Annotated in this window: 112 protein-coding genes and 1 pseudogene (1 of these 113 only partly in view); 54 read left to right on the top strand and 59 right to left on the bottom strand. The window is 71.8% G+C overall.

The window, feature by feature from the left end; all coding sequences use genetic code 11:
* Positions 1–197: 197 nt before the first annotated feature.
* Positions 198–1,073 (bottom strand): transketolase family protein, encoded by an 876-nt coding sequence (locus tag HAV39_RS07150; protein ID WP_191838422.1) that lies wholly within the window; start codon positions 1,071–1,073, stop codon positions 198–200.
* 2 nt (positions 1,074–1,075) lie between these two features.
* Positions 1,076–1,753, bottom strand: a complete 678-nt coding sequence (locus tag HAV39_RS07155) for a transketolase (protein WP_373311702.1) — start codon at positions 1,751–1,753, stop codon at positions 1,076–1,078.
* 50 nt (positions 1,754–1,803) lie between these two features.
* Between HAV39_RS07155 and soxR the strand changes: the two genes are divergently transcribed.
* From soxR to HAV39_RS07170, 3 genes are all read left to right on the top strand, one after another.
* Positions 1,804–2,241, top strand: coding sequence for a redox-sensitive transcriptional activator SoxR (soxR, locus tag HAV39_RS07160; protein ID WP_191838423.1), 438 nt, complete (start codon positions 1,804–1,806; stop codon positions 2,239–2,241).
* A 45-nt stretch (positions 2,242–2,286) separates the two neighbouring features.
* Positions 2,287–2,940 carry a transglycosylase domain-containing protein gene (locus HAV39_RS07165; RefSeq protein ID WP_191838424.1) on the top strand — a complete coding sequence of 218 codons (654 nt, stop codon included), beginning with the start codon at positions 2,287–2,289 and terminating at the stop codon, positions 2,938–2,940.
* Positions 2,941–3,054: 114 nt separating this feature from the next.
* Positions 3,055–3,711, top strand: coding sequence for a transglycosylase domain-containing protein (locus HAV39_RS07170; RefSeq protein WP_191838425.1), 657 nt, complete (start codon positions 3,055–3,057; stop codon positions 3,709–3,711).
* Positions 3,712–3,860: 149 nt separating this feature from the next.
* Here HAV39_RS07170 and purL read toward each other — a convergent pair whose 3' ends face one another.
* The 5 genes from purL to purB all read right to left on the bottom strand — a co-directional run bounded on the left by purL (position 3,861) and on the right by purB (position 9,559).
* Positions 3,861–6,326, bottom strand: coding sequence for a phosphoribosylformylglycinamidine synthase subunit PurL (purL, locus tag HAV39_RS07175; protein ID WP_191838426.1), 2,466 nt, complete (start codon positions 6,324–6,326; stop codon positions 3,861–3,863).
* Positions 6,323–7,009 carry a phosphoribosylformylglycinamidine synthase subunit PurQ gene (gene purQ / locus HAV39_RS07180; protein ID WP_191838427.1) on the bottom strand — a complete coding sequence of 229 codons (687 nt, stop codon included), beginning with the start codon at positions 7,007–7,009 and terminating at the stop codon, positions 6,323–6,325. The genes purL and purQ overlap by 4 nt, the downstream gene beginning before the upstream one ends.
* A complete protein-coding gene (gene purS / locus HAV39_RS07185) occupies positions 7,006–7,248 on the bottom strand; it encodes a phosphoribosylformylglycinamidine synthase subunit PurS (protein ID WP_120317757.1) in 243 nt (80 codons plus the stop codon). Before purS ends, purQ begins: the two co-directional genes overlap by 4 nt.
* 119 nt (positions 7,249–7,367) lie before the next feature.
* A complete protein-coding gene (locus HAV39_RS07190; protein WP_191838428.1) occupies positions 7,368–7,970 on the bottom strand; it encodes a TMEM165/GDT1 family protein in 603 nt (200 codons plus the stop codon).
* A 146-nt stretch (positions 7,971–8,116) separates the two neighbouring features.
* Positions 8,117–9,559 carry an adenylosuccinate lyase gene (gene purB / locus HAV39_RS07195; RefSeq protein ID WP_191838429.1) on the bottom strand — a complete coding sequence of 481 codons (1,443 nt, stop codon included), beginning with the start codon at positions 9,557–9,559 and terminating at the stop codon, positions 8,117–8,119.
* A 94-nt stretch (positions 9,560–9,653) separates the two neighbouring features.
* On the opposite strand from purB, the gene HAV39_RS07200 reads away from it, so the two are divergent.
* Together HAV39_RS07200 and HAV39_RS07205 are read left to right on the top strand one after the other, a co-directional pair.
* Entirely contained in the window at positions 9,654–9,869 is a 216-nt protein-coding gene (locus HAV39_RS07200) for a type II toxin-antitoxin system VapB family antitoxin (protein ID WP_191838430.1), read from the top strand.
* Entirely contained in the window at positions 9,866–10,288 is a 423-nt protein-coding gene (locus HAV39_RS07205) for a PIN domain nuclease (RefSeq protein ID WP_191838431.1), read from the top strand. Before HAV39_RS07200 ends, HAV39_RS07205 begins: the two co-directional genes overlap by 4 nt.
* Before the next feature lie 7 nt (positions 10,289–10,295).
* On the opposite strand, the gene HAV39_RS07210 is transcribed toward HAV39_RS07205, so the two are convergent.
* The 3 genes from HAV39_RS07210 to HAV39_RS07220 all read right to left on the bottom strand — a co-directional run bounded on the left by HAV39_RS07210 (position 10,296) and on the right by HAV39_RS07220 (position 13,036).
* The gene (locus HAV39_RS07210; protein ID WP_191838432.1) at positions 10,296–11,123 is read right to left on the bottom strand and encodes a hypothetical protein; all 828 of its coding nucleotides are present in this window, start codon (positions 11,121–11,123) and stop codon (positions 10,296–10,298) included.
* Positions 11,120–11,644: a SigE family RNA polymerase sigma factor gene (locus HAV39_RS07215; RefSeq protein ID WP_191838718.1), complete on the bottom strand. Its 525-nt coding sequence runs from the start codon at positions 11,642–11,644 to the stop codon at positions 11,120–11,122. Before HAV39_RS07215 ends, HAV39_RS07210 begins: the two co-directional genes overlap by 4 nt.
* A gap of 129 nt (positions 11,645–11,773) precedes the next feature.
* Positions 11,774–13,036, bottom strand: coding sequence for an acetyl-CoA C-acetyltransferase (locus tag HAV39_RS07220; protein WP_191838433.1), 1,263 nt, complete (start codon positions 13,034–13,036; stop codon positions 11,774–11,776).
* 46 nt (positions 13,037–13,082) lie between these two features.
* Between HAV39_RS07220 and HAV39_RS07225 the strand changes: the two genes are divergently transcribed.
* Complete coding sequence (locus tag HAV39_RS07225; protein ID WP_191838434.1) at positions 13,083–14,384, top strand: 3-oxoacyl-ACP reductase; 1,302 nt, start codon at positions 13,083–13,085, stop codon at positions 14,382–14,384.
* Positions 14,384–15,184, top strand: a complete 801-nt coding sequence (locus HAV39_RS07230; RefSeq protein WP_191838435.1) for a MaoC/PaaZ C-terminal domain-containing protein — start codon at positions 14,384–14,386, stop codon at positions 15,182–15,184. Before HAV39_RS07225 ends, HAV39_RS07230 begins: the two co-directional genes overlap by 1 nt.
* Here the strand turns inward: HAV39_RS07230 and tadA are convergent.
* From tadA to HAV39_RS07255, 5 genes are all read right to left on the bottom strand, one after another.
* Positions 15,174–15,647, bottom strand: a complete 474-nt coding sequence (tadA, locus tag HAV39_RS07235; protein WP_223124402.1) for a tRNA adenosine(34) deaminase TadA — start codon at positions 15,645–15,647, stop codon at positions 15,174–15,176. The genes HAV39_RS07230 and tadA overlap by 11 nt on opposite strands.
* Positions 15,644–16,153, bottom strand: a complete 510-nt coding sequence (locus HAV39_RS07240; RefSeq protein ID WP_191838436.1) for a tRNA adenosine deaminase-associated protein — start codon at positions 16,151–16,153, stop codon at positions 15,644–15,646. The genes tadA and HAV39_RS07240 overlap by 4 nt, the downstream gene beginning before the upstream one ends.
* A 110-nt stretch (positions 16,154–16,263) precedes the next feature.
* On the bottom strand, positions 16,264–16,473 hold the full coding sequence (locus tag HAV39_RS07245; protein ID WP_120317745.1) for a hypothetical protein: 210 nt from the start codon (positions 16,471–16,473) through the stop codon (positions 16,264–16,266).
* A 133-nt stretch (positions 16,474–16,606) separates the two neighbouring features.
* Entirely contained in the window at positions 16,607–16,915 is a 309-nt protein-coding gene (locus HAV39_RS07250; RefSeq protein ID WP_191838437.1) for a hypothetical protein, read from the bottom strand.
* A 46-nt stretch (positions 16,916–16,961) separates the two neighbouring features.
* On the bottom strand, positions 16,962–17,957 hold the full coding sequence (locus tag HAV39_RS07255; RefSeq protein ID WP_239120466.1) for a prephenate dehydrogenase/arogenate dehydrogenase family protein: 996 nt from the start codon (positions 17,955–17,957) through the stop codon (positions 16,962–16,964).
* 92 nt (positions 17,958–18,049) lie between these two features.
* Here HAV39_RS07255 and HAV39_RS07260 point away from each other — a divergent pair, with 92 nt between their 5' ends.
* Positions 18,050–19,207, top strand: a complete 1,158-nt coding sequence (locus tag HAV39_RS07260) for a PQQ-binding-like beta-propeller repeat protein (RefSeq protein ID WP_191838439.1) — start codon at positions 18,050–18,052, stop codon at positions 19,205–19,207.
* Between the two features lie 61 nt (positions 19,208–19,268).
* On the opposite strand, the gene HAV39_RS07265 is transcribed toward HAV39_RS07260, so the two are convergent.
* A complete protein-coding gene (locus HAV39_RS07265) occupies positions 19,269–20,258 on the bottom strand; it encodes a hypothetical protein (protein WP_191838440.1) in 990 nt (329 codons plus the stop codon).
* Between the two features lie 280 nt (positions 20,259–20,538).
* On the opposite strand from HAV39_RS07265, the pseudogene HAV39_RS07270 reads away from it, so the two are divergent.
* Positions 20,539–21,324, top strand: a pseudogene (locus HAV39_RS07270) (PHP domain-containing protein); the annotation flags it as partial.
* 258 nt (positions 21,325–21,582) lie between these two features.
* Here the strand turns inward: HAV39_RS07270 and HAV39_RS07275 are convergent.
* Positions 21,583–22,533 (bottom strand): DMT family transporter, encoded by a 951-nt coding sequence (locus tag HAV39_RS07275; RefSeq protein ID WP_239120465.1) that lies wholly within the window; start codon positions 22,531–22,533, stop codon positions 21,583–21,585.
* 121 nt (positions 22,534–22,654) lie between these two features.
* Between HAV39_RS07275 and HAV39_RS07280 the strand changes: the two genes are divergently transcribed.
* On the top strand, positions 22,655–24,325 hold the full coding sequence (locus HAV39_RS07280) for a DUF885 domain-containing protein (RefSeq protein ID WP_191838442.1): 1,671 nt from the start codon (positions 22,655–22,657) through the stop codon (positions 24,323–24,325).
* A gap of 85 nt (positions 24,326–24,410) precedes the next feature.
* Here the strand turns inward: HAV39_RS07280 and HAV39_RS07285 are convergent, their stop codons facing one another.
* The 5 genes from HAV39_RS07285 to HAV39_RS07305 all read right to left on the bottom strand — a co-directional run bounded on the left by HAV39_RS07285 (position 24,411) and on the right by HAV39_RS07305 (position 29,881).
* Entirely contained in the window at positions 24,411–26,210 is a 1,800-nt protein-coding gene (locus HAV39_RS07285; protein WP_191838443.1) for a hypothetical protein, read from the bottom strand.
* Between the two features lie 125 nt (positions 26,211–26,335).
* Positions 26,336–27,568 carry an ABC transporter permease gene (locus tag HAV39_RS07290; RefSeq protein WP_373311701.1) on the bottom strand — a complete coding sequence of 411 codons (1,233 nt, stop codon included), beginning with the start codon at positions 27,566–27,568 and terminating at the stop codon, positions 26,336–26,338.
* 62 nt (positions 27,569–27,630) lie between these two features.
* On the bottom strand, positions 27,631–28,296 hold the full coding sequence (locus tag HAV39_RS07295; RefSeq protein ID WP_191838721.1) for an ABC transporter ATP-binding protein: 666 nt from the start codon (positions 28,294–28,296) through the stop codon (positions 27,631–27,633).
* Positions 28,297–28,310: 14 nt separating this feature from the next.
* Positions 28,311–29,360 carry an efflux RND transporter periplasmic adaptor subunit gene (locus HAV39_RS07300; RefSeq protein ID WP_191838445.1) on the bottom strand — a complete coding sequence of 350 codons (1,050 nt, stop codon included), beginning with the start codon at positions 29,358–29,360 and terminating at the stop codon, positions 28,311–28,313.
* Entirely contained in the window at positions 29,357–29,881 is a 525-nt protein-coding gene (locus HAV39_RS07305; protein ID WP_239120464.1) for a hypothetical protein, read from the bottom strand. Before HAV39_RS07305 ends, HAV39_RS07300 begins: the two co-directional genes overlap by 4 nt.
* Before the next feature lie 111 nt (positions 29,882–29,992).
* On the opposite strand from HAV39_RS07305, the gene HAV39_RS07310 reads away from it, so the two are divergent.
* Positions 29,993–30,649, top strand: coding sequence for a response regulator transcription factor (locus tag HAV39_RS07310; protein ID WP_191838446.1), 657 nt, complete (start codon positions 29,993–29,995; stop codon positions 30,647–30,649).
* A complete protein-coding gene (locus HAV39_RS07315) occupies positions 30,646–31,773 on the top strand; it encodes a sensor histidine kinase (protein ID WP_191838447.1) in 1,128 nt (375 codons plus the stop codon). Before HAV39_RS07310 ends, HAV39_RS07315 begins: the two co-directional genes overlap by 4 nt.
* A gap of 3 nt (positions 31,774–31,776) precedes the next feature.
* On the opposite strand, the gene HAV39_RS07320 is transcribed toward HAV39_RS07315, so the two are convergent.
* The 7 genes from HAV39_RS07320 to HAV39_RS07350 form a co-directional block, all read right to left on the bottom strand.
* Positions 31,777–32,313: a hypothetical protein gene (locus HAV39_RS07320; RefSeq protein ID WP_191838448.1), complete on the bottom strand. Its 537-nt coding sequence runs from the start codon at positions 32,311–32,313 to the stop codon at positions 31,777–31,779.
* Between the two features lie 14 nt (positions 32,314–32,327).
* Positions 32,328–33,533, bottom strand: coding sequence for an ABC transporter permease (locus HAV39_RS07325; RefSeq protein WP_191838449.1), 1,206 nt, complete (start codon positions 33,531–33,533; stop codon positions 32,328–32,330).
* Positions 33,530–34,264 carry an ABC transporter ATP-binding protein gene (locus HAV39_RS07330; RefSeq protein WP_191838450.1) on the bottom strand — a complete coding sequence of 245 codons (735 nt, stop codon included), beginning with the start codon at positions 34,262–34,264 and terminating at the stop codon, positions 33,530–33,532. The genes HAV39_RS07325 and HAV39_RS07330 overlap by 4 nt, the downstream gene beginning before the upstream one ends.
* On the bottom strand, positions 34,261–35,424 hold the full coding sequence (locus HAV39_RS07335; RefSeq protein ID WP_191838451.1) for an efflux RND transporter periplasmic adaptor subunit: 1,164 nt from the start codon (positions 35,422–35,424) through the stop codon (positions 34,261–34,263). The genes HAV39_RS07330 and HAV39_RS07335 overlap by 4 nt, the downstream gene beginning before the upstream one ends.
* A 135-nt stretch (positions 35,425–35,559) precedes the next feature.
* Positions 35,560–37,245: a sensor histidine kinase gene (locus HAV39_RS07340; RefSeq protein WP_239120463.1), complete on the bottom strand. Its 1,686-nt coding sequence runs from the start codon at positions 37,243–37,245 to the stop codon at positions 35,560–35,562.
* The gene (locus tag HAV39_RS07345) at positions 37,242–37,979 is read right to left on the bottom strand and encodes a response regulator transcription factor (RefSeq protein ID WP_191838452.1); all 738 of its coding nucleotides are present in this window, start codon (positions 37,977–37,979) and stop codon (positions 37,242–37,244) included. Before HAV39_RS07345 ends, HAV39_RS07340 begins: the two co-directional genes overlap by 4 nt.
* A gap of 200 nt (positions 37,980–38,179) precedes the next feature.
* Positions 38,180–39,616 carry an efflux RND transporter periplasmic adaptor subunit gene (locus HAV39_RS07350; protein ID WP_191838453.1) on the bottom strand — a complete coding sequence of 479 codons (1,437 nt, stop codon included), beginning with the start codon at positions 39,614–39,616 and terminating at the stop codon, positions 38,180–38,182.
* Between the two features lie 144 nt (positions 39,617–39,760).
* Here HAV39_RS07350 and HAV39_RS07355 point away from each other — a divergent pair, with 144 nt between their 5' ends.
* The gene (locus HAV39_RS07355) at positions 39,761–40,339 is read left to right on the top strand and encodes a hypothetical protein (RefSeq protein ID WP_191838454.1); all 579 of its coding nucleotides are present in this window, start codon (positions 39,761–39,763) and stop codon (positions 40,337–40,339) included.
* A gap of 132 nt (positions 40,340–40,471) precedes the next feature.
* Here the strand turns inward: HAV39_RS07355 and HAV39_RS07360 are convergent, their stop codons facing one another.
* The gene (locus HAV39_RS07360; protein ID WP_120321613.1) at positions 40,472–41,053 is read right to left on the bottom strand and encodes a TetR/AcrR family transcriptional regulator; all 582 of its coding nucleotides are present in this window, start codon (positions 41,051–41,053) and stop codon (positions 40,472–40,474) included.
* A 169-nt stretch (positions 41,054–41,222) separates the two neighbouring features.
* Between HAV39_RS07360 and HAV39_RS07365 the strand changes: the two genes are divergently transcribed.
* From HAV39_RS07365 to HAV39_RS07375, 3 genes are all read left to right on the top strand, one after another.
* Positions 41,223–41,675, top strand: coding sequence for an SCP2 sterol-binding domain-containing protein (locus HAV39_RS07365; protein WP_191838455.1), 453 nt, complete (start codon positions 41,223–41,225; stop codon positions 41,673–41,675).
* 6 nt (positions 41,676–41,681) lie between these two features.
* Positions 41,682–42,893: an acyl-CoA dehydrogenase family protein gene (locus HAV39_RS07370; protein WP_191838456.1), complete on the top strand. Its 1,212-nt coding sequence runs from the start codon at positions 41,682–41,684 to the stop codon at positions 42,891–42,893.
* A gap of 227 nt (positions 42,894–43,120) precedes the next feature.
* The gene (locus tag HAV39_RS07375; RefSeq protein WP_191838457.1) at positions 43,121–44,686 is read left to right on the top strand and encodes an AMP-binding protein; all 1,566 of its coding nucleotides are present in this window, start codon (positions 43,121–43,123) and stop codon (positions 44,684–44,686) included.
* Positions 44,687–44,856: 170 nt separating this feature from the next.
* Here the strand turns inward: HAV39_RS07375 and purD are convergent, their stop codons facing one another.
* The 3 genes from purD to HAV39_RS07390 all read right to left on the bottom strand — a co-directional run bounded on the left by purD (position 44,857) and on the right by HAV39_RS07390 (position 48,554).
* Positions 44,857–46,104, bottom strand: coding sequence for a phosphoribosylamine--glycine ligase (gene purD, locus HAV39_RS07380; RefSeq protein WP_191838458.1), 1,248 nt, complete (start codon positions 46,102–46,104; stop codon positions 44,857–44,859).
* 59 nt (positions 46,105–46,163) lie between these two features.
* Complete coding sequence (locus HAV39_RS07385; RefSeq protein WP_239120462.1) at positions 46,164–47,105, bottom strand: DUF559 domain-containing protein; 942 nt, start codon at positions 47,103–47,105, stop codon at positions 46,164–46,166.
* A gap of 150 nt (positions 47,106–47,255) precedes the next feature.
* Positions 47,256–48,554, bottom strand: a complete 1,299-nt coding sequence (locus HAV39_RS07390; RefSeq protein WP_191838459.1) for an adenylosuccinate synthase — start codon at positions 48,552–48,554, stop codon at positions 47,256–47,258.
* Between the two features lie 125 nt (positions 48,555–48,679).
* Here HAV39_RS07390 and HAV39_RS07395 point away from each other — a divergent pair, with 125 nt between their 5' ends.
* Entirely contained in the window at positions 48,680–49,627 is a 948-nt protein-coding gene (locus tag HAV39_RS07395) for a diacylglycerol kinase family protein (RefSeq protein WP_191838460.1), read from the top strand.
* Between the two features lie 69 nt (positions 49,628–49,696).
* On the top strand, positions 49,697–51,310 hold the full coding sequence (locus HAV39_RS07400) for a chromosome partitioning protein (RefSeq protein WP_239120460.1): 1,614 nt from the start codon (positions 49,697–49,699) through the stop codon (positions 51,308–51,310).
* Positions 51,311–51,377: 67 nt separating this feature from the next.
* On the opposite strand, the gene HAV39_RS07405 is transcribed toward HAV39_RS07400, so the two are convergent.
* Positions 51,378–51,785 (bottom strand): DUF3151 domain-containing protein, encoded by a 408-nt coding sequence (locus HAV39_RS07405; RefSeq protein ID WP_191838725.1) that lies wholly within the window; start codon positions 51,783–51,785, stop codon positions 51,378–51,380.
* 75 nt (positions 51,786–51,860) lie between these two features.
* Between HAV39_RS07405 and HAV39_RS07410 the strand changes: the two genes are divergently transcribed.
* Positions 51,861–52,964 (top strand): LOG family protein, encoded by a 1,104-nt coding sequence (locus tag HAV39_RS07410; RefSeq protein ID WP_191838461.1) that lies wholly within the window; start codon positions 51,861–51,863, stop codon positions 52,962–52,964.
* Positions 52,965–53,065: 101 nt separating this feature from the next.
* Here HAV39_RS07410 and HAV39_RS07415 read toward each other — a convergent pair whose 3' ends face one another.
* The 3 genes from HAV39_RS07415 to HAV39_RS07425 all read right to left on the bottom strand — a co-directional run bounded on the left by HAV39_RS07415 (position 53,066) and on the right by HAV39_RS07425 (position 55,344).
* Entirely contained in the window at positions 53,066–53,584 is a 519-nt protein-coding gene (locus HAV39_RS07415; RefSeq protein WP_120317715.1) for a hypothetical protein, read from the bottom strand.
* A 205-nt stretch (positions 53,585–53,789) separates the two neighbouring features.
* Positions 53,790–54,812, bottom strand: a complete 1,023-nt coding sequence (fbaA, locus tag HAV39_RS07420; RefSeq protein ID WP_120317714.1) for a class II fructose-bisphosphate aldolase — start codon at positions 54,810–54,812, stop codon at positions 53,790–53,792.
* 151 nt (positions 54,813–54,963) lie between these two features.
* Positions 54,964–55,344, bottom strand: a complete 381-nt coding sequence (locus tag HAV39_RS07425; RefSeq protein WP_191838462.1) for a phage holin family protein — start codon at positions 55,342–55,344, stop codon at positions 54,964–54,966.
* A 68-nt stretch (positions 55,345–55,412) separates the two neighbouring features.
* Here HAV39_RS07425 and HAV39_RS07430 point away from each other — a divergent pair, with 68 nt between their 5' ends.
* A complete protein-coding gene (locus tag HAV39_RS07430; RefSeq protein ID WP_191838463.1) occupies positions 55,413–55,631 on the top strand; it encodes a hypothetical protein in 219 nt (72 codons plus the stop codon).
* On the opposite strand, the gene HAV39_RS07435 is transcribed toward HAV39_RS07430, so the two are convergent.
* On the bottom strand, positions 55,622–56,650 hold the full coding sequence (locus HAV39_RS07435) for an LCP family protein (RefSeq protein ID WP_191838464.1): 1,029 nt from the start codon (positions 56,648–56,650) through the stop codon (positions 55,622–55,624). The two genes, HAV39_RS07430 and HAV39_RS07435, sit on opposite strands and share 10 nt — an antisense overlap.
* The gene (locus HAV39_RS07440; protein ID WP_191838465.1) at positions 56,647–57,144 is read right to left on the bottom strand and encodes a SigE family RNA polymerase sigma factor; all 498 of its coding nucleotides are present in this window, start codon (positions 57,142–57,144) and stop codon (positions 56,647–56,649) included. The genes HAV39_RS07435 and HAV39_RS07440 overlap by 4 nt, the downstream gene beginning before the upstream one ends.
* Before the next feature lie 66 nt (positions 57,145–57,210).
* On the opposite strand from HAV39_RS07440, the gene HAV39_RS07445 reads away from it, so the two are divergent.
* Positions 57,211–57,969: a DedA family protein gene (locus HAV39_RS07445; protein WP_239120459.1), complete on the top strand. Its 759-nt coding sequence runs from the start codon at positions 57,211–57,213 to the stop codon at positions 57,967–57,969.
* Between the two features lie 95 nt (positions 57,970–58,064).
* On the opposite strand, the gene HAV39_RS07450 is transcribed toward HAV39_RS07445, so the two are convergent.
* The 8 genes from HAV39_RS07450 to HAV39_RS07485 all read right to left on the bottom strand — a co-directional run bounded on the left by HAV39_RS07450 (position 58,065) and on the right by HAV39_RS07485 (position 67,307).
* On the bottom strand, positions 58,065–59,789 hold the full coding sequence (locus HAV39_RS07450) for a VWA domain-containing protein (protein ID WP_191838466.1): 1,725 nt from the start codon (positions 59,787–59,789) through the stop codon (positions 58,065–58,067).
* A gap of 254 nt (positions 59,790–60,043) precedes the next feature.
* Positions 60,044–60,439 carry an ArsR/SmtB family transcription factor gene (locus HAV39_RS07455; protein ID WP_120317708.1) on the bottom strand — a complete coding sequence of 132 codons (396 nt, stop codon included), beginning with the start codon at positions 60,437–60,439 and terminating at the stop codon, positions 60,044–60,046.
* 40 nt (positions 60,440–60,479) lie between these two features.
* A complete protein-coding gene (gene pyrE / locus HAV39_RS07460) occupies positions 60,480–61,010 on the bottom strand; it encodes an orotate phosphoribosyltransferase (RefSeq protein ID WP_120317707.1) in 531 nt (176 codons plus the stop codon).
* Positions 61,011–61,077: 67 nt separating this feature from the next.
* The gene (locus HAV39_RS07465; RefSeq protein ID WP_191838467.1) at positions 61,078–61,974 is read right to left on the bottom strand and encodes an SDR family NAD(P)-dependent oxidoreductase; all 897 of its coding nucleotides are present in this window, start codon (positions 61,972–61,974) and stop codon (positions 61,078–61,080) included.
* A 9-nt stretch (positions 61,975–61,983) separates the two neighbouring features.
* Entirely contained in the window at positions 61,984–62,643 is a 660-nt protein-coding gene (locus HAV39_RS07470; protein ID WP_191838468.1) for a hypothetical protein, read from the bottom strand.
* 139 nt (positions 62,644–62,782) lie between these two features.
* Positions 62,783–63,415, bottom strand: a complete 633-nt coding sequence (locus HAV39_RS07475; protein ID WP_191838469.1) for a hypothetical protein — start codon at positions 63,413–63,415, stop codon at positions 62,783–62,785.
* Positions 63,416–63,512: 97 nt separating this feature from the next.
* Positions 63,513–66,092, bottom strand: coding sequence for an ATP-dependent chaperone ClpB (clpB, locus tag HAV39_RS07480; protein ID WP_191838470.1), 2,580 nt, complete (start codon positions 66,090–66,092; stop codon positions 63,513–63,515).
* 87 nt (positions 66,093–66,179) lie between these two features.
* On the bottom strand, positions 66,180–67,307 hold the full coding sequence (locus tag HAV39_RS07485) for a beta propeller repeat protein (protein WP_191838471.1): 1,128 nt from the start codon (positions 67,305–67,307) through the stop codon (positions 66,180–66,182).
* Positions 67,308–67,574: 267 nt separating this feature from the next.
* Between HAV39_RS07485 and HAV39_RS07490 the strand changes: the two genes are divergently transcribed.
* Positions 67,575–68,006: a hypothetical protein gene (locus HAV39_RS07490; protein ID WP_120317701.1), complete on the top strand. Its 432-nt coding sequence runs from the start codon at positions 67,575–67,577 to the stop codon at positions 68,004–68,006.
* Positions 68,007–68,176: 170 nt separating this feature from the next.
* Here HAV39_RS07490 and HAV39_RS07495 read toward each other — a convergent pair whose 3' ends face one another.
* From HAV39_RS07495 to dnaK, 5 genes are all read right to left on the bottom strand, one after another.
* A complete protein-coding gene (locus HAV39_RS07495) occupies positions 68,177–68,392 on the bottom strand; it encodes an antitoxin (protein WP_120317700.1) in 216 nt (71 codons plus the stop codon).
* A 75-nt stretch (positions 68,393–68,467) separates the two neighbouring features.
* Complete coding sequence (locus tag HAV39_RS07500) at positions 68,468–68,875, bottom strand: heat shock protein transcriptional repressor HspR (protein WP_120317699.1); 408 nt, start codon at positions 68,873–68,875, stop codon at positions 68,468–68,470.
* Between the two features lie 6 nt (positions 68,876–68,881).
* Complete coding sequence (dnaJ, locus tag HAV39_RS07505; protein ID WP_120317698.1) at positions 68,882–70,042, bottom strand: molecular chaperone DnaJ; 1,161 nt, start codon at positions 70,040–70,042, stop codon at positions 68,882–68,884.
* Between the two features lie 80 nt (positions 70,043–70,122).
* Positions 70,123–70,947: a nucleotide exchange factor GrpE gene (gene grpE / locus HAV39_RS07510; RefSeq protein WP_191838472.1), complete on the bottom strand. Its 825-nt coding sequence runs from the start codon at positions 70,945–70,947 to the stop codon at positions 70,123–70,125.
* Entirely contained in the window at positions 70,944–72,788 is a 1,845-nt protein-coding gene (gene dnaK / locus HAV39_RS07515; RefSeq protein WP_120317697.1) for a molecular chaperone DnaK, read from the bottom strand. Before dnaK ends, grpE begins: the two co-directional genes overlap by 4 nt.
* Positions 72,789–72,950: 162 nt before the next feature.
* Here dnaK and HAV39_RS07520 point away from each other — a divergent pair, with 162 nt between their 5' ends.
* Positions 72,951–73,574, top strand: coding sequence for a GTPase domain-containing protein (locus tag HAV39_RS07520; protein WP_170213133.1), 624 nt, complete (start codon positions 72,951–72,953; stop codon positions 73,572–73,574).
* A gap of 78 nt (positions 73,575–73,652) precedes the next feature.
* Complete coding sequence (locus HAV39_RS07525; RefSeq protein ID WP_191838473.1) at positions 73,653–74,951, top strand: P-loop NTPase family protein; 1,299 nt, start codon at positions 73,653–73,655, stop codon at positions 74,949–74,951.
* A gap of 184 nt (positions 74,952–75,135) precedes the next feature.
* On the opposite strand, the gene HAV39_RS07530 is transcribed toward HAV39_RS07525, so the two are convergent.
* A complete protein-coding gene (locus HAV39_RS07530) occupies positions 75,136–76,518 on the bottom strand; it encodes a hypothetical protein (protein WP_191838474.1) in 1,383 nt (460 codons plus the stop codon).
* A gap of 312 nt (positions 76,519–76,830) precedes the next feature.
* Between HAV39_RS07530 and pdhA the strand changes: the two genes are divergently transcribed.
* The 22 genes from pdhA (at position 76,831) to HAV39_RS07640 (ending at position 97,787) form a co-directional block, all read left to right on the top strand.
* Positions 76,831–77,973, top strand: a complete 1,143-nt coding sequence (gene pdhA / locus HAV39_RS07535) for a pyruvate dehydrogenase (acetyl-transferring) E1 component subunit alpha (RefSeq protein WP_191838475.1) — start codon at positions 76,831–76,833, stop codon at positions 77,971–77,973.
* Entirely contained in the window at positions 77,970–78,959 is a 990-nt protein-coding gene (locus tag HAV39_RS07540) for an alpha-ketoacid dehydrogenase subunit beta (RefSeq protein WP_191838727.1), read from the top strand. The genes pdhA and HAV39_RS07540 overlap by 4 nt, the downstream gene beginning before the upstream one ends.
* A 12-nt stretch (positions 78,960–78,971) precedes the next feature.
* The gene (locus tag HAV39_RS07545) at positions 78,972–80,375 is read left to right on the top strand and encodes a dihydrolipoamide acetyltransferase family protein (RefSeq protein WP_191838476.1); all 1,404 of its coding nucleotides are present in this window, start codon (positions 78,972–78,974) and stop codon (positions 80,373–80,375) included.
* A gap of 91 nt (positions 80,376–80,466) precedes the next feature.
* Complete coding sequence (locus HAV39_RS07550; protein WP_191838477.1) at positions 80,467–80,967, top strand: flavin reductase family protein; 501 nt, start codon at positions 80,467–80,469, stop codon at positions 80,965–80,967.
* Positions 80,968–81,062: 95 nt separating this feature from the next.
* Positions 81,063–82,532 (top strand): LCP family protein, encoded by a 1,470-nt coding sequence (locus HAV39_RS07555; protein ID WP_191838478.1) that lies wholly within the window; start codon positions 81,063–81,065, stop codon positions 82,530–82,532.
* A gap of 123 nt (positions 82,533–82,655) precedes the next feature.
* Positions 82,656–83,936, top strand: coding sequence for an LCP family protein (locus tag HAV39_RS07560; RefSeq protein WP_239120458.1), 1,281 nt, complete (start codon positions 82,656–82,658; stop codon positions 83,934–83,936).
* Positions 83,937–83,987: 51 nt separating this feature from the next.
* A complete protein-coding gene (locus HAV39_RS07565) occupies positions 83,988–85,226 on the top strand; it encodes an LCP family protein (RefSeq protein WP_191838479.1) in 1,239 nt (412 codons plus the stop codon).
* A 75-nt stretch (positions 85,227–85,301) separates the two neighbouring features.
* Entirely contained in the window at positions 85,302–86,522 is a 1,221-nt protein-coding gene (locus HAV39_RS07570; protein ID WP_191838480.1) for an LCP family protein, read from the top strand.
* Between the two features lie 125 nt (positions 86,523–86,647).
* Entirely contained in the window at positions 86,648–86,983 is a 336-nt protein-coding gene (locus HAV39_RS07575; RefSeq protein WP_191838481.1) for a rhodanese-like domain-containing protein, read from the top strand.
* Positions 86,984–87,021: 38 nt separating this feature from the next.
* Entirely contained in the window at positions 87,022–87,795 is a 774-nt protein-coding gene (locus HAV39_RS07580) for a glycerophosphodiester phosphodiesterase (protein WP_239120470.1), read from the top strand.
* A gap of 60 nt (positions 87,796–87,855) precedes the next feature.
* Positions 87,856–89,079, top strand: a complete 1,224-nt coding sequence (locus HAV39_RS07585) for a sensor histidine kinase (protein WP_239120457.1) — start codon at positions 87,856–87,858, stop codon at positions 89,077–89,079.
* An 8-nt stretch (positions 89,080–89,087) separates the two neighbouring features.
* A complete protein-coding gene (locus HAV39_RS07590) occupies positions 89,088–89,492 on the top strand; it encodes an ATP-binding protein (RefSeq protein ID WP_308440465.1) in 405 nt (134 codons plus the stop codon).
* Positions 89,493–89,525: 33 nt separating this feature from the next.
* Positions 89,526–90,404 carry a DUF5926 family protein gene (locus HAV39_RS07595; RefSeq protein ID WP_120317686.1) on the top strand — a complete coding sequence of 293 codons (879 nt, stop codon included), beginning with the start codon at positions 89,526–89,528 and terminating at the stop codon, positions 90,402–90,404.
* A 283-nt stretch (positions 90,405–90,687) separates the two neighbouring features.
* A complete protein-coding gene (locus HAV39_RS07600; protein ID WP_239120456.1) occupies positions 90,688–91,422 on the top strand; it encodes a hypothetical protein in 735 nt (244 codons plus the stop codon).
* Between the two features lie 11 nt (positions 91,423–91,433).
* Positions 91,434–91,862, top strand: a complete 429-nt coding sequence (locus HAV39_RS07605) for a transcriptional regulator (protein WP_120317685.1) — start codon at positions 91,434–91,436, stop codon at positions 91,860–91,862.
* Between the two features lie 37 nt (positions 91,863–91,899).
* A complete protein-coding gene (locus tag HAV39_RS07610; protein ID WP_191838482.1) occupies positions 91,900–92,430 on the top strand; it encodes a hypothetical protein in 531 nt (176 codons plus the stop codon).
* 211 nt (positions 92,431–92,641) lie between these two features.
* Positions 92,642–93,598, top strand: a complete 957-nt coding sequence (gene pheA / locus HAV39_RS07615; RefSeq protein ID WP_191838483.1) for a prephenate dehydratase — start codon at positions 92,642–92,644, stop codon at positions 93,596–93,598.
* Positions 93,599–93,600: 2 nt separating this feature from the next.
* Positions 93,601–93,954, top strand: coding sequence for a metallopeptidase family protein (locus tag HAV39_RS07620; RefSeq protein WP_191838484.1), 354 nt, complete (start codon positions 93,601–93,603; stop codon positions 93,952–93,954).
* A 135-nt stretch (positions 93,955–94,089) separates the two neighbouring features.
* Positions 94,090–94,824, top strand: coding sequence for an AIM24 family protein (locus HAV39_RS07625; protein ID WP_120317681.1), 735 nt, complete (start codon positions 94,090–94,092; stop codon positions 94,822–94,824).
* 80 nt (positions 94,825–94,904) lie between these two features.
* The gene (locus HAV39_RS07630; RefSeq protein WP_191838485.1) at positions 94,905–95,573 is read left to right on the top strand and encodes a hypothetical protein; all 669 of its coding nucleotides are present in this window, start codon (positions 94,905–94,907) and stop codon (positions 95,571–95,573) included.
* Between the two features lie 37 nt (positions 95,574–95,610).
* A complete protein-coding gene (gene serS, locus HAV39_RS07635) occupies positions 95,611–96,882 on the top strand; it encodes a serine--tRNA ligase (RefSeq protein ID WP_120317679.1) in 1,272 nt (423 codons plus the stop codon).
* A gap of 80 nt (positions 96,883–96,962) precedes the next feature.
* Positions 96,963–97,787: an HAD family hydrolase gene (locus HAV39_RS07640; RefSeq protein WP_191838732.1), complete on the top strand. Its 825-nt coding sequence runs from the start codon at positions 96,963–96,965 to the stop codon at positions 97,785–97,787.
* Between the two features lie 46 nt (positions 97,788–97,833).
* On the opposite strand, the gene HAV39_RS07645 is transcribed toward HAV39_RS07640, so the two are convergent.
* On the bottom strand, positions 97,834–98,364 hold the full coding sequence (locus HAV39_RS07645) for a bacterial proteasome activator family protein (RefSeq protein ID WP_373311699.1): 531 nt from the start codon (positions 98,362–98,364) through the stop codon (positions 97,834–97,836).
* A gap of 197 nt (positions 98,365–98,561) precedes the next feature.
* On the opposite strand from HAV39_RS07645, the gene HAV39_RS07650 reads away from it, so the two are divergent.
* The 3 genes from HAV39_RS07650 (at position 98,562) to HAV39_RS07660 (ending at position 102,099) form a co-directional block, all read left to right on the top strand.
* Positions 98,562–99,758 carry an ABC transporter substrate-binding protein gene (locus HAV39_RS07650; protein ID WP_191838486.1) on the top strand — a complete coding sequence of 399 codons (1,197 nt, stop codon included), beginning with the start codon at positions 98,562–98,564 and terminating at the stop codon, positions 99,756–99,758.
* Positions 99,758–100,189: an Lrp/AsnC family transcriptional regulator gene (locus tag HAV39_RS07655; RefSeq protein WP_120317676.1), complete on the top strand. Its 432-nt coding sequence runs from the start codon at positions 99,758–99,760 to the stop codon at positions 100,187–100,189. The genes HAV39_RS07650 and HAV39_RS07655 overlap by 1 nt, the downstream gene beginning before the upstream one ends.
* An 89-nt stretch (positions 100,190–100,278) precedes the next feature.
* Positions 100,279–102,099 (top strand): beta-propeller domain-containing protein, encoded by a 1,821-nt coding sequence (locus tag HAV39_RS07660; protein ID WP_239120455.1) that lies wholly within the window; start codon positions 100,279–100,281, stop codon positions 102,097–102,099.
* A 70-nt stretch (positions 102,100–102,169) separates the two neighbouring features.
* Here the strand turns inward: HAV39_RS07660 and HAV39_RS07665 are convergent, their stop codons facing one another.
* The 3 genes from HAV39_RS07665 to mobA form a co-directional block, all read right to left on the bottom strand.
* Complete coding sequence (locus tag HAV39_RS07665) at positions 102,170–103,198, bottom strand: T3SS (YopN, CesT) and YbjN peptide-binding chaperone 1 (protein WP_191838487.1); 1,029 nt, start codon at positions 103,196–103,198, stop codon at positions 102,170–102,172.
* 201 nt (positions 103,199–103,399) lie between these two features.
* Positions 103,400–103,645: a DUF6457 domain-containing protein gene (locus tag HAV39_RS07670; RefSeq protein ID WP_191838488.1), complete on the bottom strand. Its 246-nt coding sequence runs from the start codon at positions 103,643–103,645 to the stop codon at positions 103,400–103,402.
* A gap of 27 nt (positions 103,646–103,672) precedes the next feature.
* Positions 103,673–104,290 carry a molybdenum cofactor guanylyltransferase gene (mobA, locus tag HAV39_RS07675; RefSeq protein ID WP_191838734.1) on the bottom strand — a complete coding sequence of 206 codons (618 nt, stop codon included), beginning with the start codon at positions 104,288–104,290 and terminating at the stop codon, positions 103,673–103,675.
* Positions 104,291–104,404: 114 nt separating this feature from the next.
* On the opposite strand from mobA, the gene HAV39_RS07680 reads away from it, so the two are divergent.
* Positions 104,405–105,454: a DUF4192 domain-containing protein gene (locus tag HAV39_RS07680; protein ID WP_191838489.1), complete on the top strand. Its 1,050-nt coding sequence runs from the start codon at positions 104,405–104,407 to the stop codon at positions 105,452–105,454.
* 243 nt (positions 105,455–105,697) lie between these two features.
* Entirely contained in the window at positions 105,698–106,591 is an 894-nt protein-coding gene (locus tag HAV39_RS07685; protein WP_191838490.1) for a fructosamine kinase family protein, read from the top strand.
* Positions 106,592–106,765: 174 nt separating this feature from the next.
* On the opposite strand, the gene HAV39_RS07690 is transcribed toward HAV39_RS07685, so the two are convergent.
* Entirely contained in the window at positions 106,766–109,414 is a 2,649-nt protein-coding gene (locus tag HAV39_RS07690) for a polynucleotide kinase-phosphatase (RefSeq protein WP_191838491.1), read from the bottom strand.
* On the bottom strand, positions 109,411–110,817 hold the full coding sequence (locus HAV39_RS07695) for a 3' terminal RNA ribose 2'-O-methyltransferase Hen1 (protein WP_191838492.1): 1,407 nt from the start codon (positions 110,815–110,817) through the stop codon (positions 109,411–109,413). Before HAV39_RS07695 ends, HAV39_RS07690 begins: the two co-directional genes overlap by 4 nt.
* Before the next feature lie 64 nt (positions 110,818–110,881).
* On the opposite strand from HAV39_RS07695, the gene moaA reads away from it, so the two are divergent.
* The 3 genes from moaA to HAV39_RS07710 all read left to right on the top strand — a co-directional run.
* The gene (moaA, locus tag HAV39_RS07700) at positions 110,882–111,886 is read left to right on the top strand and encodes a GTP 3',8-cyclase MoaA (protein WP_191838493.1); all 1,005 of its coding nucleotides are present in this window, start codon (positions 110,882–110,884) and stop codon (positions 111,884–111,886) included.
* Between the two features lie 414 nt (positions 111,887–112,300).
* Complete coding sequence (locus tag HAV39_RS07705) at positions 112,301–112,567, top strand: MoaD/ThiS family protein (protein WP_373311704.1); 267 nt, start codon at positions 112,301–112,303, stop codon at positions 112,565–112,567.
* 31 nt (positions 112,568–112,598) lie between these two features.
* Positions 112,599–113,580: the 5' portion of a metallophosphoesterase gene (locus tag HAV39_RS07710; protein ID WP_373311703.1), read on the top strand. It continues 272 nt past the right edge of the window; 982 of the gene's 1,254 nt are visible here — the first part of the coding sequence; it begins with the start codon at positions 112,599–112,601; the stop codon falls past the right edge of the window.

Below are 113,580 nucleotides of genomic sequence, written 5' to 3' on the forward strand. Positions count from 1 at the left end.
CCAGGTCCACATGCTCGGCTCCCACACCCGCGGCTAACCCCCCACCCACCCACCCCACCTACCACACCCGCCCCACCCAAGATCGCGACGATCTTGCGCGGACTGTGGGGATGACACGCCCTCATCGGGCATATCCCCAACAGTTCACGCAAGATCGTCGCGATCTTGCTTTGTGGAGTGCGCCCTGAGGCGAGGGGTTAGGGCAGCCAGGTGGTTAGGGAGGCATGGAGGTGGACTGGGTCGAGGCCGTGCCAGTGGGCGTGGTCGGTGGGGGTGCCGTAGGCGTGCAGGTCGCGGCGGGTTACGCCGAGGCTGAGGAGGCGGTGGGGGCGGTCGGCGAGGGCCTCGGAGATCACGTGGGCCGAGGTGCCGGCCAGGTAGGGCTCGATCACGGCGACGTTGCCCGAGGTGGCGAGTTCGCGCAGGCCGGTGGTGTCGAACGGGCGCGGGGTGTGGGTGTAGGCCACCGTCACGTCCAGCCCGCGGGTCGCCGCGAGGACCGGGGCGAGCATCGGGCCGACCGCGACGACCAGGGCCTTCGAGCCGTGGCGCACGGGGCGCAGGAGGGCCGCGTCGGCGTACGCGATGTCGTTGGTCTGGGTCGACAGGCGCAGGTAGACGGGGTCGTCGTGGGCCGTGGCCGCGGTGAGCAGCGGGGCGACCTCGCCGGGGTGGCCGGGCACGTGCACGGTCCAGCCGGGCAGGGTGTCGATGAGCTGCACGTCCATCGGTGACATGTGGGTGTAGCCGGCGGACGAGCCGTCGTAGGACGCGCCCACGCTGACCAGGATCGCGCCGACGCCCTGGTGGGCCAGGTCGAGCTTGATCTGCTCGTACGCCCGGTCGACGAGGAACGTCGCGTAGCTGTGCGCGATGGGGCGCAGGCCGGTCAGCGCGAGCCCGCCCGCCACACCGATCATCAGCTGCTCGCGGATGCCGACGTTGAGCACCCGGTCGGGGTGCTTGAGCGCCGCCGGTTCGAACGCCGCCGCCGAGATGTCGGCCAGCACCAGCGTGGTGCGCGGGTCCGCGTCGATCAGCGCGGTCGCCGTGTCGATGAACGCCTGCCTCATGATCAGATCCCCTTCGTCTCGACCACCGCGACGACCACGTGCGGCGCGCCTTCGGCCGCCTGCCTCAACCCGGCCTCGACGGCGTCGTGGTCGCGCCCGTCGACGGTCACCGCGGTCCACCCGTGCACCGCGAACCGGGAGGCGATCCCGCCCGGCCAGCCGTGCGACGCGCTCCGGTTGTCGATCACCACCGCGGTGACCGTGTCCAGCCCGGTCGCACCCGCGTACGCGATCGCCTCGTGGTTGCTGCCCTCGTCCAGTTCCGCGTCGCCGAGCAGCACGTACACCCGGGGCTCCAGGCGCCCTTGGGCCCGCAGGCCGAGTGCGGTGCCCACGGCCAGGCCCAGCCCGTGCCCGAGCGAGCCCGAGCTGATCTCCACGCCCGGCACCCGCAGCCGGTCCGGGTGGTGGCCGAGCGGGCTGGCCGCACCGCCGAGGTCGTCCAGCCAATCGGGCGGGAGGAAACCCTTCGCCGCCAGCACCGCGTAGTAGGCCGCCGGGCCGTGCCCCTTGGAGAGCAGGAAGCGGTCCCGGTCGGGGTCGTCGAGCCGGCGCGGGTCCACCCGCAGCACCCGGTCGTAGAGCACCCAGAGCACGTCCAGGGTCGAGTACGCGCTCGGCGCATGCTTCTCGTCCCCGGTCAGCCGCCGGAGCAGCGGCTCGACATCCATCACCGTCATGGGAGTAGCCTGCAAGTTAAAGTGCACTTGAACTCAAGTACGGGGGACGCGTGAAACCGGTGACGCTCACCATCGGCGAACTGGCGGCCCGCAGCGGGGTCGCGCCGTCGGCGCTGCGCTTCTACGAGGAACGCGGGCTGATCCACTCGACGCGCACCAGCGGCAACCGGCGCCGGTACGAGCGCAGCGAGCTGCGCCGCGTCTCGTTCATCCGGATCGCGCAGCAGGTCGGGGTGTCCCTGGAGCGGATCAGGGACGCGCTGACGGAGCTGCCCGAGGGGCGTACGCCCACCAAGGCCGACTGGACCCGGCTGTCCGCCCGCTGGCGGTCCGAACTCGACGACCGCATCGCCCTGATGCAGCGCCTGCGCGACACCCTCGACGATTGCATCGGCTGCGGCTGCCTGTCCCTGCAGTCCTGCAGGCTCTACAACCCCGGTGACGAACTGGCCGCGCAGGGCTCCGGCCCGCGCAAGCTGCTGGGCTGACGGGCAGGGGCGGCATGGCGGCAACGGTCCGCCTAAAGTGGCCGCATGACTCTCGCTGACGTCGATGTCGAGCAGCCCTCGCCACCTTCGCCGCCCGCCCGCCCGGGCCGCCGCCGGCGCGTGCTCGGCATCGTGGCCGGTGTGCTGGTCCTGACCTTGGCCGGGGCCGGGATCGCCGCGAACATGTACTACGACAGCATCCCGGAACCACCCGAGTTCCGAGTGCGCCACGCGGTCGCGGACGTCACCGAGCTGCCGCTGCCGGTGCTCAACACGTTCGTCGCCGCCGTCGACCCCGCCTTCTACGAGGACCCGTTCCGGCCCTGGTCGGCTTCGCTGATCACCCGCCGCTACATCGTGTACGCGGCGCAGGGCGGCGACGCCTCCAGCATGTGGGTCGGCATCATGGCGGACAGGCTGGACGACAAGTACACCCACCAGCAGGTCCTGGGCTTCTATCTCAACACCGCCGACTTCGGCCGCAGCGCGATCGGCATCGAAGCGGCGGCACAGGCATACTTCGGCAAGCCCGCGACTCGGCTGACCGTGGCCGAGGCCGCCGTGCTCGCCGCCCAGGTCGCCCCGGATGCCCCCGCCAACCCGCAGTCGGGCTGGGAGCAGGTGCTGCGCACGATGGTGGAGCGCGGCTGGCTGACCTCGGAGGAGCAGGCCCTACTGTCCTATCCCACCATCCGGTAACCCACCGCCCTGCACGGGTCGCCGTCACGGCATCGGCGCAGTCCCCGGCCTGATCGCGCGATTGTCCGGTAGTCGCGGGCTGCGGACGATCATCGATGCGCCTACCGTGACGGAATGACCCTTGTCGAACTCCCGAAGTCCGCTGCGGCCGCCATGCCCCCGCCACGCCGGCGCCTCCTGCGCCGGCTGGCGGGGACCGCGGTCGCGCTCGGGCTACTCGCGGGCGTCGCCTTCGGCCTGGCCGAGTACTACTACACCACCGTGCCCATCCCGCGCGACAAGTCGGGCATGGCGCAGGTGCGAGCGGAGAACCTGCGCCCGGGTGTCGCCGACACCATCGTGGCGGCCGTCGACCCGGACTTCTACCGGCAGTCGAACGAGCTCATCTGGCCGTCCTCGGAGATCACCAAGCGGTACGCGGTGGTCGCGATGGGCGTGTCCTGGGACGACCTGGACAGCTGGCGGGTACGCGTCGGCGCACACAAGCTGGAGGGCTGGTACACGAAGGCCCAGCTGCTCGACTTCTACCTCAACACCGCCCACTACGGCGAGGGCGCGATCGGGCTCGGACAGGCTTCGATGCTGTACTTCGAGAAGCATCCGCGCGACCTCACCGTCGCCGAGGCGGCGCTGCTCGCGGCGCACCTCGACACGGCCCCCGGCGACGTGCGGGCCGCCTGGAACCGGGTGCTCGACACGATGGTCGAGCGCGGCTGGCTGGACGCGGCCGAGCGGGCCGGGCTCGCCTTCCCCACCAGCAACCGCGGCTGACGCCGGGGCGGCCGCCGCACCGCGCGGTGTGGCGGCCGACCTGCGCTTCCGGGGTGGACCGGATACCGCCAGATACGGGTTCGGGTGCCATTCCGGCCGCTTTCGCAGCGGGAATGGCACCCGAAGGGAACAGCTTTACGGGTGGCAGGTCAGCTGCCGTCGCCCCGCGTCTCGCCCTCGTCCACCGGTGCGACCTCGCCCGGCCCGGCGAACGGATCGCCCTCGGCGAGCAGCGCCGCCGGGGACTCGACCGCGACGGTCTCGGTGACCTCGACGGTCTCGATGATCGCCAGCGTCTCCACCGCCGGCGCGGCGGCGGCCGCACCGGGCTCGCCCGCGCCGAACATCCGCGGCAGCGTGCCGGTGAAGGCGTCCCGCAGCTCGGCCTGCGACACCGTGAACCGGCCCGCCTCGCCGTGGCCGATGACCGTCAGGTCCGCGCCCTCGTCGTCGACCTGGCCCAGGATCGTCGCCGGCAGCTCGTGCTCGGCCAGCAGCGACTCGAACGCCTGGCGGTGGCCCACCGGAACGCTGATCAGCACTCGGCCGGCCGACTCGCTGAACAGCGACACGAACGGCTCGATGTCCACGGGCAGGGTCACGGTCGCGCCCAGGCCCTTGCGCAGCACCGACTCGACCAGCGCCTGCGCCAGACCGCCGTCGGACAGGTCGTGCGCCGAGCGGACCAGGCCGATCTCGGCGGCCCGCTGCATGAAGCCGGCGATGGCCTGCTCCCGGGCGAAGTCGACCTTCGGCGGGCGGCCGCCGAGGTGCTGGTGCGCGACCCAGGCCCACTCGGAGCCGGACAGCTCCAGGCTGGTCTCGCCGAGCAGCACGAGCACGTCGCCGGTGTGGCTGAAACCCATCGGGATGCGCTGCGCCGTGTTCTCCAGCACGCCGAGCACGCCCACGACCGGGGTCGGGTGGATCGCCACCGCGCCGGTCTGGTTGTAGAAGCTGACGTTGCCGCCGGTCACCGGGATGCCCAGCTCCTGGCAGCCGTCGGCGATGCCGCGCACGGCCTCGGCGAACTGCCACATGACCGCCGGGTCCTCCGGCGAGCCGAAGTTGAGGCAGTCGGTCACGGCGACCGGCTCGGCGCCGGTGACGGCCACGTTACGGTACGCCTCGGCCAGGGCCAGCTTCGCGCCCTCGTACGGGTCGAGGCGGGCGAAGCGGGAGTTGCAGTCCAGCGACAGCGCGACGCCGAGGCCGGTCTCCTCGTCGAGGCGGACGACGCCCGAGTCCTCCGGCTGCGCCAGCACGGTGTTGCCCAGCACGTAGCGGTCGTACTGCTCGGTCACCCAGCTGCGGTCGCACAGGTTCGGCGACGCGGCCAGCTTGAGCATCGTGTCCTTGAGCTGGAAGTCGTGGTGCGGGCGGGGCAGCGTCTCCGCGCGGTCGGCCTGCAGCAGGATCAGGTCCGCGGGCTCGCGCAGCGGCCGGGCGTACACCGGGCCGTCGTCGGCGAGGCTGCCCGGGGGCACGTCGACCACGGTCTCGCCGTGGAAGGTGATCCGGACCCGGCCGGTGTCGGTCACGACGCCGATCGGGGCGGCGATGACGCCCCACAGCTGGGCGATGCCGAGCACCGCGTCCAGCTTGCCCGGCTCCACGATGAAGAGCATGCGCTCCTGCGACTCGCTGGCCAGGATCTCGTGCGGCTCCATCGAGGCCTCACGCAGGTGGACCTTCTCCAGCTGGATGTCCATGCCGGTGCCCGCCGAGGCGGCGGTCTCGGTGAGCGCGCAGGTCAGGCCCGCGCCGCCGAGGTCCTGCACACCGACGATCAGCTTCGACGCGTACAGCTCCAGGCACGACTCGATGAGCAGCTTCTCGGTGAACGGGTCGCCCACCTGCACGCTCGGCCGGCGCTGCTGCGACTCGTCGTCGAAGGTCGCGCTGGCCAGCACCGACACACCGCCGATGCCGTCGCGGCCGGTCTTCGCGCCCATCAGCACCACGATGTTGCCGGGGCCGTCGGCCTCCTTGCGCTGCAGGCCGTCGACCGGCAGCACGCCCAGGCTGAGCGCGTTGACCAGCGGGTTGCCCTGGTAGCACTCGTCGAAGAAGACCTCGCCGCCGACGTTGGGCAGGCCCAGGCAGTTGCCGTAGCCGCCGACGCCCGCGACGACCCCCGGCAGCACCCGCTGGGTGTCCGGGTGGTCGGCCGCGCCGAAGCGCAGCGAGTCCATCACCAGGATCGGGCGGGCGCCCATGGCGAGGATGTCGCGCACGATGCCGCCGACGCCGGTCGCCGCGCCCTGGTAGGGCTCGACGAACGACGGGTGGTTGTGCGACTCGACCTTGAAGGTGACCGCGATCTTCTCGTTGATCTGGATCACACCGGCGTTCTCGCCCATGCCGGCCAGCATCCGGTCGGACGGCGGGGCCTTCTCGCCGAACTGGCGCAGGTGCACCTTGCTCGACTTGTACGAGCAGTGCTCGCTCCACATGATCGAGTACATGGCCAGCTCGGACTGGGTCGGCCGGCGGCCCAGGATCTGCTTGATCCGCTGGTACTCGTCGTCCTTGAGGCCCAGCTCCAGGTAGGGCTGCAGCTCGTCCGGCGTCGCCTCGGCGTTCTTCACCGAGTCGATGGAGATGTCGTTCATGCTGCCGCCTTAGCGTCGGCCAGGTGCTTCAGCACCGACGAGAAGAATCCGAGGCCGTCCAGCGACGGGCCGGTCAGCGCCTCGACCGCGTGCTCCGGGTGGGGCATGATGCCCAGCACGTTGCCGGCCTCGTTGCGGATCGCCGCGATGTCGCGGGTCGATCCGTTCGGGTTGCCGCGGACGTAGCGCGCGACGATCTGGCCGTTGGCCTCGAGCTCGTCCAGGGTGCGCTCGTCGGCGACGTAGCAGCCCTCGCCGTTCTTCACCGGGATCAGGATCTCCTGGCCCGCGGTGAAGTGGTTCGTCCAGGCCGTCGAGGAGTTCTCCATCCGCAGCCACTGGTCGCGGTTGCGGAAGTGCAGGTGCTGGTTGCGGGTCAGCGCACCGGGCAGCAGGTGGGCCTCGCAGAGGATCTGGAAGCCGTTGCAGATGCCCATGACCGGCATGCCCCCGCGCGCGGCGTCGGCGATCGTCTCCATCACCGGCGCGAACCGGGCGATCGCGCCGCAGCGCAGGTAGTCACCGTAGGAGAAGCCGCCCGGGAGCACCACGGCGTCGACGCCGTGCAGGTCCGGGTCGGCGTGCCAGAGCCGTACGACCTCGGCTCCGGAGATACGTGCGGCACGGGCCGCGTCCCCGTCGTCCAGCGAACCGGGGAAGGTCACCACACCGATCTTGCTCATGCTGCTTCGACTACCCGGATCTCGTAGTCCTCGATGACCGGGTTGGCGAGGAGCTTGTCCGCGATCTCGCGGGCCCTCTCCAGGTCGGCATCTCCGGCGAAATCGATCTCCACACGACGACCGATACGCACTGAGGCGACGTCATTGACGCCCAGGCGGGGCAGCGCGTTCGCGACGGCCTGCCCCTGCGGGTCGAGGATCTCGGGCTTAAGCATGACGTCAACCACGACGCGAGCCACGGGGAAACTCCTGACTTTTTTCTATGTCTGCCTGTCCGCCACGGGCAGCACCAGATTACCGGTCGACCAAGTCGCCCCTTATTCTGGGGATCGGCAAAAGTCCCACGAGTTGACTGCTTTCACAGAGCTGAGAGCAAGGTCACGACCGCGAGGACCGCGCACACCCCGGCGCCGACGTAACGGATGACTGCCAGCCTCACCCGTTTCAACAACCATCGACCGAGAAGCACCGCGAGTCCGGAAACCGTCGCCAGACCGAGCCAGCCGCCCAGAAACGTCGGCAACATCGGGCGTCCGCTGGCGACCAGACCCGCCAGCAGCAGTTGCGACAGATCGCCCCATTCCGCGGTGAACAGCACCGCGAAACTGGCGACCGCCGCCCGCCAGCCCCGCTTCGGCTCGACGGCCTTGGCCTCGAACTCGGCCTCCTGCTCCTTCTCCTGCGCGTCGGCCCTCCGCGCACCACGAGCCAGCACGAACGCCCCCGTCGCGAACAGCAGCGCGGCCACCAGCTGCACCGGCCGCGTCGGGAGCTTGGTCAGCAGCGTGCCGAATGCCACCGCGATCGCACACTGCACCCCGAACGCCGCGACGACCCCGAGCCAGGTGGGCAGCGGGCGGTAGCGGGTGCTCAGCACCAGCGTCGCGACGAACGTCTTGTCCGGCAGCTCGACCGGGACGATCGCGACGTACGCCACCAGCAGCGCGGTGAGGAACTCCACCTGCCGATCCTCGCAGCGCGCGGGGCCGCCGCACGCGAACTCGACTACACCGCGCCGGGCGTGAGCTGCGGATACGCGCCGACGGCGTTAGGAAGGGCACCTTCTACAACGCGGAGCGTTAAGAAGGTGCCCTTCCTTTGCCCGGGTCAGAGGATGGCGGCGGGGGTGTAGGCGGCGGCGGAGGGGTGTTGGGCGGCGATCTTCTCCACCTGGGCGACGATCGCGGCGACCTGGGCGGAGGCGGCGCCGACGAAGGCGGTGCGGTCGGCGACCAGGGCGTCGATCTCGGCGCGGGACAGGCCCAGGCGGGTGTCGGCGGCGAGGCGGTCGAACAGGTCGTTCTCCGCCTGGCCCCGCTCACGCATCGCCAGCGCGACGCCGACCGCGTGCTCCTTGATCGCCTCGTGCGCGGTCTCCCGGCCGACGCCCTTCTTCACCGCGCCGACCAGCACCTTCGTGGTGGCCAGGAAGGGCAGGTAGCGGTCCAGCTCACGGTTGATGACGGCCGGGTATGCGCCGAACTCGTCGAGCACGGTCAGGAAGGTCTGGAACAGGCCGTCCAGGGCGAAGAACGCATCCGGCAGGGCCACCCGGCGCACCACCGAGCAGGAGACGTCGCCCTCGTTCCACTGGTCGCCGGCCAGCTCACCGGCCATGCTCGCGTAGCCGCGGACGATCACGGCCAGGCCGTTGACCCGCTCGCTGGAGCGCGTGTTCATCTTGTGCGGCATCGCCGACGAGCCGACCTGGCCCGGCTTGAAGCCCTCGGTGGCCAGCTCCTGGCCCACCATCAGCCGGATCGTGGTGGCCAGGCTCGACGGCGCGGACGCCGCCTGGGCCAGCGCGGTGAGCACGTCGAAGTCCAGCGAGCGCGGGTACACCTGGCCGACGCTGTCCAGCACGCGGGCGAAGCCGAGGTGCCCGGCGACGCGGCGCTCCAGCTCGGCGACCTTCGCGGCGTCGCCGTCGAACAGGTCGAGCTGGTCGGCCGAGGTGCCGACCGGGCCCTTGATGCCGCGCAGGGGGTAGCGGGCGATCAGCTCGTCGAGGCGCTCGTACGCGATGAGCATCTCCTGCGCTGCGCTCGCGAACCGCTTGCCCAGGGTGGTGGCCTGCGCCGGGACGTTGTGCGAGCGCCCAGCCATGATCAGGTTGTCGTACTCGGCGGCGCGGGCGGCCATCCTGGTCAGCGCGGCGACGATCCGGTCCCGGATCAGCAGCAGCGAGTCGCGGATCTGCAGCTGCTCGACGTTCTCGGTGAGGTCGCGCGAGGTCATGCCCTTGTGGATCTGCTCGTGCCCGGCCAGCGCGCTGAACTCCTCGATGCGCGCCTTCACGTCGTGCCGGGTCACCCGCTCGCGCTCGGCGATCGAGTCCAGGTCGACGGTGTCCAGCACCCGCTCGTACGCCTCGATGACGCCGTCCGGAAGCGCGATGCCCAGATCGCGCTGGGCGCGGAGCACGGCGAGCCAGAGCCGCCGCTCGGCGCGGACCTTCTCCTCGGGTGACCACAGCGTCACCAGTTCGGCGGAGGCATACCGGGTGGCCAGGACATTCGGAACGTGCGGGCGCTTTGTCACGTGCCTCATTCTCGCACGCACCGATCGACGACCCTGGCGAGGCTGTACGCCCACGTATATACTCGGAAGTCGAATCGTATATACGCGATGCGAGGGGGAGCCGATGGCGAAGATGCTGATCGACGTCGACGAGGAGCTGCTCGCCGACGCGGCCGAGGTCTTCGGCACCAAGACCAAGAAGGACACCGTCAACACGGCCCTGCGGGAGTCGGCCGCCAGGCTACGCCGCGCCCGCGCTCTGGACGAGTTACGGCAACTGGGAGAGGCCGGATACTTCGACGAGCTCTTGGACAAGAGCAACTATCGTCCGAAGCCATGACCGTCGACTACCTGATCGATACCAGTGCCCTGGTGCGGCTGCTTCGACCCGGTTCGGCGACCCTCGGTTGGGATCAGCAGATCGAACAAGGACTGGTCGGCGTCTGCCCGATCACGGAACTTGAACTTCTCTTTGCCGCAAGGTCGCTGGTCGACCGGAAGAAGATCGTTGCACTCCTGAACGATGCCTACCCCTGGGTGCCGATGCCTGATGACGTCTACCACCGGGCGACGCAAGTGCAGGACCTGCTGACGCAGAAGGGTCAGCACCGCAGTGCGGGGCCGATCGATCTGCTGGTGGCGGCGGCCGCTGAGCTGAGCGGGCTGACCGTGCTGCACTACGACGGGGATTTCGACGTGATCAAGCGAGCCACCGGGCAACCCGCCCAGTGGCTCGCTCCGCCCGGCACCATCCGCTAGGCGCGACTCAGGGATACAGCGTCAGCGCCGGGTTCATCACGATCGCGACCAACTGCCGCCGGTTCAGCGGTGGTTCGGGCAGCGGTTTGCTCATCGTGAACCCCTTGCCTCCGCGCTGCACCGTGATGGAGACGCTCTGACCGTCCGGGCGATAAACCGCCACGGAGTAATGCTGCCACCCCAAACCCTTGCCCTCGCGGTCGCTCGTGCCCACATAGGCGATTTCCGAGACCTGCTCACCGGTCGGCGCGGTCCATGTCACGCATTCATAGTGAGCGGGTGGATCTGTGGGACATTCGAGCCGGTCGCTCGGCAGCCTTCTGCCCACGCTCATCCGGACACTGCCGGTCACTCGACCGACCTCGATGTCCGCAGCGCCAGCGATGTAGTACCCAGGGATTTCGAATTTCGTGCCGGCGAACTTCGGCTCGACGATGAGCTCCGCGGCGAAGGGCGCCCTGGTGGTCCCGAAATGAGGGGACATCCGCATCTCTGGTGCCTGTGCTCGCACGGCCTCTCGCATCGCCTCCGTCAGCCGGACCACGGCGGCATCCCGTGGCTCTGTCGGCTCGGCGCCCAGGAACACCGACTGCGTTCCCGATGGGGATGCATGGCTGGTCGGAGACGCCGCCACCGGCGAGGCCCCGCCCTGCGGACGCCAGGCGTTCGGGACGAGGACCGCCGCACCCACCGCCAGGCTGACCAGTACCGCGAGCCCGGTGGTGCCGAGGACGTGCCTGCCCCGACGCCGCCGCTCCCGGCGCATGATGGCCTCGACGTCGATCGCGGTCGGCGGGGCCGATGCGACCAGCTGATCCAAAATGATCTTGCTCATATGGCACCCTCCAACCGTCTCGCGAGGGCCGCGGTCCGCAGCGTCGCCAGCCCGCGTGCGGCCTGGCTCTTGACCGTTCCCTGGCTGATCCCCAGCAGCTCCGCGGTCTCCTCCACGGACACGTCCAGATAGAACCGGAGCACGAGCACCGCGCGCTGACGCTCGCCCAGCGATTCGAGCAGCTGCCACAACGCCTCGCGCTCGACCACGTCCGGATCGCCGACCGTCGCAATAACCGGCATCGCTTCGTCGGACTGCTCACGGCGTCGCCACGACCGTTTGCTCTCGTCCCGCCACGCGTTCGTGAGCACGCGTGCCGCGTAGGCGTCGGGATTGGCGGCGCCGGTCACCCGCCGCCAATGTCGGTAGAGGCGCGCGACGGTCTCGGCGACCACATCGTCCGCGGTGTGCCAGTCACGGCAGAGCAGGAACGCGGTCGCCCGCCATCGCTCCATACGCGCGGCGACGAACTCGCGGAACTCCCCGTCGGATGCACGCCCGCGTCGAACTGGAATCGTCATCACCCAGCTACGACCGGCGCCGCTGCGAGCGGGGTTGCACGCCACGACGACGCGCTTTCACTTTCCGGGAACCGCGGCCCCGGACGCTGCGGAGAGTACGGTTCCCGGAAAGCGCGCGAAGCCGGCGGATCAGCGTTCGAGGACGGCGACGACGCCCTGGCCGCCGGCGGCGCAGATGGAGACGAGGGCGCGGCCCTTGCCCTTCTGGGCGAGGAGTTTCGCGGCGGTGGCGACGATGCGGCCGCCGGTGGCGGCGAAGGGGTGGCCCGCGGCCAGCGACGAGCCGTTGACGTTGAGGCGGGCGCGGTCGATCGTGCCCAGGCCGTTGGACTCCCAGGCGGCCAGGGTGGCCAGCACCTGCGAGGCGAACGCCTCGTGGATCTCGTAGAAGTCGAAGTCCTGCAGCTTCAGGTCCAGGCGGGAAAGCAGCTGGGGCACCGCGTACACGGGGGCCATGAGCAGGCCCTCGGGCTCCGGGTCGCCGTGCACGAAGTCGACGGCCGCGGTCTGCGCGGTGACGAAGTGGGCCAGCACCGGCAGCTTGCGCTCGGCGGCCCACTCGTCGGTGCCGAGCAGCACGACGGCGGCCCCGTCGGTCAGCGGGGTGGAGTTGCCCGCGGTCATGGTCGGGTTCTTGCCGCGCAGGCCGTAGACGGGCTTGAGCGCGCCGAGCTTGTCCAGCGAGGTGTCCGGGCGCAGGTTCTGGTCCCGGGTGAGGCCGAGGTACGGCGTGAGCAGGTCGTCGAAGAAGCCCGCGTCGTACGCGGCGGCAAGCTTGCGATGCGAGTCCAGCGCGAGTTCGTCCTGGTCGGCGCGGGTGACGCCCCAGCGCTCGGCGGTGATCGCGGCGTGCTCGCCCATGGACAGGCCGGTGCGCGGTTCGGCGTTGCGGGGCAGCTCGGGCTTGAACGGCTGCAGCGGGCGCAGCGCCATCGCCGCCTTGATCCGTTCGCCGGTGGTCTTCGCGTTGTTGAGGCGCAGCAGGATGCGGCGGAACTGCTCGTTCAGGGCGAGGGGGGCGTCGGAGGTGGTGTCGACGCCGCCGCCGATGCCGGAGTCCAGCTGCCCGAGCGCGATCTTGTTGGCGAGGTAGGTGATCGCCTGGAGACCGGTGCCGCAGGCCTGCTGCAGGTCGACGGCGGGGGTGGCCGGGTCGAGGCCGGTGCCGAGCACGGCTTCGCGGGTGAGGTTGAAGTCGCGGGAGTGCTTGAGCACCGCACCCGCGGCCACCTCACCGAGGCGCTGCCCGGCGAGGCCGTGCCGGGCGATGAGGCCGTCCAGCGCGGCGGTGAGCATGTCCTGGTTGGAGGCGCGCGCGTAGCGGCTGTTGGAGCGGGCGAACGGGATGCGGTTGCCGCCGATGACGGCGACTTTGCGCACTTCGGCAGTCACAACAGCCTCCTGGTGTCAAACCTTACTCGCGAGTAAGGTCTACCGCATGAGCGACCGTTACACAAGTTTCGCAAGGTCCGGGCCGGGGCGGGCGCTAGTCAAGCGGCTCGGGCTGCCCGATCCGCCGCGGCTGCCGCGCTACCGGTCGGGCGATGCGCTCATCCCCGGGCCGGTGCTGGTCGGTCCGTCCGACGGCCCGCGCTACGAGGAGCTGGCCAAGCTGCTCGGGTCGAACGAGCAGGGCGAGAAGCACCACGCGCTGGTCTTCGACGCCACCGGCATCACCACGCCCGGCGGGCTGCGGGCGCTCTACGACTTCTTCCACCCGGTGGCGCGCTCGCTCACCCCGGCCGGCCGCGTGATCGTGCTGGGCCTGCCGCTGAGCAGCGCCGCCGACCCCGGCCAGGCCGCCGCGCAGCAGGCGCTGGACGGCTTCGTGCGCAGCGTCGGCAAGGAGTTCGGCCGGGGCACCACGGCCCAGCTGGTGCGGGTGCACCCGGAGGCCGACGTCGCCGCGCTGCGCTCGACGCTGGAGTTCCTGCTCTCGACGAAGTCGGCGTACGTCAGCGGGCAGACGATCACCGTGGACGCGACACCCGCACCGCAGACGAAGGACCTGACCGGCAAGGTCGCGCTGGTGACCGGGGCGGCGCGGGGCATCGGCGCGGCCATGGCCCGGGTGCTGGCCCGCGACGGGGCGCACGTGATCTGCCTGGACGTGCCGTCGGCCGGGGACGACCTCGCCAAGGTCGCCAACGAGGTGCGCGGGGAGGCGTACCAGCTGGATCTGACCGGTGCCGACGCCGCGCAGCGGCTGGTCGAGCACGTCCGGGACCGGCACGGTCGGCTCGACGTGCTGGTGCACAACGCCGGCATCACCCGCGACAAGACGCTCGCGAACATGGACCTCACCCGCTGGGACAGCGTGCTCAAGGTCAACTTGATCGCCCCGGCGCACGTCACCGAGGCGCTGCTCGACGCGGGGCTGATCCCGGCGGGCGGGCGCATCGTCGGCGTCGCCTCGATCGCGGGCATCGCCGGCAACCGCGGGCAGACCAACTACGCCGCCAGCAAGGCCGGTGTGATCGGCTGGGTGCGCGGGCTCGCGCCCGTGCTCGCCGCGCAGGGCGTCACCGTCAACGCGGTCGCGCCCGGCTTCATCGAGACCGCGATGACCGCGAAGATGCCGATACTGATCCGCGAGGTCGGGCGGCGGATGAACAGCCTGTCCCAGGGCGGCCTGCCGGTCGACGTCGCCGAGACGGTGGCCTGGTTCGCCGCGCCCGGCTCGGCCGCGGTGACCGGCAACGTGGTCCGGGTCTGCGGCCAGTCGCTGCTGGGGGCCTGATGCCCAGCATGCTGCGCGCCGCGCTGTCCGTGCTGCCCTTCCCCCGGCCGAGCACGCTGCCCGACGACACGCTGACCGCCAGGGTCACCGTCGACCCCGAGCACCTGGCCCGCTACCAGCGGGTGTGCGGCTTCGGCCTGAGCGACCGGCTGCCGATCACGTATCCGCACGTGCTGGGCTTCGGGCTGCAGCTCGACCTGATGACCCGGCGCGACTTCCCGTTCCCGGTCGTCGGCGGGGTACACGTGGCCAACCGGATCGAGCAGCACCGGCAGCTCACCGCGGGCGACGTGCTCGACCTCGCGGTGCACGCGCGGGACCTGCGCGACCACCCGCGCGGCCGGCAGTACGACGTGATCACGACAGCGTCGGTGGACGGTGTGGTGGTGTGGCGGGACGTGTCGACCTACCTGCGCAAGGGCCCGTCGGGTGAGCCGAAGGGCGAGCGCCCGGCCCGTGAACCCGCCCCGGCCTCGCCTCCGCACGCCACGTGGCGGGTGCCGACCTCGACCGGCACCGCGTACGCCGAGGCGTCCGGCGACCACAACCCCATCCACACCTCATGGGCGGGTGCGCGGCTGTTCGGCTTCCCGAAACCCATCGCGCACGGCATGTGGAGCAAGGCCCGCTGCCTGGCCGCGCTGGAAGGGCGGCTGCCCGCGTCCTACACCGTGGACGTCGCGTTCAAGCTGCCGATCCTGCTGCCCGCCACCGTCGGCTTCACCTTCACCGGCCGCGAGTTCGCCCTCCGGGACGCCCGCACCGCCAAGCCCCACCTGACCGGCACGATCACGGCGTGAGCGGGCCGGTCCGGTCGAAGAAGGTGCGGAGCATCGCGGCGGACTCGTCGGCCAGGACCCCGGAGTAGACCTCGGGGCGGTGGTTGAGGCGGCGGTCGCGCAGCACGTCCCAGAGCGAGCCGGCCGCGCCGGTCTTCGGCTCCCAGGCGCCGAAGACCACGGTGCCGATGCGGGCCAGCACGATCGCGCCCGCGCACATGGTGCATGGTTCGAGGGTCACCACCAGGGTGCAGCCCTCCAGCCGCCATGCGCCGAGCCGGGCGGCGGCGGCCCGCAGTGCGAGGATCTCGGCGTGCGCGGTCGGATCGTGGGCGGCCTCCCGCTCGTTGCGCCCGACGGCCAGTTCCGTGCCGTCGGGGGCGTACACCACCGCGCCGACCGGCACGTCCGCGCTGTCGTCGCAGCCCGCGGCGACGTCGAGGGCGCGGCGCATCCACTGTTCGTGCCGCGCCCGGGGTCTCAAGACTCCCGCAGCTCCTCGACCTCGTCGCCGCAGCCGATCGCCTGGCACACCTCAGCCGTGACGTCGGCGGGCAGCAGGCCGTCGGTGGCGCAGAGGGCCAGCAGCTTGTGCGCGGAGACGCCGAGGTCGGCCAGCAGGTCGGCGTCGCCCACCGGGTCGGCGGTGGGGTCGGCGGCGGGGCGGTCCTCGTCGTCGTCGGCCGCCTCGACCTCGTCGATCTCCACGACCGGGGCCTCGACGTCGACGAGCAGCAGCTTGCCGAGGCGGGACTCGTCGGCGAAGGCGGAGTCCGAGCCGAAGATCCGCAGGTCCTCACCCTCGTCGAGGCGCAGGACGACCAGGTATGCGTCGTCGGACTCGACGAACATCAAGGAGACGTCGGCGGCCGGGTCGGCCTCGCGTAGCAGGTCGGCCACCTCGTCCACGTCTGCCGCGTCATGCAGGTTCAGTTCGCTGGCGGCCCAGCCGGACCGGCCTCGGACCACCGCGGCGGCGAAGTACGACACGGTCCCCCCAAATGGTGTCGATATGGGCTACGAGCGATCCCCGGATCACCCGCGAGACGGGCACCAGCCGGCGGTCCGCCGAGTGATGACCCTGATCTGACAACGACCAGTCAGCCCGCCAGTCGCCGACGCGTCGCGATCAGCTCGCGGAGTTTGTCGGCCGCGACGCCCTTGCCGGCCCCCCGGACGGCACGCGCGACGCTGGAGGTGCCGCCCACGACCGGCAGCAACCGCTCGCGGCCGGTGCCTCCGGACAGCTCGGCGAGCAGCTGCAGGCGCCGGCGACAACGGTCCGGATCTGGCTGCTGCGGCGTCCACATACAGCCGAGAGTGCCGCGCGAGTGTGACCCGCGTCAAGTCCGGGAACGCGGTTGTTTGGTGACGCTTCGTGACCACCGCTCCTCAGCGTCGTACCGCCGACGGGCTTGTCTCCGGGGTTTAACACAAGGTCACTCACAGTGGCCAGGCTCCTCGACGGATCCACTCGGCGATTACGGAGAGTGCCGCCGCGGCCCAGGCGACACCGGTCGCCGCGGCGACCCCCGCCGCGACCCCGCGGTCGCCGTACCGGGTGAGGGCCAGCGCGGCGGCCCAGGCGAGCAGGCCCGCCAGCACGGTCCAGCCGACATAGCCGCCCAGGGTCACCCCGAACATGCCGAACGACAGCAGCCACACCCCGGCCGCCAGCGCGCCGGCGACCACCGCCCACGGCCGCACCGGGTGGGGTTCACGCAAAGTCGGGCGCGTCCGAAGCTGGGTCATGCCTGCTCCTTGCCGCGCTCGTCGACGGTTCGCGCGCTACGCTCGCTCACTCACCTTCAACCGGCAGGAACGCCGTCACGGTACGGCGGTCCGCCGCGACCTCGGTGATCCAGCCGCCGGCGCGGCCCAGCCGCAGCAGCGTCTCCACCCGCACCGGGACCTGCTCGGGGCGGCCGGGTGCGGGCGGCCAGGCCTGCCGGGCGGCGTGCCCGTCCTTGGCCCAGTCACGGATCGCGCGCAGCGGGTCCCGTCCCTCCAGGGCCTTGGCCGCCTCGTCCAGCCGCTCCTGCACGTCACCGAGCGCGGTCAGCACCGCCGCGGCGTTGCCGCCGCACATCGCGGCGACCAGCTCCGGCCGGCTGCCGGCGACCCGGGTGCCGTCCCGGAACGAGCCCGCGGCCAGGGTCAGCGCCAGCGGGTCGCTCGCGGCCGTGGCCGCCAGAGCCAGCGCCAGCAGGTGCGGCACGTGGCTGATGACCGCCACCGCGCGGTCGTGCTCGGCGCTGGTCGCGGGCACCACCCGGGCGCCGAGCGCGGTGATCAGGCCGGCCACGGTGAGCCAGTCGTCCAGGCCGGTCGCCTCGTCCAGGCACAGCACCCAGGCGCAGCCCGTGAACAGGGCAGGATCGCCGGAGGCGAAACCGGACACGGACTTGCCCGTCATCGGGTGCCCGCCGACGAAGCCTGCGAGCGGGTTGGCCGCCCGGCGCAGCCGGGCCGCGACCGCCTCGCGCACCGGCCCCTTCACCGAGGTCACATCCGTGATCAGGCCGTGGTAGCCGCAGGCCGTCAGCGCGTCGAGCACATCGTCCAGCGCGGGCAGCGGCACCGCCAGCACCACCAGCTCGGCGTCGGCCGCGGCGTCACGGATGGTCGCGGTGATCTGCCAGCGCTGCGCCGCGGGCACCCGGGCCGCGGCGCTGCGGGCCGTGGCCCGCGTCTCCGGGTCCGCGTCGAACCCGAGCACGCGGTGCCCGGCGGCGGACAGGGCGCGCATGAGTGATCCGCCGATGAGTCCGAGTCCGATCACCGCGATGTTCACACGCGCAGCCTGCCACACCGGGAGCGCGGGAGCGTCGGCCCGGTGGGTGCCTCGTTGGGCATGACGTGCTGAAATGTTCAACATTGCGCAATATGACGGTGACCGCGGCGCTGGGCGTGCTGATCTCACCGCTGGCCTTCACCGCCGTCCTGGCCGCGCCGGTGAATCCGTCCCCCGCTCCTTCGGTGACCTTCAACGGGGAGGTGCTCGCCACCGCGTACTGGGGCAGCACCATCTACGTCGGCGGCGACTTCACCTCGGCCACCAGCAACGGCAAGTCGGTCGGGCGGTCACGGCTGGCGGCCGTGGACGCGCGGACCGGCGCGCTGCTGCCCTGGAACCCCGGTGCGGACGCGAGGGTGACCGCGCTGACCGTGGACGGGGGAGGTGTCTACGCCGCCGGTTCGTTCCACAAGGTGAACGGCGTCAACCGCGACAATCTCGCCAAGATCAGCACGTCGGGCGCGGTGCAGAGCACCTTCAAGCACTCGATCTCCGGCACGCCGTACGCGATCGCGGTCGGGCACGGCCGGGTCTACCTAGGCGGCTCCATCACCAGCGTGAACGGCCAGGAGCGCACCCGGGCCGCCGCGTTCGACGCGAACACCGGCGCGCTGGACCCGAACTGGCGGCCGCACGTCAACGACATCGTGCGGGCCGTGCTGGTCTCCTCCGACCGGGTCTACCTCGGCGGGCGGTTCAACGCGGTGAACTGGCTCAAGGGCACCGGCAAGGTGGCCGCGGTCGACCCGGCGCGCGGCGAGGTCGACCTGGGCTTCTGGTCCCACGTCACGGCGATGGTGCACGACCTGGCCCTGGACGGCGGCACGCTGTACGCCGGGATCGACGGCGGCGGCGGCCGGGCCACCGCGATGGACCTGGCCGGCAACGCGCGGTGGACCATCACCACCGACGGCGACGTGCAGGCGGTCGCGGTGCTCGACGGCACGGTCTACCTCGGCGGGCACTTCGACAACGTGTGCCGCGGCGCCAACGTCGGCAACAAGGGCGTCTGCCTCGACGGCTCGGACCGGCGGGTCAAGCTGGCCGCGGTCACCACCGCCGGCGAGCTGCTGCCATGGACCGCGAACGGCAACGGCTCGGTCGGCGTGAACACCCTCAGCGCCAACCGGGACCTGGGGCAGCTGGTCGCCGCGGGGGCGTACACCGCGATCAACGGCAACCCGCAACGCCGCTTCGCGCTGTTCAACCTGGTCAGCCGCCCGGGTTTCCTGGACAGCGGCTGGTGATCCGGCCTTGATCGCAGAAAGGGGCTCCCGCCGACGGCGGGAGCCCCTTTCTACGTCACCGCTACTTGACTTCCTGGATCATCACCGCGATCAGACCGGCGACCACCGGGGAGAGCACGACGAGACCGGCCTTCAGCTCGCCGAACGTGGTCTGGTCGAGCCCGAGCAGCTTCTCCAGCTTCCCCTTGTTCTCCGCCGCCTCGATCAGCTCACCGGTCGGCACCTGGTCCAGGGAGAAGTGCCGCTCCAGGTAGAGCTGCCCGCGCCGGCGCAGGGTCGCCGCGGTCGGGGCGAACATCGTGCCGACCACGAACGACGCGACCACTCCGGAATAGAGCACCACGCCCTTGTCGAGCTCCTCGCCGAAGCCGATCGCGACGGCGTTGACCGCCATCACCAGCAGCACGAGGATGCCGAGCTGGCTCAGCATGCGCGAGCACATCCGGCGCAGCCGCAGCAGCGCGTCCAGCTGCTGCCCGGGGGTGCCCGGCAGCGGGTCGGCGACCACCTGCTTCACCGCACCGAGCGTCGCCGCGCTGGTCATCCCACCGATGATGGCCAGGGCCGACAGCGCGATCCCGCGGTCGGTCAGGTTGTCCACGCCGCCCTTGTTGCCCAGCACGAACGGCGTCGCCCAGACCAGGCCGCCGGCGACCGCGAGCACGGTGAGCATGGACACCCACACCCGCCACCGCACGATGACGTGCAACCGGCGCACCTCGGCCCACCGGGACAGGCCGAACCCGAACGACTCGCCGGCCGCGGCACCCAGCAGTGCGGCGACCACGACGAACGTCATCGGGTGCGGCTTGCTGGTCCAGGCGATGCCCGCCCCGATCAGCGCCCCGACGAGCATGGTGAGCAGCCGGAAGTCGCCGATCGACCAGCCCCGCCCCTCGCGCGCCTCCGCCTCGTGCGCGGCGGCGACGACGTCTCCGGACGCGGCCGGCCGGGCGGGCTCGCCGTAGTCGAACGCCCCGATCAGGCCGCCGGTCCGCGTCACGGCCTCGGTCGCGGGGTGGTGCGGGTCAGGCTGGCGTTGCTGGATCACGCGATACTCTCCCGTCGGCATCGGCTCCACCGGCATGCGGTCACTCCCCGGCGTACGGTGCGAACACCTCGTGCAGCACCTCACGGCTCTTGCTGTCCGGCTCGGCGCCGGTCCACGACCGCTGGCGCAAGGCTTCGTCCATCGTGGAGCCTGATCGTGGCGCGAATCGCGCGACGCGGCTGCCGGACCTTATCGCGACCCCCCGACGGCGACAATCCCCTTCCCCGCCTGGGGTTCGCCGGGCGAGCGCTAGCCTGGCGGGATGAGCGGATCAGGTGGGCTGCGGGCCCTGCTGCGCGGGGACTGCCACGTGCACACCGACTGGTCCGACGGCGGCGACACCCTGGAGGCGATGGTCGCCGCGGCAGCCGCGCAAGGCCACGACTACGTGGTGCTGACCGATCACTCGCCCCGGCTCACCATCGCGAACGGGCTGTCCCCGCAACGCCTGCGCCGCCAGCTCGACGCCGTGGCGGCGGTGAACGACGCGCTGGCGGGCACGGGTTTCCGGGTGCTGACCGGCATCGAGGTCGACATCACGCCCGACGGGCGCCTCGACCAGGAGCCCGAACTGCTGGCACGGCTCGACGTCGTGGTCGGCTCGGTGCACAGCGAGCTGCGGATGGACCGGGCGAAGATGACCCGGCGGCTGCTCACCGCGCTGGCCGATCCGCACCTGGACATCCTGGGCCACTGCACCGGCCGCAAGCTGCCGGTGGCCACCGACTCCCGGCACGCCTCGCGCGGCGGCGCACCCCGGCGGCGCGCACCGAGCAGCTTCGACGTGGACGCGGTGTTCGCCGCGGCGGCCCGCCACGGCAAGGCCGTCGAGATCAACTCCCGGCCGGATCGCCTCGACCCGCCGTCGAACCTGCTCCGCAAGGCGGCGAAGGTGGACGGCCTGCAGTTCGCGATCAACTCCGACGCCCACGCGGTCGCCCAGCTCGGCTGGCTGCCCAACGGCTGCGCCCGCGCCGAGGCCGCCGGCATCACCCCCGACCGCATCGTCAACACCCTCCCCGCTGACGACCTCCTGTCCTGGACCCGCTCACACGGCCAGCCCTGATCGGCCACACAGGCCGCCTTGATCGCCCACACAGGCCGCCTTGATCACTCGACTTGCCAGGCAACTGGGCGAATGCGCGGTCAAGATACGCACGATTGCCAGGCAAGTCGAGCGATCTTGTCGCGTGGCGCGACGGCGCGCGGCGTGGCGCGACGGCGGGGCGCGGCGGCGGGGCGCGGCGGCGGGGCGGGGCCGCGGCGGTCAGGTGGGGCGGTGGCGGTCAGGTGGGGCGGTGGCGGTCAGGTGGGGCGGTGGCGGTCAGGTGGGGCGGCGGCGGGAGAGGGCACCCTGGGCGACGGCCACGCCGAGCAGGACGATCAGCGCGCCGACGGGCTGGTTCCAGTGCATGGACTCGCCCAGCACGAGGATGCCGAGCAGGGTGGCCACCACCGGAACCAGGTAGGTGACGAACGCGGCCATCGAGGCGCCCGCGGCCGCGATGACCCGCATGTTCAGGGCGAACGCGATGCCGCTGCCGAACACGCCCAGCGCGATCACCGAGCCGATGACCGGCCAGGACAGGTCGGTCACCGCGGGCGGCATGCCGGACACCAGCAGCGCGGCCAGCACCGAGGCCAGCGCCGCGACGGTGGTCTGCGCGAACGCCAGCGACACCCCGGACGGGCGTACGCCGCCGAAGTCGCGCCCGGTGACGAAGCGCTTGAGGTACGGGATCGACACGCCGTAGCAGGCGGCCGCCGCCCCGCACATGAGCTGCCCGGTCAGCGAGGACGCCCCGGTGTCGTGCCAGAAGCCGAGCACGATGAGCACGCCCGCGAACCCGATCAGCAGGCCGCCGGCGGAGCGGGCGGTGAACTTCTCGGTGCGGTAGACCAGCACCGCGAACGGCAGCACCCACAGTGCCGTGGTGGCGTTCCAGATGCCGGCGACGAGGCTGTCGACCCGCTCCTCGCCGTACGCGAAAAGGGTGAACGGCAGCGCCACGCCCACCACGCCCGGCAGCAGCATGTGACCCCACAGCCGGCGGTCGCCCGGCAGCCGCTGCCCGGCGATCAGCAGCAGCGCCAGCAGCGTCAACGCGCCGATGACGATCCGCCCGGCGGCGACCCAGGTCGGGTGCAGCTCCCGTACCCCGATCTTGATGAAAATGAAGCTCGAGCCCCAGATGACCGCATTGGCCGCGAACGCGGGCAACCAGGCGGACCTGGTGGCGGACGCGGTGGTGTCAGGAGCAATCGTGGTGGTCACCCCTGACACACTGCCAGAGTCGGCAGGTCCGGAGCCAGCGGGTTCCGGACATCGCACGGCCGATTTCCGCCACGACTATCTCGCCTGCGCCGAGGCGGGCCGGTCGGCTAGGTTTCCACGCATGGGACGAGTTGATGACCTGGCCGATCGCTATGTCGACGAGTGGGCGCCGCTGAGCCCCACCGGCGCCACCTATGTCGGTATCAGCGGCTATGACGACAAACTGGATGACCTCACCGCGGACGGCTTCGCCGCCGGCGCGGACCTGGACCGCCGCACGCTGGCAGAACTGCGCGCGATCGAGCCCGAGAACGAGCGCGAGTTCGTCGCCCGGGAGGCCATGATCGAGCGGATGGAGCTCGGCGTCGCCCGGTTCGACGCGGGCGAGGTGACCAGCGAGCTCAACGTCATCTCCAGCGCGCTGCACAACCTGCGGGCCACGTTCGACCTGATGTCGACCGACACCGAGGAGTCGGTCGCCAACATCGCCGCCCGGCTCAACGCCTTCCCCACCGCGCTCACGCAGTACCGGCAGACCCTGCTGGACGCCGCCCGCGCAGGCAAGGTCAGCGCGCGCCGCCAGATCGAAGAGGTCGCCAAGCAGTGCGACATCTGGACCAGCACCGACGGTGACGACTTCTACTTCGGCCTGGCCCGGCGCATCGAGGCCGGCGGCGCGCTGCGCGCCGAGCTCGACCGCGGCGCGGCGGCCGCCAACGAGGCGACCCGCGAGTTCGGGGCGTTCCTGCGCGCCGAGCTGGCCCCGCTCGGGCGGGAGAAGGAGGCCGCCGGGCGCGAGCGCTACGAGCTGGCCTCGCAGTACTTCCTCGGCGCGCGCGTCGACCTGGACGAGACGTACGCCTGGGGCTTCGAGGAGCTGCACCGGCTGGAGACCGAGATGCGGACCGTGTCCGCGGCCATCGCCGGCCCCGGCGCCTCCATCGACGAGGCGGTGGCCAAGCTCGACGCCGACCCGAAGTACAAGATCCAGGGCAAGGAGCAGTTCCGCGACTGGATGCAGCAGCTGGCCGAGAAGGCCATCAGCGACCTGAACGGCACCCACTTCGACATCCCCGAGGCCATCCGGCGCATCGAGTGCTGCCTCGCCCCGACCAGCGACGGCGGCATCTACTACACCGGGCCGAGCGAGGACTTCACCCGTCCCGGCCGGATGTGGTGGGCCGTGCCGCAGGGCGTCAACGACTTCTCCACCTGGCGCGAGGTGACCACGGTCTACCACGAGGGCGCTCCGGGCCACCACCTGCAGGTCGCCCAGGCGGCATACCAGGCGGACAAGCTCAACCGCTGGCAGCGGCTGCTGAGCTGGTCCTCCGGCCACGGCGAGGGCTGGGCGCTGTACAGCGAGCGGCTCATGGACGACCTCGGTTACCTGGCCGACCCGGCCGACAAGCTCGGCATGCTCGACGGGCAGGCGTTCCGCGCCGCCCGCGTCATCGTCGACATCGGCATGCACCTGGAGCTGGAGATCCCGCGGGACAACCCGTTCGGCTTCCACCCCGGCGAGCGGTGGACCCCCGAGCTGGGCTGGGAGTTCCTGCGGGCGCACTGCCGGGTGCCCGACGAGAACCTGCGCTTCGAGCTCAACCGCTACCTCGGCTGGCCGGGGCAGGCCCCGTCGTACAAGGTCGGCGAGCGGATCTGGCTGCAGGCCCGCGACGACGCCAAGGCCCGCAAGGGCGCCGCGTTCGACCTGCGGCAGTTCCACTCCGACGCGCTCGACCTGGGTTCGCTCGGCCTGGACCCGCTGCGCAAGGCGCTCGCCCGCCTCTGAGCCCCGCGAACGGGAACGGGCCGGCGGTCTCGACCACCGGCCCGTTCCGTCTCCCGGCGCGAGGGCTGCCGCGCCGTTCCTGTCGTCAGTCGATCAGGAGGTACGTGTCGTCGGTCAGTTCGGACACCGAGCCGTCGGCGTACACGCTGCGCACCAGCAGCAGGTAGACGCCCGACGAGGTCGGCGTCAGGTCCAGGACCGCGACGCCGTCCGGGCCGGCCTCGACCTGGTGCAGCTCGGACTCCCATTCGAACAGGTACTCGTACGCCACCACGTTCGCCCCGCGCGGACGGAAGGTCCAGGTCAGCGGCGTGCCGACCTGCCCCACGTGATACGCGCCGTCGTAGCCGGTCGAGGTGACGTTCGGCTGGTCGTGGACCCTGACCTGGCCGCTCCACACCCCTGCCTTCCCGTCCGCGGTGTAGCTGGAGACGGCGATCTGCCGGTAGCCCACCTCGGTGAACACCACATCGGCCGTGGCACTGCCGTCCGCCCCGGCCTGCACCGTGACCTCGGGGCCGCCGTCGACGCTGTACCGGTACGACGTGATGCCCGCGACGATCGACGAGAGCACGAGCCGGCTGGGCACGTTGACGCCGTTCATCTCGAGCGTCACCTGGGGCCGGGTGTCCCGCGCCAGGAAGAAGTAGCTCTTCTCCGGACCCTGGTTGCCCGCCCGGTCGACCCCGGCGGCGTAGACCGTGTTCTGGCCCACGCGGCCCGGCGTGTAGGTGATGCTCACCGCGGCGCCCGGGGCCGGGGCGTCCACCATCTGGCTGCGCCCGGACGCGTCCCGGAAGAAGTACCGCACCACGTCCTGGTCGCCCTGGGCGTCGAGCGTGAACGTGCCCGGGATGCCCACGCCACCCGTGGTCGGCGGCTCGCCGTTGCTCTCCGGGTACATCTGCGAGCTGATCAGCGGAGCGTGCGCCGGGGCGACCGAGTCGACCGCGAAGTAGCAGGGCGCGGCCCACTCGGACTGGTCGTGCCGGTCGTCCGCGCGCGCGGACCAGGCCACGACCGTGCCGTGCGGGTAGACGTCCGTCGGGATGTACCGCCGGATGTCGCCCACGCCGTAGCTGCCACCCGGGTAGGTGCGGCGCTGCTCTGGCTGGTCGACCGGCCAGGCCGCGAACTCGGCGGTCTCGTCGTCGTGGTCCGGGTCGGTCACCGTCGCCGCGAGCATCACGCCCGCGCTCGAACCCGCGACGATGGTCGGCGCGCTCTGCGTGCCGCACTCGTTCTTGAAGTACAGCCGCTGGTTGCCGATCGTCGGCACGGTATTGGCCGTGAACTGCAGGCCGGGCCGGTAGAAGAAGGTCCGGCCGAACCGCAGCCCGCCCTCGCTGCCCTCCGCGACGCGCAGTTCCAGGGTCAGCTTCGCCTCGCCCCGCGCCTTCGCCGCAAGGACCGTGGCGAGCAGGTCGAACTTGAGGTAACCGGGGCAACCGGTGCCCTCGTTGCGGGCCGGCGTGCCCAGCTTCTCCAGCTCCGCGGGCGGGTTGCGCCACGTCGGGCTGCTGCCGATCGGCGCGGTGCGCCACAGCTCCAACGGCGCCTGCGCGCCGCAGTCGGTCACCGTTTTCTCCTGGGCGAACAGGGTGGCCTGGGTCACCTTCCGGCCGTCGAACCCGGCCAGGTCGAAGGTGAAATAGAACCGCGACCGGTACTTCTCGCCCGTCGCCGGTTCCTGCCGCCCCACCGGCGCGTTGACCGCCTGGTTGACGAAGCTCGTCCGAGCCTGGTCGGACCTGGTGTACGCCCAGGCCGAGGCTGAGATCGACGCGTCCTCGTAGGCCGCGGCGGGGGCCTGGCCGCCGAGCAGTGCGACGGCCGCTGCCGCGGTGAGCGATACGGCCCCCGCCAGCAGTCTTCTTGTTTTCATGGAACCTCCCCGTCGTTCGCGGACCTGTCCGCGAACGACGGGGAGCCTAACAACGCGCCACCTGGCGCGATACACCATTTCGGACCGCGATCAAACCGTGGAGCGGCAACGGGATGCGAGCCCGGTCACGGCGTGGCGAGCGCCTCGGTCGGGGACAGCCGGGCGGCGCGGACGGCCGGGTAGAGGCCCGCGACGCCCCCGATCACCAGGGTGACGGCGAGGCCGCCGAGGGTCGCCCAGGCGGGCACGACCCCGGGCCAGCCCTGGATGAGGGCGTACGCCGTGGTCACCAGCCCGCCCAGCAGCACCCCGCCGACCCCGCCCAATGCCGCCAGCAGCAGCGACTCGGTCAGGAACTGACCCCGCACCTGGCCACGGGTCGCCCCGAGGGACCGCCGCAGGCCGATCTCGGCCCGTCGCTCCAGCACCGAGATGACCATGGTGTTGGCCACCCCGACCCCGCCGACCAGCAGCGCCACCGCGCCCAGGCCCAGCAGCAGCCCGGTGAACGCCTTGTCGGTGGCCAGTTGCGCGGCGAGCGCGTCCGACGGGCGGGACACCTTGACCTCGTTGGGCGCCTCCGGGTTCGCGGTCGCCGCCAGCACCTCGCTCACCGCCACCACCTGGGACTCCGGCGACCGGGTGTACACCGTCGTGGCATGCCCGTCGAAGCCCAGATATGACTCGGCCGCGGGCCGGCCGACCAGGGCGGCGCTGTCCAGCTCGGCGGCCAGCGGCACCGGCCGCAGGATGCCGACCACGGTGAACCAGCGGCCGCCCAGCCACACCTGCCGGTCCGGCCCCGCCTCGGTGACCCCGAGCCGGCTCGCCGCGGTCGCCCCCAGCACCGTCGCCGGGTAGCGGGCCGTCGCCGCGTTCAGCCAGGTCCCGTCGGCCAGTTCCGCGCCGACCGTGGCGGGCAGGTCCAGGTCGACGGCGCGTACGCCCAGGCTGCCGCTCTCCGCCTTGGGGATCCGGTCGGTGCGGTAGACCTTGGTGTCGATCCGGCCCACCGCGGACACATCGGTGACCGGGCCGATCCGCTCGATCATCGTGGCCGCCTCCAGCGGCAGCTTCGCGTCCTGTCCGAACAGGTTGCTGCCGGGGCTGACGGTGAGCAGGTTGGTGCCGAGCCGGTCCAGCGTCTGGTCCAGCTCTGCCCGCGACGAGGCGGAGATGCCGACCACGGCGACCATGGCCGCGATCCCGATGGCGATGCCCAGGGCCGACAGCAGCGCCCGGGTCGGCCGGGTACGCAGCCCGACCGCCCCCACCCGCACCAGATCCGCCCACCGCAATCGCGGCGCGGCCAGCCCCGCCGCCCGCGCGCCCCCATGATCGCTCGACTTGCCCGGCACCTGTGCGTATCTTGACCGTCCTTTCGCCCGGTTGCCTGGCAAGTCGGGTGATCTTGGCGGGGTCATGCGGGGACCTCCGTGACGAGGGCGCCGTCGCGCAGGGCGATCACGCGGGGGAAGGACGCGGCGATCTCCCGGTCGTGGGTGATCACGACCAGGGTGGTGCCGGCCGCGTTCAGTTCGCGCAGCAGGTCCAGGACGGCCTCGCCGGAATGCGAGTCCAGGTTGCCGGTGGGCTCGTCGGCCAGCAGCAGCGGCGGGTCGCCGACCACGGCGCGGGCGATGGCGACCCGCTGCCGCTCACCGCCGGACAGCTCGTGCGGCCGGTGCCCCAGCCGGTGCGCCAGCCCGACGCGGGCCAGCGCGGCGGTCGCCCGCTCCCGGCGCTCCCGCAGCGGCACTCCCGCGTAGAGCAGGCCGTCGGCGACGTTGTCCACGCAGGACATGCCCGTGGCGAGATGGAACTGCTGGAACACGAACCCGATCCGGCTGCCGCGCAGCGCCGACAGCTGCCGGTCCGACAGGTCCGCGAGGTCGTACCCGTCGATCTCGACGCGGCCGCCCGTGGGCCGGTCCAGCGCGCCGACCATGTGCAGCATCGTCGACTTGCCCGAGCCGGACGGGCCGACGATCGCGGCCGACTCGCCACGCTCGATCCGCAGGCTCACCCCGGCCAGCGCGGTCACCCCGCCCGGATAGACCTTCGCGACGCCGGTGAGGGCGATCATCGGGGGCACGCCGGTCACGACGGCATCCCGACGACCGTGCCCTCGGCCAGGCCGTCCCCGCTGACCTCGACCCTTCCGGCCGCGAACAGCCCGGTCTGCACCGCGACGATCCGGCTCGTGCCGCCCTCGACGACCTCGACGCCGTAACCGCCCTCGGCCAGCGCCAGCAGCGCCGCCACCGGCACGGTCAGCACGCCCTCGCGTGTCTCCGCGGTGAAGTCGACGTCGACGGCGGCCTGGTGGAAGCCCTGCACCGCCGCTTTCGCCGCCAGCGACACGGTGACCTCCAGGTTCGTGGTCGGGTCGGCGCCGTTGACGCCCGGTGCGATGACCGTCTGCACCGCGCCGACCTTGCCGGGCACCCGCTTGCCGTCGGGCAGCTCGACCTCGACGGCCGCGCCGACCTCGGCCAGCCGCTCGTCGGCGACCTCCAGCTCCACCACGACCGCCCGGTCCACCCCGCTGCGGGTCAGCACCGGCGTGCCAGGCTGCACCAGGTCACCGACGGACGCGCTGAGCGCGTCGACGCGCACCGGGCCGCTCGCGAAGACGATCCGGCCCGGCTCGACCATGCCCGTCTCGGCCAGGCCGAGGTCCTCCTGCCATTCCCGCACCGCGCTCGCGGTGGACGCGGTGAACTCGCGGTCCACCGTGAAACCGTCGTAGCCGAGCGCCTGCAGGTTCTGCTCCAGCTGCTTCACGTCCGTGCCCTCAACCCCGCTGCGCAGCTGCCGGTATGCGGGCAGGGCCCCGTACAGCAGCAGCACCGGCTGGTCGTCGATGCGGAACAGCGGCTTGCCGCGGCCGATCACCGCATTCTCCCCGGCCAGCCAGGTGACCGTGCCCGAGCTGCGCGCCCCGACGGTGTACTCCGCGCCGTAGCCCAGGGTGCCGCTCTTGGTCTCGGTGTCCGACAGCGTCTGCCGCGTCACCGTGGCCGTCTCGGCCGGCCCGGCCGCGGCGGCCTGCTCGCCGCCGGACAGTTTCGGCAGGCCCACGGCCAGCCCCGCCGCCGCGGCGACCGCGAGCACCGCGGCGCCGCCGATCAGGTAGCGGGCCCTCATTTGCCACCGCCGCCCTTGAAGTCGGGGACGATCGCCCGGCACTTCTCCAGCGCCTTGCTGAACTCCGGGCTGGTGCGCCAGTCGCCGAGCGCGCCCTCCAAGCGCAGCTTGCCGGTGTCGTCGGGTTCGGGGAACTCCTCCACCCCGTTCTCCCGCATGCACTTGGCGAAGGTGCGCAGCTTCTCCACCTGCTGCGGGTCGAGCTGGAGCGCCTCGCCGCCGCCCGGCAGCAGCGTCTTGCACGCCTCCATCGCGGGGGCCAGCTTGTCCTTGTCGACCTTCGCCAGGTCGGCCCGCATCTGGTCACCCGGTTCGGGGTCGGGCATGTCCACGCCGTGCTCGCGCATGCAGGCGGCGAACCGGCGCCCCTGCTCCTGCTTGTCCAGCGCCGCCGCCGAGGCCGAAGCGCCCGGCCGGGCCCCGCCCGCCGTCGCCACACCCTCGTCCTTGCTCGCACCGCACGCCGCCAGCACCGGCACCCATGCCAGCACGGCGGCCACGGCCATCAGTCTCGTCCTCATGCCGCCATCAGACCCGCCGCCGCGTATCCCCCGCGTAACCGCAATCGCCCGCCGCCGGACACCTCGATCTTGGTTATGCGCCGGTTACCGGTGCGCGGGCATCATTGCCGCGTGCGGGTACTGGTGGTGGAGGACGAGGACGTGCTGGCGGACGCCGTGGCCGAGTGGCTGCGGCGCGAGGCGTTCGCCGTGGACGTGGCCTACGACGGGGACACCGCGCACGAACGGCTCGCCGTGCACCCGTACGACGTGGTGGTCCTCGATCGTGACCTGCCGGGGCGGCCGGGAGACGAGCTGTGCCGGGAGATCTCCGACCGGCTGCCGCAGACCCGGGTGCTGATGCTGACCGCCGCCGCGGCCGTGCGCGAGCGGGTAGCCGGGCTGGCGCTGGGCGCCGACGACTACCTGGTCAAGCCGTTCGCGATGGTCGAGCTGGCGGCACGGGTGCACGCGCTGGCCCGCCGGGCGGTCGTGCGCAACCCGGCCGTGCTGCAGCGGGCCGGCATCCTGCTCGACCCGGCCCGGCGCACCGCCGAGCGCGACGGCCGCGACCTCGGCCTGGCCCGCAAGGAGTTCGCCGTGCTGGCCGAGCTGCTGCGCGCCGACGGGGCGGTGGTCTCCGCCGAGCAGCTGCTCGAACGGGCCTGGGACGAGCACATCGACCCGTTCACCAACGTGGTACGGGTGACCGTGATGAAGCTGCGCCGCAAGCTCGGCGAGCCGCAGCCGATCGAGACCGTCGCCGGAGTGGGGTACCGCATACCGTGAACAGGCTGACCATCCGCGCCCGGCTGACCCTGCTCTACGTCGTGCTGTTCACCGTCGCCGGGCTGGCCCTGCTGGCCATCACCTACTTCCTGGTGCGCTGGCAGATGGACGCCGACCCGTTCGACAGCAAGATGATCGTCACCGACCTGCTGAAGACCGGCGGCGACTTCAAGGCGCTGCGCGAGCTGCTGCAGGCCAAGACCGAGGAGTCGAACCAGGCGACCCTCACCACGATCCTCACCCAGGGCGGCATCGCGCTCGCCCTGGTGCTGACCGCCGCGACCGGTGTCGCCTGGGTGCTGGCCGGACGCGCTTTGCAGCCGCTGCACCGCATCACCGCGACCGCGGGCCGGATCGCGGCGAGCGCCGGGGGCCGCGGTCTGCACGAGCGGATCGCCCTGAACGGGCCGAAGGACGAGGTCAAGCAGCTCGCCGACACGTTCGACGCGATGCTGAGCCGGCTCGACCACTCCTTCGACGGGCAGCGGCGCTTCGTGGCCAACGCGTCGCACGAACTGCGTACGCCGCTGGCGCTGAACCGCGCGCTGGTGGAGCTGGCCATCACCCGCCCCGAGGCGAGCGCCGACGCGCAGCAGCTCGGCGAGGCGCTGCTGAAGGTCAACGAGCGCCACGAGCGGCTCATCGACGGGCTCCTGATGCTCGCCGACAGCGAGCACGAGGTGGCCGAGCAGACCCCGGTCGACCTGGCCGACGTCGCCGAGTACGTGCTGGAGGCGCTGCCGGCCGGTGGACCCGCGGTGACCAGCCTGCTCGACCCGGCCCCGGTCACCGGCGACCCGGTGCTGCTGGAGCGGCTGGTGCAGAACCTGGTCGAGAACGCGGTCCGGCACAACGTGCCCGACGGGTGGCTGCGGGTGGAGACCGCCACCGTGGACGGGCGGGCCCGGCTCGTGGTGGTGAACAGCGGGCCGGTCGTGCCGGCGTACGAGATGGAAGCGATCTTCCAGCCCTTCCGCCGCCTCGGCCGCGAGCGCGTCGGCGGCCCGTCCCGCGGCCTCGGCCTGGGCTTGTCCATCGTCCGCGCCATCGCCCAGGCCCACCACGGCGCCGTCACCGCCACCCCCCGCCCCGGCGGCGGCCTGACCCTCACCACCACCCTCTGACGATCACTTACCTGCCGCGGCCGTGATCGTGGTGGCGGTGACGGTGGTGTCGGCGGTGGTGCCCTGGACGGTGACGTCGGTGCCGGCGGCCAGGTCCTTGAGGGTGATCTTGTCGGTGGTCTGCACCGTGGTGGCGTCGCCGGTCTTCACGGTGAGCAGGCGGCCGTCGGAGGTCTCCAGGTAGACGGTGGTGCCGTCGACCAACTTGACCTTCCCGGTGATCGGCGCGGCGGCTGCCTGCTGGCCGCCCGGGAACGCGCCCTGCTGGCCGCCGGAGAACGCGCCGGTGCCGCCGCGGAAACCGCCGGGCCGGTTGCCGGTCGCCCCGCCGGTGGTCGCGGCGGCCGCGGTGGTGCCGAAGTTCTTCTGGACCTGGACGCCGGCGAGGAAACCGCCGAGGGCCAGCACGAGCGCCAGCATGGTGCCGGTGCTACGGGTCAGCCACGGGCCGCGGTTGGCCTTCGCCAGGCCCGCGACCAGGTCGTCCATCGGCGCTTCCACGGTGACGTCCGACTCCCGGGTGCGGATAGCGTGCTTCATTGAGGTCAAGCTCCTTACTCGTACCGCAGGGCGTCGATGGGGCGCAGGCCGGCCGCCCGGCTGGCCGGGTAGCTGCCGAAGAACAGTCCGATGGCCACGCAGACGCCCAGCGCCAGCACCACCGAGTCGGGCATGATCACCGGCTTGATGCCGACGATCTCGAAGTTCGCGCCGATCAGCGCGGCAGCCACGCCCAACCCGCCGCCGAGCAGGCTGAGCAGCGTCGCCTCGATCAGGAACTGGCTGAGGATGACGCGGCGCGGCGCGCCCAGCGCCTTGCGGATGCCGATCTCGCGGGTCCGCTCGGTCACCGAGACCATCATGATGTTGGTGATGCCGATGCCGCCCACCACCAGCGAGATCCCGGCGACCGCGCCGAGCAGCACGGTGAAGGTCTCCGCGGTCGCGGTGCGCGTCTCCAGCAGCTGAGAGGCATCCCTGATCTGGTACGGCGTGCTGCTCGCGCCGTCCGCGACGTGCATCTTCGCGTTGAGGATCGCGGTGATCTCGGCCTTCGCGGCGGCCACGGCGTCCGCACTCGCCGCCTCGATGGTGATCGACGAGACGGGACCGTATCCGGTGAGCGAGCGCTGCACCGCGGGCAGCGGCGCGATCGCCACGTCGTCCGGATCGTTGAAGCCGGTCGAGCCCTTCTTCGCCAGCACCCCGATCACCGAGTAGATCTGCCCCGCGATGCCGATGCGCTGCCCGACCGGGTCCACCGTCGTGCCGAACAGCTCCTCGGCGGTCGTCGGCCCGAGCACCACCACCCGCGCGGCCTGGTCGACGTCCTCCTCGGTGAAGCCCGACCCGCTCGCGACCACGCTGTTGGACGCCGAGAAGTACGACGGGTACGTGCCGATCACCGAGTTGACGTCGTACGAGGCGTCGCCGAAGGTCAGCGTCTGCGCGCTGTTCACCACCGGCGACACGCTCTTGACGTCCGGCGCGGACTCCTTGTCCTGCAACGCCTTGACGATGTCGAGGGTCAGGTCGGTGCGGTAGCCGGTGTCGCCGCCGCGGCCGCCCTGCACGGTCAGCGTGTTGGTGCCGAGCGCGGCGAGGCTGTCCTCGACCTGCTTGGCCGAGCCGGTGCCGACCGCGACCAGGAGGATCACCGCCGCGACGCCGATCAGGATGCCCAGCACGGTCAGCCCGGACCGCAGCTTGTTCGCCGCGACACCGCGCAACGCGAACCCGAAGATCTCGAAAAAGCTCATGCCATGACCCCTACCGGTGTGATCTCGCGGCGGCGTACGTCGGAGACGACCAGGCCGTCGACCAGGCGGATGGTCCGGTGCGCGTGCGCGGCGACCTCGTCCTCGTGCGTGATCAGCACGATGGTGCGGCCCTGCCCGTTCAGCCCGTCCAGGATGCTCAGCACGTCCTTCGTGGAACGGCTGTCCAGGTTGCCGGTCGGCTCGTCGGCCAGCAGCAGCGCCGGCTGGCTGACCAGCGCCCGGGCCACCGCGACCCGCTGCTGCTGGCCGCCGGAGAGCTGGTTCGGATCGTGCTCGGCCCGGTTGGCCAGGCCCACCATGTCCAGCGCGGCCAGCGCCCGCTCGCGGCGCACGGCGGGTTTGATCCCGGCGTACGCCAGCGGCAGCTCCACGTTGGCCAGCGCGCTGGTCCGGGCGATCAGGTTGAACGACTGGAACACGAACCCGATCCGGCGGTTGCGCACCAGCGCCAGCTGCGACTCGTTCAGCTCGCTGACGTCGACCCCGTCCAGCCGGTACGTGCCCGAGCTGGGCACGTCGAGGCAGCCGAGGATGTTCATCAGCGTCGACTTGCCGGAGCCCGACGAGCCCATGATGGCCACGTAGTCGCCGGGCGCGACGGTCAGCGACACCCCGGCCAGGGCGTGCACCGCCGTCTCGCCCTCGCCGTACGTCTTGACCAGGTCGACGACCTCCAGGACGGGCCGCTGCGCCCGGCCGGGGGCGGTCATCGCCCACCACCGCCGCCCGCAGGCCGGTTGCCGCCGAAGCCGCCACCGGTGAAGCCGCCCGGCCCGCCGCCCGGGAACTGCGGCTGGTTGCCGGTCCCGCTGGTCACGGTGGCCAGCACGACCTGCTCACCCACGGTCACCCCGGAGACGATCACCGTGTACGCGTCGCCCTTGAGCCCGATCTCGACGGCCCGGGTCTCCTGCACGCCGTCCTTCACCACGATCACCGTGGTCCGGCCGCCGGCCGTGCGCACCGCCGCCGCGGGCACGTAGACCGCGTCGACCACCTCGTCCACGGTCACCGACAGGCTCACCGTCTGCCCGAGCCGGGTGCCCTCCGGGATGCTGTCCAGCAGCACCTCGATCGGGTACGTCACCGTGTTGCCGCTGGAGGCGGTCGGCGAGATCGCCGACACCTTGCCGGTCGCGGTGGCCCCGGTCAGCGCGTTCCAGGTGACCGTCGCGGACTGCCCGACCTTCAGCCGGGTCGCGTCGGCCTCGGCGACACCGGCCGTCACCTGCAGCTTCGTCAGGTCGGCCAGCTGCACGAACCCGGAGCCGCTCGACGACGAGGACGAGGAGTTGTTGCCGCCACCGCCACCGGACGAGCCGCCCGAGGAGCCGCCGACCGCGCCGCCGACCGCCACGACCGTGCCGGCCATGGGTGCCTTGAGCACCGTGCCCGCGACCGTACGCTGGGCCGCGGCGACCGCGGACGCCGCCTGGTCGACCTGGTTCTCGGCGTTGGCGATGCTGCTGTCGTCACCGCCGTCCTCGGCCCGGTCCAGCGCGTCACGGGCCGCGTCGAGGTTGCGCTCGGCGGTGGCCAGGCTCTCCTTCACCTCGGTCGCGTCCACGGTGGCCAGCACCGCGCCCTTGGCGACCTTGTCACCGACCTTCACCTTGATCGCGGTGACGGTGCCGCCGGTGGCGAAGTCGGCCGACATCGTGTTCGCCGACCCGATCGACCCGTCGGCCGTGACCGTCGCGGTCACCTTGCCCTGGGCCACCGCCACGGTGCGTGTCGTGTTCGCCTGGGCCGGCGCCGCGTCTCCGCTGATCAAGAAATACGCCCAGGTGCCGCCACCTACCAGCAGCAGCCCGAGAGCGCTGTTGATCAGTGTGGTCCGCCCGAGCGGGATGCCTCGCCGCAATCGCATGGCACGCATCGTCGCGACCCGCCCTCGACGCGACCTCCGGCCAACCTCGGAATGAGCTTGGAGCCGCCGCCACACCGCGGGAGTCTCCCGTCTCAGGCAGCCGGTTCGCCCGGCCGTCAGCACCGGCCGGGCTGCTCAGCCGGCGAGCGGCAGCAGGACGCGGAAGGTCGAACCGACGCCCGGGGACGTGGCCAGTTCGATGCGGCCGCCGTGGGCCTTCACGATCGCCGAGGCGATGGCCAGGCCCAGGCCTGCACCGCCGTGGCTGCGGGCACGGTGCGGGTCGGCCCGGTACAGCCGCTCGAAGATGCGGGCCGCGTGCTTGGGCGGCACCCCCGGCCCGGTGTCCTCGACTTCCACCACGGCGACGGGCACGTCCGGGTCCAGCTCCGCACCCACCGAGGCGACCACCGGACCGATGTCGCGGGCCAGCGGCAACTCGAACACCTCGTCGGCGGGCTCGCCGCCGCGGTGGCTCACCCGCAGGGTGACCCGGGCCTCGGGCGTGGTGTGCTGGAGCGCGTTCGCCACCAGGTTCGTCACCACCTGGCGCAGCCGGTGCTCGTCGCCCTGCACCGTGACCGGCTCGAAGCCGGCCAGTTCGACGGTGCGGCCCGGGGTGCGCACGTGCGCGTCGCGGACCGTGTCGGCGGCGACGGACAGCAGGTCGACCCGGGACTGCTGCAGCGGGCGTTCCTCGTCGAGCGCGGCCAGCAGCAGCAGGTCCTCGACCAGCAGGCCCATCCGGGCAGCCTCCTGCTCGATGCGGGACATGGTCTCGTCCAGCTCGGGGCCGGGCGGCGAACCACCGCGGCGGTAGAGCTCCGCGAAGCCGCGGATCGAGGTGAGCGGGGTGCGCAGCTCGTGCGAGGCGTCCGCGAGGAACTGCCGCAGCCGCTGCTCCGACGCCGCCCGTGCGGTCACCGCCGCCTCGATGCGGCCCAGCATCGTGTTGAGGGCGAGGCCGAGCCTGCCGGGCTCGGTGTGCGGGTCGGGGTCGGGCACGCGGGCGGTCAGGTCACCACCGGCGATCTGCGCCGCGGCATGCTCCATGTTGGTCAGCGGTCGCAGCCCGATCCGGACCACGCTGTACGCCGCGAAGCCCAGCCCCAGCAGCACCAGCCCGCCCACGGCCAGCACGACCAGCAGCACCAGGTTCGCGGTGTTCTGCAGCCGGTCGAGCGAGATGGCCGAGACGCGGTACCTGCCGTCCTGGCTGCTCCGGCTCACGGTCACCCGGAAGTCCTGCCCGGAGGGGCTGGCCACGGTGAACACCTTGCCCGCGTCACGGCCGGCGCCGACGTGCGCATTCTCCTTGAGCTGCGCCAAGGTGAGCTGGGGCCCTTCCCATGCCTTGATGCCGTTGCTCAGGCGGCAGATGAACTGCCCCTCCGCGTCGTAGAAGCTCACGATGGTGTCGCCCTGGCCCGGCGGCAGCGCACCGCCGCCACCCGCGCCGAACCGCCCCTCGCAGACGACATCGTTGGCCGTGGTCGACGCGCCGGCCGGTGCGGTCGGGGTCGGCCGCGCGATGGTGGGCGACGCCGTGGCCGCCGGCCCTGGCTGGCCGGTGCCCAGCCCCGAGGGGGTCCGGGAGGCGTCCGGCCCGGTCGGCGGTCGGTTGCCGAAGCCGCCGGGCCAGGGGCCGCCGCCGAAGCGGTTCAGCTCGCGCACGTCCTCGTCGAGCTGCTGCGCCAGCGTGTGGCGCAGCGTCGTGGCGGCGACGAAGTCGGTGATGAGCAGGGCCACCCCGGCGAGCGCGACCACCGCGACCACCATCCGGGTCCGCAGGGTCCACCGCCGCCACGGTGGGCGGATCATTCCTGGCCACCTCGGGGCAGGCGCAGCGCGTAGCCGACGCCGCGCACGGTGTGGATCAGCGGCGGGTCCCACTTGTCGACCTTCTTGCGCAGGTAGTAGACGTACGACTCGACGATGCGGCCGTCGCCGCCGAAGTCGTAGCTCCACACCCGGTCCAGGATCTGCGCCTTGGAGACCACCCGGCCCGCGTTGACGAGCAGGTAGCGCAGCAGGTTGAACTCGGTCGGGGACAGGTCGACGAGCTTGCCGCCCCGCCGCACCTCGTGGGCGTCCTCGTGCAGCTCCAGGTCGGCGTAGCGAAGCACGCCGCTGTCGGCCTGGTCGCCGCCGGGCCGGCTGCGCCGCAGGATGGCCCGGATGCGCAGCACGACCTCCTCCAGGCTGAACGGCTTGGTGACGTAGTCGTCCGCCCCGACGGTCAGTCCGGAGATGCGGTCCTCGACGGAGTGCCGGGCGGTCAGGAACAGCACGGGCACCAGCGCGTTCTCCGGCCCGCGCCCGTCGGCCCGCAACTGCCGGGCGACCTCGAAGCCGTCCAGGTCGGGCAGCATCACGTCGAGCACGACCAGGTCCGGCTGGAACTCCTCGGCCGCGATGAGCGCGTCCCGCCCGGTGTGCGCGACCCGCACGTCGAACTCCACCAGCCGCAGCGTCGCCGACAGCAGCGCACAGATGTTGGCCTCGTCGTCGACGACGAGCACCTTGGTCCGTACCCGCTCCTGCTGCTGCGTCACTGCCGGCTCCCTGCCACCTCGGTCCTGCCTGTGAGCCCGTTGTATCCGCCCTACCTCGAAGAACCCTGGGAGCCCCCTCGAAACCCCGTGAACCCACCCCACCCCCCATGATCGCGACGATCTTGCGTGAACTGTTGCCGATATGCCCGTTTCGCGTGTGTCATACCCGCAGTTCCCGCAAGATCGTCGGGGTTGGGGGGTCAGGAGCGGGCGTTGAGGCGGACGGGTTCGTTTTCGGTGAGGCCGGAGAGGATTTCTACGTTGCCGTCTCCGCGTAGGCCGATGGCGATGGTGCGGGGGGTGCCGTCGGGTTGCTTGACCTCGCCGGTGCTGTCGCCGGTCACGCGGACGGCGGACTGGGGCAGGAGGAGGCCCTCGGCGCGGGCGAGGACGACGCCGGCGGTGGCGCTCTGGCCGATGAGCAGGCCCTCGGGGGCGCCGTCGAAGGCGAGCAGCACGTGGTAGCGGACCAGGGTGCCGGAGGCGGTGCCGGTGGCGGCCACCTGGGCGATGGTGGCGGGCAGCGTCTCGTCGGGGCGGTTGCCCAGCGTCACCATGGCGGGCTGGCCGACGGCCAGGCTCACCGCGTCGGCCTCGGCGAACTCGGCCTCGACCATCATCGTGGCGACGACGCCGAGGGTGATGAAGGTTCCAGTGCTCACCGCGTCCCCGGCCCGGCCGCCGACGCTGAGCACCTTGGCGGCCACCGGAGCCGTGATCGTCGTACCGGCGAGGTTGCGCTCGGCCTTGGTCAGGTCGGCTTCGGCCTTGTTCACGGCGACCTGTGCGGAGTAGATCGCGTCCCCGCCGCGGCCGCCGTTCGCGCCGCCACCGTTGGACGGACCGCCGTTGGACGAGCCGCCTGACGTGCAGCCGCCGGTGCTGGGCGCGGGCGTGCGCGAGGGCGCCGTTGAGGGCTTGGGCGAGGCCGAGGGCTTGGCCGAGGCCGACGGAGACGGCGACGCCGATGCCGATGCCGACGGGGTGCTGGACGGCGACGGCGAGACACTGGCCGTCGCGGTGGCGATGGGGGTGGCGGTGCCCGAGGCGGTGGTGGTCGCGCTGGTCACCGCGGTCGCGCTGCGTGCGGCGGTCAAGCCGGCGGTCGTGGCCGCAGTGGTGGTGGCCGTGTCCGGCGTGCCGGTCGCCTGGTGGGCGATCAGCGCTGCCGTCACGGCGGTGACGGAGCTGTCGCCGGTGGTTCCGTACGCGGCAGCACGCGCCGTGGTGCAGCCGGTGGCCGTGTCGGCGGTGTCGGTGGCGTCCTGGGCGTCGGTCAGGGCCTGCTTCGCCTCGGCCAGCGCGTTCGCGGCGTCGTCGCGGGCCTCGCGGGCATCGGCGGCGTCGATCGTCGCCAGGTCCTGCCCGGCGACCACCTCGTCGCCCGGCTTCACCAGCACCCCGGTGAGCGTGCCCGCGACGGAGAAGGCCAGCTCGCGGGTGGCGACGGGGGACACCTTGCCCGATGCCGCCACCGACGAGGTGACCTCGCCCCGCTGCACCGCGACCGTCGCCGGGGCCGCCGGGGCCGGGTCACCACCCTGCACCGCGACCACCGTCACCACCGCGACGGCGATGAGCACCGCCGCGCCCGCGGCCACCCATCGGCGCCGTCTTCCGCGCACCACGAACGTCATGGGCGGGAGTCTCGCGGCCGCCGCTCGGTGATCGCTTCAGCTAACCTCGGAGCCACCTCAAAGCCGCCACTCCCAGCCCATTCTGAGGTTCGGTCGAGCAAGCCCCGAGCCGCGGCGCGCACGCTCGCGCCCGTGAAGACGCCGATGAGACAGACCCGCGCCGCCCTCACCGCCGCCGTCGCGATCGCCGTGCTCGGCCTCGCCGCGGCCTGCGGTTCCGCTGACGATCCCGCAGCCGGCCAGGCCGGCTCCGGAAACCCGGCGAACGGCTTCGCCGCGTACGCCGCGTGCCTGAAGGAGCAGGGGATCACCCTGCCGGAAGGCTTCGGCCAGGGTCAGGGCAGACCGTCCGGCATGCCGACCGCCCGGCCCTCGGGCTTCCCGAGCGGCCGGCCGACGGCACGCCCCAGCGGGCAGCCGGGTGGTGGTTTCGGCGGCCCCGGCGGGGGTATGCGGGCACCGGAAGGCGTGGACGCCGAGAAGTGGCAGCAGGCACAGCAGGCTTGCGCGTCGGTGCGCCCCAGCGGCGGACCCGGTGGAGGCTTCGGTGGCAACCGGGGCGACAACGGGGCCAACGCGGCGTACCGCAACTGCCTCGCAGAACGCGGTGTGGAGTTCACACCCGGGCGGCAGCTCGCGACCGCCGATCCGAAGGTGGTGGCGGCGATGCAGGCCTGTGCCGTGCTTCGCCCCTCCACCGCGCCGAGCCCGGCGGCGAGCTGACCGCATCTCCCAGCCGGCCGGGCTGGTGGACCGGAGCCGGTCCAGGCGGTGCTGTCCCCCGTGCAGCACCGCCGGACCGGCTCCTCGAAGACGAAGGGCGCTCACCGCGGTGAGCGCCCTTCGTCATGCGGGTCAGGCCGGTGGACGCCAGGCCACTCCGCGCATGAGCTGATCCGCGCCGAGCCAGACGGCGTTCATCAGGCGCGTCGCCGTACGCCCGGGGTCTTCGTCGGGGTGGTCGGCCAGCCAGTCGGCGAGCGACTCGCTCGCGCCGACCAGCGTCAGCGCCATCGCGGTGAGGTCATCGGGTTTGACCTGCCGCCCCTCCAGCCGCAATGCCCCGTCGAGGCGGTCGGTGATCACCTCGACGACCGTCTCCCGCATCGCGGCGACCTCCACCGAGAACGGCTGCTGGGTGCGGGCCTGCCGGTAGAGCACCGACCAGCCGTCGCGGTGCGCGCCGACGAACTCGAAGAAACCTTTGAGCCCCCGCCACAGTTGCTGGTCCGGGGGGAGGGTGGGATCGGCCGCCGCGGCCAGGCCGCTGACCAGGCGCGCGGACTCGCGGCGCAGGCAGGCGATGAACAGTTCCTCCTTGGTGCCGAGATACGCGTACACCATGGGCTTGGACACGCCGGACAGCTCGGCGATCTCGTCCATGTTGGCGTGGTGGAATCCCCGGCGGGAGAACACCAGCACCGCGGCGTCGAGCATCTGCTGCTCGCGCTCCGCCCGCGGCACCCGGCCGCGCGGGGTGTCCCCGGCGCGCGGGCTCGCCGGCGCGTCGTCACCTGGAGGAAGTGGGTTGCTCTGCACCTTGCCAGCCTACCTACTCCGTCGTAAGGTTACGCACGAGTAAGTTCCAATGGTTATGGAGGACATCATGGCCGACTTCGACCTGTCTGACTTCAGCTCCCTCGACCCGGCGCAGTTCGCCAGCCTGGTCAAGAACGCTTCCGACGCGCAGCTGAACGAGGTGCTCGGCGGCGACCTGCGCACGAAGGTCCTGGACGAGATCTTCCGCCGCATGCCCGGCCTGTTCCGCCCGGAGCGCGCGGGCAACACCGAGGCGGTCATCCACTGGATCATCACGGGCGCCGCCGACGGCGGCTCGGACACCTACGAGCTGGTCATCGCGAACGGCGCCTGCACCCTGTCGGAGACCCCGTCGCACGAGCCCAAGCTCGCCGTGACCGTGGGCCCGGCCGACTTCCTCAAGGTCGTCTCCGGCAACGGCAACCCCGTCATGATGTTCATGACCGGCAAGCTGAAGGCCAAGGGCGACCTGGCCCTGGCCGCCAACATCGCCAACCTCTTCAACATCCCCAAGGCCTGACCTTCCATGGAGTTCTCGCTCGATCTGAACGAGGAGCAGCGGGATCTGCGGGACTGGGTGCACGGCTTCGCCGAGCAGGTCGTGCGCCCGGCCGCCGCGGAGTGGGACGAGCGGGAGGAGACTCCCTGGCCCGTCATCGCCGAAGCCGCGAAGATCGGCCTCTACGACTTCGAGTTCCTGGCCAACCTCTGGGCCGACCCGAGCGGGCTGTCCATGTGCATCGCCAGCGAGGAGCTGTTCTGGGGTGACGCCGGCATCGGGCTGGCCATCATGGGCACCTCCCTGGCGGTCGCCGGGATCTTCGGCTCCGGCACCCCCGAGCAGATGGCCGAATGGGTGCCGCAGTGCTTCGGCACCAAGGAGGACCCGAAGGTCGCCGCGTTCTGCTCGACCGAGCCCGAGGCCGGCTCCGACGTGGGCGCCATGCGCACCCGCGCGGTGTACGACCAGGCCACCGACGAGTGGGTGCTGACCGGGCAGAAGGCGTACGCCACCAACGGCGGCATCGCCAACGTGCACGTGGTGACCGCCGTCGTCGACCCGGAACTGGGCTCGCGCGGGCAGGCCGGCTTCATCGTGCCGCCCGGCAGCAAGGGCCTGCACACCGCCCGCAAGCTGCGCAAGCTCGGCATCCGCGCCTCGCACACGGCCGACGTGTTCCTCGACGAGGTGCGCGTGCCCGGCAACTGCGTGCTCGGCGGCAAGGACAGACTCGACGAGCGGCTGGCGCGGGCGCGGTCCGGGCAGCGCTCCTCGGGGCAGGCCTCGATGCGCACGTTCGAGCTGTCCCGGCCCGCGGTCGGCGCGCAGGCGCTGGGCATCGCCCGGGCGGCGTACGAGTACGCGCTGGAGTACGCCAGGACGCGGGTGCAGTTCGGCAAGCCCATCGTGGAGAACCAGGCGATCGCGTTCGCGCTGGCCGACATGCGCATGGAGATCGACGCCGCGCGGCTGCTGGTGTACCGGGCGGCCTGGATGGGCCGCAACAACCGGCCGTTCACCGCGGGCGAGGGCTCGATGTCCAAGCTCAAGGCGGGCGAGGTCGCGGTGTCGGTGACCGAGAAGGCGCTGCAGATCCTGGGCGGCGCCGGTTACCTGCGCGAGCACCCGGTGGAGCGGTGGTACCGGGACGCCAAGATCTACACGATCTTCGAGGGCACGAGCGAGATCCAGCGCCTGGTGATCGCCCGCGCCATCACCGGAGCCTCCTTGCGCTGACCCTGCTGCCGGGCCGGGAGGCCGCGAAGCGCGAAGATCGTCGTTTCGTGTCAGGAAGTGCGGTGAGGCCGCAGGTTCTGACACGAAACAGCGATCTTTTGCCCGGCACCCGGCGCCCGGCAAGCCATAGACGGCGGTCTGCTTTTGCAGGCCGCCGTCTTCACTTTTTAGTTACCGCTCAGTAATATCCGGGTAACCCTGGCGATCGAACGAGAGGCCTCACCGTCGTGGACCTGCTCTTCATTGTCCGTACCCTGGCCCGCCGCGGGCTGCTCAGCCCCGGCAGCCCGACCCGCGTCGCCGACCAGCTCAACACGCTGCGCCGGTGGGGCTTCACGCTCGCCGGCGAGCTGCGCGCCGCCGAGGCCCGCGACCCGCACCGCCCCGCGATCATCGACGAGCACCGCGGGGCGATCACCTACCGCCAGCTCCTGCACCGCGCCCAGCGCCTGGCCGTCGCGCTCGGCGGCACCCGGGGCGTGGCGCCCGGCGTGCGCGTCGGCCTGATGTGCCGCAACCACGCCGGCCTGATCGAGGCCATGGTCGCCTGCTCACTGCTCGGCGCGGACGCCGTCCTGGTCAACACCGCGCTGTCCGCGCCGCAGCTCACCGCGGTGGCCGAGCAGCAGCAACTGCGCCTGCTCATCCACGACCGCGAGTTCGCGCCGGTCGCCGCGGCCGCGCCGTGCGAGCGGCTCGACGAGTCCCGGGTCGACGCGATGCTGGCCGAGACCCCGCCGCAGGGCCGGTGGACCGACGTGAGCCGGGCCGGCCGCACCATCGTGCTCACCTCGGGCACCACCGGCGCGCCCAAGGGCGCCCGCCGCCCCACCCCGCCCGGCTTCGGCCCGCTCGTCTCCATCATCGACCGCATCCCGCTGAAGGTCGGCGAGCGCATCCTGATCTCCGCACCCCTGTTCCACACCTGGGGGTACGCCGCGCTGCAGCTCTCCCTGGCCATGCGCGCCACCGTGGTGCTCCAGCGCCGGTTCGACCCCGTGGCCACCGCGCACGCCGTCGACGTGCACGGATGCACCGCTCTGTTCGCCGTGCCGGTGATGCTGCAGCGGCTGGTCGAGGCGGGGGCGGTGCCCGCGAAGCCGCCGCGCGTCGTCGCGGTCAGCGGATCAGCCCTGCCCGGCGGCCTGGCCACCCGGTTCATGGACACCTGGGGCGACTGCCTCTACAACCTGTACGGCTCCACCGAGGCGTCCTGGGCGTCCATCGCCACCCCCGCCGACCTGCGCCGCGACCCCGGCACCGCGGGCCGGCCGCCGCACGGCACCCGGATCGCGATCCTCGACCCGACCGGCCTGCCCGTGCCCCGCGGCCGCGTCGGCGAGATCCACGTCGGCAACGAGATGCTGTTCGAGGGATACACCCGCGGGCCTGGCGTCCCGCCGCCGCCCGGCGACCGCCCCGACGGCATGCTCGGCACCGGCGACCTGGGCCACCTCGACGCCGACGGCCTGCTGTACGTGGACGGCCGCGCCGACGACATGGTCGTCTCCGGCGGCGAGAACGTCTTCCCGCGCCCGGTCGAGGAGCTGCTCACCCAGCTCCCGCAGGTCCGCGAGGCGGCCGTGATCGGCGTGCCCGACCCGGACTACGGCCAGCGCCTGGCCGCCTACCTGGTCCTGCACCCCGGCCAGCACCTGGACACCGACGAGGTCCGCGAGTACGTACGCCACTACCTGGCCCGCTTCAGCGTCCCCCGCGACGTCCACTTCGTCCCCGAGCTCCCCCGCACCGCGACCGGCAAGGTCATCCCCCGGCTCCTGCGCACCATGTGACCCCCACCGCCCCCACCACGCTCCGCGGCTCTCCACGATCTGCGGCGCACCGGGACGAAGGAAGGGCACCTTCTTAACGCAATGCGTTGTAGAAGGTGCCCTTCTTAACGGTCGATCTGCGTTGGTGCAGGTCAGAGTTACTGCTGGGGCAGCGGTGAATGCGGTCGGCGTCAGCGCCAGGGGGAGACGACGCGGCCCTCCTCGGCCGCCAGCGCGATGTCGGTGCGGTACTGGCTGCCCGCCAGCTCCACGTGCGACACCAGCTCGTACGCCGCCGCGCGCGCCGCGTGCAGGTCGTGCCCCGTCGCCGTCGCGCACAGCACCCGGCCCCCGGCCGAACGCAGCACGCCGTCGGCATCGCGCTTCGTGCCCGCGTGGATCAGCCCCGCCGCGCCGGTGATCTCGTCCCCGGTGCGCGCGCTCGCCGGATACCCGGCGCTGGCCAGCACCACGGTCACCGAGAAGGCGTCCTGCCACTGCAGCTCGGGATGGCCCGCCAGCTCGCCGGTGGCCGCCGCGTACAGCAGGCCGCCCAGCGGGGTGTCGAGCAGCGCCAGCACCGACTGCGTCTCCGGGTCGCCGAAGCGCGCGTTGAACTCGATCACCTTCGGGCCGCCGTCGGTGATCGCCAGGCCGATGTAGAGCAGACCGGAGAACGGGGTGCCCGCGTCGCGCATCTGCTGCAGCGTCGGGTGGGCCACGGTCGCCATGACGTGGTCGACCAGGTTCGGCGGCGCCCACGGCAGCGGCGCGTACGCCCCCATGCCGCCGGTGTTCGGCCCCGCGTCGCCGTCGCCGATGCGCTTGAAGTCCTGCGCGGGCAGCAGCGGCACCGCGGTCACGCCGTCGGTCACCACGAACAGCGAAACCTCGGGCCCGTCGAGGTACTCCTCGATGACCACGCGCCCGCACTCGGCGGCGTGGGCCAGCGCGGCGTTCCGGTCGTCGGTGACGACGACACCCTTGCCCGCGGCGAGGCCGTCGTTCTTCACCACGTACGGCGCACCGAACGCGTCCAGCGCCCGCGCCGCCTCCTCGGGCGTGCTGCACGTGAAGGCACGCGCGGTCGGCACCTTCGCGGCGGTCATGACCTGCTTGGCGAAATCCTTGGAGCCTTCGAGCCGGGCCGCACTGCCGGACGGCCCGAAACAGGGGATGCCCTTCGCCCGCACCGCGTCGGCTACCCCTGCCACGAGCGGCGCCTCCGGCCCCACGACCACGAGGTCGGCCTCGACCTCCACCGCGAGCCCCGCCACCGCCTCCGGCGACAGGATGTCCACCTCCCGCAGCTCGGTCGCCACCTCCGCGATCCCCGGACTCCCCGGCGCCGCAACAACGGCCGTGACCCCCGGATCCCGCACCAACCCCAACACCAGGGCGTGCTCCCGCCCCCCACCGCCAACCACCAGTACCCGCACGCCCCCAGCCTACCTTCCGGGTTGATCATGAACTTATGGACGTGTTCGACGGCGTGTCCCTACCCTGCCACCGTGATCGATCTCTGGGCACCGGCCAGGGCGCGGCGGACCACGGTGGGGATGCGGTCGGGGACGAGGGTGTCGGACCAGGTGAAGCGGAGCACGGTGAAGCCGGCGTTGGCCAGGTCGTTCTGTCGGTGACGGTCCCGGAACACCGCCTCCGGCCTGCCGTGCACCTGCTCGCCGTCCGCCTCGCCGATCACCCGAGCCCGGCGCCACAGCATGTCGGCGCGGCCGAGCACGGCTCCGTCCGCCCCTCGGATCACCGACTGCAGTTCGTCCGGCGCCACGCCCGCATCCGCACAGCGCAGCCGCGCCCTGGTCTCCAGTGGCGACTCCGCCCGGCCGTCCGACTGCCCGATCCAGTCCCGGGCGGCCACCACACCCCGGCGGCCGGCGATCAGCCGATACACGTCCGGCAGGTCGAAGTCGGCGAAGAGGCCCTGGTGCAGTGCCGAGTCGAGCACCGACACCGCCGCGTAGCGGTCCGTGCACAGCAACAGATCCGCCACGGTACGCAGCGCAGACGTGACCCTCATCCCCTCGCGCTCGACGAGGTCCGCTTCGTCGATGACGAGCTGGTGGGGCACGAGTCGCCCGTCACCCAGCCGCTTCGGCACCGCCCGGTCGCCGGGCAGACTCAGGTGGACGGCCCGCTCGTCCTGCCGAAGGCCGTGGATCCCATGCAGCAGGGCAGCGCTGTGCCGCACCACCACCGCGTGCGGTCCACAGGCGAGCTGCCCCGCCCGGACCAGCACACGAAGAGGAAGCGACGACCCGCGAAGATCCGCGTCGACGAGGTACACGCCCCTGCTGACGGCCGTCCACACCCGGCTGCGGACGAGCCATTTCACATGATCCGCAGTGATGCCCAGCCTTCGGCACTGCGCTGCGGTGATCAGCCCGTCCTGGGCTTCGGAGATCTGCTGTACGGCAAGCACAGGGGTTGAGCCTGCGGGCCGAAGCCCGCCTACTCAACCCCTGTGGACAAACCTGTGGACAACCGCCGTTGACCGTGGACGACCACGGTCCCAAGGTAGGGACACGCCGTCGAACACGTCCATAAGTTCATGATCAACCCGGGAAGGGTGTCAGGAGACGGCTGACAGCATGTCGTGGCGGACCACGTTCTCGTCGCGGCCGGGGCCTACGCCGATCATGGAGATGCGGGTGCCGCAGAGCTCTTCGAGGCGTTCGATGTAGCGCTGGGCGTTGAGGGGGAGTTCGGCGAAGTCGCGGGCCTTGGAGATGTCCTCGAACCAGCCGGGGAGGTACTCGTAGACGGGTTTGGCGTGGTGGAAGGCGGTCTGGGTCATGGGCATCTCGTCGAGGTGCTCACCGTCGACCTCGTAGCCGACGCAGACCGGGACCTGCTCCAGGCCCGACAGGATGTCGAGCTTGGTGACGACCAGGTCGGTGATGCCGTTGACGCGGACGGCGTAGCGGCCGATGACGGCGTCGAACCAGCCGCAGCGGCGCGGGCGGCCGGTGGTGGTGCCGTACTCCCCGCCGGTCTTGCGCAGGTGCTCGCCCATGTCGTCGTGCAGCTCGGTCGGGAACGGACCCGCCCCGACGCGCGTGGTGTACGCCTTGATGACGCCGATCACGGAGCTGATCCGGGTCGGCGCGATGCCCGCGCCCACGCAGGCGCCGCCCGCGGTCGGGTTCGACGAGGTGACGAACGGGTACGTGCCGTGGTCGAGGTCGAGGAGGGTGGCCTGCGCGCCCTCCATGAACACGGTCTTGCCGTCTTCCAGCGCCTTGTTCAGGATCAGGCGGGTGTCGGCGATGAACGGCTTGAGCCGCTCGGCGTAGGTCAGGTATTCCTCGACCACGGCGTCGACGTCGAAGCCCTTGCGGTTGTAGACCTTGAACAGGATCTGGTTCTTCTCGCGCAGCACCAGCTCCAGCTTCTGCCGGAGGATGCCGGGGTCGAGCAGGTCCTGCACCCGGATGCCCATGCGGGCGACCTTGTCGCCGTAGGCGGGGCCGATGCCGCGGCCGGTGGTGCCGATGCGGGCGGTGCCGAGGTAGCGCTCGACGACCCGGTCCAGCGCCCGGTGGTGGGGCATGACCAGGTGCGCGTCGGCGGAGATGAGCAGGCGGGACACGTCCACGCCGCGCTCGGCGAGGCCGTCGATCTCGGCCAGCAGCACCTTCGGGTCGATCACGACGCCGTTGCCGAGGACGATCTCCGCGTTGGGGTGCAGCGCGCCGCTCGGCATCAGGTGGAGGGCGAACTTCTGGCCGTCCGGGGTGACCACGGTATGGCCGGCGTTGTTCCCCCCGGAGAAGCGGACGACGTAGTCCACTCGTGATCCGAGCAGGTCGGTAACCTTGCCTTTGCCCTCGTCGCCCCACTGGGCGCCGAGAAGCACGATCGCTGGCATCTTTCCTTCGCCTCCTAGGCGAGCCGCGGGCCGCCCACGGCTGTGGTGACCCCGGGGTGCCAGGCTAACAGCTTGATCGGGCGCGCATGCCCGGGCAAGGCCGGAACCCGAGAGGACGACGCACTGTGTATGACGTGGTGCTGCTGAGCATGGCAGAGCCTGAGGGCGGCTGCTGCGGTTCCGACGGCTGCGGCGACGGTCACAGCGACGCCCCGCGCCCCCGGGTGCCGGTGCTGCACTGCGCGGACGCGCTGCGCGCCGCCGGGGCGCGGGTGGACACCGTGGTGGCCTGCTCGGACACCGAGATCGACGAGGTGCTGTCCCGGCTCGACGGGCCGCCCCGCGAGGACGGCCTGACCTGGCCGGACGCCGACGGCAAGACCCGGCTGGTGATCGCGGTCACCGACGACGGGCAGCTGCGCCACGTGCTGCGCCGCCTGGTCCGCCGGTATGCCCCGGCCCCGTCGAAGCGCCCCGCCGAGCTGCCCGCCGGGCGTACGGTGCCGGATCTGCCCGCGCTCGCGGTGCTGCCGATCGACGCGGCCGCGGTGGACTTCGCCGCGCAGCTGGGCCTGCCCCGGGACCCGGCCGCGGTGGCCGCGGCGGTGCTGGGCGACCGGACGCGGCGGCTGGACCTGCTGCGCCACGACGGCGGCTCGGTGACGCTGGACGGGGTGCTGCTGGCCGGCTCGACCGAGGACGGCCAGCCCGTGCAGTGGGCGGGGCGGGTGGAGGTCGACGACGCGGTGCTGACCGACGGCGCGGAGCCGCTGCTCGCGGTCGCCGTCGCGAACGGCTCCGGGGCCACCCTGCTGGACGGCCTTCCCCTGCTCACGGCCGTGGACCCGGCCGACGGTGTGATCGACGTCGCGGTCGCGGTGCCGGTCCGGCACAAGCCCCTATTCGGCGCGCCCCGGCTGCGCATCGAGGTGCGCCGGGCACGCGGCCGGGCGGTCTCGGTGACCCCGCGCGACACGCAGGTTCCGTTCGCCGACGACGGGGTATCGGGCGAGCTGACCCGCAAGCGCTCCTGGTGGGTGGAGCCCGCGGCGTGGGCCGTCTATACGGGCTGACGGGACCTCCTGCGGGGTGTGCGCACTGACTAGGCTGCAGGGGCAGACGGCACTGGGGAGTGAAACGCGATGACGGAATGGGAGTGGCCGCCGGACGAGATCAGCGGCCCCGCGGAGGACAGCAAGCCGATCGTGCGCGGCCAGGGCGCCCGGGCGTCCGCCGCCGTGCCGCGCCCGGACCAGCCCGCCTCCGGCGCGCCCATGGCCGGCGTGCCGATGGCGGTTCCGGCCCCGCAGGCGGGCATCCCGCTCGCGGGCCCGCAGCCGGTGGCGGGGGGCGCCGACCTGACCCGGACCATGCAGGTGCCGCTGCCGCCGCTGCCGCAGCGCGAGCGCACCGCGGTGCCGCTGCCGCCGACCGCGGTGCCGGTGCAGCCGCACAGCGCGCCGATCCCGCTGCCCCCGCAGCAGGTGGGCCCGCCGATCCCGCCGCCACCCGTCCCGGCCCCGCCGACGCAGCCGGCCCCGCAGGCCGTGCCCGCGCCGCCGGCCGAAGCCCGTGCGGCGGTGCCCCTCCCCGCACCTGAGCAGGGCCAGGACCCGGCTGAGGATTCGGCCGCCAGGCCCGCGACCGCCCCGGTGCCTCCTGCCCGTGCGGCCGTCACGGCCGTGCCCCCGCCGCAGACCGCGCCGGGCGTATGGCCCGTGTCGCAGGCGCCGCACATCCCGCCGCTGCCGACGACGCCCGCCGCGCCCCCGCCGCCGCAGTTCGGCGGGCCGCAGCAGCCCGGCCCCGGCGGTGGCGAGGTCTACCTGCCCACGGCCGAGGAGTTCGCCCGCCGGCGGGCCACCCGACCCGCCGATCCGGTCGCCCACATGGGCATCCAGGCGGCGCTGCGCAAGTCCACGTTCGGCCTGCTCAACCTGAGCCCGGGGCAGCGCGAGCAGGAGATCCGGCGCGCCACCGACCTGGTCCGGCGCAACTTCGGCGGCCTGCGGCAGATCACCGTGGTCAACCCGAAGGGCGGCGCGGGCAAGACCGTGGCCGTGCTGCTGCTGGCCATGACGTTCGGCCGCAAGCGCGGCGGGTACGTGCTGGCCTGGGACAACAACGAGACCCAGGGCACCTTGGGCATGCGGTCCCAGCAGGACTTCCACTCGCGTACGGTGCGCGACCTGATGCGCGACCTGCACCAGTTCCAGGGGTCGCAGAGCCGCGTCGGCGACCTGTCGCAGTACGTGCGCTCGCAGGGCGACGGCATGTTCGAGGTGCTCGCCTCGGACGAGTCCGCCACCGCGGGCGAGATGCTGACCGCGCACGCCTTCGCGGAGATCCGCGAGGTGGTCAGCCGCTTCTACAAGCTGATCATGGTGGACACCGGCAACAACGTGCGGGCCGAGAACTGGCAGGCCGCCATCGACGCGACCGACCAGCTCGTGGTCACCATGTCCGCCCGCAACGACTCGGCGGAGACCGCCGCCCGGATGCTCGACCACCTGGAGCAGACCGGCCGCAGCCGCCTGGTCCGGCAGGCCGTCACCATCGTCTCGCTGCCGCCGAGCCGCCGCGAGCTGGACATCCCCGCGATCGAGCGGCACTTCGCCGCGCGCACCCGGGCCGTGCTCATCGCGCCGTACGAGCGCATGCTCGACTCCGGCGAGCCGATCGACTACGGGCGGCTCACCGAGGAGTCCCAGGACGCCTGGCTGCGCATCGCCGCGGCTGTCGCCGAGGGCCTGTAACCGATCCGCCGGGGCACGGGCGGGCGCCGGGCCGCGAGGAGCGCGGCCGCACGCGCCCGCCCGTGCCTCAGTCGTTGAGCGCGTCGAAGGCGGACGGGTCGCAGTCGCGGAGGAACTGCGCGCAGCGGGCCGCCTCGTCGGCCTCGCCGATCTCGGCGGCGGCCACGGACAGGGCGTGCAGGCAGCGCAGGAAGCCCTGGTTGGGCTCGTGCGACCAGGGGACCGGGCCGTGGCCCTTCCAGCCCGCGCGGCGCAGCTGGTCCAGGCCGCGGTGGTATCCGGTGCGGGCGAACGCGTACGCCGGAACGGGCTGCCCCGCGGTCAGCGCGAGCTGCGCCAGCGCGGCCCAGGCAGCGCTGTACGTGGGATACGCCGCGGCGACGGAGGTCGGGTCCGCGGCGGCGGCCAGCGCGGCGGCGGCAGCCTCGTCGGTGGGCAGCAGCGTGGCAGGAGGTTCGGGCATCAGGTTCTGCATACGGACATTCAACCCGGCCGGGGTGCCGATGTCCCCGCGCTGCGCTGAGGGTTTCGTCACGGGCATACTCGCCTGATGTCTGCTGCTACCCCGTTGGAGATCGAATCCCAGGAGGAGCTGGCCGAACGGCTGGCGGAGAAGAGCCTGGCCGGGCTGACGGTGCAGGGCCTGCCCATCACCGCCGACCTGTCCCGGATCAAGGTGACCGACGCGGTCTTCATCGGCTGCACGTTCCCGAGCCTGGCCGCGGAGGCGGCGCTGGTGCGCCGGGGCGCGCACGTCGTGCCGGTGGCCGACTGGGTGCCGTACCCGACGCATCCGGCGCGCCTCTACACCGCTGCCGACCTGACCGCGGGGTTCGCCGAGGGCGGCTTCGCGGGCATGTACGACACCCGGGTCTACCGGCACTTCGTGGCCGAGGGCGGCCCCAACGCCGGGGTCCGGGAGGCGCTGGCGCAGCGGCTGCACGACCACGGCATCGACAACGCGCTGCACGACGCCCTGGCGGCGATCTCGCCCCGGCGGCGCATCGGCATCATGGGCGGCCACGCCGAGGTCCGCGGCAGCGACGCGTACCGGATGGCCGCGGCGATCGGCCACGCGCTGGCCGGGCACGGCCGACTGGTGCTGACCGGCGGCGGCCCCGGGGTCATGGAGGCCGCGAACCTGGGCTCCTACCTGGCCGCCCACCCGGCGGCGGTGCTGGACGAGGCGATCGGCAGGCTGGCCGCGGAGCCGGACTTCCACGCGCACGACCCGTACACGAAGGTCGCGCTGCACGTGCTGGCCGAGTTCCCGGCGGCCGACCCGTGGGCGGGCGGCCTGTCCGTGCCGACCTGGCTCTACGGCCACGAGCCGGCGAACGTGTTCGCGGGCCAGATCGCGAAGTACTTCTCGAACGCGATCCGCGAGGACGTGATCCTGAAGGCGGCCCGCGGCGGCATCGTGTTCGCCCCCGGCCGCGCGGGCACCGTGCAGGAGGTCTTCCAGGCCGCCACCAAGACCTACTACGCCACCGACGGCGAGAGCGGCCCCTTCGTCTTCCTCGGCCGTCGCTTCTGGACCGAGGAACTGCCCGTGACGGAGTTGCTGCGCACCCTGCTCGGCGGCGCGGCGCTGGCGGAACTGGTCCACGTGACCGACGACGTGAACGAGGCCCTGGCCATCCTCTGCAACTGACGGCTGGATGATCGTTCGACTTGCCTGGCACATGGCCGGATGGCGGTTCAAGATACGCATATCTGCCAGGCAAGTCGGCCGGTCATGGCGCGGGGTGGGGGCTACGCGACCGGGATTCTGCGCCAGAAGCCGACCGGGAGGTTGACCTCGGGTTCGCCGGTGAGGCCGTTCTCGTCCATCGCGTTGAACAGGGCGACGCGCAGGTCGCCGAAGAAGAATTCGAGCGCGTGCAGCACGTGCGGGCGCCAGGCGGTCGGGCTGATCCGTTCGATGAGGTTGACCCGGGTCAGCGGGCGGCCGCGGGCCGACAGGATCGCCGGGTGGGTGTCGGCCCACCAGTCCAGGCGCAGGCCGGGCCAGTCGAGCTGGGCCTGCAGGTCGATGGTGTCCCAGCTGATCGCGCACTCGTCGAACTTGCGGTGGGTGATCTCGATGTTGGCGTCGGGGAAGCCGAACACCACGGGGCCGCCGGTGAACCAGGCCTCGGCGTCCAGGTCCCACACCAGCCAGGAGCCGACCAGCGGCTGTCCGATGACGCGGGCGAAGCGGTTGCGGTGCGCCGCCGCCAGCGCACCGGCATCGTGGTGCCAGACCGGGTCGTACCCGTCGATGCCCAGCACGTGCGGACCTCCTGCCCTGAGACGCGGATTCGGACGATCGTACCGATTCCCGTCAGGTTAGGCGGGGACCCGGGTCGACACGCGCGCGGCGAAACACGCCGGGAACGTGAAACGCGGTCGTGACCTGCAGTCGAGCCGCAGATCACGACCGCGTTCAGCGATCTTGTGCCAATCCGTGGGCCCGGAGCGGCCCGCGCGTGGCGGATTACTTGATCCGGGTGCCGGTGGAGCGCAGGTCCTGGCAGGCCTGGGCGACCCGGGCAGCCATGCCGGCCTCGGCGGCCTTGCCCCACGCGCGCGGGTCGTACTGCTTCTTGTTGCCGACCTCGCCGTCGACCTTCAGCACGCCCTCGTAGTTGCGCAGCATGTGGTCGGCGACGGGGCGGGTGAACGCGTACTGCGTGTCGGTGTCGACGTTCATCTTGACCACGCCGTAGTCGACCGCGTCGCGGATCTCCGACAGCAGCGAGCCCGAGCCGCCGTGGAACACCAGGTCGAACGGCTTCTCCTTGCCGTACTTGGCGCCGACCTGCTCCTGGATCTCCTTGAGGATCTCCGGGCGGAGCTTGACGTTGCCCGGCTTGTACACGCCGTGCACGTTGCCGAAGGTGAGGGCGGTCATGTAGCGGCCCTTCTCACCCAGGCCCAGCGCGGCAGCCGTGGCCATCGCGTCCTCGACGGTCGAGTACAGCTTCTCGTCGATCGCGCCGACGACGCCGTCCTCCTCGCCGCCCACGACGCCGACCTCGATCTCGAGGACGATCTTCGCGGCGTGGGTGAGGGCCAGCAGGTCCTCGGCGATCTGGAGGTTCTCGTGCAGCGGCACCGCGGAACCGTCCCACATGTGCGACTGGAACAGCGGGTTCTCACCGCGGGCCACGCGCTCCTTGGAGATGGCCAGCAGCGGGCGGACGAAGCCGTCCAGCTTGTTCTCGGGGCAGTGGTCGGTGTGCAGCGCGACGTTGACCGAGTACTTCTTGGCGACCTCGTGCGCGAACGCCGCGAAGGCCACCGAACCGGTGACCATGTCCTTGATGGTCGGTCCGGACAGGTACTCGGCGCCGCCGGTCGAGACCTGGATGATCCCGTCGCTCTCGGCCTCCGCGAAGCCCTGCAGCGCGGCATGCAGCGTCTGCGAGGAGGAGACGTTGATCGCGGGGTAGGCGAACGCGCCGGCCTTGGCGCGGTCGAGCATCTCGGCGTAGACCTCAGGGGATGCGATAGGCATCTGTGAACGCTCCTAGCGTGCGTGCAGTGACGCGGATGGCCGCGGCGGTGCGCGTCGCCGCGCCCGATGGCTGCGGGAAGACCGCGATGTCCTCGTTACAGGAGTATTGCCTACGTCACCTGACCTGGCGAATCGACCCCACCCGCCCCCGTCAGCCCTCGTCGCCGTCCGGCACCAGCAGGCTGAGTGCCCAGCTCACGATGCCCATCACGATGGCGCCCCAGAACGCGGGCCAGAACCCGTCGATCTCGAAGGGCAGCTTGAACACGCTCGCCAGCCAGTCCACGAGCAGGAACAGCGCCGCGTTGACGAACAGCGCGAACAGCCCCAGCGTGATCACGTAGAAGACGCAGCCCAGCAGGTGGATGACGGGCTTCAGGATGGCGTTGACCAGGCCGAAGATCAGCGCGACCACGATGAGGGTCAGGATGCTGCGCGTGGTGGTCGCCGCGGTGATCTCGATGCCCGAGACGACCAGAGTGGTGACCCAGAGCGCGACTGCGTTGATCACCCAGCGGATCAGAAAGCCCATATGGTCATCTTCTACGCCGAAACCCACATCTGCTGGCGAATATCGCAGGCGAGTCATACCGTGAAGCAATGACCGAGAACGTGGCAGGGAACGCGTACGACGTGCCCGAGGCCGACGCGCTCGAGCAGTCGACGCCGGCGGATCCCCTGGCGGACGCCGAGGACCGCAACAACGCCCTCCCGCAGGAGCCACTCGGAGGGCCGGACGAGCCGGTGCCGCCGGCCTCCGAGTGGGACAAGATCGAGCAGAACGTGGTGGTCGTGCCCGCCGACGAGGACTACTCCTGAAGCACCCAGCTCGGGTACTTGATGACGAACTCACCCATGGCGTCGTTCCGCAGCGCCGCGAGCAGGTCTGGCGCAACCTTCGGATCGAGCTGCTCGAACGCCTGTCCGCCGGACGTGCCGCCGTGGAACGTCGGCTGGCTGATGCCGATGATGCCGGCCGCCTCGACCCGGTCCAGCCGCATCGCCAGGCCGAGCAGGCTCAGGTCGCCGGTGTGCAACGTGATCCCGGGGGTGCGCACCAACTGGTTCACCTTGCCGATGTCACGCAGGACCGCCAGGTCACCGGCCCTCTTCGCGAGCCCCAGCAGCACCCGCTGGCCGATCCGATCCCGGTCGTAGGCACCGTGGGGCGTTCCCCAGCGCTGGCGGACCAGGTCCGCCACCTGGGCCCCGGAGTAGTCCTGGCAGCCGGCCGGGTAGGCCTTTCCGGTGTGCTGCGAGGTCACCAGCCGGGGCAGGCAGACCGGCAGGCCGCCCAGGGTGTCGGTCACCGACCGCAGCGCAGAGAACTCCACCTCCGCCACGGCGTCGGCCCGCACGCCGGTGAGCCGTTCGACGGCCTGCCGGACTCCCTCGGCGCCGCCGTAGAAATACGAAGCGTTGATCTTGTTTTTGCCCTCGCCGGGAATGTCGGTGGCGACGTCCCGCTCGATGGAGACCAGGTAAGCCTCGCTGCCGTCCGCGGGCAGGTGCACCAGCATGATCGTGTCGGCGCGGGAGTCCGTCATGGTGCCGCGCCGGTCGAGCCCGAGCAGCAGCAGGTTCAGTGGGCCCTGCGGAGCCGCCACCGGCGAACCCGTGCCCCCCAGCTGCGCCGGCAGGGACAGCTCCCCCCGCCACAGCTGCACCGGCAGGGCCAGCGCCAGCGCGACGACCACGGCGGCGGCCCCGGTGCGGGTCGCCGTGCGGCGGCGGCGACGCCGGGCGGCCAGCGTGTCGATGGTCCGGCGCAGCGGCTCCAGTGCGGGCGCCTGCTCCTCGTGGCGGGCGAACGCTCCGCGCAGTTCTTCCTCGATCATCGGACTCCTCCCAGGCTCAGCTGCTCCGCCGACGCCCGCAACCGGGTCAGCGCTTTCGAGATGTACCCACGGGCCGCGCCGACGGAGCAGCCGAGCATCTCGGCGATCTCCGCATCCGGCAGGTCCTCGTAGTAGCGCAGCACCAGCGCCGCCCGCTGCTGCCGCGGCAGCGTCGCCAGCACGGACCAGATCAGGTCGCGGTCCGCCGAGCGCTGCGCATGATCCACGGGCACGGCGACCGCCTCGTCGGCGTCGGGCCGCAGGAACACCCGGCGCAGCCAGGATCCGCGCCGCCAGTCCACGTACTGGTTGATCATCATGCGTTTGACGTAGCGCTCGGGCGCGTCTGCCCGAGCCACCCTGCGCCAGTTGAGCTGGACCCGGACCATCGTCTCCTGGACGAGGTCCTGGGCCGTGTGCTGGTCACCCGTGAGCATCACCGCGTAGCGCGCGAGCGCGCCCAGCCGCGAGTTGACGAATTCCTCGTACGTCACAGCCACCTCCTCGACTCACAGGACGTGTCCGGGTGTTCAGAACATTGCCCGGTACTGTTGTGCGGCGTGACCGTAGTCGACACTCTCCAGGCCCTGGCCGCGCCCCCGCTGGCCGCCGCCGACTTCAATCCCCTGAATCCGACGGACTGGTTGAACCTGTTCGGACCGGCCGCGCTGTTCGGCGTCTGCTTCATCCTGTTCGCAGAGACCGGCCTCATGGTCGGCTTCTTCCTGCCCGGCGACTCGCTGCTGTTCATCGCGGGCGTCTTCGCCTCCGGCTTCCTGGAGTCCAAGGGCGTCCAGCTGCCGATCGGCTGGCTGCTGGTGCTCGGGCCGATCTGCGCGATCATCGGTGCCCAGCTGGGGCACTGGCTGGGTGCGAAATACGGCCCCAAGATGTTCAACAAGCCCGACTCCCGCCTGTTCAAGCAGGAGTACGTGCGCAAGGCCGAGCACTACTTCGAGAAGTTCGGCCCGCGCAAGGCCATCGTGCTGGCCCGCTTCATCCCGATCGTGCGCACCTTCATGAACCCGGTCGCGGGCGTGCTGGGCATGCCGGCCAGGCAGTTCTTCGTGTGGAACGTGGTCGGCGCGATCCTCTGGGTCGACGGCATCCTGCTGGCCGGCTACCTGCTCGCCGAGCAGATCATCAGCGCGATCGGCGGCCCCGAGCACATCGACAAGTACATCCTGCCGATGGTGTTCCTCATCGTGTTCCTCTCGCTGATCCCGGTCTTCATCGAGATCATCCGCGAGCGCAAGGCCAAGAAGCGCGGCATGCACGGCGACGAGACCGTCGTCATGAGCAAGGTCGACATCGGCTGACCAGAGCGCAGAAAGAGGGGGTACGGCCGACGGCCGTACCCCCTCTTCACGTCCTGCTCAGGCAAGAAGCGCCTTCAGGCTGAGCCGTCGCTCCCTCAGGCAAGAAGCGCCTTCAGGAAGATCGCTTGCATCTGGCTGGGGTCGGTGACCTGGAACGCCGCGCCGCCGGTGGTGTCGGCGAGCGCCTGCAGGTCGGACAGCTTGACGTCCGGGCCGAGGCCCAGCAGCACCACCCGGACCGGCTTGGTCACGTCGGCCAGCTTCTCCAGCTCGCGCTGCATCGCGCGCAGCTGCATGCCGGAGCTGTCCCGGCCGTCGGTGAAGACCACCAGCGTGTTGCTGCGGCTCGGGTCGAAGCCCTTGATCAGCTCGCGGTAGCCGTCGAGGATCGAGGCGTAGAGCGGGCTCACGTCGGTCGGCAAGGGCGCGGCGTGCTGGACGGCCCCGTTCAGCTTGTCGCGCTGCGTCTTGGTCAGCTCGGCGAGCGGCACCAGGGGCGCGTGGCCCTGGCCGGCGAAGGCCCACAGGCCGACCTCGCTGTCGTCGGTGAACAGCCGCAGGCCCTTCTCCGCGGCGCTGCGCAGCACCTGCATCCGCACCGCCGTGTTGCCGCCGCCGGTCATCGTGCGGCCCATCGACGAGGTGGCGTCGACCAGCGCGATCACGCGGGACGGCGTCTTCGCGGCGACCCAGACCGTCATCGCGCCGCGGACCTTGTTCATGTCGTTCAGCGGCTGCACGAAGACGTTGTTCGAGGTGACGCCGTGCCCGGTGGGGAAGCCCGTGGAGGCCTCGCCCTCCGGCGAGCGCAGACCCTTCTCGGCGAAGACCGACTTGTACTCGCCGCTGCGCAGCGCCTGCGAGAACAACGCCGCCGCGGCGGCCAGCGGGCGTGGCTGGCGGGCCCGCACGGCGAACGGGAAGTCCAGCGTCGGCGCCTGGGCCAGGGTGATCGCGGCCATCGGGGCCTTGGGCGTGGCGGCGTTGTAGGCGATCACGGCCTGCTCGCTGACCGGCGCGCCGGTCATGCCGGCGGCGTACGCCTTCCACAGCGCCCCGGTGTCCGCGACCGGTCCGCCGATGCCGCGGTACACCGCGACCAGCGCGGGCAGGTCCGCCTCGGAGGCGACGACCGCGTCGGACAGCATCATCGCGCCGACCATGCCCGCGGTGTCGCGGCGCGGCTCGACCACACCCAGCTTGAGCGCGGGCGTCTTGCTGAACAGCATGCTCTTGAGCAGCGTCGCGTCGACGCCCGCACCGAGCTTGTCGGACAGGCCCCGGGCGACGGTCTCCGGCACGGCGAGCACCACCGGGCTGGCGGCCACGGACGGGGCGGTGGCGTCGAAGATGTCCTTGTCCACCGCGCGCACCCGGCCCAGCCAGTACGACGAGTCGGGCACCCAGACCACGGGCAGCTCGGAGTCGGACGGGGTCGGCGCGGCCTTGCCCGCCACGTCGACCGACCCGCCGGCCCAGGTGCCCAGCGAGTTGGCCAGCTCGTAGGACGGCTTCTCGACGACCTCGACGCGGACGCAGTCCTCGCCGACCATCGGGCTGGTGGCGCTCCAGCGGGAGCCGATCTCGGTGAGGGCCGGCGCGACGGCCGGGTCGGCCGCCACGGTCAGGGTGATGCCGGCGCTGCCGCAGCCGTCGGCGTCCGCGCTCACCGAGCGCAGCACGACGGTGGCCAGGCCGCACACGGACAGGGCGCTGACGATGATGACGGGAATCCGTACGGCACGGCGACCGAACAGGCCGGTCCGGCGGGCGGGTGCCTCGGGGGCATCCCAGCCGTGCCGGATATGGCGTCCAGACATGGGTGACTCCCAGTGAGGGGGGCGGCGGCGCCGAGCCCCGCGGCGGGGGTTACCGGGGGCGGCTGCACGCCTGACTGGGCGTCAGCTTAGATGCCTGTCAGCCGACTGCAACCAGGTGTGGACAAATTTCACTCACGGTTGCGGCGGCCTGCGCTCCGTGATCGTTATGGGCGTCCATGGCTACGAAAAGCGCCATGGGGCGCACACTCCGTGACGGAGTGCGCGCCCCACGGCGCTTCAGGGCCTTGCCAGGGTCAGCGAGCCTTCTTGGTCGCGCGCTTGCGCGGCGGCGTCAGCAGCTCGGCGACGGTGGCGATGGCGGACGGCACCAGGCTGTAGTAGGCCCACACACCGCGCTTGTCGCGGTTGAGCAGGCCCGCCTCGGTGAGGATGCGCAGGTGGTGGCTGACCGTCGGCTGGGACAGGCCCAGCGGAGCGGTCAGGTCACAGACGCACGCCTCGCCCTCGGGGGCAGACTGGATAAGGCTGAGCAGCCGAAGACGGGCCGGGTCGGCCAGCGCCTTGAGGACGCCGGCGAGGCGCTCCGCGTCGGCACGCTCGATCGGCTCACCAGCGAGGGGCGAGATTTGAGGCAGCGGGGTTTCCACCAGAGCTGTTCCCACGTGATTTCTTCCTTCCAACAACAGCATCGATCCACCTACATATTAGCAGGTACAGATCGGAGTTCCGTTAGGCCGACAGGCCAAGGTCCGCCAACGTATAGGCGGCTCGGTACGACAGTCCGGCAGCACGCACCGTATCGCCCGCGCCTCGATCGACAATAACCGCAACACCGATGACCTCGGCACCCGCCTCCCGCAGTGCATCAATAGCGGCAAGAACACTACCGCCAGTAGTCGAGGTGTCCTCGACAGCGAGCACGCGGCGGCCGGCCACCTCGGGTCCTTCGATGCGGCGCTGGAGTCCGTGCGCCTTGCCGGCCTTGCGCACCACGAACGCGTCCAGCGGACGCGAGGCGGTGTGCAGCATGGCGGCGGCGACCGGATCGGCGCCGAGCGTGAGACCGCCCACGGCGTCGAAGTCCCAGTCCGCGGTCAGCTCGTTCAGCACGCGCCCGACCAGGGGCGCAGCAGCGTGGTGCAGGGTGATCCGGCGGAGATCGACGTAGTAATCCGCCTCCTGTCCGGAGGACAGGACCACCTTTCCCCGAACCACCGCGAGGTCAGTGATGAATTTACGCAGGTCGTCGCGGTCGGACATGGCACGGACACTACCCGCCGATCCTGAGAGCTCGATCTAGGGGGGTGCGTTGACCTCCCCACACGGCTCAGCTGTCGGATTCGGTGTCCCGGCCGGTGCGCACCCGGGCGCCGCGCGCGAGCCGCCGCAGCAGCCGCGTCGGGGTGTGCCGCATGAATCCGACAAGCACTTTGTATTTCCAGCTCGGAACGCTCACCGTGCGGCCCCGCCGCAGGTCACGCAGGCTGTCCGAGACCACCTGAGGGGCTTGCAGCCACAGCCACTCCGGCGTCTTCGTCATGTTGATTCCGGCCCGGTCGTGGAACTCCGTACGGGTGAATCCCGGGCACAGCGCCATCACCCGTACGCCGTGGTGCGCCACCGAAAGAGCCACCGACTCGCTGAAGTTGGTGACCCACGCCTTACTGGCCGGGTAGGTGCTACCAGGCATCGCCGCGCCGAACCCGGCCACCGATGAGACATTGATGACATCTCCGCGGCCGCGCGCCGCCATCACGGGCAGCGCCGCGTGCGTCAGCCGCATCACCGCCTGCACGTTCACGGCCAGCAGGTGCAGCTCCTGCTCCACAGTGGATTTCAGGAACGGCGTGTTCAGCGACAGCCCCGCGTTGTTCACCAGCAGGTCCACCGGGCGGGCGGTGTCGCGCAGCCGCGCCTCGACTAGCTCGCAGCCCTCCGGGGTGGCCAGATCCGCCGAAATGACACTCGCCCGCACGTCGTATGTCCTGCTCAGAGCCTCGGCGAAGTCGGCCAGCCGGCCGGTGTCGCGGGCCACGAGCACCACGTCCCACCCGTCGGTGGCCAGGCGCACCACGAACGCTCGCCCGATCCCGGCGGTCGCGCCGGTCACCAGCGCGGTGCGCCGGTCACCAGCGGGCTCCGGTGTGGCCTCGGGTGCCGCCGCGGCGGCGGGCACGGCGGTGCCGGCGGAGGAGGCTGCGGTGGAGGAGGAAGAGGAGGACATCGGTTCACCTCAGGCGGTCGTCGGCGGGGGCACCGCGGGGGTGTCGGGGCCCGGCGGCAGCGACCGCGTCCGGCTGAAGAACTCGTTCGCAGCCGGGAGGGCGAGCAGCACCGCAGTGGCAATGTAGCCGAGAACCTGGGCCGCCGAGGAGAGCCCGGTGAGCCCGGCCCACCAGCCGGGGAAGGAGTCGACGAGGGCCTGCGCCCCGCGGGTCACCGACGGGTCGCCGCCGCCCTGCACGGTCACGTTGCCGGAACCCAGGCTGGCCGCCCCGGAGATGCCGCAGCAGGAGACCAGGATGCCGAGGCCGCAGGCGATCCAGGTGAGGATGCGGGCGACCCGGTTGCCCTGCCAGACGCCCCAGGCCAGGGCCAGCAGGATGATCGCGGCGACCACCAGGACCAGGGCGCTGATCACGAGGCCGACCTTGAGGCTGTTCTCCAGGGTGTGCAGGTCGGCGGAGTTCACGCCCTCCAGCACGGCCCGCACCCGGAACCGGTTGAGCACGCTGTTGATCGCAGCCAGGTGCAGCAGCGCGTTCACCAGGTTGAGCAGGGCGAGCAGGGCGAGGATCGCGGCTGCCGCGGTGACCACCGCGGGTCGGCCGGCCGGCGGTCTGGGCCCGGCCGGGGACACCGGCTCCACCGGAAACGAGGCGGATTGCGTCATTGGCGTACCCCCGATGCGGCCCGAAGATTGCTCCAGATCGGAAGTTACCCGCACTACCAGGGACTATGTGCCTGATTGGGGATTTCGCCGACAGCACGCGGGGCCGGCGCGACCCGCGCCGGCCCCGCGGTGTGGCAGGTCAGACGGTCGGGTACGCCGGCGGCGTCCACTCCGGCGCCGGCTTGCGGAAGTAGGCGTTCGACGGCGGCAGCGCCAGCATGATGATCACAGCCAGCATCGACAGCAGCAGCACCACGCTCAGCAGCGTGCTCACGGTCGTGGACCAGGCCGGCATGGCGTCGGCGAGCCGCTCGGTCACCTCCGCCTGGTCGATGCCGCCGGTGTTGGAGGCGCCGAAGCTGCTGCCCACCGACTGGAACGCCAGGCCGAACCCGACGCAGCACAGGCCGATGCCGGCCAGCACCCAGGTGGTGATCCGGGCCCACTGCTTGCCACGGCCCACGAACAGGCCCAGCACGACGAAGAGCACGGCGAGCAGCACGTAGACGCCGGCTCCGGCGTAGGAGCCGATCATCGCGGCGGCGGCGCTGGTCTCCGCGAGGTTGGCGTCCATGCCCGCATCACGGTAGATGCCCTCGATGAGGCCCTCGGGCATCGACGCGAACGTGTACACGGAGATCGCCGAACTGATCACCAGCACGGCCGAGATGACGTAGAGCAGCAGGGCGGACACGGAGACCGTGCTCGGACGCGGGCCGGAGCCCGGCGCGGCGGGGACGAGGTAACCGCTCGGAGGTGGCGTGTACGACATGCAGCACACCGTAATCGCCGGCCGCCACGAGCGCCTGCGACCTCAGATCGATCGGTGCTCACCCCTCAGGAGGAGACGTCGCCCCCGCCCGCCCGGCTCAGGCCAGCTTGAGCGCGTCCCCGTCCCGGTCGATGAGCACCGTGTCGCCGTCGCGGATCTCCCCGGCGAGCAGCGCCTTGGCCAGCTTGTCGCCGATGGCCGACTGCACCAGCCGCCGCAGCGGGCGGGCGCCGTACACCGGGTCGTAGCCGTGGCCGGCCAGCCACTTGCGGGCCACGTCGGAGACCTCCAGGGTGAGCCGGCGGTCGGCCAGCCGCCGCCGCAGCCGGCCCAGCTGGATGTCGACGATGTGGGTCAGCTCGTCCGGGGTCAGCGCGTGGAACACCACGATGTCGTCGAGCCGGTTCAGGAACTCCGGCTTGAAGTGCGTGCGCACCATCGCCATCACCGCGTCGGCGCGCTGCTGCTCGTTCAGCGCCGGGTCGGTGAGCGCGTGCGAGCCCAGGTTCGAGGTGAGGATCAGGATCGCGTTGCGGAAGTCCACGGTGCGGCCCTGGCCGTCGGTGAGCCGGCCGTCGTCGAGCACCTGCAGCAGCACGTCGAACACGTCCGGGTGGGCCTTCTCCACCTCGTCCAGCAGCACCACCGAGTAGGGGCGGCGGCGCACCGCCTCGGTGAGCTGGCCGCCCTCCTCGTAGCCGACGTAGCCGGGCGGGGCGCCGACCAGCCGGGCCACCGAGTGCTTCTCCGCGTACTCGCTCATGTCGATGCGGACCATGGCCCGCTCGTCGTCGAAGAGGAACTCGGCCAGGGCCTTGCCCAGCTCGGTCTTGCCGACGCCGGTCGGCCCGAGGAACAGGAACGAGCCGGTGGGCCGGTCCGGGTCGGCGACGCCCGTGCGCGCCCGGCGCACCGCGTCGGAGACCGCGCCGACGGCTTCCACCTGGCCGATCACGCGCGAGCCCAGCGACTGCTCCATGCGCAGCAGCTTCTCGGTCTCACCCTCCATCAGGCGGCCCGCCGGGATGCCGGTCCAGGCGGCGACGACCTCGGCGATGTCGTTGGCGCCGACCTCCTCCTTGAGCATCGCGCCGTTGGTCTGCAGCGCGGCCAGCTCGGCCTCGGCCCGGGCCTGCTCGCGCTCCAGCGCCGGGATGCGCCCGTAGCGCAACTCCGAGGCGCGGCCGAGGTCGAGGTCGCGCTCGGCCCGGTCGGCCTGGTCGCGCACCTCCTCCAGCTGCTCCTTGGCCGCCGAGATGGCCTGGATGTGCTGCTTCTCGTTGCGCCAGCGGTCGGACAGCGCGGCCATGTGCTCGCGCTTGTCGGCCAGCTCGGCGCGCAGCTTGGTCAGCCGCTCGGCGGACGCCGGGTCGGGCTCCTTGGCCAGCGCCATCTCCTCGATCTCCAGGCGGCGCACCTGGCGCTCGATCTCGTCGACCTCGGTGGGCCGGGAGTCGATCTCCATGCGCAGCCGGGAGGCGGCCTCGTCCACCAGGTCGATCGCCTTGTCCGGCAGGAAGCGGTCGGCGATGTAGCGGTCGGACAGCCCCGCCGCGGCGACCAGCGCTCCGTCGGTGATGCGCACCCCGTGGTGCACCTCGTAGCGCTCCTTCAGGCCGCGCAGGATGCCGATGGTGTCCTCGACCGTCGGCTCGCCGACCACCACCGGCTGGAAGCGGCGCTCCAGCGCCGGGTCCTTCTCGATGTTGTCGCGGTATTCGTCCAACGTGGTCGCGCCGACCATGCGCAGCTCACCGCGGGCCAGCATGGGCTTGAGCATGTTGCCCGCGTCCATCGAGCCCTCGCCCTTGCCCGCGCCGACGACCGTGTGCAGCTCGTCCAGGAAGGTGATCACCTGGCCGTCGCTGCCCTTGATCTCCTCCAGCACGCTCTTGAGCCGCTCCTCGAACTGCCCGCGATACTGCGCGCCCGCGACCATCGCGCCCAGGTCGAGGCTGACCAGCTTCTTGTCACGCAACGACTCGGGCACGTCGCCGGCCACGATGCGCTGGGCCAGGCCCTCGACGATCGCCGTCTTGCCGACGCCGGGCTCTCCGATCAGGACCGGATTGTTCTTGGTACGCCGGGAGAGCACCTGGATCACGCGGCGGATCTCGGCGTCGCGGCCGATCACCGGGTCGACCTTGCCGTCCCGCGCCCGCGCGGTCAGGTCCACGCCGTACTTCTCCAGCGCCTGGTACTGCTGCTCGGGGTCGGGGCTGGTGACCCGGCGGTCGCCGCCGCGGATCTGCGGGAACGCGGCGACCAGGGCCTCCTCGGTCGCACCGGCCTGCTTGAGGGCCTTGCCGACCGCGCCGCCGACCCGGGCGAGGCCGGCCAGCAGGTGCTCGGTGGAGACGTACTCGTCGCCGATCGGGCGGGCGATCTGCTCGGCGGCGTTGATCGCGTTGACCAGCTCCCGGGACAGGCTCGGCTCGGCCACGCTCGACCCGCGGGCCGACGGCAGCTGCTCGACCGCGCGCGCGGCGGCCCGGCGTACGTCGGCGGGGTTCGCGCCGACGGCGCGCAGCAGCCCGGCGGCGGTGGACCCGCCGGTGTCGAGCAGGGTCAGCAGCAGGTGCCACGTCTCGACCGTGGCGTGGCCCCGCTGCTGCGCCGTCGCGGCCGCTTCCGTGATGACCTCGCGGCTCTTCGTGGTCAGACGCTGAGTGTCCATACGCTCCCTCGGCTGATGGTCTCCGAACCAAAGTTGAGCCTACTGCACTCAACTTATTCGGGCCAGTCTGGAGGGTCGCGCCGGCGGCTACCGCAGTGTGACCTTCGCCCAGGTGCGCTGCCAGCCGTGGCCGGTGCCCAGATAGAACTCGCCCGGCGCGTCCTGCTGGGCGAACAGCGTGCCGTCGGCCAGCTCGGTGACCCAGCCCAGCCGCGGCGTGCCGGGAATCTCGACGTAGCGGTCGGCGAGGTAACCGACGGCGTCCGGCCCGGCGATGGCCAGCAGCCCGTCGCCGGCCGGGGCCACCGAATACATCTGGTTCGGCCGCTCCCGCAGGCCCTCGATCGGGCGGGCCCGCCAGGCGCCGTCCACCAGCTGCCAGATCAGCGGCAGGCCGGTGGCCTTGAGCACCGAGCCGCGCTGCAGCGAGGTCCCGCCACCGGCGGACATCATGTCCTGCTCGCCGACGAGCCACGCGTCACCGGTGGGGGAGACCCGCACGGACAGCATCCACAGCTTGCGACCGGGCTGCTCCGGCACGGCCAGCCGCTGCCAGGTGCGCCCGCCGTCGACGCTGCGGGCGGTCTCCCTCGTCGGCTCGAATCTGGTCAGCCAGATCGCGCCGTCGGGCGTGGCGACCGCGCCCGCGCTCTGATAACCGTCGGGCAGCGGCACCGGCTCGCCCGTCCGCCAGTCGCGCAGCACCGGCTCGTCCGCGGCGAAGTCCACGCCGTAGCGGACGCCGGTGGCGGCGTGGTAGTCGGCCGGGACCGTGCGGCTGAAGGTGAAGGTCAGGCCGCCGTCGCGGGACAGGTGGTAACCGTCGGCCACCTCGCCCCAGATCATCATCTGCTGCGGGCCGACCACGTACAGCTGGATGCTCTTGTCCTCGGCCAGCGGCATCGGGCGGGCCTGCCAGGTGGCTCCGGCGTCCGCGGTCGCGAACAGGCGGCCCCGGCAGGGCCCGCTGCCGGGGCAGTCGGTGAAGACGGCGTAGCCGTGGCGGGCATCGGCGAACTCGACGAACGGCCGGTAGTCCGGTGGCACGCCGACGTCGGCCGAGCGCTCGGTCACCTCGGCCCGGGCGGGTGGGGACCCGGTCGCGCCGGGCAGCGCGGCGGAGGGCGCCTCGCCGCGCGGGGTGCAGGCCGCGGTCAGCGCGAGCCCGAGCGTCAGGACGAGCAGCGGCCGTAGCCGGCCCGCGAACCGATTCACGCTGGTGGAAGTCATACCCGGTCGAGCCCTGAGCCGGCGGCCCGGTTCCCGTGGACGGGGGGTGCGGCCGTCGATGGCCCGCCGTCACCCTCCCCTGACGCCCAGCGGGCGTGCGGGGTTGGTCGCAATGCGTAACAGGTTGATGAAAGTCCTTGCCTTGACCTTCCCTTGACCTGGGAGAGCACGCTAGCGTGTCGCGGCAGCAGCGCCGCTGACTTTGGCCGCGTCTTCCACAAATCCCGCGTCATCACAGCGGAGGAGATAACGATGAGCGCTCCCCCGGCGGTGTTCCGAGGATTCGCCAACCCGGTCGACCCCACCCCCAACGAGTTGCGCACCTGGGCGTACGCGCCGAACTCCGTGCCGCTCACCGCCATGCCGCCGGACTGGGACCTGCTCGTCTCCGGTGACCGGCTCATCGGGACCCTGTTCGACCTGGCGATGGACACCAGTTGTCCGGCCCGCCGCTTCACCATGCACTGCCTCTACATCTACGCCGCCGACGCGATCCGCACCGGCTTCAAGGCCCACCCTCGGCGCAAGCTGCGCAAGATGGTCGAGGAGGCCGAGGAGGAGGGCGACGAGCAGATGGCGATCTGGGCCCACAACACCCGCGTGCTGCTGGCCCGCCCGCAACTCTTCGACTACCACGACTGGTGCGAAGGCGGCCTCGTCCGCCACTCGCGCAGACTTCAATAGCCGATGGCTCTGCGGCCTTGACTGGAACATTCACCGACGGCTCTGCGGCCTTAATCGACGTCATGCTCCGCGTTCGCTCCGCATGACGTCGAGCGGCCGGCAACCGCCCTCGGCTACGCACACACGGCTCCCCGCGGCACCTGACCGCGGGGAGCCGTGGCGCGATACGACTATTTCTTGTCCATCTTGTCGATCGCGTCTTTAGCCATGTCCTGGGCCTTGTCGACGTGACCGGCATACTTGCCGCCGGTCTTGCTGTCGACCGCGTCGCCGGCCTGGTCGACGGCCTTCTTGGCCTTGTCCTGCATCTGCTTGGCCTTGTCCGAGGCCTGGTCCGCCTTGTCGTCGATGCCGAGGGCGTCCTTGGCCTTGTCCAACATGCCCATTTAATCCCCCTCCGGGCCAGTCCGACAATTCGGACTGTTCCCGTATCGAGGATACCGGCCGGCGACCTTGCGAGCTCAGGCTTCGGCTGAACGCGGCCGCCACACGACCAGCGCCGTCGACGTGCGCGTGCTCGGCAGCAGATCGGTGCGCGGGAACGCGGAGATGGTCTCCAGCTGCGCCAGCCGCCGCTCGGCATACGCGAGCTGCTGCTGAGCCTGCTCCAGCCGCTCACGCAACTCCAGCACCAGGCGCTCCAGGTCGATGATCCGCTTGACGCCGGCCAGGCTGACGCCCTCCTCCTGGCTCAGCCGCTGGATCTCGCGCAGCAGTTCCACGTCGCGCAGGCTGTAGCGGCGGCCGCCGCCCGCGGAGCGGCCCGGCTCGACCAGACCCATCCGGTCGTACTGCCGCAACGTCTGCGGGTGCATGCCGGCAAGCTGCGCGGCCACCGAGATGAGCAGCACCTTCGCCTGTTCATCCACTGTGGATCACCTCCGTTCCAGGTGGTCCCGCCGCACCGGCGGGGCCAGCTCGGTGAAGCGCGCCAACGCCTCCCGGGCTTCCTCGGAGAGCTGCTGCGGCACCACTATCTCCACGGTAACCAGCAGATCCCCGCTGTGGCCATCACGTTTGGGCACACCCTTGCCGCGCACCCGCAGCAGCCGCCCACTGGGCGTGCCGGCCGGCACCTTGACCTTCATCATGCCGTCCAAAGTGGGCACCCGGACCTCCGCGCCGAGCACCGACTCGGCGAAGGTGACCGGAACGGTGACGGTCAGATCGTCGCCGTTGCGGCCGAACATCGCGTCCGGGCGCACGATCGCGCGGATGTAGAGGTCGCCGGGGGCGCCACCGCGCTCGCCCGGCTCGCCGCGCCCGGCCAGCCGGATGCGCTGCCCGTCGGAGACGCCCGCCGGGATGCGTACGGTCAGCGTGCGGGTCTTGGTCACCCCGCCGGTGCCGTGGCACTCCGGGCACTTCTGGTCGACGACCGTGCCCACACCCTGGCAGTCGCGGCAGGCCTCGGAGAAGCCGAACGCGCCCTGGTTGCGGTTGACCACGCCGGTGCCCTGGCAGTGCGGGCAGGCCCGCGGGCGGGTGCCCGGCTTGGCCCCGTCGCCGTGGCAGGTGTCGCACACGCCCAGCGTGCGCAGCGTCAGCGGCTGGGTGGTGCCCTGCACCGCGTCGGCGAAGTCCAGGAAGATCTCGGCCTCGACGTCGCGGCCGCGGGCCGGACGGGCCGGAGCCCCGGTGCCGGCCCCGCCGGAGAAGATCGAGCCGAACAGGTCGGAAAAGCTCGCGCCGCCGAACCGCTGGTCCGGACCTTGCCGCCCGCCGCCCTGGCCGAACAGGTCGTTCACGTCGAAGTGCTGGCCGCCCGCGCCGCGGGCGCTGCGCCGAAACGCGCCGGCCTCGAACAGCGAGCGCATCTCGTCGTACTCACGCCGCCGGTTCTCGTCCGACAGCACGTCGTACGCCTCGGACACCGCCTTGAACCGTTCCTCCGCGGCGGTGTTGCCGGGGTTGTGGTCCGGATGCAGCTCACGAGCGAGCCTGCGGTACGCCTTCTTGATCTCGCTGGACGTGGCGTCCTTGGCCACTCCGAGCACGGCGTAGAAATCCTTCTCCAGCCAGTCTTTCGAGCTCATCCGTCCCCCTCCCCCTGTCGTGATCGAAGCTCCCTCCCCGCGCCCGGGATCGGGCGGGGGAGGGAGCCCCGGTCATGGTGTCATTCCGGTGCGGCGACAGCCACCATGGCGGGGCGCAGCAGGCGCTCGCCCAGCAGGTAACCGCGGCGCATCACGTCGATGCACGTCGGCTCGGTCACGTCGGCGGACGGCAGGTGCGCCACCGCCTCGTGCCGGTTCGGGTCGAAGGTGTCACCCTTCTCGCCGAACGCGGTCAGGCCGAACTTCGCCACCACCGCGCCGATCTGCTCGGCCACCGCGCCGAACGGCCCGCTCAGGTCGCCGTGCTCACGCGCCCGGTCGAGGTCGTCCAGCACCGGCAGCAGCGCCGACAGCACCTGGCCGGTGGCGAGCTCGGCGGAGACCGTGCGGTCGCGCTCCACCCGCTTGCGGTAGTTGGCGTACTCGGCGGTCACCCGCTGCAGGTCCGCGGTGCGCTCCTCGAGCGCGGAGCGCAGCTGCGCGAGTTCCGCGCCCAGCGCCGCGGGCGCCGCCTCGGCCGCGGGCGCGGCCGTCGCGGTGACCGGCTCGGCCTCCACGACCTCGCCCTCCACCGCCTCGGCGGCGTCCGGCCCGGCCTCGGCCGCCGCCTCGGGCTGCGGGGCGACCGGCACCTCGACGGTGTCCTGCTCCCCGGCGGCCTGGTCGGTGACGTCCGCGGTCGGATTCTGCTCGGTGCTCTCCGGGGCAGGGGTCTCCTGCGCCGGAGCGGGCTCGGTGTCGGCCGCCGGGGCGGCCGGCGTCGCCGGCTGCTCGGACATGGTCGCTCCGCTCGGGCTGATCTTCCGCTTGTTCTTGATCACGATGCGCTCGCCGGCGGGAGACTGCTCCTCCGCCGGCGAGGCACCCTGTGCTGCTCCGGTCACTTCTTGCCCTCGTCGTCGATGATCTCCGCATCCACGACGTCGTCGTCCGCGCGACCACCGGCCGCCGGGCCCTGCTGCTGGCCCGCACCGGCCGCGGCCTGGCTGTCGGCCTGGCCGTACAGCGCGGAGCCGGCCGCCTGGGAGACCTGGGCGAGCTTCTCGTGCGCCGACTTGATCTTCTCCAGGTCGGTGCCCGCCAGTGCGCTGCGCAGCTCGCTCAGCGCGTCGTTGATGTTCTCCTTGGCGTCGGCGGGCAGCTTGTCGCCGCTCTCGGCCAGGAACTTCTCGGTCTGCCACTGCAGCGCCTCGGCCACGTTGCGGGTCTCGGCCTCCTCGCGGCGGCGGCGGTCCTCGTCGGCGTGCTCCTCGGCGTCGCGGCGCATGCGCTCGATGTCGTCCTTCGGCAGCGACGAGCCGCCGGTGATCGTCATCGACTGCTCCTTGCCGGTGCCGAGGTCCTTCGCCGAGACGTGCACGATGCCGTTGGCGTCGATGTCGAAGGTGACCTCGATCTTCGGCACGCCGCGCGGGGCCGGCGCGATGCCGGTCAGCTCGAAGGTGCCGAGCTTCTTGTTGTACGCCGCCATCTCGCGCTCGCCCTGGAAGACCTGGATGAGCACGGAGGGCTGGTTGTCGTCCGCGGTGGTGTAGACCTCGGAGCGCTTGGTCGGGATGGTGGTGTTGCGCTCCACCAGGCGGTGCATGATGCCGCCCTTGGTCTCGATGCCCAGGCTCAGCGGGGTCACGTCCAGCAGCAGGACGTCCTTGACCTCACCCTTGAGCACGCCGGCCTGCAGCGCGGCGCCGACGGCGACGACCTCGTCCGGGTTGACGCCCTTGTTGGGCTCCTTGCCGGTGAGCTGCTTGACCAGCTCGGTCACCGCGGGCATGCGGGTGGAGCCGCCGACCAGGATGACGTGCTCGACGTCGGACAGCTTCACGCCCGCGTCCTTGATCGCCTGCTCGAACGGCGCCTTGCAGCGGTCCAGCAGGTCCTGGGTCATCCGCTGGAACTCGGCCCGGGTGAGCGTGACGTCCAGGTGCAGCGGGCCCTCGGCGCCGGCCGTGATGTACGGCAGGTTGATGCCGGTGGTGTTGGCGGCCGACAGCTCGATCTTGGCCTTCTCGGCGGCCTCCTTGAGGCGCTGCATGGCCATCTTGTCGGCGCCCAGGTCCACGCCGTACTGGCCGCGGAAGGTCTTCACCAGGTGCTCGATGATGCGCTCGTCCCAGTCGTCGCCACCGAGGTGGTTGTCGCCGGAGGTCGACTTGACCTCGACGACGCCCTCGGCCAGCTCCAGCAGCGAGACGTCGAACGTGCCGCCGCCGAGGTCGAAGACCAGGACGGTCTGCTCCTTGGAGCCCTTGTCGAGCCCGTACGCCAGCGCGGCGGCGGTGGGCTCGTTGACGATGCGCAGCACGTTGAAGCCGGCGATCTCACCGGCCTCCTTCGTCGCGGTGCGCTGCGCGTCGTTGAAGTACGCCGGGACGGTGATCACGACGTCGGTCACGGTCTCGCCGAGGTAGGCCTCGGCGTCGCGCTTGAGCTTCTGCAGCACACGTGCGGAGATCTCCTGCGGCGTGTACTTCTTTCCGTCGATGTCGACGGTCCAGTTGGTGCCGACCTCACGCTTCACGGACCGGATGGTCCGGTCGGGGTTCGTCACCGCCTGGCGCTTGGCCACCTCACCGACGAGCACCTCACCGTTCTTGGCGAACGCCACGATCGAGGGCGTCGTGCGGGAGCCCTCGGCGTTCGCGATGACGGTGGGTTCGCCACCCTCGAGCACGGCCATACAGGAGTTGGTCGTACCCAGGTCGATGCCGACCGCACGTGCCATTTTCGTGTTCCTCCAAGATCAAGGTTGCCGCAGATTCAAGTTGAGTCCGGACGGCTCAATAGTGACATGAGACCGCGAAGTGTCAAGCGGAAGGTTGAGTCGGTCACACTCAAGTTTGACGGTGTCCTAGTGAGTTGTCCCATTTCCGCTTACGCTTCCCCTGTGTATGACCAACGAGTAACCGAGGAGGGCGCGGCGCGGACCGGCCCTCTGCTCGCGGTGGTCGGCGGGCCGACCGGCGCGGGCAAGTCCACGCTGGTCAACAGCCTGGTCCGGTCACCCGTCAGCGCCACCGGCATCCTGCGCCCGACCACCCGCAAGCCCGTGCTGACCTGCCACCCGCGCAGCGTCGCGGCGACCCACGTCGCCGGACTGCACCCGATCGCCGCCCCCGCCCTGCCCTCGCACGTCGCGATCGTCGACGCGCCGGACCTCAACGCCATCGACCAGAAGAACCGGTCGGTCACCGACGCCGTGTTCGAACAGGCCGACCTCTGGATCTTCGTGACCACCGCGAGCCGCTACGCTGACGCCGAGGCGTGGCGGCACCTGAGGGCCGCGCAGCAGCGCCGGGTCGACCTGGCGGTGATCCTCAACCGGCTGCCCACCGAGGCGGCGGACGAGATCCTGCCGCACCTGACCCAGCTGCTCGGCGAACCGGTGCCACTGTTCGTGGTCGCCGAATCGGCGCTCGACCGGCAGGGCATGCTCTCGGACCGAGTGGTCACCCCGATCTGGGAGTTCCTCGACAAGACCGCGAGTGCGAAACTTGCCGAGTCAAGATGACACCGGACGGCCGCTCCCGCGGACGACGAGGGTTCAGGTCGGCACGGCGTCGGCTGAGGAGAGCGTGAGGAGGGACCAGTGACCCACTCCACCCCCGGCAGTGAGTCCGTCACCACCAAGCTCGACATGGTCCAGCAGTTCGTCGACCTGGCGGGCGAGCACCTCGCCGGCGAGCCGGCGCTGGAGAACGCGCGGACGGTGGTGGAACGCTCCGCCGACCGGCTGCGGCTGGCCCGCGGGTTCACCACCATAGCGCTGGCCGGCACCACCGGCAGCGGCAAGTCCAGCATGTTCAACGCGTTCACCACGATCGACCGGTCGCCCGCGGGCATCCTGCGCCCGACCACCTCCGAGCCCTACGCGTGCGTCTGGGGCAGCCTCACCTTCGCCGACGAGCTGCTCGACTGGCTCGGCGTCTCCTCGCGCCGCCGGTTCACCCGGGAATCGGCCCTGGACGCCAACGACGAGGTCGGCCTGCGCGGCATGATCCTGCTCGACCTGCCCGACGTCGACTCCGTCGAGCCGCGCCACCGCGCCGAGGTCGACCGGCTGCTGCACCTCGTCGACGTGGTCATCTGGATCTGCGACCCGCAGAAGTACGGCGACCAGCTCGTGCACGAGGGTTACCTGCGCCAGCTCGCCAGCTCGCGCGACGGCCTGATCGTGGCGCTCAACCAGACCGACCGGCTGCAGCCCGCGCAGCTGCCCAAGGTCGGCGCCGACCTGCGCCAGCTGCTCGACGAGGGCGGCCTGTCCAAGGTCCCGCTGGTGCCAACGTCGGCCACCGGCGAGGTGCCGGCCCTGCCGCCGGCCAAACGCGGCCCGATCAAGCCGAAGCCCGGCCCGTTCATCGCCGAGCGCTCCCCGCGCGGCCACTCCGGCGTCTCCGCGCTGCGCGCGCTGCTCGAACCGATCATCCTGCGCGGCACGCTGGCCGAGGAGTCCGTCGACCGCGACCTCACCGCGAGCATCGCCGACCTGTCCAAGCTGGTCGGCGGCCCGGCCAGCCCGCCCTCGATCAACCCGCTGGTCCGCGGGCTGTCCTCGGCGGGCACCGATTCCGCGCGCATCGAGCAGACCATCCAGGCGTACGCCGGCAGCGCCGCGGTCGGCCTGCCCGGCCCCTGGGCGAAGGCGGTCACCCAGGCGGCCCGGTCCCGCCTGCACGAGCTGCCCGCCGCGCTGGGCCAGGCCGTCGCGTTCGCCGACGCCCAGCGCCCCCGCCGGATGTGGCTGCCCGGCGGCAAGAAGCGCGCCGATCAGAAGACCGAGATCGTCCTGCGCGCCGAGATCGACAAGGTCGCCCTCCGGTACGTCGTCGAACCGGTCCGCCGCGCCCTCGCCGCCTACGAACGCTCCCGTACGACGCTGAGCTGAGTTCCCGATCTAGATGATCTGTCGCTGCTCCGGCGGCGACAGATCATCTAGATCTTTTTGGCGCCGCGTCGGGACGCCACGCTTTCCCGGAATTCGCGCTGATCGCGCGGGCGGCGGCCGGCAAGATTTGTTTCTGCGGACGCTGGACGTCGCTATGACCACCTCCAGCGTCCACAAAAACGGATCAACGCCTGGACCCACCACGGTGGTGGTGGCGCTGGGCCTTGGTGGTGCGGTGTTCGGCCTTCGCCTTGCCCCGATGAACTTTGGCCTTGCTGTGGGCGGCCTTGCTGCGCACGGACTTGCTGTGGGCGGTCTTGCTGTGGGCGGCCTTCGCCTTGACCGCGTGACGCCGGGCGTCGGCCCCGTGCTCCCGCTGGGGCCGGGCTTCGCTGCGGTGGCCCATGGGGGTCGCGGACCGCACCGGAACGCGTGAGTTCAACTCCGCGGACACGCGTGACTTCAGCGCACTACCGGCGAGCAGCCGTGACTTCAGCGGACCGCCGGTGGATGCGCGTGAGTTCAGCGGGTCGCGCGCGCTCGCGTGCGGGAGGCGGACGGCGGCGGGGCGGCGCACGACCGGCCCGGCCGGGCGCACCGGTGCGACCTGCACCGCGCTCGGGCGATGTGCCGGAATCGGCCGACGGATCGGACCGGGCCGCGCACCCGGTTCGCCGCCGGTGCCATGACCGCCAGGTCCGGTCGGCCGGGCCGGGCCACCGGATCCGCCGCCGGGCCAGCCCGGCCAGCCCTGACCTGTCGGCCGACCGGGACCGCCCGGCCAGCCAGGGCCACCGGGCCGGCTCGGCCCGTCCGAACCCGGCGGGCGGCCAGGACCTCCCGGCCAGCCAGGACGACCCGGCGGGCTGCCAGGGTGGTCGTGCCCGCCGGGGTGGTCGTGCCCGCCGGGCGCGCCAGACCCGGGATGCCACGGACTGCCCGGAAACGAAGGCCCGCCCGGAAAGGCGGGTCCGCCAGGGAAGGAAGGTCCGCCAGGGAAGGAAGGTCCGGCAGGGTCGGCGGGGCCTCCGGGCGCGGGCGGTGCGCCCGGTGTGCTCGGCTGCGCCGGGCCGGTCCGGGGCGGGAGCGGCCGGGCGGCGCGCCAGATCGGTCGGATCGGCAACGTGGTGGTGGGCCGGCGGCGTTCGAGCGCGGGTACGGCGACGTCGTCGGGTCGGTCGTCATGGTCGTCCTCGTCGTGCTCCCTCGCGGGTCCGGCGGGCTGGGCCAGCCCCGGGTCGGCCTGCGGGGCGGGCCGCACCGGCCGTTCCGGCAGCCGGAAGGGCGCCTGGGCGAAGTGGTCGCCGGGCACCACGAAGGGCTCGACCGGACCGGCCAGGCGGGCGCCGAAGTCGGGGTCGACGCCTTCGACACCGGCCCGCAGCACGATCCACGTCGGCACGGCGGTGATCCCGACCAGCAGCGTGACCAGGAGTCCGTACCGGCGGGACGGGGATCGGCGGGCGGGCGGGGCGGGCCGGGTGCGGAACGCCTCCGGCACCGCGGGGGGCGGTGGCGGCGGTGGCGGAGATCCGAACAGGTCTTCCAGAAAATTGTCGTCGGGCATCGAAGTGCTCCTAGGGCACGGGGGAATTCGCCCAGAATGCCCCAGCCAATGCCATGATCCGGGTATTTGGGGTATACGTAGACCCAGGTTTTTCCGCCGACGGTTGCCAATATCACCTGCCCGGCCTGTGACTGCCGCCACCGATACGGCAGTATGGGGGCCAGGCGGCAGCGTGGCCGTGGTCACCGCGTACTCCGGTCCACTACTGCCGCAGCCAGGCGTCTTCTGCCCCCACGAGGGACATGACGTGGCGCCACCGATGCGCGGCAGACACACCCCGTCGCCGACGCACCACTGACAGGGAGAACACGGATGACCAAGGTCGAGCGCGCGGCAGCCCGCCGCGGAGGAAAGCGCTCGGGACCCCCCGAGCCGGAGTTCGTACAGCTCCTCACCCCTGAGGGCGAGCGAGTCTCACACCCCGACTACTCCGTCGACTTCACCGATGACGAGCTGCGCGGCCTGTACCGCGATCTGGTCACGGTGCGCAAGCTCGACGCCGAGGCGACCGCCCTGCAGCGGCAGGGTGAGCTGGGCATCTGGGCCAGCCTGCTGGGCCAGGAGGCGGCGCAGGTCGGTTCCGGCCGGGCGCTGCGCAAGCAGGACATGGCCTTCCCGACGTACCGGGAGCACGGCGTCCTGTACTGCCGCAACATCGACCCGATCATGCCGCTGGGCCTGTTCCGCGGCGTGGACCAGGGCGGCTGGGACCCGGTGGCGCACCGGTTCAACATGTACACGATCGTCATCGGCGCGCAGACGCTGCACGCGACCGGCTACGCCATGGGCATCGTCAAGGACGGCAAGGTCGGCGACGACGACGAGACCAGCGAGGCCGTCATCGCCTACTTCGGCGACGGCGCGACCAGCCAGGGCGACGTCAACGAGGCGTTCATCTTCGGCAGCGTGTACAACGCGCCGATCGTGTTCTTCTGCCAGAACAACCAGTACGCGATCTCCGAGCCGCTGGAGCGGCAGACCCGCATCCCGCTGTACCAGCGCGCGGCCGGCTTCGGCTTCCCCGGCATCCGGGTCGACGGCAACGACGTGCTGGCGACGTACGCGGTGACCCGCGCGGCGCTGGACAACGCCCGCCACGGCCAGGGCCCGACCCTGGTCGAGGCGTACACGTACCGGATGGGCGCGCACACCACCTCCGACGACCCGACCCGCTACCGCGTGGCCAGCGAGGTCGAGGCGTGGCAGGCCAAGGACCCGATCGTGCGCATGCGCAAGCTGCTGGAGAAGCAGGGTCTGGCCGACGAGGCGTTCTTCGCCGCCGTCGACGAGCAGGCCAAGGTCGAGGCCGTGGCGCTGCGCGAGCGGGTGCTGTCGATGCCCGACCCGGACCCGGCGACCATGTTCGACCACGTCTACCCCAACGGTTCGCCGCTGATCGACAAGCAGCGCGCCGAGTTCGAGTCCTACCACGCCTCGTTCGAGGGGAGCCACTGATCATGGAGACGCTTACCCTCGGCAAGTCGCTCAACCTGGGCCTGCGCCGCGCGATGGAGGACGACAGCAAGGTCCTCATCATGGGCGAGGACGTCGGCAAGCTCGGCGGCGTCTTCCGCATCACCGACGGCCTGCAGAAGGACTTCGGCGACGAGCGCGTCATCGACACCCCGCTGGCCGAGGCCGGCATCGTCGGCACCGCGATCGGCCTGGCGCTGCGCGGCTACCGCCCGGTCGTCGAGATCCAGTTCGACGGCTTCGTGTACCCGGCGTACGACCAGATCGTGTGCCAGGTGGCGAAGTTCCACTACCGGTCCCGGGGCAAGGTCAGCCTGCCCATGGTCATCCGGATCCCGTTCGGCGGCGGCATCGGCGCGGTCGAGCACCACTCCGAGTCGCCCGAGGCGTACTTCTCGCACACGGCCGGTCTCAAGGTCGTGGCGTGCAGCAACCCGTCCGACGCGTACTGGATGATCCAGCAGGCCATCGCCAGCGACGACCCGATCATCTTCTTCGAGCCCAAGCGGCGCTACTGGGAGAAGGGCGAGGTCGACACGGCCGCGCCGCTGTCCTCGGCGTACCCGCTGCACAGCTCGCGGGTGCTGCGCTCCGGCGCGGACGCGACCCTGCTGGCGTACGGCCCGATGGTGCGCACCTGCCTGGACGCCGCGACCGCGGCGGCCGAGGACGGGCGCAACCTGGAGGTCATCGACCTGCGTTCGCTGTCCCCGCTGGACATGGCCCCGGTGTTCGAGTCGGTCCGCAAGACCGGCCGCGCCGTGGTCGTGCACGAGGCTCCCGGCAACATCGGCCTGGGCGCCGAGGTCGCGGCCCGGATCTCCGAGGAGTGCTTCTACTCCCTGGAGGCCCCGGTGCTGCGGGTCACCGGCTACGACATCCCCTACCCGGCCTCCCGGGTGGAGGAGGAGTTCCTGCCCGACCTGGACCGCGTGCTCGAGGCCGTCGACCGTTCCTTCGGGTTCTGAGGGGGCTGACCTATGGCGATCAACCAGTTCCCCCTGCCCGACCTCGGTGAGGGTCTCACCGAGGGCGAGATCCTCAAGTGGCTCGTCGCCGAGGGCGACGTCATCGAGCTGAACCAGCCCATCGTCGAGGTGGAGACCGCCAAGGCCGCGGTCGAGATCCCGGCGAAGTGGGCCGGCACCGTCGTCAAGATCTTCGTGCCTGAGGGCACGGTGGTCGAGGTCGGCTCCCCGATCATCTCGATCGACACCGGCGGCCCGTCCGCGCCGGTCGCCGACGACATGTCCCAGGGCGCCGCCGCGCAGGCCGAGAAGGCCGCGGAGGCGACCGGCGGGCTGATCGGCGAGACCACGGCGTCCGGCCGCACCGCGGTGCTGGTCGGCTACGGCCCGCGGGTCACCGCCGCCAAGCGCCGCGCCCGCAAGGACGCGCCTGCGGCTCCGGCCCCGGTGGCCGCGGCTCCGGTGGCCGCACCGGCCCCCGCGCCGGTCGCGCCTGCCCCGGTGGCTCCGGCTGCCACGGCGCCGGCGACGAACGGGCACGGTGTGCTCGCCAAGCCGCCGGTCCGGATGCTGGCCCGGACCCTGGGCGTGGACCTGTCCACGCTGACGGGCACCGGCCCGCAGGGCTCGATCACCCGCGACGACGTGCAGGCCGCGCTGGCGGCCCCGGCCGCCGCCGCGCCGCGTGCGCAGGTGGTCATGATCCCGGGCGAGCGCGAGACCCGGATCCCCATCAAGGGGGTACGCAAGCTCACCGCCGCCAACATGGTCGCCTCGGCCTTCACGGCTCCGCACGTCACCGAGTTCCTGACGGTCGACATGACGCGGTCGATGAAGGCGCTGGAGCGGCTCAAGGCCGACCGGGAGTGGCGCGACGTGCGCGTCTCACCGCTGCTGCTGGTCGCCAAGGCGGTGCTGCTGGCCGCCAAGCGCCACCCGATGGTCAACTCGTCGTGGGACGAGGCGGCGCAGGAGATCGTGGTCAAGGACTACGTGAACCTGGGCATCGCCGCGGCCACCGAGCGCGGCCTCATCGTGCCGAACATCGCCGACGCGGGACGGCTGTCCCTGCGGGAGCTGGCCGACGCGATGACCGACCTGGTGGCGACGGCGAAGTCGGGCAAGACGCCGCCGTCGGCGATGTCCGGCGGCACGTTCACGATCACCAACGTGGGCGTGTTCGGCGTGGACACGGGCACCCCGATCCTGCCGCCGGGCGAGGCCGCGATCCTGGCCTTCGGCGCGGTGCGGGAGACCCCGTGGGCGCACAAGGGCAAGGTCAAGCTCCGCCAGGTGACCACGCTCGGCCTCTCGTTCGACCACCGCATCATCGACGGCGAGCTGGGCTCGAAGTTCCTCCGGGACATCGGCGCCTTCCTGGCCGACCCCGAGGCGATGTTCCTCGCCTGGACCTGATCTCTGATGGGACGATCTCGCGTGGACCGCGGGCACGGCGCACCCGTGCCGGAACCGGCCCGTGCGAGATCGTCCTGAGGAGCCGAACGTCATGATCCATGACACTGATCCGTTCGCGACCCCGGAGTCGGCGCGCAGCAACGTGCGCCGGCTGCGGGGTCGTTTCGGCATGACGGTGTGCCTGTGGACCGCGCCGGGGCCGGCCGGGCTGACGGTGTCGTCGACGCTGGTCGCGGACGGCGACCCAGGACGGCTGCTGGGCATCGTCGACGACGAGTCGGAGCTGTGGCCGGCGATCAAGCGGGCGGGCGTGTTCGCGGTGACACCGCTGGGGGAGCCGCACCGGCAGCTGGCCGACCGGTTCGCCGGGCTGATGCCCGCGCCGGGCGGGCTGTTCAAGCAGGAGGCCTGGACGCAGACGCCGTACGGGCCGATCCCGGTGGGCGCGGGGACCTGGGCCGGCTGCCGGCTCGACGGCTCCCGGCCGTTCGGCTGGGGCCTGCTGGTCGAGGCGAGCCTGGTGGAGATCACGCTCGGTGACGCCGTGCCACCGCTGCTGCACCACCGTGGCAGGTACACGACACTGTCGTGATCAAGGCGGTTCACGGGGCAACCGGCCTGTGACCTGCCGCGCCACGATCATCGCGTACCCGGGGGTTGTCGCAGACGCCTCGTAGGCTGGTTCTCATGTCCCAGCAGACGCCTGACGAACCCGAGGCCACCCCCCAGGCTGGGGACGGCGGGGCCGCGGACGCGTCCTCGACGCCGCAGGCCACGCCCGCACAGCGCCCCACCGGCCGGGCGTCGGTCGGCCGTGCCTCGGTGACGCCACCCCCGGGCGGCTTCGCCAACCTGCCCACCGGCCCCTATCCGTCAGTCGGCGGGTCATCGGGCGACAAGGGCACGCCGTCCGCGCGCGTCTACGGCCGTGCCGCCTCCAGTGGCTCGTCGGATGGCAAGGCTGCGGACGACAAGGCGGCGGGCCGCGGTGCCGCCGCACGGGCCACGACCGGGCGGGCCGCGGTGCCGACCGGACCGTCGGGCTCGGCGCGGCCGTCGTCCGCCTCGTCGCGCGGGCGCGGCGCGAGCTCGGCGCGGGTGCCGGTGGCGGGCGCCGGCAACACGTACGGCGCCGCCAAGAAGAAGATCCAGCCCAAGTGGGGCCGGATCGCGCTGGTCGCCGTGATCGCGCTCGCGCTGTGCGGCGGGCTCGGCCTGGGCGGCGCATGGCTCTACGCCAAGAGCGTCGAGGGCGACCTGGCCCGCACCGACCCCTTCTCGGCGCTCACCGGCGGCCGGCCGGAGAAGGTCAACGGCAGCCAGAACATCCTGCTGGTGGGCAGCGACTCGCGAGACCCGGACGCGCCCACCGACCAGGGCGGGCAGTGGCGCACCGACACCATGATCATCATGCACATCCCGTCCTCCCAGGACCGGGCCTACCTCATCTCGCTGCCTCGAGACCTGCACGTCTACATCCCGAAGGACGCGTCCGCGACCGACTGCGGCACCCGCAAGGCGAAGCTGAACGCCGCGTACGCGTTCGGCGGCATGCCGCTGCTGGTGAAGACGGTCGAGTGCTACACGTCGGTGCGGATGGACCACGTGATGCTGATCGACTTCGGCGGCTTCACCGAGGTGGTCGACGCGGTCGGCGGCGTGGACATGAAGATCGAGAAAACCATCACCTCGATCCACAAGCCCAAGCGCACCTTCACCAAGGGCACCATGCACCTCAACGGCGCGGAGGCGCTGGACTACGCGCGCCAGCGCAAGCAGTTCCCCGACGGCGACTTCGCCCGCATGCGGCACCAGCAGCAGCTGCTCAAGGCCCTGCTGGACAAGGCCGCCAGCGGCGGCATCCTGACCAGCCCGAGCAAGCTCAACGACTTCCTCGGGGCGGTCACCAGCGCGGTCACGGTCGACCAGGAGTTCAAGCTGATCGACATGGCCATCCAGTTCCGCGGCATCCGCAGCGACGACCTGATCTTCCTGACCAGCCCGCACAAGGGCAGCCAGATGGTCGGCGGGGAGAGCGTGGTCGTCTCCGACAAGGAGAAGGCCATCGCCCTGTACGAGGCGGTCGGCAAGGACGCCATGAAGCAGTGGTACGAGACCAACGTCAGCCCGCCGCCGTCGCCGTCTGTCAATAACTAGCAACGAAAATTACTCACAAATCGGTCTAAATCCATCCGATTTGGTCTATGCGTCCTCGCGGTGTCGCAGGCCGAGCTATTACAGTGGCCCGGTCTACGACTCACCAGACCCCCGGGGGGACGCGTGGCGAACAAGCAGCGGCGAGGCGGTGCGAGCAACACCGTGCCGAGCCAGCGGAGTCGCCGGCAGTCCGCGGACCCCTATGCGGACGCCTACGACGAGCCCGCCGGCCGAAAGACCGGGCACTCCCTGAGCAAGGGCAAGGCCAAGGGCAAGGGCCGGAAGAAGACGAAGCGCGCCGCCCCGCTCTGGGCGAAGCTGACGCTGACCGTCGGCGCCCTGCTGATGATGGTGGCCGGCGGCGCGATCGTCGGCATCAGGTCGTTCGAGGGCAACCTCACGGAGAACGTCTCCGTGGTCGACGTCCTGGGCGACGCGGGCAAGGTCGACAGCGGCCCGGCGGGCAACGACCTCAAGGGCCCGATCGACATGCTGCTGCTCGGCATCGACACGCGTGCCACCCAGGACGTCGACAACGCCCGCGCGGACACCGTGCTGCTGCTGCACATCCCGGCCACGCACGACCAGGCCTACCTGATGTCGATCCCGCGTGACACCCAGGTCGACATCCCGAGCAACCCGAAGACCAAGTACGGCGGCGGCAGCGACAAGATCAACGCGGCCTTCTACTTCGGCGCGCAGAACGGTGGCGGCCGCGCCGGCGGGCTGGCCCTGACCGCGAAGACGGTCACCAAGCTGACCGGTGTCACCTTCGACGGCGCAGCCGTCATCGACTTCGGCGGCTTCAAGAAGATCATCGACGCCCTGGGCACGGTGAACGTCTGCGTCGAGGAAGACACCAAGTCCAGCCACTACTTCATGATCGACGGCAAGCCGAAGTACGTCGCCGGCTCGGGCAGCGACAACAAGTCGGTGGAGCACAGACTCGGCCTGATCGGCAAGGAGTACGTGCACAAGAAGGGCTGCCGGGAGAAGCCGGGCTGGGAGGCCCTGGACTACTCGCGCATCCGCAAGTCGCTCGACGACGGCGACTACGGCCGCCAGCGCCACCAGCAGCAGCTGATCAAGGCGATGGCGAAGAAGGCCGGCTCGAGCGGCGTGCTCACCGACCTCGACAAGATCAACGCCCTGATGAAGGCCGTCGGCGAGTCCATGATCCTGGACACGCACGGGGTGCCGCTGATCGACTTCATGTTCTCCCTGAAGGATCTGGCCGGGGCCGACCTCGTGCTGCTGAAGACGAACGCGGGTTGGTACAACAGCTCGGGCAGCGGCGGTGAGGCGATCAGCTCCAGCACGATGCAGATGTTCCGGGCCGCCAAGAACGACACCCTGGGGCAGTTCACGCTGCTCAACCCCGAGTTCGTGAACAGGGAGAAGTGACCGCGCCCCCACCACGGCGACCGACACGACGCACCGGACCTGGAAAGCCACGTGGCCACATCGACCCTCGACACCGACGAGCAGCACGGCACGACTCCGCTGCAGGACCCGGAACAGGCCCCCGAACAGGGTGACGCGGACCCGCCCGCTGCCGAGACCCCCGAACGCGAGAAGCGACGCCGCGCACCGCTGGCGGCCAAGCTGGCGATCACGTTCGGCGCATTGCTGATGATGACCTCCGGGACGGCGATCATCGGGGTCAAGTCGGTCGTCGGCAACCTCGAGAGCAGCATCCAGGTGTCCCGCAGCGACGACCTCGTGGACCCGGAGGCCTCGGCCGAGCCCGCCGCGCCGACAGGCAAGGCGTTCGTCGGGGCCTTCAACATCCTGCTGCTGGGCATCGACACGCGCGAGGGCCAGGAGGCGACGAACGCCCGCTCCGACACCATCCTGATCCTGCACGTGTCGCAGAACCACGACCAGGCGTACCTGATGTCGGTGCCGCGCGACACGGACGTCCCCGGCACCGACCAGCGCATCAACGGCGCGTTCACGAACGGGCTGGGCAGCAAGGGTGACTGGCGGGGCGGGCTGAAGTCGGCGGCCAAGGCCATCAGCAAGCTGACCGGCGGCATGACGTTCGAGGCGGCGGCGGTCATCGACTTCGGCGGCTTCAAGACGTTCATCGACGCGCTCGGCACGGTGCCCATGTGCGTGGAAGCGCCGACCAAGTCGATTCACCACTTCGTCGTCAAGGGCCAGCCGAGATACATCGGCGGCATCGCGAACGACCACGAGGCGGACAGCTACGCCCGCCGCACCGGCAACCCGCGGTTCCTGCACCAGCCGGGCTGCTCGGAGATGGCGGGCTGGCAGGCCCTGGACTACGCGCGCCAGCGTTACCTGCCGGACGACTCCGGTGACTACGGCCGCCAGCGCCACCAGCAGCAGCTGATCAAGGCGATGGCGAAGAAGGCCGGTTCCGTCGGCGTGCTGACCGACTTCGGCAAGGTCAACGAGCTGATCTCCGCGGTGGGCAAGTCCATGCTGCTCAGCCTGCCCCAGGGGATGGGCGTCACCGACTTCCTGTTCACCATGAAGGACCTGGCGGGCACCGACCTCGTGCTGCTCAAGACCAATGCGGGCACCTACGAGAGCGTCATGGTCAACGGCGAGTACCAGGGCGAGGGCCTCGACAAGACGACCAAGGACATGTTCCGCGCCGCGAAGAATGACAAACTGGGCAACTTCGTGTTTCTGCACCCTGAGGTCGTCAACAACGAGAAGTAATTTCGGATTCAACGCCTCCCGGAGTGAGCGGTCCATACGCTGAGAGTGAGGATTTCTTGCTCCCGGGGAGGCGGCATGGCCAGCTCCGTGTGGCGTTCCGACGGCGGCGGGAGGGATTCGACCCGGATCACCGGCGTCGGCTGGCCTCCCCCCACGGCGGCCGCACCCGGGCACGCCTCGCCTCGATCCGGACTCGGCTGGCCGGAGACCGCACGCGAGCGCCGCAACACCCACCACGCCGCCCGGGCGTTTCGCACGACGAGCCCGCCGGTCCCGCCGCGCCGCCGTACCCGGCGCTGGCCCCAGGCGCTGGCCGCGATCCTGGTGGGTCTGGTGCTGCTGGCCGGCGGCGGGCTCGTCGCCGGGCAGGCACTGGTCCACCGTTACGAGTCGAGCATCAGCCGCGACGTGCTGCTCGATCCGAGCGCCCGGGACACCGGCGACGCATACGTGGGCTGGCGCCGGCTCAGCGGCCCGCTGAACTACCTGCTCATCGGCTCCGACCTGCGCTCGGCCAACCCGGACGCGGGGCAGCGCTCGGACACCATCCTCGTCGTCCAGGTGGATCGCGAGCTGAACCACGCCTACGTCATCTCGATTCCGCGTGACCTGCGGGTGGAGATCCCCGCCTTCGGCGGCACCGCGTTCGGCGGGGCGCGGCAGCGCATCAACGCGGCGTTCGAGTTCGGCGGCGGCGGCAGCGGTGGGGTGCAGCTGCTGTCGGCCACCCTGACCCAGCTCACCGGGATGCGCTTCGACGGCGCCGCGGTGGTCGACTTCGGCGGGTTCACCCAGGTCATCGACAGCCTCGGCGGGGTGAACATGTGCGTCGACACCGAGCTGCGATCGATCCACACCAAGCGCCTGTTCACCGTCGGCTGCCGGCAGATGAACGGTGCGGAGGCACTGGACTACTCGCGGCAGCGCTACGGTCTGCCCGGCGGCGACTTCGACCGGCAGCGCCACCAGCAGCAGCTGGTGAAGGCGATCCTGAGCAAGGCGCTGGACAGCGGGGTCACCCGCAATCCGGTCAAGCTGGACCAGTTCATCCGCGGCATCGGGCACTCGCTGACCCTCGACACCGGTGAGGCAACACTGACCGATCTGATCGTTGCGCTGCGCAACATCCGGCCCGACTCGCTCACCGGGATCCGCGTGCCGTCATACGTGCAGAGTGTCGGCGGGGTGTCGTACGTGCTGCTGCGGGACGGGGCCGAGGACCTGTTCCGCGCCATGCGCGACGCCGACCTGGCCACCTGGGTGCAGCAGCATCCGGAATGGGTCAACTCGATCTGACCTCTACATGCGGAGCCCGCTACGCGGCCTTAACCGGTCGTCCAGCCTCCGCTGCGCTCCGGCTGTACACCGGACGGCCACTCCGACGGGCTCCTGAGCCGAGCCTGACCTCTACACTTGCAGGCGTGTTCGCTGCGCAGATCCCCACCGCCACCGTTGCCGAGGTGCCCGCCGGCGCCTTCCTGCTCGACGTCCGCGAGGACGACGAGTGGGCCGCCGGCCACGCGCCCGAGGCTGTCCACCTGCCCATGATGCAGATCCCGACCCGGATGTCCGAGGTGCCGCAGGACCGGGCGGTCTTCGTGCTCTGCCGGGTGGGCGGGCGCTCCGGACAGGTCGTGGCGTACCTGCGCCAGCAGGGCTGGGACAACGTCACCAACGTCGACGGAGGCATGATCGGCTGGGCCGCCGCGGGCCGCCCGGTGGTCACCGACGAGGGCCTGCCGCCGCAGATCATCTAGCCGTGCGCGAACGACCCGTCCCACCCGAGGAGAAGGCGTTGAGCCGCACCCCCGACCCGTCCCCGCTGGTGTTCGCCCACCGGGGGTCGTCGGCCGCGCTGCCCGAGCACACGCTCGGGGCGTACGCCCGTGCGCTGCGCGAGGGCGCCGACGGCGTCGAATGCGACGTGCGCCTGACCCGTGACGGGCACCTGGTCTGTGTGCACGACCGGCGGCTGGACCGGGTCAGCGACGGGCGCGGGCCGGTGGCCGCGTACACGCTGGCCCAGCTGCGGTCCTTCGACTTCGGGTCCTGGCACACCAGCGGGCAGCCGGCCGGCGTGCTGACACTGGAGGAGCTGCTCGACACGGCGCGCCAGGCCGGGCGGCCGGTGCGCCTGCTGATCGAGACCAAGCACCCCAACCGCTACGGCAAGGCGGTGGAGTACCGGCTGCGGGCGGTGCTGAACCGGCACGGCCTGACCAGCGCCTCCCCCGACGCGCCGGTGCGGGTGACGGTCATGTCGTTCTCCCCGCTGGCGGTGCGCCGTTCTCGCGAGCTGCTGCCGACGCTGCCCACGGTGCAGCTGATGGACCTGCTGCCACCGGGGCTGCGGATCCGGCGGCTGCCGTTCGGCACCCGCATCGCAGGACCCGGTCTGGAGCTGGTGCGGCGGCGGCCCGACCTGGTGCGGCGGCTGAAGGCCGGCGGCCAGCAGGTCTACGTGTGGACCGTCAACGCCACGGACGACGTGGACCTGCTGCTCAAGCTGGGGGTCGACGGCATCATCACGGACCGCCCGGCAGAGGTGCTGGCACACCTCGGTCGTTGAATCATCACTGATCGGTCACAGCGCTGGCGCGCACCGGCTCCGGCAGGCAGGATCCTGCATGTGGAGGTGGCGTACCGCGAGCTGACGCTGGGCATCGCCGCGCTCATCAACGACCCCGTGACCGGCCGTGGCGGCCTGCCGGCCCTCGACCGCCTGCTGCACCTCGGCCAGTACGCGCTGGGCGTGCCCGGCATGGCCCTGTCCGAGCTGCACGACTCCGGCGGCGCGGGCCGCGTCATCGCCGCGACCGGCAGCGCCGACTGGGCGCTGGGCCGCCCGGTCCAGCCCGAGGTCGTGACCGCGGTGCTGCGTCCCGGCCCGACCACCTATCGGGTGGAGCTGGACGCCATCGACGACGCGGCCTCCGACCAGATGGTGTCGCTGGGCAGCCGGTGGATCCTGCTGCACCGGATCGACATCGACGGGCGCACACCCGCCGTGCTGGGCGCGTTCATGCCGGACGACCGGCCGGCCGGCCCGGATCAGCTCGCGGTGATGGCCCTGCTCGGGGCGACCGTGGGCCGCCTCTACACCGAGCGGGCCGGGCTGCCGGTGCAGCACGCCGGGGACGATCTGGCCGACCGCGAGCTGTTCATCGCCGTCACCAGCCACGAGCTGCGCACGCCGGTCACCGTCATCAAGGGGTACGCGGACACGCTGCGCGACCACTGGAGCCAGCTCGACGAGAAGGCCCGCCGCGAGGCGGCCCGGGTGATCGGTCAGCGCAGCGACGAGCTGGCCCGCCTGGTCGACCGGCTGCTGGCGGCGAGCACCGACACGGCGGTCGGCACCCTGTCGCCCGGCCCGTTCGACCTCGTCGAAGCACTTCGCCACGCGGCGGCGAACCTGCCCGCCGATCTGCGCCGCCGGTTCCGGCTGGAACTGCCCGAGCGGTTGCCGCTGGCCTACGGGGACCGCGCCACCATCCCGAACGTGCTCACCGAGCTGGCCACCAACGCCGACAAGTACTCCGCCCGCGAGCAGACCGTGGTGCTGACCGCCGGCGACGACCGGCGCACGGTGTTCTTCCAGGTACTCGATCGGGGGATAGGGATCGCCCCCGAACAGGTTCACCAGGTGTTCGAGCGGTTCTGGCAGGCGGACAGCGGCGACGGACGGCGGTACGGTGGTGCCGGTCTGGGTCTTTATCTCGTCCGAAAGACTATTGAACGACAAAACGGATGGGTGTCCTTACGTCCCCGGGATGGGGGAGGTACGGTCGCAGAGGTACGGCTGCCGCGAGGTGACGTGAAGAGGGATGCACGCGCATCCGGGGAGGCATGATCGTGTCGATGGCTGTCGCTGAGCGAGCCTGGTGCGTGGTGGTGCCCCACCACGCGCGCGGCGCGCAGCAGGCGCGACACCGCCTCGCCGCCGCCCTCGCCGGAGCCGTCACACCGTCCCTGCTCGCCGATGTCGTCTCGGTCGCCGCGGAGCTGGTCGGCAATGCCGTGCGCCACGCCGAGCCGCTCCCGGGCGGGGTGGTCCGGCTCGCCTGGCGACTGCGCACCGTCGAAGCCAAGCAGGTCATCGAGGTCCGCGTGACCGACGGCGGGGCGCAGCAGCTGCCCCGGCCCCGCACGGCGGGAGCCGAGGACCCGGACGGCCGGGGCCTCACCATCGTCGATGCGCTCGCCGTCCGGTGGGGTGTCGAGCGGGACGGTCTCGGGCAGAGCGTCTGGGCGGAACTAAGCTGACCGGTGATCCGACGCCGAGCTTAGGAACGGTCGATGAGTAAGAAGAATCGCCTCGAGAAGAAGCAGCAGCCCAAGCAGCCGAAGGTGCGTGACGTCTTCGTGGCCCGCCCGTTCGCGGGACTGGCCGCCGAGACCGAGCTGGTGGCGCTGCGCGAGCTGGTGCCCGCGGCGACCGCCCCGCTCACCCTGGCCCCGGACTACGTCGAGAAGTACGGCGACCGGAAGGTCACACTGGCCACCATCCTGCCGATGGCGTGGCCCGCGCTCACCAAGCCCGACGGCCGCATCCTGCTCGGCCTGCAGCGGCACGAGCGCTCCGGCGACGTGAACCGCGACCTGGCGGTGGCGCTGCTGTGCGCACTAGAGGGCGAGCCCGGCGCGCCGGTGAACGTGCCCCCGCTGCCCGGTGAGGGTCCGCGCCTCGCGGACCTGCTCGTCGACGCGCCGCTGGAGATCACGGTGCACGACGGCTTCGACTTCTGGCTCGACGCCGACCAGGAGCGTGACGCCGAGGTGTCCGCGTCGCTGGACGCCGCCAACGCCTCGGTCTACCCCACCGTGCGGATGGCGGCCGCGCCCGCCGCGTACTGGTGCCGGGTGCCGGAGAAGTCGCACGTGCGCTGGGTGCTGCCCGACAGCGAGGACGTGGCACTGAACGCGCTGGCCCGGCTCAGCGCGGCGGGCGAGCTCAAGCTCACCGAGGAGACCAAGTTCGCCGGCATGTTCCGGGCGCACGGCCTGCTCGTCCCGGTGTGGGACCTGCCCTCGGCCCCCGAGGCCGGGGCCTGGGAGGAGTCGCTGGCCGCGGTCGCGGCACGGTACGCCGCGGCGAAGGCCGACGACTCCCCGCTCACGCCGGACCAGCGCCGCGCGCGGCAGGGCCTGCTCGGCCGCCAGCTCACCCTGCGCTGACCTGCCCTTTCACGTACGTTTACGCCCGCCCGTGCTGCTCCGGTGGCACGGGCGGTGCCGTGTCCCACGATGTGCTCACCCCACGTGCGACGGGCACGTGAGAATCACGCCGTCGCGTGGACGGCGGACCGGCCGCATGAGCCCCAGGGAATGAAGCTGAATCGGACATTCATCCATTCATTCGTGCTGAGTGCCAGATTTGTCCCCTGACACATCGATGAGCGAACACGTACGGTAAGGGACACCTAACTCAATGCGTGTCTGTTCCACCCGGAGGCACACCATGACCGTCTATCCCGATCGTGCGCCCTTCCTGCGCCCGACCTTCGGACGCTCCCCGAGCCTGCCGGTGCCGTCAGGACCAGACACCGCCCAGCCGCCCGCCTCCCCGGTGGACTGGGCCCGCCGCCGCCGCGCCGACCGCGCCGTGCGGCGCATGTCGGCCGCCGAGGACCGCGCGGTGCACCGCCTCGGCCGCGACTGGCACGTCATCGAGTGGCCGCACGCCCTGCTCACGAGTCAGGCACCGGCCGCCGCCCCGGCCAAGCCCCAGCCTTCCAACGCAGGCTTCCTGGCCATCGGTCCCGGCGGCATCTTCAGCGTCTGCATCGCGCAGCACGGGCGCAGCCGCGTGCTCATCGCCGGTGACGTGGTGCAGATCAGCGGCCGCCGGCCGCCGTACATCTCGCAGGCCAGGCGGGACGCCAAGCGCGCCGCCAAGGCCATCTCCGCCGCGGTCGGCCAGGACATCAAGGTCTTCGCCGTGCTCGCGTTCGTCGGCAGTGGACCCATCAGCGTCAACGGCCTGCCCAAGGAATGCATCGTCACCTCGTATCGCGAGCTCGACAAGGTGCTCGACTCCACCGGCCGGCGGATCACCGGCACGACCGCCGAGAAGCTGTCGCAGGTGGCCCGCAACCCCGCGATCTGGGTCAATCAGCCATACGCCGCGGGCAGCGGTTACACCTGGCATCCGGAGGGTGCGACCCCCGGTGACAAGGGCACTGCGCGCGGGTAACGTGAGCAGCGATGACCCACATCGAGCTCTCCCTCTCCCCGTTGGAGCCGATCGCCGTCGACCCGCTGCACAGCTGGTCGGTCCCGGTTTCCTCGGCTGAGGAGTCGTGTTTGGTCATCGACGCCGACGGTGTCATCGTCGCCGCCTCCACGCCCTGGGTCCGGCTGCTCTCGGTGGAGCGCCCCAGTGAGCTGGCCGGCCACCACGTGCTCAACGTGCTGTGCCTGATCGACTTCACCGCCGCCGGCAACGAGCTGGGAGAAGCAGAGCGCGAGCAGATCCCCCCACTGCTCGCGCTCACCTCCAAGCGGCCCGCGCGCGGCCTGCTGCGGGTGCGCGCGCCGCAGGGGGCGCCCAGCCGCACCCTCGACGCCGTGGCCACCCCGTTGTGGCAGGGCGGCCAGGTCGTCGGCTCGCTGAGCTTCTTCGCCGCGGTATGACCGCGGGTACGGCCGACGCGCGCTAGTCTCGTTGCCCATGCCCCTGCGTCCAACCCGTCCGTCCAACCCGGCCCTGCCCCTCGCCACCGCGTGCCTGGTCGGCGCGGCTCTGCTCAGCGGCTGCGGCGTGCCGCCCGAGCTGCAGCCCAGACCCGACACCGTGCCGCAGCCGTCCGGGTCACCCGGTGCGGCGACCCTGCTCCCCAGCCCCAGCCTGCCGCCCAGCTTCAGCCTGCCGCCCTCGGCCCCGCCGAGCAGCCCCGGCCCCTTCCCCGAACTGACCGTCACCGACTGCCAGGGCCGCCCCTCCGGCGAACAGGTCGTCGCCGCCGTGCGCCGCAAGTCGTCGATCCTGCCGGCCTCGGGCACGATCACCGTGACGAGGCCGCCCGTCTGCGCCGGCACCTGGCAGTACACCGAGCTCACCGTGCCCGGCCGGGAGCCGCTGCAGGTCGTCACCAAGGGCGCGCCCACGGCGCTCGATCTGGTCACCGCGGGCACCGACATCTGCACGGTCGAGGTGCGCAACTTCGCCCCACCCGGCATCCGCATCGCCGCCGGCTGCTAGCAAGGGAGGAACGGCAAGGACCAGGGCAGCGACCACAACCGCATTCGGCCGCCGACCGCACCCGCCAGGAGCGGAAGTCCGCGCAGCGGACGAGCGACCGGCGGGTAAGGGAGGCTTCCGAGGCCGAACGCCGTGGGCGCGGAGGCGGCCACCAGCAGTTCAGCCGAATGCCGCGCCCGCGGAGGAGGGCGCCAGTGGCTACGCTGGGGCCATGCCTGGAGTCCCGCCCACTCGCTTCGTCTATCTCGGCCCCGAGAGCACCTTCGCCGAGCAGGCACTGCTCACGATCCCGGCAGCCGAGCGGGGAATCCGGACGCCGGCCCGCAGCGTTCCCGAGGCACTGGAGGCCGTGCGGGCAGGTGACGCCGACTCGGCGCTCGTGCCGTGGGAGAACTCGATCGGCGGCGCGGTCGGCGTGACCCTGGACGAACTGGTCGACGGCGACCCGCTGGTGATCACCCGCGAGGTGGTCATCCCGGTGGAGTTCGTGCTCGCCGCCCGGTCGACCACCGCGCTGGCCGACGTGCGGTCGATCGCGGCGCATCCGCAGGCGTCCACCCAGTGCCGCGGCTGGCTGCGGGCGTACGCGCCGGACGCGACGGTGGTCGACGTGCTGTCGAACGGGGCCGCGGCGGCGGGGGTGGCCGCGGGTGACTTCGACGCCGCGATCTGCGCGCCGATCGCCATCCAGCGGTTCGGCCTGCGCCGGCTCGCCGACAAGATCGCCGACCACCCGGACGCCGCGACGCGCTTCGTGCTGCTGTCCCGGCCGGGCACGCCGCCGGACCCGACCGGCAACGACCTCACCTCGCTTGCCGTGTGGATCTCCCACGACCGGGTCGGGGCGCTGCTGGCGGTCCTGACCGAGCTGGCCGTCCGCGGGGTGAACCTGACCCGGATCGAGTCCCGCCCGACCGGCGAGCGGCTCGGCCGCTACGTTTTCTTCCTCGACTGCACCGGTCACGTCGCTGAGGCACGGGTCGGCGAGGCGCTGCAGGGCCTGCGGCGGATCTGCGCCGGGGTGCGCTTCCTCGGCTCGTACCCCCGGGCGGGCATGCCCGGCGCGGCCCCGGAGCGGCCGGTGCCGCCGCCGGCCGGACTGTCCGACCCGGACTACACCGACGCCGCCGCCTGGCTGGGCCGGCTGCGCCGGGGCGAGCTGTCCTGACCATGCCGGTCGAGATGAGCCGGGAACGCTTCGAGGAGCTGGTCGCCGACGCCCTCGACGAGGTCCCGCAGGAGCTGCTCAACCTGATGCGCAACGTCGTCATCCTGGTGGAGGACGAATCGCCGCCCGGCGAGCCCGAGCTGCTCGGCCTGTACGAGGGTCACGCGCTCACCGCCCGCGGCTGGGACTACGCCGGGGTGCTGCCCGACCGGATCACCATCTACCGCCACCCGATCCTGCGGATCTGCGACACCGACGACGACGTCGTCGAGGAGGTCGCGGTCACCGTGGTGCACGAGATCGCGCACCACTTCGGCATCGACGACGACCGCCTGCACGAGCTCGGCTGGGGCTGACGCTGCGGATACCCCGTGATTTCCCCGATCTTCACCCTGACCTTTGCCGGTGAGTCACCAACACGACGCTGTTTCTTGTGCAGGTCAACTACGCTCGGTGCGTTTCTCCGCCCCCGTTCTATGGAGGATGACGACATGCAGAGCGCACTCTTCGCTGCCGAGAACCTGGAGAAGGAGTCCGCGACTCCTGGTCTGACGCTGCAGAACTCGAAGATGCTGAAGATCGAGCTTAACGGCGAGGTCATGGCGCGCACCGGTGCGATGGTTGCCTACCAGGGCCAGGTGCAGTTCCAGGCGCTCGGCTCCGGTGGCGCGGCCAAGTGGCTCAAGAGCAAGATCACCGGTGAAGGTGTGCCGCTGATGAAGCTGACCGGCCGTGGTGACGTGTTCCTGGCCGACCGGGCCTCCGACGTGCACCTGATCGACCTGGGTCCCGGCGACGCCCTCAGCGTCAACGGCACCAACGTGCTGGCCTTCGAGTCGACGCTGAACTACGACATCAAGATGGTCCAGGGCATGGGCATGTTCTCCGCGGCCGGCCTGTTCAACTGCGTCTTCTCGGGCCAGGGCCGGATCGCCATCACCACCAAGGGCACCCCGGTCGTGCTGACCGTGGACGCGCCCACCTACGCCGACCCCCAGGCGGCGATCTGCTGGTCGGCCAACCTGCAGACCGGTTACCACCGCGCCGAGCAGCTGGGCATCGGCACGCTGCTGGGCCGCAGCACGGGTGAGGCCTTCACCATGAGCTTCCAGGGCCAGGGCTTCGTCGTGGTGCAGCCGTCCGAGGAGCCCCCGGCGGGCATCGCCGGCGGCAGCGGCGGCCAGCAGCAGCAGGGCGGCCTGCTGGGCGGCCTGCTCGGCCAGTGAGCAGGCGCACGGGTTCGTGACGGCAGGCTCCTCCTTCGGGAGGGGCCTGCTTTTTCATCTGTGCGTGGCATGATGCGCCCATGTCCGAGGAACTCGATGTGTTGGAGTTCGGCCCGGCCACGGCTGCTCCGGCGACCCGCCGCCGCCCCGGCTGGCGTGCGATGACGACAGACACCCGGTTGACCACCGGCCTCGCCGTGCTCGGCGGCGCGGCGGCGGTCGCGTCACTGGTGGGCGAGTGGCAGATCATCGACACCACCCGCTCCGGCGACGAGTACTTCGCCAGCATTCCGCACGTGACCAACTCGGTCTGGGCGGCCACCGGCGGCACGCCCTACCTGGGCGGGCTGATGCTGCTCGGCGCGGCCACCGCGGTGGCGCTGTTCGGTCCGGTCGCGGCACGGGCGACCGCGCGGGTGGCCGCGCTCGGCACCTCGGCCGTGCTGGTCATGGTGCTCGCGGCTGCGGCGAGCGTGCTCAGCTCGACCAGCGAGCTGCCGCGCACCTTCGGCGGGTTCATGAACTCCGAGCTGCTCTCGCGCTTCAGTTCCAGTCCCGGCCGCGGCATGTGGGCGGCGCTCGCCGCCGTGGCCCTGCTGGGGCTCGCCATGCTGTCCGCGCACCGGCACGAGCCCGCGCCGGCGGTCGGCCGCCATGCCGCGGTCGAGGACGCCGAGCGCGACGACCACGGGTCGGGCGACATCGAATTGACGGTCACCACCGCCGCGCCGTTCTTACGGCAATACTGACGCGAAGCTCCGAACGCGGGCCGGTACGCTTTTCGACGTGATTGATCTGCGTCTGCTCCGCGAGGACCCCGAGACCGTACGAGCCAGCCAGCGCCTGCGCGGCGACTCGGTCGACTCCGTCGACGACCTGCTGCGCGCCGACGAGGCGAGGCGGTCCGCGGTGGCGTCCTTCGAGGCGCTGCGGGGTGAGCAGAAGCAGCTCGGCAAGCAGATGCCGAAGGCCGTCGGCGACGAGAAGGCCGCGCTGCTGGCCCGCACCAAGGACCTCGCCGCCGAGGTGAAGGCGGCCGAGGCCGCGGTCAACGAGGCCGAGCAGGTGCTGCGGGCCGCGCAGTTCGCCATCGCGAACGTGGTGCAGGAGGGCGCGCCCGGCGGCGGCGAGGACGACTACGTCGTGCTGCGCGAGGTCGGCGACCGTCCGGTCTTCGACAACCCGCGCGACCACCTGGCCCTGGGCGAGCTGCTCGGCGCCATCGACACCGAGCGCGGCGCGAAGGTGTCGGGCGCCCGCTTCTACTACATGACCGGGGTTGGCGCGCTGCTGCAGCTCGGCCTGCTGCAGATGGGCCTGTGGCAGTCGGTGGAGGCAGGGTTCACCCCGATGATCCCGCCGGTGCTGGTCAAGCCGGAGTCGATGGAGGGCACCGGCTTCCTCGGCTCGCACGCGGCCGAGGTCTACCACCTGCCCGCCGACGACCTCTACCTGGTCGGCACGAGCGAGGTGCCGCTGGCGGCGTACCACAAGGACGAGATCCTGAACCTGGCCGCCGGGCCGCAGCGTTATGCCGGCTGGTCGAGCTGCTTCCGCCGCGAGGCGGGCTCGTACGGCAAGGACACCCGCGGCATCATCCGGGTGCACCAGTTCGACAAGGTCGAGATGTTCTCGTACTGCGACCCGGCGGAGGCCGCCGAGGAGCACCTGCGCCTGCTGGCGTGGGAGGAGGAGATGCTCGGCAAGCTGGAGCTGGCCTACCGGGTGATCGACGTGGCCGCGGGCGACCTCGGCTCGTCGGCGGCGCGCAAGTTCGACTGCGAGGCCTGGCTGCCCACCCAGAACCGGTACATGGAGGTCACCTCGACCTCCAACTGCACCACGTTCCAGGCGCGCCGCCTGAACACCCGCTTCCGCGACGCCGACGGCCGCACGCAGACCGCCGCGACGCTCAACGGCACGCTGGCCACCACGCGCATGCTCGTGGCGCTCCTGGAGCAGCACCAGCAGCCGGACGGCTCGGTGCGGGTGCCCAAGGCGCTGCAGCCGTTCGTGGGTGGCCGCGACGTGCTGGAGCCCGCCAAGGCAGGGTCCTGAACGGCGTGCCCGACCACGGGGGTTCGGGGCACGTCGAGGTGCCGGTACGCAACGCGGCCGTCGAGCCGCGCAGTGACGGGCTGCGGCCGCGCGGGCTGCCGAAGCTGGTCGCCACCGACCTGGACGGCACCGTCGTCCGGTCGGACGAGACCGTCAGCGGGTTCACCCACGCCGTCTTCGACCGGGTGCGCGCGGCCGGGGTGCCCATCGTGGGCGCCACCGGCCGCGGCCCCCGGCTGGAGGAGCTGAGCCGGGTCGATCTACCGCACGCGGACCTGCTGGTGCTGGGCGGCGGCGGGCGGGTGCTGGACCTGCGCGACCCGTCCGCGCCGCGGGTGCTGCGGGACGCGCGGCTGCCCGGACCGGTCGTCGCCGGGCTGGTCGAGGCGCTGGAGAACCGGCTCGGGCCGGTGAAGCTGCTGGTCGAGGTGCTGGACGCGCAGCGGGCGCCGCTGTGGGGCGACGAGGTCGACGACTGGCCCTACCCGGACGACCTGAAGTTCCGGCCGCGCGAGGAATCGCTCTGCTACGACGTGATCAAGGCGTTCGTGAAGACCGACGACACGGACTCCGACACGCTGCTGCGTACGGCACGGAGCCTGGTCGCGCCCGAGGTGGCCGCGTTCACCCACTCCGGCCTGGGCTGGGTCGAGATCACGCCGCCCGGGGTCGACAAGGCGACCGGGCTGGCCGTGGTCGCCGCCGAACTGGGCATCGACCCCGCCGACGTGCTGGTCTTCGGCGACATGCCGAACGACATCCCGATGTTCGAGTGGGCCGGCCACCGGGTGGCCGTGGCCAACGCCCACCCGGAGGTGCTGGCCCTGGCCGACGAGGTCACCCTCTCCAACGACCGCGACGGCGTCGCCGTCTACCTCGACGAACTCCTCAAACGCGCGGCCTGACCCATCCGGCCGGTCCGGCCGGATGGGTCAGGTGGGTCAGCTGGGGTCAGAGGTACTGGCCGGTGCTGGTGGACTTGCCGGGCTCGGCGTGCGTGCCGGGCGGCAGGGCGGGCATGTTGCGCATGTGTTCGAGCTGCATGCGGGCCGCCATCTGCTGGGCCACCAGGGCCGCCTGGATGCCGTGGAAGAGGCCCTCCAGCCAGCCGACCAGCTGCGCCTGCGCGATGCGCAGCTCGGACTCCGACGGGGTCGCGCCCTCGGTGAAGTCGACGGAGATCCGTTCCAGCTCGTCGCGCAGCTCGGGGGAGAGACCGTCCTCCAGCTCGACGATCGAGCGGCGGTGTATCTCCACCAGGCGCTGGCGGCCGGCCTCGTCGAGCGGCGCCGCGCGCACCTCCTCCAGCAACTGTTTGATCATGCTGCCGATACGCATGACCTTGGCCGGCTGCTCGATGAGGCGGCTCGGATCCTCCTCGCGCCCGGTGGCGCCGTCAGGGTTGACCTCGACCGTGCCGATGGGCTGTCCATCCGGACCGACGACCACGACACTCTTCTCCTCGGGATGCTGCTGGCTCACCGCGACCTCCTCAGCGTCGAACCCACCCATCCTAGATCCCAAGACACAGGCCCATGTTGATCATTGACGGGAGTGCCAGGACACGGTAGAACGCCACAGTGGGTCATAAGACCGCGCGCCCACAGGTTTGGCGTCACCCCCCCCACGGCCGTGCCACGGGCACGCGCGTCCGGCCGAATGTCACTCTGGAGGACACATTGGACGGCCTTGACCGTCGCAGACTGCTCGGTCTGCTGACCGGCGTCGGCGTTGCGGGCGTGACCGGCGGCCTGGCGGCCTGCTCGAGCGCTGGCACGCCCAGCGAGCGCAGCGGCGTCAGCATCGGTCTCCTGGTCCCCGCCACCGGAGCGAACAAGGAGGTCGGCGCCGACCTGGAGCTGGGCTTCAAGCTCTACCTCGACCTGCACGACGGCAAGCTCGGCGGCCGCCCGGTGCGCATCGAGGTGGAGGACGAGGGCGAGAGCACCAAGTCCGGCGCCGCCGCACTGGAGAACCTGTACAAGGCCCAGGTGCTCGCCGTGGTGGGCGTCGCCAACCCGGATCTGCTGCCCTTCGTCCGCGACCGGGTCGAGGAGGCGAAGGTGCCGCTGCTGGCCGCGCACGCCTCGCCGGCCGAGATGCCCAGCGCCCCGTACATCTGGCGCACCTCCTACCTCACCGACGAGCCGGCTCTCGCCATCGCCCACTACCTGCGTCGCCGCCTCGGCAACGGCAGCGGCCGGGTCAGCCTCATCACCGTGCCCGGCACCGCCGGCGCGGAGCTGATGCTCGGCTTCACCAGTGTCTACGGCAGCGGTGCGCAGGACCCCATCACGGTGAAGAGCGGCATCAAGCCGACCATCGGCGACTACGCGCAGTACGCGGGGGAGATCGCCAACCGGAACCCCAGGGCGATCTTCTGCAACCTGCCGAGTTCGCACATCGTCAAGTTCATGGACGCGCTCAGCCAGGCGGGGCTCAAGCCGGGCAGCGACGTCGAGCTCTACGCCCCCGGCGCGATCGCCGAGGGCAAGGCGCTCGACGAGCTCACCGACGGCGCCCGCGGGCTCTACACCGCCATGCACTACTCGGCCGATCTCAACAATCTGGCCAACCACACGTTCTCGTCGTTGTTCCAGTCCAAGTTCCAGCGCTCCCCCACGGCGTTCGCGGTCGCCGCGTACGACGCCGCGGCGGTGCTCGACCAGGCGCTGACGCTGGCCGGCGACGGCACGCTCAGCGCGCCGAAGGTCAACACGCTGCTGTCGAACGTCGGCCAGGTGATCAGCCCCCGGGGTAACTGGCAGTTCAACCAGCAGCGATCCCCGCAGCAGAAGTGGTACCTGCGCAAGGTCGAGAAGGACGGCCCCATCCTGTCGAACGTGCTGATCAGCGACCTCGCTACCCTCGGGTAGTGCAGTTGGACGACGTTGACCAGCGAATTATCTCCGCGCTCCTGAGCGATGCGCGCACCACGTACGCCGAGATCGGCATGGTGGTGTCGCTGTCAGCGCCAGCCGTCAAGCGGCGGGTGGACCGGCTGCGCTCCGGTGGGGTGATCAAGGGCTTCACCGCCGTGGTGGACCCGGCGGCGGTGGGTGGCGGCACGGAGGCCTTCGTCGAGCTGTTCTGCACCGGGCGCACCACGCCCGCGCAGATCACGCAGGCCACCCGCCGCCACCCCGAGGTGGTCGGGGCGTACACCGTCTCGGGCGAGGCCGACGCGCTGGTGCACCTGCGCGCGGCCGACATCTCGCACCTGGAGCAGGCGCTGGAGCGGCTCCGCGCGGAGCCCTTCATCACCAGCACCCGCAGCATGATCGTCCTGTCCCGCCTGGTCGACTGACCACGTCCGGCCCGGCCCTGTCCGGGCCGGACGGCGCTGCTTCGATGCCGACGGGAGCCGCAGGCATGATCCGCGCGTCGAAGACGGGCATGAGACGAAGCGTGCTCTGCCTGCTCACCACGTTGTCCCTGGCCGGCTGCACGGCCGGCGGCGGCGCGATCGCGGACCGCCCGGCTCCCGGCCCCGCACCGTTGCTGCGCCTGGTGTCGTACGACACCTGTGACGACCTGCTGGAGTCGGTGCGCGAAGCGGCCAAACGCGTGGTGACCCCCTGGGGCCTGCCCGGCGGCGACTGGGGGTTTCGTGTGCTGGCCGCCCAGCCGGCCACGGCGGACGCCGCGCGGGCGGGCGGGGACGGCGCCGCCAAGTCCTACTCCGGCACCAACACGCACGAGGCGGGGGTCGACGAGCCGGACATCGTGAAGACCGACGGCCGGCGCATCGTGACCGTGCTCGGCGACACGCTGCGGGTCATCGACGCGACGAGCCGTCGAGCGACCGGTTCGCTGCACCTCGGCAACGGCCTGCACCAGCTCTTCCTGCAGGGCGACCGCGCGCTCGTGCTCACCTCCATGCAAGGCATGGCCTACGGCGGCATCGCGGACGCCCGGATGCCCGGACGGGGCGGCCCGTCCTCGACCCGGCTCCGGCTGGTCGACCTGGTCGGCGAGCCCCGGTTCACCGGTCAGTACGAGGTCGGCGCCGAGCTGACCGACGCCCGGCTCGCCGGCGGCACCGCCCGCGTGGTGGTCACCTCCCACCCGATGATCGACTTCACCTGGCTGGAGAAGGGCACCGACGCGGAGCGCGTCGCGGCCAACAGGAAGGTCATCGACAGCACGCCGCTGGAGCGGTGGCTGCCCGCGTACACCGCCGACGGGACCGGTGGGCGGCTCGACTGCGGGCAGGTCAGCAGGCCCGCCGAGTTCAGCGGGACCTCGCTGGTGACGGTGCTCAGCTTCGACCTGAACCGCCCGGTGCTGGGCGACGGCCTGCCGGCGGCGGTGCTCGCCGACGCCCGCACCGTGTACGGCACCGGCGGAAACCTGTACCTCGCCCACGACGAGGGCTGGAAGGGCGAGCAGGCGAAGGACCGCACCGAGCTGTACCAGTTCGACGTCTCCGGGCCGCGCCCGGTCTTCGCCGCGTCCGGCAGCGTGCCGGGCTGGCTGCTCAACCAGTACTCGCTGAGCGAGCACGAGGGCGTGCTGCGGGTGGCCACCACCACCGGGCAGCAGTGGCAGCGGCCGCGGGAGCAGAGCAGCGAGTCCGCGGTGTACACGCTGCGCCGCAACGGCGGGCAGCTCCAGCCGCTGGGCAGGCTCGGCGGGCTGGGCAAGGGGGAGCGGATCCACGCCGTGCGCTTCCTCGGCCCCACCGGCTACGTCGTCACGTTTCGGCAGACCGACCCGCTCTACGCGATCGACCTGCGCGACCCGGCCCGTCCGGTGCTCGCCGGGGAGCTGAAGATCCCGGGATACAGCAGCTACCTGCACCCCGTCGCCGACGGCCGCCTCATCGGGGTGGGCCAGGACGCGACCGACCAGGGCCGGGTGACCGGGCTGCAGGTGTCGCTGTTCGACGTCGGCGGCGCGGACCCGAAGCGGCTGGACCAGGAGAAGATCCCGCACGGCTGGAGCGAGGCCGAGTACGACCCGCACGCGTTCCTCTACTGGCCGGCGACCGGGCTGCTCGTTGTTCCGTACGCCGCGTACGACCAGCGGGAGCGCACCGGTGCCCTGCTGTTCCGGGTGGGCCCCGGCTCGCTGGAGAAGGCCGGCGAGGTGAACCCGGGCGGCTACCCGCGCCGCAGCCTCGTCATCGACGACACGCTCTGGGTCGTGTCGGACACCGTGGCCGTGGCCACCACCCTGTCCGGCACCGCCGAACTGGCCCGAGTCGCACTCTGACGCGCACAAATGAAGATCCCGGCAGGCCGCGATAACTCCGCGGCCTGCCGGGGACAGTCAGTTCAGCCGATCAGAGGTACTGGCCGATGCGGGCCTCGGGGATGTTGCCCGCGGGCTTGTCGCCCTCGCCGAAGAAGCGCTTGCCGCCGAACTCGCCGTGCAGCCGGTCGTCCAGCTCGTCGGCCAGCCCCGTCATCACCTGGATCGCCAGGGCCAGGTGGCTGGCCTGGAAGTCGCGGCCGAACACCGGGATCGAGGCCCAGACCGTGCCGGCGGTGCAGTAGAGCCGGCCGATCGGCATGCGGTTGGTCAGCTCGGACAGCTTCACGAACAGCTTCTCGGTCGGCTCGATGTCGGTCAGCACCGGCGAGAACACGTCGATCAGCGGCGGGTTCTCGCGGACACGCACGAACACCATCGCCGAACCGGCCCGGATGCCGATGTCACCGTCACCGTCCACCTGGAGCTCGTCCGGGTCGGACTTGAGCATCGCGGAGACCACGATGCGCACCCGGTCGCCCAGGTCCAGCCCGCTGGCGTCGAGCGAGTCGATCGAGGGCAGGAACGCGTCCACCGTCGACTCGTGCCGCGCGGTGCCCAGCGGCTCGATGGCGACCGGCTCCTCCTCACGGTCGTGCGCCTCGTAGACCAGGAACGCGGGGTGCGGGGCACCGTACACGTCGCGCAGCGTCCGCGTGATCACGTTCGCGAGCCCGTCGGACACCCCGGTCATGCCGAAGTTCTCCCGCGACCCGGCCATCACGCCCGGCGGCGACCAGCCCAGCGCGACCATCGCCGCGATCGCGGGTCGCTCCAGCCGGAACCCGTCCGGCAGGTTCGCGTTGCTGACCGCCCGCGCCTGCAGCGACCCGTCGTCCAGGCACTCCACGCTCACGCCGTACACGGCGGAGCCGGTGCCCGACGCGGTCGGGTCCAGGGCCAGTTCCAGTTCACTGCCGACCGGCAGCGTCGGCAGGGCCGCGGCCAGGGCTCTGGCGAACTCCCGCCACGCCTCGGCGACCTTGGCATGCAGGTCAGCAGTGGTGGGTTCGTCGAGCAGCCCGGCCTCCGCCAGGCCAGGGTTCGACAGTTCCGACATGGGTGCGCCTCCTCGTCGAACCTGGCCTATCCCGGCACGCCGTCGGACAAACCTGGGTTCTCTGTCACCGAGACACTACCGACCGGAAGCGCATTCGCGTAGTCGGCCTTTCGACCGTCCACACCCTTGCGCGGCTTGTCCGCGCCGGCCCCCGCGCAGCCTGTCCGCGTCCGCCGGCGCCGGCATTCGGGATCGGCGGCGTCAGTCCTGATCAGCTGCGGCGAGGCGGTGGGCCAGGCCGGTCAGGCGGGCCGCCAGCTCCTGCGGGTCGCCGCCGCGCCCGACCGCCAGCCCCAGCAGGTACGCACCGACCGGCGCACCGGGCCGCACCGCGTGATGCGCCACCTCCCGGGCCAGGTCCAGCACCATCGTCACGTCCACGTCCGCGCGGGGCACGCCCAGCTCGGCGCAGGCCGCCTCGGTGAAATCATGCAGGTCGACGCCCATGGCTACTCCTCGCCGCGCGCGTCGTCGTCACGACGGCGCATCCAGGTGGTCCGGTCGCCCCTGACCGCGCGCCGAACCGGCCCGCTCGTCCACGGCCTCCGCCTGCCGCAGCTCGTCCGGGGTGTCGCAGTCATACCACGGCGCGGGCCCGGTGCCGGCCCACGGCACCTCGGCCACGTCGACCTGCGCCAGCAACACCCGCATCGGAGCCCCGTGCGGCTGCGCGGGCAGTGCGGCCCGCAGCGCGCCCAGCCGCCACGCCGCGCACAGGTGCTGCCGGCGTCCGTCCGCGTCGGTGAACATCACCACCTCCGCGTCCACCGCGAGCAGTGCCGCCACCGCGTCCCGGGTCAGGAAGGGGAGGTCCGCCGCGACGACCAGCACCCGACCGGTGCCGTCGGCCTCGGCCAGCGCTGCCGCACCGGCGGCGACGGCCGCGACCGGCCCCCCGCCGGGCGGGTCCTCGCGGGTCAGCACGGCTCCGGTCGGCAGCTCGGCGGCCAGCTCCGGCGGCCCCACGACCACCAGTGCACTCGCCTCCGCGACCGCCGCGAGCACCCGGCGCAGCATCGGCACCCCGCCGACGGGCAGCAGCGGTTTGGCGACCCCGCCCATCCGGCGGGCAGCGCCCCCGGCCAGCACCATCGCCGCGTACGAGATCATCTGCGCGCTCCCCGCCCTGTGGATGAACCGGCGTGTCATCCACAGGCTAGCGATCATCGCTGTCCCCGTCGCGCCGCGCCGGGGAGGCTCCCGCACATGACGACCGACTCCCCGACCTACACCCTCACCGAGCGCGCCGACCTGCTCGGCTACGTGCCCTACCTGCTCGGCTTCCACCCGGCGGACAGCGTGGTCGTGCTCGGCCTGACGGCCCGGCGGATCGGGGTCGCCGCCCGCGCCGACCTCGGGCAGCCCCACGCCGAGACGGCCCGCCGGCTCGGCGGGCTGCTCACCGCGGCGGGCCGAGGACGAGCCGCGATCACCTCGGTGCTGCTCGTCGGCTACGGGCCCGATCCGGCGGCGGCCGACGCGACCCGCGAGGTGGCCGACGCCCTCGACGCCCGGGGCTACCACGTGCGCGAGGTGCTGCTGCATGCCGGCGACCGCTACCACTGCCTGCAGTGCGACGACTGCACGCCGCCCGAGGGGGCCCCGTTCGACCTCAGCCGGACCGCCGCGGCCGCGATCGCCACGTATCAGGGACTGGTCGCGCAGCCCGACCGGGCCGCGGTCGAAGAGCTGGTCCAGCCCGTCGGCGGGCTGGCCGCGATCGTGATGACGCAGGCCGTGGACCGCGCCGAGGAGCGGCTCGCCGCGCTGCTGCGTGACGGCGCCGACGAGCCCCTCCGCGACGGTCCCGGCGGTTCGGGCAGGTCGGGCGGTCCCGGCGGAAAGGCGGGAGATGCGGCCGACGACAGGCTCGTACGAGCCGGGACGGCCGCGGTCGAGCATGCGTTGCGCGTCGCCGAGGCGGGTGGGCGGCTCGATGACGACCAGGCTGCCTGGCTCACCGTGCTCCTGCTGGACCTGCGCTGCCGGGACCATGCCTGGCAGCTGACCGACACCGAGCCCTGGCAGCTGGACCTCTGGCTGGACCTCACCCGGCGCGGCGAGCCCACCCTGCTGGCACCGCTCGCGAGCCTGCTGGCCTGGTGCGCGTGGCGGTCGGGCAACGGCGTGCTGGCCGGCGCGGCATTGCGCCGGGCGCTGCTGGCCGACCCCGCGTACACCCTGGCGCACCTGCTCGGCGAGGCGCTCGAGCAGGCCATCCCGCCGGGCAGCGTCGGTCCCTGGCCCGCGAGGTAGGGCCTTCGGAAGGCGCGGTTTCGATCCGGACACCGCCTGTTCCGGGAAAACGCGGTGTCACGCCGCATGTCGCCCCGCGGATCGGCCGAGGCCGTCGTTTCGTCCGCCGCGGGCCACCCAGGCGGCTCGCGCGCCGGTCACCGCAGATTCCCGGAAATCGTGGCCGGTGACGCGTTCGGGACGCGGGCGGCGGGACGGCACGCCCGCGAGACGGCACCCGGCCGACCGCTCAGAATGGGACCCGTGGACCTGGCCTACCTGCGCGCGCATCCGCACCTGCTACCGACCTTCCTGCACCATCAGCGGATCCGGGAGACGCCCGTCGACGGCGGCTCGATCTGCCACACCAGCAGGCTGACCTTCGACGACGGCGAGTCGATCTTCACCAAGTCGTGGCCCGAGGCGGGCGGGCGGGCACCGGACGGCTTCTTCGCCGCCGAGGCCAACGGCCTGCGCTGGCTCGCCGAGACGGGCACGGTCGCGGTGCCCGAGGTGCTGGTCGACACCCCCGACCTGCTCGGCATGGCATGGATCGAGCACGGGCAGCCGTCGGCCGCCGCGGCCGAGGAGTTCGGCCGGGCACTCGCCGGGCTGCACCGCGCCGGGGCGGCCGCGTTCGGCGCACCCTGGCCCGGGTTCCACGGCTCCGCCCCGATGGACAACACACCGCACCCCGGCCCCTGGCACGAGTGGTACGGCGAGCGCCGGCTCGCCGTTTACCTGCGGCTGTCGGTGGACCGGGGCGCGCTGGAGCCGGCCGACACAGCCCGCGTCGAACGGGTCCTGGCCGGTCTCGACCGGGTCGGCGGCGACGAGCCGCCCGCCCGCATCCACGGCGACCTGTGGACCGGCAATCTGCTGTGGGGTGCGGACGGCCGGTGCCGGGTGGTCGACCCCGCGGCGCACGGCGGCCACCGCGAGACCGACCTGGCCTACCTGCGGCTGTGGGGCGGTGCGCCGTTCCTCGACCGGATCCTCGCCGCGTACGCCGAAGCCTGGCCGCCCGCCGCCGGCTGGGCCGACCGCGTCCCGCTGCACCAGCTCTCCATGTACCTGCTGCACACCGCCCTGTTCGGCGCCGCCTTCGCCCCCGGCGTCCGAGACACCACCACGGCGTGCCTTCACCTCATCAGCTGACGTGGCAGCAGTTTCGGGGAAACTGCTGCCACGAAGAATCGCGTAGGCGCAATTTCCCGGAAACTGCACACCGGGCCACGCGCGACGGATCATTGCTGATCGAGTGGGTTATGAGGTTAAGAAGGGCACCTTCTTCTACGCGGAGCGTTAAGAAGGTGCCCTTCCTTTGGCCCCTTAGAGGCGGGGGTCGGTGGGTTCGGATTCGCTGGCGAGGATGGCGAAGACGAGTTCGTGGACGCGCCAAAGCGGGCCGTCGCGGCCCACCGTGTCGAGGGCGGCGAGGCCCAGACCGTGCTCGCGCAGGGCGAGGGCGCGCTTGCGACCGAGCCTGCGGTCGCGGAGCCGGGCCAGCTGCGCGGGCTCGGTGTACGACGGGCCGTAGATGATCCGCAGGTACTCCCGGCCGCGGCACTTCACGCCGGGCTGCACGAGGCCCTTCGCGCCGCGCACGGACAGGCCCGCGTACGGCTTGACGACCATGCCCTCGCCGCCGGACCCGGTCAGCTCCAGCCACCAGTCCGTCGCCCGCGCCACCGCCTCCGCGAAGTCCGCGTCGGCGACCGCCGCGCCGGTCGCGACCTCCGGGTCGGCGGCGGACGGGTCCGCGGTGGACACGTCGGTTGCGGCGGTCCGGGCCGGTCGGGGTGGCAGGTCGAGGACCAGGCGGCGGGTCGGGGTGAAGGTCACCGGGTCGGCGGCGACCAGCCGGTCCGCGACGGACAGGTGCCAGCCGTGATCGGCGTCGGCATAGGCCTTGCCCTGCGCCGCCAGCACCGCGAACGGGGCCAGCGTGATCCCGGCGATCCCGGCGGTCGGGGCGACGTACCGGCGGTAGGCGTCGGTGAACGCGTTCACGTCGCGCAGCGACCCGGCGAGCCGCTCCCGCTGGGCGGCCGTGTCGAGCCCGCGCGCCGCTGCCGCCGACAGCACGTCCAGGGCCGCGGGCAGCACGGCCCGGCCGGACGCGCCGACGGCGGCGTACTGGTGGATCAGCGTCTGCGCCTTGGCCGACCAGGGCAGCAGCTCGCAGTCGAGCAGCAGCCAGTCGGTGTCCAGCTCGGCCCACAGCCCGGCCGCGGTCGCCGCGTTGCGCACCTTCGCCAGCAGCTGCTCGGTGCGCTCGGGGTCGAAGAAGGCCCGCCCGGTACGCGTGTAGATCACGCCGGTGCTGCCGTCGTCGACGAAGCGCTTGGCCGCCACCGACGCGTCCCTGCAGACCAGGACGACCGCGCGGGAGCCCATGTGCTTCTCCTCGCAGACCACCCGGTGCACGCCTGCGTTCCGCAGGTCGGCCAGCGCCTCGGCGGGGTGTTCCAGGTAACCGTCCACGGCCGACGTCGACGACGGGGCCATGGTCGGCGGCAGCCACAGCAGCCAGCGCGGGTCGACCGCGAACCGGCTCATCACCTCCAGCGCCGCCGCGCTGTGCTCGGCGGGCACGGTGACGGTGCCGTGCAGGGTCTGCACGTGCCGACGGCCGGTGACCTCCGACAGCCGCAGCGCGCCCGCGGCCCGGTCGGGCGGCGCGACGGGCTGCAGCGGCCGGGCGGGCGCGTAGTGCTCCCGCTCCGCGTCGACCTCGACCAGCTCCCGCTCCGGGTAGCGCAGCGCGGTGAGCTTGCCGCCGAACACGCAGCCGGTGTCGAGGCAGATGGTGTTGTTGACCCACTCGGGCGTGACCGTGGGCGTGTGCCCGTAGACGACCATGGCGCGGCCGCGGTACTCCTGCGCCCACGGGTAGCGCACGGGCAGGCCGAACTCGTCGGTCTCGCCGGTGGTGTCGCCGTACATGGCGAACGAGCGCACCCGGCCGGAGGCCCGGCCGTGGTAGGCCTCCTTGAGGCCCGCGTGCGCGACCACCAGCCGCCCGCCGTCGAGCACGTAGTGGCTGATCAGTCCGTCCAGGAAGGAGGCCAGCCCGTCGACCGGGTCGGTCTCCAGCTGCGCGACGGTCTCGGCCAGGCCGTGGGTGAGCTGCACCTTGCGGCCGCGCAGGTGGCGCAGCAGCTTGTTCTCGTGGTTGCCGGACACGCACAGCGCCCGGCCGGCGGCGATCATGTTCATGACCAGGCGCAGCACGCCGGGGGAGTCCGGACCGCGGTCCACCAGGTCGCCGACGAACACCGCGGTGCGCCCCTGCGGGTGGCTCGCGTCCACGGCCCGCCCGGACTCGTCGCGGGTCAGCTCCCAGCCGAGCGCGGTGAGCAGCTGCTCCAGCTCCGCCCGGCAGCCGTGCACGTCACCGACGAGGTCGAAGGGACCGGTCAGCTCGGTGCGGTCGTTGAACAGCTTCTCGTAGCGCAGCTCGACGTCGGCGGGGTCCTTGACCACGTACACCTTGCGGAAGCCCTCGCGGGCCAGCCGGTTCAGCGAGTGCCGCAGGTCGCGGTGCTGGCGGCGGAGCACCTCCCGGCCGAACGTGCGATCCGGCCGGGCCTGCGTGCGCTCCCAGCAGACCGCCTCCGGGGTGTCGATGACCACGGCGACGGGCAGCACGTCGTGAGCTTTGGCCACCTCGACCAGCGCGGCGCGGGCATGCGACTGCACGTTGGTCGCGTCGACGACGGTGAGCCGGCCTGCCGCCAGGCGCTTGCCCGCGACCAGGTGCAGCACCTCGAAGGCGTCCTTGGTGGCGGCCTGGTCGTTCTCGTCGTCGGCGAGCAGCCCTCGGAACGCGTCGCTGGACAGCACCTGGGTCGGCAGGAAGTGCTCCCGGGCGAAGGTCGACTTGCCCGAGCCGGAGATGCCGACGAGCACGACCAGGGACAGCTCGGGCAGCGCGACGGTGGTGGTCCGGCCCTTCTCCTCGCTGCGCTCGCTCATGCGGGCACCTCCTCGGGGACAGTGCTGGTCTTGGTGAACAGGGCGAGCTGGGTCGGCGGACCGACGTCCGGGTCCTCGTCGCCGACGGCGCGCAGCGCGTAGGTGTAGCCGTACTCGGCGGCGACCTGGTCGCACCAGGCCGCGAACTCGGCTCGGGTCCACTCGAAGCGGTGGTCGTCGTGGCGGTGGCCGCCTTCGGGCAGCGTCTCGTAGCGCACGTTGTACTCGACGTTCGGCGTGGTCACGACGACCGCGCCGGGCTTGGCGTCGCCGAACACCGCCGCGCACAGCGCGGGCAGCCGGGGCAGGTCGAGGTGCTCGATGACCTCCATCAGCACCGCGGCGTCGTACCCGCGCAGCCGCTCGTCGACGTAGGTCAGCGCGGACTGGATCAGCTTGATCCGGGCCCGCTGCCGGTCGGGCAGCCGGTGCAGCCGCAGCCGCCGCTCGGCGATCTCCAGCACCTTCGGCGACACGTCCGCCCCGACGATCTCGGTGTAGCGCTTCTCCCGGATCAGGTCGCCCAGCAGCGCGCCACCGCCGCAGCCCAGGTCGAGGACGCGGGTCGCCCCGGTCTCGGCCAGCGCGGCGAGCACCGCGGCGCGCCGGCGTACGTTCAAGGGCTTGGTCTTCTCCACCACCGGGCCCTCGGCGACGGAATCGTCGTCGGGCGCCTCCTCCAGCGGCGCGAGCGCCGCGTCGGCCCGGTCTGCCAGGGCGCGGCTGTGCGCCAGGTAGCGCCGGATGATCAGCGGGCGCTCCGGGTGCCCGGCCAGCCAGCCCTCCCCGGCCCGCAGCAGCTTCTCGATCTCGTCGGGCGCCACCCAGTAGTGCTTGGCGTCGTCGAGCACCGGCAGCAGCACGTAGAGGTGGTTGAGGGCGTCGGCGAGGCGCAGCTCCCCGTCGAGCGTCAGGTCGACGTACCGACTGTCGCCCCACTCCGGGAATGCCGGGTCCAGCGGCAGCACGTCGCCGCGCACGGCCCAGCCCAGCGGGGTGAACAGCCGCTCGGCCAGCTTCAGCCCGCCCTTGGCGCGCAGCGACGGCACCCGGATCGACAGCGGGATCGCGGTCGCGGCCAGCTCGGGCCGGTCCTTGGAGACCCCGCGCGCCGCGGTGCGGAAGACCCGGTTCAGCGCGGCGGCCAGCAGGCTCGACGCGGCGTACGGGCGGTCGTTGACGTACTGGTTGAGCTGCTGCCCGTCGGCCCGGGTGTCGGCCAGCCGCTGCGGGTCGACCTCCAGCAGCAGCGCGGCGGTGCACCGCTGCTCGCTCGCCTCCGGGTAGAGCACGGTCGCCGTGCCGTGGCTCAGCTCGAAGCTGTGCACGCGGTCGGGATGCTTGACGAGGAGGAAGCCGAGGTCGGTGGCCGGCGAGTGCGTGGTCGAGAGGGTCAGCAACACGGCGGCGATCCTGCCAGGTGGCGCTGGGCCACGCATTCGGATAACAACGCGATAGGTTCGTCGGGTGACCTCTGCCAACACAGGCTTGATCGACCGGTACGGACGCCGTGCCGTGGATCTGCGGGTCTCTCTGACGGATCGCTGCAATCTGCGCTGCTCGTACTGTATGCCCCCGGAAGGGCTGCCCTGGCTGCCCAAGCAGGAGATCCTCACCGACGACGAGGTGCTACGGCTGATCACCGTCGCGGTGACCCGGCTCGGCGTCGAGGAGGTGCGCTTCACCGGCGGCGAGCCGCTGCTGCGCCCCGGCATCGTCGGCATCGTCGCGGGCAGTGCCGCGCTGACCCCCCGCCCCAAGCTCTCCGTCACCACCAACGGCATCGGGCTGGCCCGGCTGGCCGTGCCGCTGCGCGACGCCGGGCTGGACCGGGTCAACGTCTCGCTGGACACCATCGACCCCGAGCGGTTCGCCGCGATCGCGCTGCGCCGCCGCTTCGACGAGGTGATCGACGGGCTGTCCGCGGCCGCCGCGGCCGGGCTGACCCCGGTGAAGCTCAACACGGTGCTGCTGCGCGGGATCAACGACGACGAGGCCCCGGCCCTGCTGCGCTTCGCCCTGGCGCACGGCTACGAGCTGCGCTTCATCGAGCAGATGCCGCTCGACGCCCAGCACGGCTGGAGCCGCGAGCAGATGATCTCCGCCGCGGAGATCCTGGCGTCGCTGGAGGCCGAGTTCGACCTCAGCCCCGACCCGGCCGAGCGGGCCGGCGCCCCGGCGGAGACCTGGCTGGTGAACGGCGGCCCGGCGAAGGTCGGTGTGATCGGCTCGGTGACCCGGCCGTTCTGCGGCGACTGCGACCGGACCCGGCTCACCGCCGACGGCCAGGTGCGCAACTGCCTGTTCGCGACCGGTGAGACCGATCTGCGCGGGCTGCTGCGTGGCGGGGCCGATGATGAGGAGATCGCCGTGCGCTGGCGCGAGGCGATGTGGGGCAAGCTGCCCGGCCACGGCATCGACGACCCGTCGTTCCTGCAGCCGGACCGCCCGATGTCCGCTATCGGAGGATGACTTACGACCTGCGCTGGCGAGAGTGGCGCAGAGCCCGATAGGCCTCGACAGCCTTTCTCGAGCGCCTGGCGGTAGACCCAGCGTGCTGCGTCCGCGTATCCCTGGACCTCGGTGTACTCACTGAGTTGCTTCGCGCCGACGGCCCTCCCCTGGTCGAGCAGCGCCTGCACTTCACGCAGGACAAGCGTGTTGCCCTCCAGCGCCGTGGAATGATGGGCTTCAAGGTGCCAGATGTCGTCCCAGATCGCACGAGCCTCCACCGGACTAGGCAATCCGCCCAGCCTTGAGTGGAGTTCGGTCAGCGCCCAGTCGAGGCGCTCGTAGACCCGTGCTCTGCTTGGTGCCACTCCTGACGCACATTTTGATACACCAGATCGGAAGCCAAATGAACTTATCAACTAGCCGGATCCAGCACTGGTCGGCGAAGGTGTCAGAAAAGTGATCACGGTGCGATTCTTCGCGGGCGCGCGCGCTGCCGCCGGGGTCACCGAGGAGCAGTTGCCCGCCGGGCAGGACCTGACACAGCTGATCAAGGAGCTCGGCGCGGCGCACGGGGACGCCCTGAGCCGGGTGCTGCTTTCAGCCAGCTTTCTGGTTGACGGGCTAGCGTGGCACGATCGCCGCGCGCCCCTGCCGTCCGGCGCGACCGTGGACGTGCTCCCGCCCTTCGCCGGCGGGTGAAAGGAAAACCCCCGTGGTGCTGCAAGCGCTGATGTTCTTCAGCATGGTGCTGATCGTCGTCGGCCCGATCCACTGGTACCTGTACAAGCGCCTGGTCAAGGACACGACCACGACGAAGCGCGGTCGCCGGATCGGCGCCGTGGCGATCATCGCGCTGGCGGCGGCGCTGCTGGCGGCGTTCATCGTGCCGCGGGCGATCGGCGCGAAGGCGTCCTGGGTCATCCCACTGATCGGCTACATGTGGCTGGCCGTCCTGTTCTACCTGCTGGTCACGCTGCTGGTGCTGGAGATCCCCCGCGTGATCGCCAACCGCACCTGGGCCCGCCGCGCCGCCGCCCCGACCCCGGTCGCGGCCGACTCCGTCGTCGCGACGGTCCCCGCCGCGACGGGCACCGGGTCGGGCGGGTCGCAGACCCTGCTGGCCGAACCCGGCACCGAGCCGGCGCAGGGTGGGCCGGCGGACCCGAGCCGGCGGCTGCTCATCGCACGCGGTGCGGCGATCTTCGCCGGGCTGACCGCGACCGGCATCACCGCGTACGGCGTCAAGACCGCGCTCGGCGACCCGGTGCTCAAGCGGGTGCAGATCCCGCTGGCGAAGCTCCCCCGCAGCATGGACGGCTACAAGATCGCCCTGGTCAGCGACATCCACCTGGGCCCGCTGACCGGCGTCGAGCACAGCCGCCGCATCGTCCGCTCGATCAACGGCATGAACGCCGACCTGATCGCCGTCGCGGGCGACATGGTCGACGGCAGCGTCGCCGAGCTGGGCGACGAGGCCGCGCCGCTGGCCGAGCTGCGCGCGCGCGACGGCGCGTACTTCGTCACCGGCAACCACGAATACTTCTCCGGAGCCGAGGAGTGGCTCGTCGAGGTCGAGCGCCTGGGCATGCGGCCGCTGCAGAACGAGCGGCTGGACATCCGCGGGCTGACCCTCGCCGGCGTCAACGACGTCAGCGGCGGCAGCCTCGGCGAGGGCGGGCCGGACTTCGGCAAGGCGCTCGACGGCCGGGACC

The sequence above is a fragment of the Catellatospora chokoriensis genome, assembly GCF_011297315.1.
Classification (GTDB): Bacteria; Actinomycetota; Actinomycetes; order Mycobacteriales; family Micromonosporaceae; genus Catellatospora; species Catellatospora citrea.

Coding starts and splice junctions, on each gene's coding strand:
- HAV39_RS07660 (WP_239120455.1), top strand. CDS start 100,279: ATGAGACGAAGCGTGCTCTGCCTGCTCACCACGTTGTCCCTGGCCGGC.
- HAV39_RS07225 (WP_191838434.1), top strand. CDS start 13,083: ATGAGCGACCGTTACACAAGTTTCGCAAGGTCCGGGCCGGGGCGGGCG.
- HAV39_RS07295 (WP_191838721.1), bottom strand. CDS start 28,296: ATGATCGCCCTCACCGGCGTCGCGAAGGTCTATCCGGGCGGGGTGACC.
- dnaJ (WP_120317698.1), bottom strand. CDS start 70,042: ATGAGCTCGAAAGACTGGCTGGAGAAGGATTTCTACGCCGTGCTCGGA.
- HAV39_RS07215 (WP_191838718.1), bottom strand. CDS start 11,644: ATGACGATTCCAGTTCGACGCGGGCGTGCATCCGACGGGGAGTTCCGC.
- HAV39_RS07300 (WP_191838445.1), bottom strand. CDS start 29,360: ATGAGGGCCCGCTACCTGATCGGCGGCGCCGCGGTGCTCGCGGTCGCC.
- HAV39_RS07435 (WP_191838464.1), bottom strand. CDS start 56,650: ATGATCGAGGAAGAACTGCGCGGAGCGTTCGCCCGCCACGAGGAGCAG.
- HAV39_RS07335 (WP_191838451.1), bottom strand. CDS start 35,424: ATGCGATTGCGGCGAGGCATCCCGCTCGGGCGGACCACACTGATCAAC.
- HAV39_RS07400 (WP_239120460.1), top strand. CDS start 49,697: ATGACGGAATGGGAGTGGCCGCCGGACGAGATCAGCGGCCCCGCGGAG.
- HAV39_RS07470 (WP_191838468.1), bottom strand. CDS start 62,643: ATGACGCAATCCGCCTCGTTTCCGGTGGAGCCGGTGTCCCCGGCCGGG.
- HAV39_RS07390 (WP_191838459.1), bottom strand. CDS start 48,554: ATGCCAGCGATCGTGCTTCTCGGCGCCCAGTGGGGCGACGAGGGCAAA.
- clpB (WP_191838470.1), bottom strand. CDS start 66,092: ATGGACACTCAGCGTCTGACCACGAAGAGCCGCGAGGTCATCACGGAA.
- HAV39_RS07250 (WP_191838437.1), bottom strand. CDS start 16,915: ATGACCCAGCTTCGGACGCGCCCGACTTTGCGTGAACCCCACCCGGTG.
- HAV39_RS07245 (WP_120317745.1), bottom strand. CDS start 16,473: ATGTGGACGCCGCAGCAGCCAGATCCGGACCGTTGTCGCCGGCGCCTG.
- dnaK (WP_120317697.1), bottom strand. CDS start 72,788: ATGGCACGTGCGGTCGGCATCGACCTGGGTACGACCAACTCCTGTATG.
- HAV39_RS07370 (WP_191838456.1), top strand. CDS start 41,682: ATGGAGTTCTCGCTCGATCTGAACGAGGAGCAGCGGGATCTGCGGGAC.
- HAV39_RS07365 (WP_191838455.1), top strand. CDS start 41,223: ATGGCCGACTTCGACCTGTCTGACTTCAGCTCCCTCGACCCGGCGCAG.
- HAV39_RS07620 (WP_191838484.1), top strand. CDS start 93,601: ATGCCGGTCGAGATGAGCCGGGAACGCTTCGAGGAGCTGGTCGCCGAC.
- HAV39_RS07410 (WP_191838461.1), top strand. CDS start 51,861: ATGTCTGCTGCTACCCCGTTGGAGATCGAATCCCAGGAGGAGCTGGCC.
- HAV39_RS07325 (WP_191838449.1), bottom strand. CDS start 33,533: ATGAGCTTTTTCGAGATCTTCGGGTTCGCGTTGCGCGGTGTCGCGGCG.
- HAV39_RS07350 (WP_191838453.1), bottom strand. CDS start 39,616: ATGACGTTCGTGGTGCGCGGAAGACGGCGCCGATGGGTGGCCGCGGGC.
- HAV39_RS07630 (WP_191838485.1), top strand. CDS start 94,905: ATGTCCGAGGAACTCGATGTGTTGGAGTTCGGCCCGGCCACGGCTGCT.
- HAV39_RS07280 (WP_191838442.1), top strand. CDS start 22,655: ATGGGACGAGTTGATGACCTGGCCGATCGCTATGTCGACGAGTGGGCG.
- HAV39_RS07425 (WP_191838462.1), bottom strand. CDS start 55,344: ATGGGCTTTCTGATCCGCTGGGTGATCAACGCAGTCGCGCTCTGGGTC.
- HAV39_RS07430 (WP_191838463.1), top strand. CDS start 55,413: ATGACCGAGAACGTGGCAGGGAACGCGTACGACGTGCCCGAGGCCGAC.
- HAV39_RS07605 (WP_120317685.1), top strand. CDS start 91,434: ATGACCCACATCGAGCTCTCCCTCTCCCCGTTGGAGCCGATCGCCGTC.
- purB (WP_191838429.1), bottom strand. CDS start 9,559: ATGAGGCACGTGACAAAGCGCCCGCACGTTCCGAATGTCCTGGCCACC.
- HAV39_RS07495 (WP_120317700.1), bottom strand. CDS start 68,392: ATGGGCATGTTGGACAAGGCCAAGGACGCCCTCGGCATCGACGACAAG.
- pyrE (WP_120317707.1), bottom strand. CDS start 61,010: ATGTCCGACCGCGACGACCTGCGTAAATTCATCACTGACCTCGCGGTG.
- HAV39_RS07465 (WP_191838467.1), bottom strand. CDS start 61,974: ATGTCCTCCTCTTCCTCCTCCACCGCAGCCTCCTCCGCCGGCACCGCC.
- HAV39_RS07455 (WP_120317708.1), bottom strand. CDS start 60,439: ATGCTGTTGTTGGAAGGAAGAAATCACGTGGGAACAGCTCTGGTGGAA.
- HAV39_RS07360 (WP_120321613.1), bottom strand. CDS start 41,053: ATGCTCGACGCCGCGGTGCTGGTGTTCTCCCGCCGGGGATTCCACCAC.
- purQ (WP_191838427.1), bottom strand. CDS start 7,009: ATGAGCAAGATCGGTGTGGTGACCTTCCCCGGTTCGCTGGACGACGGG.
- HAV39_RS07285 (WP_191838443.1), bottom strand. CDS start 26,210: ATGAAAACAAGAAGACTGCTGGCGGGGGCCGTATCGCTCACCGCGGCA.
- HAV39_RS07450 (WP_191838466.1), bottom strand. CDS start 59,789: ATGTCTGGACGCCATATCCGGCACGGCTGGGATGCCCCCGAGGCACCC.
- HAV39_RS07550 (WP_191838477.1), top strand. CDS start 80,467: ATGATCCATGACACTGATCCGTTCGCGACCCCGGAGTCGGCGCGCAGC.
- HAV39_RS07355 (WP_191838454.1), top strand. CDS start 39,761: ATGAGACAGACCCGCGCCGCCCTCACCGCCGCCGTCGCGATCGCCGTG.
- HAV39_RS07595 (WP_120317686.1), top strand. CDS start 89,526: ATGAGTAAGAAGAATCGCCTCGAGAAGAAGCAGCAGCCCAAGCAGCCG.
- HAV39_RS07405 (WP_191838725.1), bottom strand. CDS start 51,785: ATGCAGAACCTGATGCCCGAACCTCCTGCCACGCTGCTGCCCACCGAC.
- HAV39_RS07625 (WP_120317681.1), top strand. CDS start 94,090: ATGCAGAGCGCACTCTTCGCTGCCGAGAACCTGGAGAAGGAGTCCGCG.
- HAV39_RS07475 (WP_191838469.1), bottom strand. CDS start 63,415: ATGTCGTACACGCCACCTCCGAGCGGTTACCTCGTCCCCGCCGCGCCG.
- HAV39_RS07690 (WP_191838491.1), bottom strand. CDS start 109,414: ATGAGCGAGCGCAGCGAGGAGAAGGGCCGGACCACCACCGTCGCGCTG.
- fbaA (WP_120317714.1), bottom strand. CDS start 54,812: ATGCCTATCGCATCCCCTGAGGTCTACGCCGAGATGCTCGACCGCGCC.
- HAV39_RS07590 (WP_308440465.1), top strand. CDS start 89,088: ATGGCTGTCGCTGAGCGAGCCTGGTGCGTGGTGGTGCCCCACCACGCG.
- pheA (WP_191838483.1), top strand. CDS start 92,642: ATGCCTGGAGTCCCGCCCACTCGCTTCGTCTATCTCGGCCCCGAGAGC.
- HAV39_RS07555 (WP_191838478.1), top strand. CDS start 81,063: ATGTCCCAGCAGACGCCTGACGAACCCGAGGCCACCCCCCAGGCTGGG.
- pdhA (WP_191838475.1), top strand. CDS start 76,831: ATGACCAAGGTCGAGCGCGCGGCAGCCCGCCGCGGAGGAAAGCGCTCG.
- HAV39_RS07680 (WP_191838489.1), top strand. CDS start 104,405: ATGACGACCGACTCCCCGACCTACACCCTCACCGAGCGCGCCGACCTG.
- HAV39_RS07320 (WP_191838448.1), bottom strand. CDS start 32,313: ATGAAGCACGCTATCCGCACCCGGGAGTCGGACGTCACCGTGGAAGCG.
- HAV39_RS07665 (WP_191838487.1), bottom strand. CDS start 103,198: ATGTCGGAACTGTCGAACCCTGGCCTGGCGGAGGCCGGGCTGCTCGAC.
- HAV39_RS07330 (WP_191838450.1), bottom strand. CDS start 34,264: ATGACCGCCCCCGGCCGGGCGCAGCGGCCCGTCCTGGAGGTCGTCGAC.
- HAV39_RS07305 (WP_239120464.1), bottom strand. CDS start 29,881: ATGAGGACGAGACTGATGGCCGTGGCCGCCGTGCTGGCATGGGTGCCG.
- HAV39_RS07530 (WP_191838474.1), bottom strand. CDS start 76,518: ATGCCCGACGACAATTTTCTGGAAGACCTGTTCGGATCTCCGCCACCG.
- HAV39_RS07165 (WP_191838424.1), top strand. CDS start 2,287: ATGACTCTCGCTGACGTCGATGTCGAGCAGCCCTCGCCACCTTCGCCG.
- HAV39_RS07210 (WP_191838432.1), bottom strand. CDS start 11,123: ATGAGCAAGATCATTTTGGATCAGCTGGTCGCATCGGCCCCGCCGACC.
- HAV39_RS07570 (WP_191838480.1), top strand. CDS start 85,302: ATGGCCAGCTCCGTGTGGCGTTCCGACGGCGGCGGGAGGGATTCGACC.
- HAV39_RS07545 (WP_191838476.1), top strand. CDS start 78,972: ATGGCGATCAACCAGTTCCCCCTGCCCGACCTCGGTGAGGGTCTCACC.
- purL (WP_191838426.1), bottom strand. CDS start 6,326: ATGAACGACATCTCCATCGACTCGGTGAAGAACGCCGAGGCGACGCCG.
- HAV39_RS07600 (WP_239120456.1), top strand. CDS start 90,688: ATGACCGTCTATCCCGATCGTGCGCCCTTCCTGCGCCCGACCTTCGGA.
- HAV39_RS07170 (WP_191838425.1), top strand. CDS start 3,055: ATGACCCTTGTCGAACTCCCGAAGTCCGCTGCGGCCGCCATGCCCCCG.
- HAV39_RS07230 (WP_191838435.1), top strand. CDS start 14,384: ATGCCCAGCATGCTGCGCGCCGCGCTGTCCGTGCTGCCCTTCCCCCGG.
- HAV39_RS07490 (WP_120317701.1), top strand. CDS start 67,575: ATGAGCGCTCCCCCGGCGGTGTTCCGAGGATTCGCCAACCCGGTCGAC.
- HAV39_RS07340 (WP_239120463.1), bottom strand. CDS start 37,245: ATGATCCGCCCACCGTGGCGGCGGTGGACCCTGCGGACCCGGATGGTG.
- HAV39_RS07155 (WP_373311702.1), bottom strand. CDS start 1,753: ATGACGGTGATGGATGTCGAGCCGCTGCTCCGGCGGCTGACCGGGGAC.
- HAV39_RS07610 (WP_191838482.1), top strand. CDS start 91,900: ATGCCCCTGCGTCCAACCCGTCCGTCCAACCCGGCCCTGCCCCTCGCC.
- HAV39_RS07200 (WP_191838430.1), top strand. CDS start 9,654: ATGGCGAAGATGCTGATCGACGTCGACGAGGAGCTGCTCGCCGACGCG.
- HAV39_RS07150 (WP_191838422.1), bottom strand. CDS start 1,073: ATGAGGCAGGCGTTCATCGACACGGCGACCGCGCTGATCGACGCGGAC.
- mobA (WP_191838734.1), bottom strand. CDS start 104,290: ATGGTGCTGGCCGGGGGCGCTGCCCGCCGGATGGGCGGGGTCGCCAAA.
- HAV39_RS07205 (WP_191838431.1), top strand. CDS start 9,866: ATGACCGTCGACTACCTGATCGATACCAGTGCCCTGGTGCGGCTGCTT.
- HAV39_RS07670 (WP_191838488.1), bottom strand. CDS start 103,645: ATGGGCGTCGACCTGCATGATTTCACCGAGGCGGCCTGCGCCGAGCTG.
- HAV39_RS07260 (WP_191838439.1), top strand. CDS start 18,050: ATGACGGTGACCGCGGCGCTGGGCGTGCTGATCTCACCGCTGGCCTTC.